Source organism: Streptomyces sp. NPDC005303, assembly GCF_040607335.1.
Taxonomy (GTDB): domain Bacteria; phylum Actinomycetota; class Actinomycetes; order Streptomycetales; family Streptomycetaceae; genus Streptomyces.
This window is the reverse complement of sequence record NZ_JBEXGM010000028.1, coordinates 1-104875: the sequence shown is the minus strand read 5'-3', so window position 1 is coordinate 104875 and position 104875 is coordinate 1. Positions and strand designations below refer to the sequence as shown.

The following is a 104875-nucleotide window of genomic DNA, read 5'->3' as shown; positions in this document are numbered from 1 at the left end:
GTTTCCGACTCTATCAGACCGTTTCCGGTTCCGATTTCCTCGGTGCTTTCCAGGTTCCCGCTCTCGCGTTTCCCTTTCCGGCGGTTCCGACTCTATCAGATCCTTTCGGGCCTGATTCCCAGTCAGCGGGGCTTGTCTTCCCGGCCGTTGGGCCGTTCCGACGTCTCAAACCTTAGCGGACTCTCGCTGCGGTCCCAAATCGAGGAGCCGCACCCAAATCGAATTGAATTCGGGCACACCGAATTCATCCCGGCTGGGAGATCGTTCTGATGGTTTGAGTGGCCGCTCTCGCGGCGGAGGTGCTACCGAAGAACCGTTACGGCCCCGTGGCAACCCGAAGAACTTTACGGATCCAGCAGGGGGCTGTCAACCACCCTCTGTCAAGATCTTTTCAGTCGAGGTCGCTGAGGCGCCCGCCGGCGTCCGGTTGTGCGTGTTCCACCCTACGCAGGAGCCTGGTCAGGATGTCCCCGAGGGTGTTGCGCTCCTCTGCGGACAGGTCCTGGAGCAGGTCCTCCTCGAAGACCGTGGCGAGGCGCATCGCCTCCAGCCACTTCTCCCGGCCTTCGACGGTCAGCTCCACGATCACGCGGACCCGATTGGACTCGTCCCGCTCCCGGGTCACCAGTCCCTCGCCGAGCATGCGGTCGATCCGGTGGGTCATCGCGGCCGGCGTGAGACCGAGCCGCTTGGCGAGGTCACTGGGACCCATCCGATAAGGGACGCCGGAGAGCACGAGCGCTTTGAGGACCTCCCACTCGGCGCTGCTGATGCCGAGTGCGGCGGTCTGACGGCCGTAGGCGACGTTCATACGGCGGTTCAGCCGGGAGAGCGCCGAGACGATCTGCTCGACCTGGGGGTCGAGGTCCTGGAACTCGCGCTGGTAGGCGGCGATCTGCTCTTCGAGCGTCGGCTCGGGGATGCCAGGAGTCTTGGCCATGGCCGCAGTATGGCACGCACCTCCTTTGCCTTGAAGTCCTTCAGTATGTACTCTTTAGCTTCGAACTTTAGCTTTGAAGTCTTCACTCCTAACTAGTGAGAGAGGTGAACGTGACCAGGGCGATAGGCGCAGCGATGCGCCGGATCCACGTGGGCAACGCACTCAGTGCGTTCGGGCTCGGTTTCACAGTCCCCTACCTGTACGTCTACGTGGCGCAGGTGCGGGGACTCGGGGCCATGACAGCGGCGGCGGTCCTCGCCGTCTTCGCCGTGGCGGCGTTGATCGTGCTGCCCCTCGCCGGGCGGACCATCGTCCGTCGGGGCCCACTGCCGGTGCTGCTCACCGCCCTGCTCATGGCCGCGCTCGGAGCGCTGAGCCTCGGACTGTCGAGCCATGCGCCGACCGTGCTGCTGTCGGCGGCCGCGCTCGGGGCCGGTCAGGCGGTCATGCAGCCCGCGCTGGCCACGATGATCGTGGACTGCTCGCCCTCGGAGACGCGGTCCCGGGCCTTCGCCATGCAGTTCTTCCTGCAGAACCTGGGGCTCGGCGTCGGCGGCCTCATCGGCGGGCACCTGGTGGACACGTCGAGCCCGGCGTCCTTCACTCTGCTGTTCGCGATCGAGGCGGCGATGTTCCTGCTGCTGGTGGTCGTGATGGCGACCCTGCGGCTGCCGCACACGCCGCGCATCGAGGGCGCGCCGACCCGGTCCGGCACAGGCAGCTGGAAGCAGTTGCTCGGCAACCGGGCCATGGTGCAGCTGTCTGTGCTGGGGTTCGTGCTGTTCTTCGCCTGCTACGGACAGTTCGAGTCCGGCCTGAGCGCGTACGGCGTCGAGGCCGCCGGCATCTCCACGTCCGCGCTGGGCACGGCGCTGGCCGCCAACACCGCCATGATCGTGGTCGCGCAGTTCGCCGTGCTGAGGTTCGTCGAGCGGCGGAGGCGGTCCCGGGTGATCGCCCTGGTCGGGCTCATCTGGGCCGTGGCGTGGGTCACCGCCGGTTACGCGGGGCTCGGACACGGCAGCCAGGAGATGGCCACGGCCGCGTTCGTGTCGACGTACGCCCTGTTCGGGCTGGGTGAGGCGATGCTGTCGCCGACCGTGGCTCCGCTGGTCGCCGATCTGGCGCCGGAGGGGATGGCGGGCCAGTACAACTCCGCCTTCGCCCTGGTGAAGCAGCTCGCCCTGGCCGTCGGTCCGGCGGTCGGCGGCCCGATGGGAGCCTCCTTGCACGCCCCGTACATCGTGACGTTCCTGTTGTTCTCGCTGGGCATCACGTACCTCGCGCTGCGTCTGGGCAAGCAGCTGACGCCGGTGCAGAACCAGCCGTCACTGCGGAAGAGCCGAGTAGTGGCACAGGGTGGAGCGACGGCGAAGTCTCTGGCCGCCTAGCTCCCACTCCTCAGGGGCGCGAGGGACTGCGCGACAAGCCCCCGCGCACCCTCGGCCGCCCCGCTCCCCCAGACCGCTACCCCTTGGGCAGCACGAACTCGCACCAGACCGCCTTGCCACCCCCCGGCGTCCTCCGGGACCCCCAGTTCGACGCGATGGTCGCCACGATCGCGATCCCACGGCCCGATTCGTCGCCCGGTTCGGCCCTCCGGCGCCGAGGCAGATGGTCATCGCCGTCCGTCACCTCGACGATGAGCCGCCGGTCGGTGCGGCGGAGCCGCAGCCGCATGGGTGGAGTCCCGTGCTGCAGCGAGTTGGCGACCAGTTCACTCACCGCCAGCACGCCCAGGTCGTGCAGCTCGACGGGGAACCGCCAACTGGTCAGCACGCCGGAGGCGAACGCACGCGCGCGTGGAGCCGCTTCGACGCCGCCCAGCAGTTCCAGCGCGGCGTTGCGGAAGAGATCGCTGTCGGGGCCGGTGTGGGCCGGGTGCTGGAGGACCATGACGGCCACGTCGTCGTCGTGTTCCGCGGTGACGCCGGCCGAGCGGACCAGCCGGTCGCAGATCACCTGGGGGGTGCCGGTGGCGCCGGCCAGGGCGCGTTCGAGGGCCGCGATGCCCTCGTCCAGGTCTTCGTTGCGGCGTTCGACCAGGCCGTCCGTGTAGAGGACGGCCGTGGAACCGGGGCCGAGCGGGATGGAGCCCGAGGCGTGCATCCAACCGCCGGTGCCGAGCGGCGGACCGGTGGGCTCGTCGGCGCGCAGGACGACGCCGCTCTCGTCGCGGACCAGGATGGGCAGGTGGCCGGCCGAGGCGTAGACCAGCTTGCCCTCGTTCGGGTCATGGATGGCGTAGACGCAGGTGGCGATCTGGTTGGCGTCGATCTCCATGGCGAGGCCGTCCAGGAGCTGCAGGATCTCGTGCGGCGGGAGGTCCAGGCGGGCGTACGCCCTGACCGCCGTGCGGAGTTGTCCCATGACCGCCGCCGCGCGCACCCCGCGGCCCATGACGTCGCCGATGACCAGGGCGGTGCGGCCACCGCCGAGGGTGATGACGTCATACCAGTCGCCGCCGACCGCCGCCTCGGTGCCGCCGGGGTGGTAGGTGGCGGCGATGCGCAGGTCGTCGGGTTCCTCGAGTTCCTGCGGGAGCAGGCTGCGCTGGAGGGTGACGGCGGTCTCGCGCTGGCGGCGCTCGCTGGCTCTGAGGCGCTCGGCGGCCTCGGCGTGGTCGGTGACGTCGGTCGCGAAGACGAGGACTCCGCTGCCGCCGCCGTCGCCCTGCGTCACGGGCGTGCAGGTGAAGGTGTAGGAGCGGCCGTCGGGGGCCTTGCGGGACTTGACCGTGCGGGGCTTGCCGCTGCGCAGGACCTGGTCGAGGAGCGGGAGGAGGCCGATCTCGTCGAGCTCCGGGAGGGCTTCGCGGGCCGGTTGGCCCGGGGAGCGCAGGCCGAAGGCGACCACATAGGCGTCGTTGACGTAGGCGAGGCGGTGGTCGGGGCCGTGGACGAGGGCGACCAGGGCGGGGACACGGTCGAGGACCTCGCGTACGGGGAGTTCGTCGACGGCGGGGACCGGCACGGTCAGTTGTTCGGCGCGGGCCGCGGGGACGGCGCCCTCGCTCAGGCGGTCCTCGGTGACCATGTCGTCGGTCCGCGCTGCGGCGCGGCGCTGCGTTCCGGGGAGGCGGGCGCTCCAGCGCGTGAAGTTCACGAATCCTTGCCTCGCGTCGTCGTCTTCGGCGTCTTCGGGCCGGCTCCGGGCCCGGCCGGGGGGCTGGGGACGGCAGCCCGGGGGTGCGGCACGGTGGGAAAACCTCTTGGTTCGAGGGGCGGGCGGCTGCCCGTCCGAAGTCGGGCACCAGTCTGGCAGGGTGACCGACCGGTCGACATTCGTCAGACGCCGGGGCGGTCCGTGGAGTTCCTCGGTCCGGTCAGGACGACCCCTTCGGGTCGTTCGTGGGGTCGTGAGGATGCTTTCCACCGGCCGCGAGTTCGAACTCCGCTCGGGGATGTTCCAGTGAACCGAGGGAGACGATCTCCCGCTTGAAGAGCCCCGACAGGGTCCATTCGGCCAGGACGCGGGCCTTGCGGTTGAAGGTGGGGACCCTGCTGAGGTGGTAGACGCGGTGCATGAACCAGGCAGGGTAGCCCTTCAGCTTGCGTCCGTAGACCTGCGCGACACCTTTGTGGAGGCCCAGGGAGGCCACCGAGCCGACGTACTTGTGGGAGTACGTCTCCAGGGGCTCGCCCCGCAGCGCGTGCGCGATGTTGTCGCCGAGGACCTTCGCCTGGCGTACGGCGTGCTGGGCGTTGGGGGCCGTCTCCTTGCCGGGTTCCTCGGCGGTGACGTCGGGGACGGCGGCCGCGTCTCCGGCCGCCCACGCGTGCGTGGTGCCCTCGACGGTGAGCTGGGGGGTGCATTTCAGCCGACCTCGCTCATTGAGCGGGAGGTCGGTGGCGGCCAGGAGCGGGCTGGGTTTCACGCCGGCGGTCCAGACGACCGTACGCGTGGGAAAGCTCTTGCCGTCGCTGAGGACGGCGACGCGGTCCACGCAGGAGTCCAGGCGGGTGTTCAGCCGTACGTCGATGTTGCGGCGGCGCAGTTCGCTGACCGTGTAGCGGCCCATCTCCTCGCCGACCTCGGGAAGGATGCGGTCGGAGGCCTCGACGAGGATCCACTTCATGTCCTCGGGACGGACGTTGTGGTAGTAGCGCGCGGTGTAGCGGGCCATGTCCTCCAGCTCGCCGAGCGCCTCCACGCCCGCGTAGCCGCCGCCGACGAAGACGAAGGTGAGCGCCGCGTCGCGGATCGCGGGGTCGCGCGTGGAGGAGGCGATGTCCATCTGCTCGATGACGTGGTTGCGCAGGCCGATGGCCTCCTCGACCGTCTTGAACCCGATGCCGTGGTCGGCGAGTCCGGGGATCGGCAGGGTGCGCGCGATCGAGCCCGGGGCGAGGACGAGTTCGTCGTACGACAGCTGTTCGCCGCCGGTGCGCTCCTCCTCGGTGGCGAGCGTGGTGACGGAGGCCGTGCGCTTGGCATGGTCGATCGCGGTGGCCTCGCCGACGATGATGCGGCAGCGGTCGAGGACGCGGCGCAGCGGTACGACGACGTGGCGCGGGGAGATGGATCCGGCGGCCGCCTCGGGCAGGAACGGCTGATAGGTCATGTACGGGTCGGGGGTGACGATGGTGATCTCGACCTCGCCCCGGTCGAGTTCCCGTTTCAGCTTGCGCTGCAGACGCAGAGCCGTGTACATCCCGACGTAGCCGCCGCCGACAACCAGAATGCGCGCACGTTCCTTCACCATCCCATGACGCACCCGTCGCTTGAGTTTGTCCACAGCCTCGACAAATTGTGTGACCGGAAGTCGTCGGCGCGCCGGGTTGGCCGATTCGCCGGAGGGCGCGAAAGTTTCGCAGGTCAACGGGTGTGCGCCGGGCGGGCGGAGGGGGTGCAATCGGGGCGTTTGCCACCCGTACTCCGATCGGGGGGCGCTCCGTGCGGAACCTGCCCCTTCTGAATTGACCCCCACTCAACTATGTTCGTGTGTCGACGGGGTGTAGGGGGATGCGCTCCGGGTCCGCGACGGGCGGACTCGCGAAACGGGCTTGTTCCGCACGCTCCGGCTTTCGATGGCGGGGAGAGTCTCCGGGGGGAGACGTCATTACCGGGGGATCATTTATGCACATTCAGGGCTCTCATTGGTCTACCGCGTCCGCCGTCGCACCCGGTGGCGGGGCGATGGGCGGCGCGATGGGTTCGACGATGAGCGCGGCGGGCAACGGACGTGACGGATCACGTTCGGCCCCGCTGCGCGTGGACGCACAGCGCAACCTGGAACATGTACTGCGCGCGGCGCGCGAGGTCTTCGGCGAGCTGGGCTACGGCGCGCCGATGGAGGACGTGGCGCGGCGCGCCCGGGTCGGTGTCGGCACGGTGTACCGGCGCTTCCCGAGCAAGGACGTCCTGGTCCGGCGGATAGCCGAGGAGGAGACCTCCCGGCTGACCGACCAGGCGCGGGCGGCGCTCGGCCAGGAGGACGAGCCGTGGTCGGCGCTGTCGCGCTTCCTGCGCACGTCGGTCGCGTCCGGCGCCGGGCGGCTGCTGCCGCCGCAGGTGCTGCGGGTCGGGGTCGCCGACGAGGTGTCCGACGGCTATGACGAGACGCGGGTGCCGCAGCAGCGGACGACCCCGGGCTCCGGGGAGCTGCGTCTGGTGCCGGAGGAGGCCCCGCTGGTCTCCGCCGACGACGCCGGGGCCGCGGCGCTGCTGGAGGTCGTGGGCCAGCTCGTGGACCGCGCGCGTGCGGCCGGTGAGCTGCGGACCGATGTGTCGGTGTCGGACGTCCTGCTGGTGATCGCGACCGCGGCGCCCTCGCTGCCGGACGCGGCGCAGCAGGCGGCGGCCTCGGCGCGGCTGCTGGACATCCTGCTGGAGGGGCTGAGGTCCCGGCCGGTGTGACTCGAAAGGGTGACAGTGGGGTGCGGGCGGCTGCCGTCCGCACCCCTGAACATTCCGGCGCTTTCCGGGCGGGTGAGGCAACTCCCGCGCCAGACACGACAGTTGAGTCTTCCCCATCCGGGTGATGCTCAGTACTGCCGTGCGGGAAGTCCCCACGGACGGGTGGATGCGCCGTACAGCCGGGCGCTGACCAAAAGCCAATATGGCACGCTGAGCCGGTGTTCGGGACTGGTTGGGCCGGCGGCGGGGGCATTCCGCGATGAGCGTTGACGGGCGGAACGAACCCCTCGGTGAGGGCGACGAGGAAGCCGGGGGCACCCCCCGAGTGCCGGGCCAGGGCGGTCGCGCGGGCATCCCGCAGGGCGGCATCCCGGCCCAGGGCGGCGAACCCGTCGAGGGCAGCGTCCCGGCGCAGCGCGACCGGCGCGAGGACGGCGGCGTCCTGCCGCCGCCCAGGGAGACGCAGCCGTCCGACGCCGACCTGATCGACCGGATGCGCTCCGGCGACGACATGGCCTACGAGGCCCTCTACCGGCGCCACGCGGGGTCCGTGCGCCGATACGCCCGCACCTGCTGCCGCGACGGCCACACCGCCGACGACCTCACCGCCGAGGTCTTCGCCCGCATGCTCCAGGCGGTGCGCGGCGGCCACGGCCCCGAGCACGCCGTACGCGCCTATCTGCTCACCAGCGTCCGCCGCGTCGCCGCCGGCTGGACCAAGTCGGCGAAGCGGGAGCAGCTCGTCGACGACTTCGCGGTGTTCGCCGCCCAGGCCGCGCGCACCTCCGAGGTCTCCGACGACGACACACTGGACCTCGGCGCCGACGTCCACGCGATGCACGTGGCCGAGCAGTCCATGGCCATGCAGGCCTTCCGGTCGCTGCCCGAGCGCTGGCAGGCCGTGCTGTGGCACACCGAGGTCGAGGACGAGTCGCCGAGCGAGGTCGCCACCCTCTTCGGGCTCGACGCCAACGGCACGCGGGTACTGGCCAGCCGCGCCCGCGAGGGCCTCAAGCAGGCCTATCTCCAGGCGCATGTCAGCGCGGCCCTCGCGACCGACGAGGAGTGCGCCCGCTACGCCGACCGGCTCGGCGCCTACGCCCGCGGCGGCCTGCGCACGCGTGCCGAACGCGGCCTGCGCAGGCACCTGGAGGAGTGCGCCAAGTGCCGGCTGGCCGCGGGCCAGATCAAGGAAGTCGCCGGAGGCATCCCCGCCGTCGTACCGATCGCGGTCATCGGCTGGTTCGGGGCGGCCGGCTATGCCAAGGCCGTCGGGCTCATCGCGGGCGGCGCCGGGGCGGGAGCGGCCGGTGCCGCGGGCGCGGCCGCCGCGGCGAGCGAGGGCTCCTCGGGCGGGGCGGGCGCCGGCGGCGCCGCGGCCTCGGAGGGGCTCGGCGCACCGGTGAAGGCGGGTATCGCGGCCGGTGTGGTCGCCGTGGCCGCCGCCGCGGTGGCGCTCGCGCTGATCGGCGACGACAGCCCGGCCAGGAAGCCGGACGCCAAGCCGCCGGCATCCGCGCCGGTGGTCGAACCGGCCGACCCGGCCGACCCGGCGCCCACGCCTTCCCCGAGCAGGCCGGAGCCCCCGCTGATCCCGGTGGCGGTGGCCGCACCGACGCAGACACCGACCCCCACGCCCACCTCGCCCCCGGAGCCCACCCCGACTCCCACGCCGACCCCCACCCCGAAACCGACACCGACCCCAAGGCCCACGCCACCGGCCCCCACACCGACGCCGACGCCGGCTCCCCCGCCCCCGCCCCCGCCGGCCGTCTTCCAGTGGAGCGAGCTCGCCTACGACGTCTCCGGCGACGGCAGCGAGCCCGAGATGCGGATCGGCGAGAGCAGCTGGGTGTGGCAGCGCTACGGCGTCTCGGTCGCCGACCGGGAGTACGCCCACGGCGTGACCGTGCACGGCCGCTCGTCCGTCACGATCGACCTCAACCGCGCCTGCTCCTCCTACGACGCGATGGTCGGCGTCGACGACATGACGCTGGGCCTCGGCAAGGTCTCCTTCTCCGTGTACGCCGACCGGGCCCGGCTGTGGCGGTCCGGATGGGTCGAGGGCGGCGACCCGGCCGTGCCCGTCCACGTGGACCTCGCCGGGCACCGGACCGTACGGCTGGTGGTCGAGCCGCGCAGTGCCTTCGACGACCTGATGCTCGCGAACTGGGCGGAGTCGAAGTTCAGGTGTGCATGACGCGCCGCGCCCGTGTCACCGCGTCGAGCTCGGCGAGGGCCTCGGCAGGGGTGAGGGCCGTGCCCCGGGCGAGTTCCGCCGCGTGGCGCACGGGGCCCAGGCCGGTGCGGGCCCGGGCCTGCGCGCGCTCAGCGTCCACCCGCTCGGGGTGAGGGCGCGGGTCGCCGCCGCGCCACCGCTCGGCGGCGGCGAGCAGCCGCACCGCGCGCGGGAGGTCGCCGAGGTCGCAGAGCAGGACCGCCGCGCCGTCCACGAGCGTCGCCACGACCGTGTCGGAACAGCGTTTCTCGATCGCCTCGCGGACGGTGTCCGCCAGCAGGGGCAGTCCGTGCTCGGGGCCGGACTCGGCGGCCGTCACCGAAGCGGCGATCGAGTTGAGCATCACCGTGAACTGAGGTGGCGTGGGTGACTGACCGATCTCCTCACGAACCGTGTCGACCAACTCGCGCGCGCGGGCGAAGTCCTTGTCCTCCAGGGCGATCTGGGCCCGCATCAGCCTGACGAACGCCCGGGTCTCCGGGACGCCGTACCGCTCACCCGCGGCGCTCGCCTCGTCCAGGGTGGCGAGCGCGGTGGAGCGGTCGCCGGTGCGATAGGCGACCTCGGCGAGCCGGGCGACGAGGAACGGCGTCTCGGCGTACGCGCCCACCTCGTGGGCGAGGCGCAGTGCCTCCTCGTACTCCTCCTTGGCCTCGGCGGGGCGGCCGCGGGCCATGGCCGCCTCGCCGGCCGCGCTGCTGACCTGGGCGCGGAGCCAGCGGTCGCCCACGCGGCGGCTGAGGACGCGCAGTTCCTCCAGATCCTCGTCGACACCGGTCATGCCGCCCGGGGAGTCGACCGCCATGTGGGTGCGGAGCATCAGGGCGACGGCGACGGCCCAGTCGTCGCCGTGGGTCCGGCAGTGGGCGACGGAGGTGTCCATCAGGGGACGGATGTCCACCGGGTCCTTCATCGTGAGGCCGATCACGGGCCAGACGATGCCGGGGAGGCGGGCGGCGTCGGGACCGCCCTGCGCGAAGTGGTTCCGGACGAGTTCGACATAGCGGCGCAGGCGGGGGTCCAGGTCGCCGTCCATGGGCTCCGTCTCGGCCTTGAGGAAGAGATGGAGCATGCGGAGGTTCATACGCGGGCGGTGTGCCGGGTGGTCCGTCTCGGTGGGCGCGGCGGTGAGGTAGGCGTCGATCGGGTCCTCGGTCTCGCCGTTGGGCGGGGTGTGGTGCCGGTCCCCCATGGCCGCCCTGTCCAGGGCCATGCCGAGGCGCAGGACCCTGTCCACCCAGGTCATGCCCTCGCGGCGGTAGTTGCGCAGCCACCAGAACCAGCCCATGCCGAGGGCCAGGGCAGCGGCCTCCGTCTCGTCGCCCGCGACGAGGGTGCGGTCGAAGGCCGCGCGGATGTTGTCCAGCTCGGCCTCCAGGTGGGAGATCCACGGGAGTTGTCCGGCCGAACGCAGCTGTGGTTCGGCCTCCTCGACGAGCCCGCGCACCCATGCGCGGTGCCGGAGCTCGGCGGCGGCGCGCGGCTCGGGGCGCTCGGCGGAGCGCTCGACGGCGTACTCGTGGATGGTCTCCAGCATGCGGTAGCGCATGCCGTCGGAGCCGTCCCGCTGGAACGGGGTGGCCACGATCAGGGACTTGTCCACGAGCGTGCCGAGGAGCTCGGCGGCCGGCCCGGTGCACACCGCCTCCGCCGCCTCCAGGGCCCAGCCGCCCGCGAACACCGAGACCTCGCGCAGCAGGGTCCGCTCCCGCTCGTCGAGCAGCTCCCAGGACCAGTCGACGACGGCCCGCAGGGTCTGCTGGCGGGGCAGCACGGTACGGCTTCCGGAGGTCAGGAGGCGGAAGCGGTCGTCGAGGCGGTCGGCGATCTGACGGGGGGTGAGCAGGCGCAGGCGGGCCGCCGCGAGTTCGATGGCGAGGGGCAGCCCGTCGAGGCGCCGGCAGATCTCGGTGACGGCCTCTTTGTCGGCGAGCACGGCGTCCGCGGCAGGGCGGACGGCGGCGGCGCGCTCGGCGAAGAGGCGGTGGGCCTGGTCGGGGAGGAGAGGCTCGACCGGCCGCACCGACTCACCCGGCACGCCCAGGGGTTCACGGCTGGTGGCGAGGACGGTGAGCCCCGGGCAGCGGGTGAGGAGGGCCTCCGCGAGGTGGGCGGCCGCCTCGATGACATGTTCGCAGTTGTCAAGGATCAGGAGTTGGCTGCGCGGGGCGCAGTACTCGACGAGCAGGGTGAGCGGGTCGTCCTGCGGGGCCGTCAGCTCGGTGGTCATGAGCACGGTCTCGCGCAGACCGAGCGCGCTGACCACCGCGCCGGGCACCGCCTCCGGCCGGTCGAGCGGGGCCAGCTCGACGAGCCACGCCTGCGGGAGCCCGGCGGCGGCTTCCTCGGCGAGACGGGTCTTTCCGGATCCGCCCGGTCCGGTGAGGGTGACGAGGCGGGCCCTGTGCAATTCGGAACGGATGGCGTCGAGTTCGGGTTCCCGGCCCACGAAAGAGGTAAGGCGCGGACGGAGGTTGCCGGTGCGTTCGGCACGGGGGCGGCCTGGAGGGGCCGTGAGCAGCTCGCCGTGCAGGTTCCGCAGCGCCGAGCCCGGGTCGGTGCCGAGGCCTTCGGCGAGGGCCCGGCGGGCGGTCTCGTAGGCGGCGAGGGCGTCGGCGCCCCGGCCGCTGTCGCGCAGGGCGCGGATGAGCAGAACGTGCAGCGGCTCGTCGTACGGATGGGCCCCGGTCAGCTCCTTCAGTTCCGGTACGACGTCCAGGGCCCGGCCGAGCAGCAGATCCGCCTCGATCCGGGCCCGGGTGGCCTCCACGCGCAGTGCCTCGGGGCGGGTGGCGGCGGTGCGGTCGGGGAGGTCGGCGAGAGCGTCACCGCTCCACAGGGCGAGGGCCGCGGAGAGTTCTACGGCAGCGGTGCGCGCGTCGCCGTGGGCCAGGGCCGCGGTTCCTCGCCGTACCAGTTGCTCGAAGACGTACAGGTCCACGTCGTCCTCGGCGGCGGCCAGCCGATAGCCGCCCGGGCCGGACACGATCGCGTCCTTGCCGACGGTACGACGGAGCCGGCCCACGAGGGCCTGGAGGGCGGCGGGGGCGTCCTGGGGCGGGTCCTCCCCCCACACCTCGTCGATGAGGGTCTCGGGGCTCGCGGTACGGCCGGGACGGAGGGCGAGGGCGGCGAGCAGGGTGCGGAGGCGGGGGCCGCCGAGGGGTATGACGGTGCCGTCGCCGTCCGTTGCCTGGGTGACGCCCAGAATTCTGTACCGCACCGGTTCATTGTCACCGGGTTCTGGGTGTCGGCTGTGGCTTTTTGCGGGGCGGGGCGGTTATGGGGTCGTCGGGTAGCTGGGTCGGGGCCGGCGCCTACAGAGGTGCCTCGCGATGCCGTCGGGCGGGTGCGGGTGCGTTGTGGCTGGTCGCGCAGTTCCCCGCGCCCCTGGGTAGGTGCAGTCCCGCGCGCGACGACGAACCGTTCGCCACCCGCCGAACCTGACGCGCTGCCCCCACCCAACCTGCGCGGGCGGCCGCAGGCGTCAGCGCGACCAGCCCTCACCGCACCGGAACGGGCTGCCGCAGGCACCTCCGCTCAACCGCCGGAGGCACCCGCTCCCAGCGCCCCCCGCTGCGGCCGAATCCCCCCGGGCACCGCACGCGCGCGTGCCGGGGTGCCGGTCCAGCACGTGCCGCGGCGGGACAGGAGTCGGCCCAGCCACAGTTCCAGGGAGACCAGGTCCGCCAAGCCGTCCAGAGGCAGCGGCTCGCCCTCCGCCGCCGCCCGGAGCGCCTTGCGGACCACCCGGGCCTCCACCAGACCGGCCTGTGCCAGCAAGGGCGTGCCGAACAGGGACATCAGGGAGTCGGCCGCCACCCGCAGCCCCGTACGGGTCGCCGCGGCAGAGGAGGCGTGGGACGGGGCGCCCCAGCCCGGCGGGAGGTCGGAGACACCGGCGCCCTCCAGAACCGTACGGAGGATGTCCGCGCGAGCCCCCGGCCGGACCCGGAGCGCCTCGGGGAGGGCACGGCAGGCACGCACCACCTGGTTGTCCAGGAACGGCATGTGCAGCCGCTGGGAGCGGATCTCCACGGCCTGCTCCAGGACACGCAGGTCCGACGCGTGACGCGCGAGCGCCGCACGCGCGCGGAAGTCGCCGGGATGCTGCCCGGGACCCACCCCGGAACGATGCGTGGCTCCCTGCAGGCGAACCGATACTTCAGCCAGCGCCTCGCCGGTCAGCCACCGTGCCGCGGGCCCCGGTCTGGCCCAGGTGAGCGCGGCGAGAGAGGCCCCCACCGCACCCCCGGGCTCGTCGAAACGCTGGTGCATGAGCCGGTCGGCCAGCATGTCCAGACCGACCCGGTACGGCGTACGGGCCAGTTTCCGCGCGGCGCCGTACACGCGCGCGGGGACGAGCACGGAGCCGTCCGCCTTGGTCAGGGCGGCCACGGGCCGGACCAGATGGCGCCGCTTGCGGTCCATCAGCAGGTCCGCGAGGCGCGCCGGATGCGCGTCGAGCACCTGCCGTGCCCCGTACCCCGTGAAGTGGTCGGCGCTGCCCGCGGCGAGCCGCGCCCGGTGCCGCGCCGCCGTCACCAGACACGGCCCGGGTTCGTCCGTCAGGGGCCCGTCCAGCTCGGCGTACGGAAGCGTTTCCTCGCCGCCGGTCACCACCACGTGGTGCAGCCGCGGATTCGCCGCGAGGGTGCCCGCCCGCTCCAGTTCGGCCTCCCGGCCGCCGACAGCGAGGTCGTTGAAGGTGACCGCGAGCAGCCGCTCACCGGCCCCGGTGCCGTGCCCGAGGACCGTCCCCGGCATCCCCGGCAGCCCGGCGGCCAGCAGGGCGAGCGTCCCCGACGCGGGCCCCCCGGACAGGTCGGCCCCGATCCCCGGCACCGGCATCCCGCGCGCGGCACGCCGTTCGGCGGGCCCCATGCCGGGCACCGGACCGGGGTCGATGTCGGGCACATGCCTCGGGGCGGACAGACGCGCGCGTACAGCCTCCACCAGGGCGTCACGCACCGCGTCGACGGCGCGGTCCGGGTCGGCGGAGGGCGCGGCGACCGCGAGGGAGGCCACCGGCTCGTATCCGGCGATCTCGCGGGCGCCGTTGCGCAGGATCAGCGCGTGCCCCGGCGGAATGCGCCGAACGCCGTCGTAGGGGGTGGAGTCGTGGAGCGCGGCCGGTACGTCGGGGGCGGCGAGCAGCGCGGCGAGGTGCCCGAAGTCGAGGTTGGCCTCGATGAGGTCGGCGAGGGGCAGGGCCGCGGTCGCGTAGGCCGTGCCGCCGGCCCAGGGCGTGTAGAACACCGGCCTGGCGCCCGCCAGATCGCCGCCCACGGTGACCCGGCGGCCCACCTGGACCACCGCCGTGTACGCGCCCGACCAGGCCGTCAGATGCCGAAGTGCCCCTCCGCGCGCGGCGAGCAGTCCGATCCGCAGCTGCTCGTCGGAGGCCCCGCAGGTGCCGAGAACCGCGATCCGGGTCTGCGCGTCGACCGTGACCACGCGCACCTCGTCGGGGCGCCAGTCGCCGACCGCCCACAGCGGATCCGGGTCACCCCACAGCAGGTGGGAACCCACCGGGTGCACGGTCTCGCCGTCGCTTCCGGTCGCCCCGGCCGTCCCGATTCCGGAGACACCCGCGGCGGTGCTGCTCCATCCCACCAACCACCGCATCGACGCCTCCACAGGCTGTGGACAACCAGTGCACCGTTCGAACCGGTCACCATGCTGCCATGAAGGAAGCCTGCCGGAGGGCCGGTGGAGCCGCTCGTGATGCGGGGAACGCGCCCCTGCGAACACCCGCGTACGCCTGCGAACACCCGCGCGGGGCAAGGAGTGTGCGACGCGAATGCGCCCCCGATACGCTCCCCAAAAACGCCTAACGCGCCCTCAACTGCCATGGTAGGAGGGCTGATCACCCACGAGAGCGAGGGTTGATTTTCAGCCAAATCGGCGACATCGAAGCAGGCTCGCGCACGCTCCGTACACAGTCCGCACGCCGCACGACAGGCGCGCAGCCCGGGAGACGCCACTTCGCCCCCCGGGCCGGTCCGCCGCCCGCGGGGATGTGAGCGGCGGTGTCCCCCAGCCCACTGGATCCAGTACAGCGGGCCGACCCACGCAGGTTCCATGGAAGCGCTCCCCCGTTGGCCGGAGGAGAGCGCACGGGCGGGCGCACGGCCACACAACGGGAGCACGACACAACCGCGCGTATCGGACCCGCACTTCAGTACGGACCACAATCCCGCCATCCGGAACAATGCCCCTTAACGCTTGGGATGCGGCGAACTACGCTGGGTTTACGAATGCCGCGTGGTTATGCCAGTGCGGCAGCCGTCTGTGTCGAGGGGTGGCGCATGTCCAGGGAGCAACGCGGGCCGAACGAAAAACTCGGCGCCGTTCTCGCCCTCGCGGGAATCAGCAACGCAGGACTCGCGCGTCGCGTCAACGATCTTGGCGCTCAACGCGGGTTGACTCTTCGCTACGACAAGACGTCGGTGGCGCGCTGGGTGTCGAAGGGAATGGTGCCGCAAGGTGCGGCGCCCCACCTCATAGCCGCCGCCATCGGCCAGAAGCTCGGCCGCCCGGTGCCGCTCCACGAGATCGGCCTGGCGGACGCGGACCCCGCGCCGGAGGTGGGCCTCGCCTTCCCCAGGGACGTCGGACAGGCCGTCAGATCGGCCACGGAGCTCTACCGCCTGGACCTCGCCGGCCGCCGATCCGGCGCGGGCGGCATCTGGCAGTCGCTCGCCGGTTCCTTCGCAGTGAGCGCATACGCAACGCCCGCCTCACGGTGGCTGATAACCCCGGCCGACAGCTCGGTCGCGCGCGAGGTGAACCACTCCGAGGGCTCCGGCGCACCGCTCAAAGTCGGCCACAGCGACGTGCAGAAGCTGCGGGAGGCCGCCGAGGACGCCAGGCGCTGGGACTCCAAGTACGGAGGCGGCGACTGGCGTTCGTCCATGGTGCCGGAGTGCTTAAGGGTGGAGGCGGCACCGCTGCTGCTCGGCGCGTACTCCGACGAGGTGGGCCGGGCACTGTTCGGTGCCTCCGCCGAACTCACCCGGCTCGCGGGCTGGATGGCCTTCGACACGGGCCAGCAGGAGGCGGCGCAGCGGTACTACATCCAGGCGCTGCGGCTGGCCCGCGCGGCGGCCGACGTCCCCCTCGGGGGCTATGTGCTGGCGTCGATGTCGTTGCAGGCGACCTACCGGGGCTTCGGCGACGAGGGCGTCGATCTCGCACAGGCCGCGCTGGAGCGTAACCGGGGGCTGGCGACCGCCCGCACCATGAGCTTCTTCCGGCTCGTCGAGGCGCGGGCACACGCGCGTGCGGGTGACGCCGCCGCGGCCGGAGCGGCGCTCAAGGCGGCGGAGGGGTGGCTGGAGCGGTCCCGGGACGGGGACAACGATCCCTCGTGGCTCGGGTTCTACTCCTACGACCGCTTCGCCGCCGACGCGGCCGAGTGCTACCGCGACCTGAAGGCACCGCGACAGGTCCGCCGCTTCACGGAGCAGGCGCTGTCGAAGCCGACGGAGGAGTTCGTACGCTCGCACGGGCTGCGGCTCGTCGTCTCCGCGGTCGCCGAGCTCGAGTCGGGCAATCTCGACGCGGCGTGCGAGCAGGGCGTGCGGGCGGTGGAGGTCGCGGGGCGCATCTCCTCGGCCCGCACCACCGAGTACGTGAAGGATCTTCTGCACAGGCTGGAGCCGTACGGGGACGAGCCCCGGGTGGTGGAGCTCCGGGAGCGGGCCCGGCCGCTGCTGATGGCTCCGGCTTGAGACCCGGACGGCGGCACCGCCCCCCGCGTTTGAAGTGACTGTCAGTGGTGCAGTGCACTATCGGGGGTGGGAGGTGGTGCAGGTGCTGTCCGGGATCGCTTACGACTGTGACGTGCTCGTGATCGGTGGGGGCATTGTCGGGTTGTCCACGGCGTACGCGATCACGCGCAGCGCGCCCGGCACTCGGGTCGTCGTGCTGGAGAAGGAGGCAGGGCCCGCCCGGCATCAGACCGGGCGGAACAGCGGGGTGATCCACAGCGGGATCTACTACAAACCGGGGTCGCTCAAGGCGCGGTACGCGGTGCGGGGCGCCGCCGAGATGGTCAAGTTCTGCGCGGAGTACGGCATCGCCCACGCGGTCACCGGCAAGCTGATCGTCGCGACCGAGCGCAGCGAGCTGCCGCGGCTGCACGGACTGGTGCAGCGCGGCCGGGAGAACGGCATTCCGGTGCGGGAGCTGGGCGCCGCCCAGATCGCGGAGTACGAACCCGAGGTGGAGGGGCTCGCCGCCATACACGTCGGGACGACCGGGGTGTGCGACTTCGTCGGGGTCGCGCGGCAGCTGGCCGAGGCCTCGGGCGCGGAGATCCGGTACGGCGCCGAGGTGCGGCGGATCGACCGGCGCCCGGAGCTCGGGGTCGCGGTGCTGACAGGCGCCGGCGATGTCGTACGGGCGCGGGTGCTGGTGAACTGCGCCGGGCTGCACTGCGACGAGGTGGCGCGGCTGACCGGGGACGACCCCGGGATGCGGATCGTGCCGTTCCGGGGGGAGTACTACACGCTGGCGCGGCCCGAGCTGGTGCGGGGGCTGGTGTATCCGGTGCCGGATCCGGCGTTCCCGTTCCTCGGGGTGCATCTCACGCGCGGGATCGACGGAGGGGTGCACATCGGGCCCAACGCGGTGCCGGCGCTGGCCCGGGAGGGGTACGACTGGGGGACCGTCCGGCCCCGTGAGCTGGGGGCCACGCTGGCCTGGCCGGGGTCCTGGCAGATAGCGCGGCGGCACTGGCGGTACGGCACGGGGGAGCTGCGGCGGTCGGTGTCGCGCAGGGCGTTCACCACGGCGGTACGGAGGCTGCTGCCCGCTGTCACGCCGGATGACCTGGTGCCCTCGGCCGCCGGGGTGCGGGCACAGGCCGTACTGCGGGACGGGACGCTGGTGGACGACTTCCTGATCCGTGAAGGGGCGCGAGCGGTGCATGTGCTGAACGCACCCTCCCCCGCAGCGACAGCTTCCCTGCCGATCGGGCGGGAGGTGGCCCGGCGCGCACTGGAGACGCTCCGCTCGGCGTGAGCGGCCTGGATGCCCCACCCGTACGCACCACCGGGCCGGAGCCCGAGGACGTGACGGGCGGAACAGCCCTGAGCCGTGTTCGTCCCCGGGACCACCGTAAAATCGGCCTCACTGTGTCTGACTCCCATGCCCCCGAAGCCCCCCGGTCCCGGCCCGCCGCCGCCGGCGAGTCCGCTCTGCACGCCCCCGGTGTCTCCGTCCGGCACACCCGGGGCAAAGGGGAGCCGCGGTTTCCCGACGGGCCCAGTGCCGATCCCGCGGGGTCGCACTTCGAGCGGCGGATCCGGAGTTTCCAGCCACGGCGGAGCCGGGTGACGGCGGGGCAGGCGGACGCGTTGCAGCGGCTGTGGCCCACGTGGGGCCTCGACATCGACGGGCAGCGCACCATCGACCTCGGCGAGCTGTTCGGAAACGACAACCCCGTCGTACTGGAGATCGGTTTCGGAATGGGTGAGGCCACCGCGCAGATGGCCGCCGCCGAGCCCGAGATCAACATCCTCGCCGTCGATGTGCACACCCCGGGGCAGGGCAACCTGCTCAACCTCGCCGAGCAGCAGAAGCTGTCCAACGTCCGGGTCGGCAACGGCGACGCCATCATCCTGCTGCGCGAGATGCTCACCGAGGACTCGCTCGACGGACTGCGCGTGTACTTCCCCGACCCCTGGCCCAAGAAGCGGCACCACAAGCGGCGGCTGATCCAGCCGGAGTTCCTGGACCTGGCCGCGACCCGCCTGAGGCCCGGCGCGCTGGTGCACTGCGCGACCGACTGGGAGCCGTACGCCGAGCAGATGCTCGACGTCCTCACCGCGCACCCGGACTTCGAGAACACACAGGCCGGCGGCGGTTTCGCGGCCCGTCCCGACTTCCGGCCACTGACCCGTTTCGAGGGGCAGGGACTGGACAAGGGACATGTCGTGAACGACCTGCTGTTCCGCCGCGTACAGCACGCCGACCGAACCGACCAGTCCCCCACCGGCGCCTGAGCACCCCGCCCCGCCTGCGGGCGGCGCCTCTGTCTCGTTAAGGTCGATGCCGTGGCCACCTGTCCCCCGTATCCGACGTACCCCGGTGACCCCACCGGTGGCGGTGTGCTGCGGCATGCGCACTGGTGGCAGCGGAAGTGGGTGCGCTACGGCGCCCTGATCACGCTCCTCGCGCTGTCCGGGCTCGTCATCCTCGCCCTGGTCCGCCAGCAGACCGGTACCCAGGGGTTCCTGGTCGGGCTGGGCCTCGCCGTCCTGCCCGTACCGCTGCTCATAGCCGCCTTCCGCTGGCTCGACCGGGTCGAACCGGGCCCCTGGCGCAATCTGCTGTTCGCCTTCGCCTGGGGCGCCTGCGCGGCGGCGCTGATAGCGATCATCGCCAACAGCTTCGCGACGAAATGGATAGCGACGGCGACCGCCGACCCGGCCGGCGCGGACACCCTCGGCGCGACCGTGATAGCGCCGATCGTCGAGGAGTCGGCCAAGGCCGCCGCCGTGCTGCTCGTCTTCCTGTTCCGCAGACGGGACTTCACCGGGATCGTCGACGGCGTGGTGATAGCGGGGGTCACCGCCACCGGCTTCGCCTTCACCGAGAACATCCTCTACCTCGGCACCGCCTTCGGCACCGACCAGCTCACCGGCGACCGCGGCATCGCCTCCGTCACCGCCGCGACCTTCTTCGTGCGCGTGGTGATGTCGCCGTTCGCGCACCCCCTGTTCACCGTGCTCACCGGCATCGGCTTCGGCATCTCCGCGCTGTCGGCGGAACGCCAGCGCATCCGGCGGATCCTCCTCCCGCTGTCCGGTCTGCTGCTCGCCATGGGCATGCACGCCACCTGGAACGGCTCCTCGACGTTCGGGCAGTTCGGCTTCTTCGCGGTGTACGCGATGTTCATGCTCCCGGCGTTCGCGCTGCTGACCTGGCTGGTCATCTGGACGCGGCAGCGGGAGCTGAAGACCGTGCGCGACGAACTGCCGGCGTACACCGTGGCCGGGTGGCTGACGCCGACCGAGCCGTATGCGCTGGGCTCGATGCGGGCGCGGCGGGTGGCGCGGGACTACGCGCGGCGGCAGTTCGGCGGGCGGGCCGCTGCGCGGGCGGTCTCGCAGTACGAGGCGTACGCGACATCCTTGGCGTTCCTACGGCACCGGGGGCGGCTCGGGCGGGCGAACGCGGACTTCGTCGTACGGGAGCGGGAGTTGCTGCACGAGCTGTGGCGGCGCCGGGACGTGGCGCGTCCCGCGCTGGACCACGCGGCCCGGATGACGGCACCGCCGGTACCGGTGACCGCGCCGCCCTGGCCGGTGTACGGGGTGTACGGATACCCGGCGCACCCGGCCCAGCCGCATCTCGTTCACCCGGCCCACGCGCTCCAGCCGCCGCACCCCGTTCACCCGGCCCACCCGACGGTGCCGTACCCCGCCTACAACCCGTACCGGACATAGCCGCGCCGGAAGGTCAGTCCGACGCCTCCGTCAGGCGCCCCAGCTCCTCCTCCGACAGCACCAGATCGCCCACCCCCAGCAGCGCCGGCAGCTGTTCGACCGTGCGGGCGGACGCGATCGGGGCCGCGACCGTCGGCTGGGCGGCGAGCCAGGCGAGGGCGACCGTGGCGACCGGGACGGTGTGGGACTCGGCGATGTCGTCGAGCGCCGCGAGGACCTTACGGCCGCGTTCGGTCTCCAGGTGCTTGGCGGCGCCTGCCCGGCGCGCGCTCTCGACCGTCGTACCGGGGCGGTACTTACCGGTGAGGAACCCGGAGGCGAGGGCGTAGTACGGGACGGCGGCGAGGCCCTCCCTGGAGGCGACGGCCTCGAGTTCGCCCTCGTACGTGTCGCGGGAGACCAGGTTGTAGTGGGGCTGGAGGGCGACATAGCGCGCGAGCCCCTCGCGGTCGGAGAAGGCGAGGAACTCCGCGAGCCGCGCGGCGGAGATGTTGGAGGCGCCGATCGCCCGCACCTTGCCCGCCTTCACCAGTTCGTCCAGCGCGCCGACGATCTCCTCGACGGGGATCTCCGGCTTGTCGAAGTGGGTGTAGTACAGATCGATGTGGTCGGTGCCCAGGCGCCGCAGCGAAGCCTCCGCCGCCGCCTTGATGTTCGCGGCGCTCAGGCCCTGGAAGTCGGGGTGCTGGCTGACCTTCGTGGCGATGACGACGTCGTCGCGGTTGCCGCGGGCCGCCAGCCACTTGCCGATGATCGTCTCGGACTCGCCGCCGGAGTTCCCGTCGACCCACGCCGAGTAGGAGTCGGCCGTGTCGACGAAATTGCCGCCGGCCGCGGTGTACGCGTCGAGGACGGCGAAGGACGTGGCTTCGTCGGCGGTCCAGCCGAAGACGTTGCCGCCCAGGGAGAGCGGGAAGACCTCGAGGCCGGAGGAGCCGAGCTTGCGAAGAGAAGTCATGCCATACGTCAACGCCCGCGCCGGACGCCGGTCTTCCGCTACGGCCGCAAAGTCCTCGTAAACAACCGGAATCAGTCGCTCCGAAGCACCGGCAGCCCTGACGTCGGGGGGACGTCGTCAGGGCTGCCGGAGTTCGCGGGAGTCCGCGGGAGACCTCAGGGGGTGAGCCCCTTGCCGCGCAGCCACGACATCGGGTCGATCCCGTCGGCCGAGCCGCCCGGGTGGACCTCCAGGTGCAGGTGCGCGCCGGTCACGTTGCCCGTGGCGCCCACGCGGCCGATGACGTCACCCGTGCCGACCTTCTGGCCGACGCTGACATTGATCGAGGACTGGTGGCAGAACCACAGCTCGGTGCCGTCGTCGAGGGTGAGGATCGTGCGGTAGCCGTAGGAACCGGCCCAGCCGGCCTCGGTGATGGTGCCGCTGTGGATCGCCTTGATGAGGGTGCCCGTGGGGGCGGCGAAGTCGAGGCCCGTGTGGTAGCCGGAGGACCACAGCGAACCGGCCTGACCGAAGGTCCCCGTGATGGTGTACGACGAGGTCGGCAGCGTGTACTGCTTGGCGAGCTCGGCCAGGCGCGCGGCCTCGGCCTTCTTCGCGGCCGCCTCCTCCGCCTTCTTCTTCGCGGCGGCGGCCTTCTCCTGAGCGTCCTTCTCCGCCTTGGCGGCGGCCGCGTCGGCCTCCTTCTGGGCGGCGTCCGCGACGGCCTGGGCGGCCTTGGTGTCGATCTGGTCCTGCTGCACCTCGGCCTGGGCCAGGATGCGCGAGCGCAGCGCCTCGCCGGCGTCCGAGGTGCCCTGAGTGGTGTCGGCGGTGGTGGCGCCGACACTGCTGAAGGCGCTCGTGTCGTCCGCGGCGGTGTCGGCGTTGTCCGAGATGAGCGAGCTCACGGAGCCCAGGTCGGGCATGGAGATGGAGACCGGCGGCTTGCCGGTGTTGGCGCTGGCCATCCCGCCCGCGCTGACGGCGGCTATGACACCGACGCCGAGAACGGTGGAGCTACGGGCGAAACCCCCGCCACGCTGCTTGGCGACGCGATGCCGGCCTCGTACGGGAGCGAGGGAATCCGCGGTCGGGTTCCACTCGCCGAGCGGGGCCTCGTCGTCGGCGCGGTAGCCGCCGTACACGAGGGTGTCGCTCGGAACGTACGGCGCCTCGGGGGCAGGCGGGTTGGACGCCACGTGGGCGCGCTCCTTTCCTTCCTTCTCGCCTACCGGGTTAGCTGACGGGTTCGGAGCAGGAAGGTCTCCTACGCGCGTATACCCGCCGTGCTGCCACGGCGGAGTACGAGCGATTCACCCCAAGTTGGTGGTTCCCCGGTTTCCTTGCGGAATTCGGCGCGTGAGCACGGAGCCGTCTCTTGTGACGGCTGGGACGACCGCGCTGCGTTATCGAACGTTAATAGACCCGGGGGCTCGATTCCAAGCTGTTCCGCTTGATCGTTAACGAAATCCCGCAGGACTTAGGGCCCATGAACGGCTAAAAACGGGCGAGTTGACCCTTCGTCGGATGGCGCACAGGTGTTGACGGTGCGTCAGTTGTTATGCGGAGGGCGGTCACTCGCTCACCCCGCGTCACGAGACGTCGTACCGTGCGGCACGGCCGGGAAAACACTCAGGGCCGGAGTCCAGTGACTGGACTCCGGCCCTGAGCCTTGAGTAGCGGGGACAGGATTTGAACCTGCGACCTCTGGGTTATGAGCCCAGCGAGCTACCGAGCTGCTCCACCCCGCGCCGTTGTGTGACCAGCATACGTCATCGGCGAGGTGGTTCGCGCCAGGGTTGTTCCGGAGGCCCGGCGGTGCGGGCCGGCTCCCCCTGTGCGGAAACCCTCGCCCGGCCCGGAAGGTGTAGCCGGCTACACCGTGCGCCGGGAGCCGTTCGTCTAGCGTGAGCCGCATGTGGAAGTCGGTGCAGCGTGCGGCGATGGCGACCGTGCATCTCGTCGTGGCCGCGGCGATGTGCTTCGGCATGTACCTCTTCATCACCGTGCTGCTGATCGCCGCCGCAGGCACGGTCGTCGTGGTCGGCTGCTGGCTGCTGCCCGAGGCCGTGCTGCTGATACGGCGGATCGCGGGCGCCAAGCGGAATCTGACCGCCCGGTGGACGGGCAGGGAGATCCCCGAGGCCTACACCCCGATGACCGGCACGCTGCGCGAGCGGCTGCGCATCTCGGTGCGGGACCCCGGCACGCTCACGGACTTCCGCTGGATGCTCTGCTACTACCTCTACGGCGCCCTGCTCGCCCTCGCCCTGCCCCTGTGGCCCCTCGGCCTGGTGGTCGACGGTGTCTGGGCCGGGGCGCTGCGCCGCGACCCCGTCGTCCTCCCGCTGATCGTGAGGCTCGCGGACACCGAGGCCCGCTGGTCGACCGCGCTGCTCATGCCGTCCCCGAAGGCCAGGCTGGCCCGGCGGGTCGAGGAGCTGAAGGAGACCCGGGCCGACGCCATCGCCGCGCACGAGGCGGAACTTCGCCGCATCGAACGGGACCTGCACGACGGCGCCCAGGCGAACCTCGTGGCGCTGTCGATGCGGATCGGACTCGCCAAGCGGGCCTACGACCGTGACCCGGACGCCGCCCGTAAGCTGCTGGACGACGCCCAGACCCAGGCCGAGCGGGCACTGACCGAGCTGCGGCACGTGGTGCGCGGCATCCACCCGCCGATCCTCACCGACCGGGGTCTGGTCGGCGCGGTGCGGGCGCTGGCGGCGAGCAGCGGGCTGACGGTGACCGTGGACGACGGCGGCCTGGACGCGGGCACCCGGGCGCCCGCGGCGGTGGAGGCGGCCGCCTACTTCGTGGTCGCCGAGTCCCTCACCAACGTGGCGAAGCACAGCGGTGCGGACCGGGCCGAGGTCCGGCTGGCCCGGACCCGGCGCGGGCTGACCGTGCGGGTGCGGGACGAGGGCCGGGGCGGCGTCGACGAGCCCGCGGGCTCGGGGCTGCTCGGGATGCGGCGCAGGGTCGCTGCGCTCGACGGGACCTTCGAAGTGACCAGCCCCGCCGGGGGCCCGACCGTGATCTACGTGGAGCTGCCGTGCGTGTGGTGATCGCCGAGGACAACGCCCTTCTGAGAGAGGGGCTCGTCCTTCTGCTGACGTCCTCCGGGCACGAGGTCGTGGCCGTCGTCGGCACCGGCCCCGAGATCCTGCCCGCCCTGCTCGACCACCGGCCGGACGTGGCCGTGCTCGACGTACGGATGCCGCCCGGGTTCCGCGACGAGGGTCTGCGGGCCGCCCTGGAGGCACGGGAGCGGATCCCCGGACTTCCGGTACTGGTGCTCTCGCAGTACGTCGAGGAGTCGTACGCCGCCGAGTTGCTGGCGGGTGGCACCAGCGGGGTCGGCTATCTCCTGAAGGACCGGGTCGGCCGGGTCGACGAGTTCCTCGACGCGCTGGAGCGGGTCGCGGCCGGCGGCACCGCGCTCGACCCCGAGGTCGTCACCGAGCTCCTGACCCGCCGCCGTGACACACCGCTCGACTCCCTCACCCCGCGCGAGCGTGAGGTGCTGAAGCTGATGGCCGAGGGGTACGACAACACCACCATCGCGAAGACCCTCGTCGTCACCGAGCGCGCGGTCAGCAAGCACATCGGCAACGTCTTCCTCAAGCTGGGCCTGCCACCGAGCGACAGCGGCCACCGGCGGGTGCTGGCCGTGCTGGCCTATCTGGCGCACACGCCCAGCTGAGCGTCAGCCGACGCCGAGTTCGGTCAACTCCGCCAGCGGCAGCGTGTGCTGGGTCTGCAGGACCTTCGCGCGCAGGTAGCGGACGTTGTGGGCGGTGGTGAAGACTCCGGTGGGGATCCGGTCACGGACATCGATGCCGAGGTCGCGCAACTGGCCGGCCTTGTCGGGGTTGTTGGAGAGCAGGTCGAGCTCGGAGATCCCGAGGGCCTGCAGCATCTGCGCGGCCGCCGTGTAGTCGCGGGCGTCCTCGGGCAGGCCCAGCGCGGTGTTCGCGGCGTAGGTGTCGAGGCCCTGGTCCTGGAGGGCGTACGCGTCGAGCTTGTTGTAGAGGCCGATGCCGCGGCCCTCCTGGCGCAGGTAGAGCAGGACACCGCCGCGCTCGGCTATGCGCTCGACCGCTTCACGCAGCTGAGGTCCGCAGTCGCAGCGGGCGGAGCCGAAGACATCGCCGGTGAGGCACTCGGAGTGCAGGCGCACCAGCGGGGCCGTGCCGGGGGCGGGGTCACCGAGCACGACGGCAAGGTGCTCCTGCCCGTCGGCCAGGCCGTGGAAGGTGACGAGCTCGGCGTCTACGCGGTAACCGTCCCCGAAGCGCAGCGGGACGCGGACGCGGGAGCGCTGGGTGGCGGCGGGCAGGTCGGGCATGCGGGTACTCCGGTCCGTAGGCACACCTGCTTCAGATTTGAAGCAGTTCTACTGATCGAGACACTACCTCATGCTTTAAATTTGAAGCAACGCCTTTGTGGCGCTCGTCACGCAGGACTTCTCACGAACAGGACGGGGACGACCGTCGGCGCCACGGGACCTCCTCGGCGGGACCGTCCTCCCCTTGAAGTCCTGCGGTGACACTGGTGAAGATCTCCTCCAGCTGCCCCACCTGCTCCGGGGTGAGCCGGTCGAAGAGCGCGGTGCGGACCGTCTCCACATGGCCCGGCGCCGCCCGCTCCAGCACCGCCATACCCTCGTCCGTGAGGACCGCGAGGCTGCCGCGCTTGTCCCACTTGCAGCTCTCGCGCCGCACCAGCCCGTCCTTCTCCAGCCGGGCGACGGCGTACGTCAGCCGGGGCCGGGTGATCTTCAGGCCCTCGGCGAGATCGGTCATCCGCAGCCGCCGCTCCGGGGTCTCGGAGAGGTTGGCCAGGATGGAGTAGTACAGGTGCGGCATGCCGGCCTCCTGCTGGAGCTGCCGGTCGATGGTGTCCTCCAGGAGGAGCGAGGCGGCGATGTAGGCACGCCAGGCTCGCTGCTCGTCGGGGCTGAGCCAGCGGGTCGTCATGCCCCCAGTGTAGGTTTGCTTCAAACTTGAACCAAGACCGCCGTCCGTGAAGTCCCCGACACCCGCCGAACCCGCGCCTTCCGTTCACCCCCGCCATCCGTTTCCGAGAGGGACCGCGCCGATGCCCCACCCCTACGTCCTGCTCTCCGCCGCGGTCTCCCTCGACGGCTACCTCGACGACACCGGCCCCGACCGCCTCCTCCTGTCCAGCCCGGCCGACTTCGACCGCGTCGACGAGGTCCGCGCCTCCGTGGACGCCATCCTCGTCGGCGCGGGCACGATCCGCGCCGACAACCCCCGCCTGCTGGTGAACTCCGAGACGCGCCGCGCGGCCCGCGCCGCCGCCGGGAAACCGCCGTACCCCCTGAAGGTCACGGTCAGCGGCTCGGGCGAGCTGGACCCGGCCGCGAACTTCTGGCACACGGGCGGCGAGAAGGTCGTCTACACGACGGACCAGGGCGCGGAGCGGGCCAGGGCGCTGGGGATCTCGGCCGACATCGTTCCGCTCGGCCCCGAGCTGGACTGGCGCCGTCTGCTGGAGCATCTGCGCGAGGAGCGCGGAGTGGAGCGGCTGATGGTGGAGGGCGGCGGCCGGATCCACACCCAGCTCCTCCAGCAGGGCCTGGCGGACGAGGTGCAGCTCGTCCTGGCCCCCCTCTTCGTCGGCAGTCCGCAGGCCCCCCGGCTCTTCGGCCCGGGCGCCTACCAGGAAGGCCGGCTGCGTCTGGTGGAGACCCGCCGCATCGAGGACGTGGTCCTGATGCGCTACGAGCCCACCGCCCCCGGCACGGGCCTGGTCGCCGCCGCCGCGGACCACCACTGGCTCGCCCTGGCCTGCGAGTTGGCGAGCGACTGCCCGCCTTCACGGACGGCGTTCAGCGTGGGCGCCGTGGTGGTCGCGGCCGACGGCACGGAACTGGCGCGCGGCCACTCCAGGGAGGGTGCCGACCCGGTCGTCCACGCGGAGGAGGCCGCGCTGGCGAAGATCGATCCGGCCGATCCCCGGCTGGCCACGGCCACCGTCTACACCAGCCTGGAACCCTGCACCCACCGCGCCTCCCGCCCCGCCCCCTGCGCCCGGCTGATCCTGGACGCGGGGGTACGCCGGGTGGTGACGGCGTGGCGGGAGCCGGACACCTTCGTGGCGGGAGCGGACGGGACGGGACTGCTCACGGCGAAGGGCGTGGACGTGGTGGTGCTGGGCGAGTACGAGGACCGTGCGAAGGCCCCGAACCGCCACCTGGCGTGAGGAGGGACCTCAGCCGATGGCGTACGCCCGGTAGACCGTCTCCACCGAACGGTCCCCCGCCGCGTCGGTCACCTGGGAACGCAGGGCGACCGCGCCGGAGGCCGGGTTGTGGACGGACGCCTGCCAGGTCGAGCCGGAGTGCCTGACTGTCGCCGCCTTCCAGGTCTTGCCGCCGTCGGCGGACGACCAGACCTTGACGGACTTGGCGGTCACCTTGGTGAACTTCGGATCGGGGCCCTGGGAGCCGCGCCCGGCGCTGACGTCGACCGTGGTGGTGCTGTTCGCCGCGGCCTGGTTGCGGCTGTTCAGGCCGGTCGGCAGGAAACGGGTCATGAAGACGGGCGCGACCATCGGCTTGGCCGGGTCGGCCTTGAAGTGCCAGTCGAGGGTGACGCGCGACGACAGCATGCCCGCGGGGAAGGTGATGCCGGGGCGGTAGCGATGCGCATCGACGGCCAGGTCGTACCAGCCGGCCGAGCGGATGCCGGCGGAGAACTCGGCGTCGTCGCCACCCCAGTTGGTCAGGGTCCGCTTCTTGACGGTGGTGCTGCCCTTGGTGAGGACCACCGTCTCCTTCGTCGGGTCGGTCCCGTCGACGCCGACATCGGGGTCGCCGATCAGGGCGTCCGGGATGAAGTCGACGGACCTCTGCCAGACGACCGGCAGGTAGTGCATCGGGCTCCACGCGGCCCTGCCGAACGACTGGGTGAAACTCTGCCGCGCCTTCAGCGTCCGGACCTTCGGGAATCCGCCGCCGATGTTGTCGCCGTTGCTCGCGATGATGTCGTCACGCGGCTGCCAGGTCCCGGGAGTCACATGGACGGTGGCGCTGTACGGCGCGCTGTCGTCGCGGACCTCGGTCATCAGGTCGGTCGTGCAGTCGTTGGTCTTCGGCGCCGCTTGGAGCGCGGTGTCGTTCTGCCGGGCCATCTGCGTGCCGCCGCGCACCGAGAAGCGCATCGTGGCCAGGTTCGCCCGCTTGTACGACCCACCGGGGGCGGCCGGGATGCCCGTGGTGTTCTTCGCGGCGACGTAGCCGTCCTTGCCCGTCCACTGCGCCAGGTACCCGAACTGCAGCAGCCTGGAGGAGTTCGGGATGGCGTAGAGGGACCCCTGGTAGTTCCAGCCGCCCGTGCTGAAGGCGCCGGGCATGTCGCTGACGGTGCCGGCGCACACCTGCGCGCTGATGCGCGGCGGGTCGGTCACGTCGGCGGGCGTGTCGAGGGACACCTTGACGGCCTTGCCCTTGCGCGCGTCCAGCGTCACCGAGGTCCTGCCCGACACCTGGACGACCTGCGCGCCGATGGTGTCGGTGCCGAGACCCTCCGTGCCTTGCTCCCAGATGTCGGTCATCGCCAGGTAGCGCCCCGAGGGCAGGCTGATCCGCTTGCCCGACGCCACGCTGTACGTCCGCCCGGACGGCACCGCGACGACGGTGAGCGTCGTCGCGACCTTGGCGCCGTGCCGCCCCAGCGTGGTGACGGCCAGTGAGCCCGACGCCGCCTGCGCGGAGACCGCGGTAGCGACCAGCGGCACCAGTGCGGCCACCCCGACGAAAGCGAGCGATCTCCGTCGCACGAACATGAAGTCCCCCTCCGAACCCCGAAGTCGGCCAAGCCTAGGCAGGCCATGGACCCGGCAGATCAAAGCGAACGGACACGTCTGATCAAGGTGTGACAAAGAAGCCCGGACCAGGGTTGGCCGAAACCTCAACACATCACACTTGAAACACAGTTGTCGCCCATTCTTCTGGTTGGCAGACTCACTCCGCCGACGCAAACATGCGGACAAGTGTGCGAACGCCCACGGGGAAGCAGCACGTCGGCGAACCGGGCTCACGTCATCTCACCAGGGGGGAACGTCCATGCGTCTCTGCCTGCCCAGACACGTCCTGACCCGCGCCACCGCCACCCTCGCCCTGGCACTGGCCATGGCCACCGGCACCACCGGCCTGCTCTCCGGCACCGAGGCCCACGCCCTGCCGGTCACCGACGGCTCCTTCAGCTTCAGCGGTGACGAGGGCGACTACATCAGCGGCGGCCAGTCCTACACCTACGCCACCTCGTCCCAGGACCACCTGAACGTCTCCGGGAACACCGACAACAGGGTGATCACCCTCTCCGTCGACGGAGCGAACGGCGACTGGTGGACCCTCGACCTCGCGGCTCCGGCCGGCAGGACCCTGACACCCGGCACCTACACGGGAGCCACCCGCTACCCCTTCAACGACGCGACCGAGCCGGGCCTGTCGCTCAGCGGCAACGGCCGCGGCTGCAACGAGCTCACCGGCACCTTCACCGTCTCCGCGGTGGAGTTCGGTCCCCAGGGCTACGTGAAGAAGCTCGACGCCACCTTCGAGCAGCACTGCGAGGGATTCACCCCGGCCGCGCGCGGCGAGGTCCACATCGAGAACCCTGCCCCGCCGGCCGAACTCGGCCTCGGCCTCGACATCGCCCTGGCCGGCACCGCGAGCTCCCTCAACGGCAAGGCCACCTTCCACGGCACGGTGAGCTGCACCAAGCCGGTGCAGGTGACCGTGGCGGGCGACGTCACGCAGGTGAAGAAGCGCGACCTCATCCGCGGCTCCTTCTCCACGTCGGTGTCCTGCACCCCGGGCACCCCGGTCGCCTGGACCGGAACGGCCGTACCCACCGGCTCGGTCCCATTCCAGAAGGGCGACGTCGAGGTCGAGGGCCACGCGACGGCGACGGACCCGGACTACGGCCGGCAGGTGACCGTCGACGAGACCGTGGCGGTCCGCCTCACCCGGGTCTGACCCTCTGACACACAGCCACCCCGCTCACGCGGAACCCCGGACACACCACAGAGCCCGACCCGGCCGAAGCCGGGTCGGGCGCTGTGTGACAGGTCGGAGGACATGTCCCCCGACTCTCACCGGTAGGCCCTGTGGGACTCGAACCCACAACCAATGGATTAAAAGTCCTGGCCAAAGCTTGCTGGGTGGTTCCGGACGCTGACTCGCTGTCCGGAACCACCTGGTCAGGACAGGTTCGCCATAGGGGACGGTCCACCCCAGGACAGTTCCTGCCACACCGTCCGCTCACGCATCGCTCACGCAGAAGGGGCTGATGACCAGTACGTTCGCGCCTTCTGACGCTGTTTCGCTTTCCGAGCAGTCTCGCCTGACCGAAGGAGGTTGAGCGGGCTTCAGCGCCGTAGGCGGCGGCGCAGTTCCGCGTACCACCAGGTCTCCGCGGCAGCCACCGCCGCCAGGACGGTGACCACGCCGGCAAGAGCCGCGACCGGCGGCAGTACGGCCGCCGCAGGACTCCACCCGAGCAGCAGGAACAGGCCGCCCAGTCGGAACCGACTCCACTGGCGCAGCACGGTCCAGCCGAACAGGAGCAGCCCGGCCAGATACGTGGCGGCTCCGCCGCACAGAACCCAGGCGTAGAAGCCGCCCAGCGCTTCGCCGCCGTCCGCGTGAGCCATGACCCCCTCGACGCCGAAGGCCGTAAGCACGATGCCGGCCATGATCGGGAAGTGGGCGTAACCGTAGGCGTCGACCGCAAGCCTGAGCCGGTCACGTCCCTGCGTCCTGCTCAACTGGTGCTCTCCCACCAGCGTGGCCACGTCGAAGTACAGCCACCACAGTCCCAGGGCGACGGCGACGCCCAGGACCGCCGCGGCCAGCAGCGGGGTGGAGATCGGGTGGTCGGCGGCTCCCGCGCCCATGGCGAGGAGCGACTCCCCGATGGCGATGATCATGAACAGTTCGTGCCGTTCGGCGAAGTAGGAGGCGCTGCGGATGCGCCAGTTGCCCCGGCGGGAGGTGGCGTACACGCCACCCCAGTCCGTGGCGATCGCGGCCGCGAACAGCGCCGTCTGCCACCAGCCCCCGATCACCGCACCGACGATCAGGAGGCAGGAGCCGCCCAGTACGGCGGGCCAGGAGACCGCGATCTGCCGCAACAGCCCGTGGTCACCGCGCGCGAGCACGCCGTAGAGGACCAGGTGCACACAGCGGACGAAGAGGTACGCGCAGGCCAGGACCACAGGCCCGTTGAGGCCGCCCGGCGCGTCGTGCCACGCCTCCGGGACGGTGAGGGCCACGACGAACACCCCGGCCATCGCCAGCGTCATGCCCGCGCGTACGACACCCGGATCGGCCTGGGCCTGGTTGCCGAGCCAGGCGTAGGCGGACCAGGAGATCCAGACCAGGGCCAGCAGGAGCACTCCGCGCAGGACACCGCGGCCACTGTGTTCGTGCGCCATGTAGGCGGTGACCTGGGTGAGGGTGAACACGTACACCAGGTCGAAGAAGAGTTCGAAGGTGGTCACCCGGCTGCCCGCGAGTACGGCGTGAGCCGTACCCGGTGGTCCGCCTTCCTGCCGGCTTTCACTCTTGTCCACCACAGACCGCACTTTCTCCGGATCACGGCCACCTCGCATCTCGGCGCGGGGTGACTCAGGCGGCATCGCCTGCGAAGGAGCGGCTGAACTGCCGGCCCGACTGGACCATGCTCCGCACGCTGCCGAGCCGCTCGTCCTCGTATCCGCGCAGGGCTTGCGCCATGGCCGGTCCGCGTACGCCGGCGGCGACGGCTGCGGCGACGGCCTCGGCGTCGTGGAGAGAGGCGCTGAAGCCCGAGCCCGTCATCGGGGTGGGTACGTGGGCGGCGTCTCCGACGAGGGCGAGGCGGCCGTTGACGAGCTGGTCGGGGACGTACTCGGCGATCGGGGTGCCGATGACGGCACGCCGCTCGATGCAGTCGAGGACGGCCTCGCGCCAGGGCGACGGCCACAGGTCCTCGGCCCTGTCGGCGAGCGCGCGGAAGGTCGTCTCCGGTATGTCGGCCGAAGTGAGCGACCGGCGTACGACGTTACCGACGACAGCGCCCGTTTCACGCAACAGATCGTTGCGGCTCGCGTCGTACCAGGCCCAGCCGACCTGGCGGGAGCCCGGGGCGACGGAACCGTCGGGGCCGGGCAGCGGGTAGCCGAGGAGGTAGTCCTCTCCACCGGTGAGGATGTCGACGTCCCGTGGCAGGCGGCGCGAGGACATGAGCGCGGACTCGTCGGTCAGGCCGAGCCAGATCAGGTAGCCGGCGAACGTCGCGTCGGGCTTGTCGGGTGCGACGCCGCCGCGCACCACGCTTCCGTGGCCGTCCGCTCCGATCACGACATCGCCCCGGAATGTCCGCCCGTCCGAGGTGATCACCCACGCCGAGTCCGCGTCCTGGCCGACGCTTCGTACGGTCGTGTGAGGGCGGAGCTCGATACAGGGGTCTGCATCGACGGCCGCCCGAAGCCGGGCGTGGACCGCCGACCAGCTCTGCACACCGGAGGCCACCGAACTCAGCGGCGTCAGGCCGCTCTTCGAGAGACCGGATCCTGTGATTCTGCTGAGCAGGCCCTCACTCACCCCGCCGAGAGCGGCCCCTCTGCGGGCCCGGGGGACCGCCCCGGATCGCTCCAGCATCGTCACGTCGACTCCGGCCTGCGCGAGGGCAAGTCCGGTCATCAGACCCGCGAGGGAGGCACCGACGACGACGGCGGTGCCCTGGCGCCCGTTCCCGTTCCCGGAGCGGCTCGTGTCGCGCGTTGCTGTGGTCATGCTGGTGTTCTCCGCACTCAATGTGAGAGCAGCGCGGCGAGGTTGATCTTCCCGCTCTGCAGTTTCGCGTCGTGGGGCTCGTTCAGCCCGCCGTCGGTGATGTACAGCTGCTTCCCGCGCACCGCGGTGGCGGTGGGCGAGGCGAGGCCGTCCGAGGCGGTCAGCACGGTCTTGGTGGTGCCGTCCGGGAAGACCACCGCGACCTTGTTCTGCGTGTTCAGTGCGGCGAACACGACGTTGGAGCGCTCGCTGAGGAAGTTGAAGTCGTCGACGCCGGTGAGGCCGTCGGCGACCGTGTGGATCCGGCCCGGGACTCCGGTGGCGGTGACGGGGATCCTCAGCAGGGTGCCCTTGCTGAGGTTGGAGACCCATACGGCGCCGTTGTGGAAGCGGAGTCCGTTCGCGCCGTACGGCACGGGCGCGGACTCCTCGATCGCGAGGGCGGGGTCGGCCAGCCACGCGGTCGCGCGGCCGCCTGCGACCGGTACGGCCCAGACGGTGCCCTTCTGGCTGTCGGCGACGTACAGGGTGCGCCCGGCCGGGTCGATGGCCAGACCGTTGGGGACTCCGCCGAGGGGCAACGCCGCGATGCGGTGAGGAGTGCCGCCGGGCGCCAGCTTCCACACCCCGTTCCGGGAGGCGTCGGAGGACCACACGTTGTAGTAGACGGTGCCGTCGTGACCGCGGGTGTTGCCGGTGATCCCGTCGCCCTTCTGCCCGGTGACCAGCACCATGCGGTGCCCGGAAGGCGAGATCCGCACCAGGGCCGGCCGTTCGCCCGCGGGCGCGCCCACCATCGATACGGTCAGTGAGTTGTCCGGGGCGACGGTGATGTTCTCGGGCACGTCGCCGACGGCGAAGTCGAAGGCGGCCACGGTCTTCACGTGGGTGACGGCGGGCCGCGCGTCCGCGTGCTCGGTCGTGGCGGACGCATACGGTGCCGAGACGACGACGGCGGCGGCCGTCGCGGAGATCACCGTGAAGGTGAATCGCTTCTTCATGGGCAGGGCTTTCGTGATCATTGCGCTCTCGCGTTCTTTCGTTCTTGGGCTTGTCGGAGAGGTACTTCAGGGCCCCTAGTCCGGGATCGGGAAGCCGGCGTTCTGCAGGTCGAGTGAGTCCGGGTCGGGTCCGCCGCGTACGCCGGTGTCGAGGGCGTCGATCGCGGCCACCTCGTCGGGTGTCAGGGCGAAGTCGAAGACGTCGAAGTTCTCGGCGATGCGATGGGCCTTGACGGACTTCGGGATCGCGCAGAAGCCGTGGTCGAGGTGCCAGCGCAGCACGATCTGCGCGGACGTCTTCGCGTACTTGTCGGCCAGGGCCGTGATGACGGGGTCCTCGAGAGGGTTCGTCTCGGCGCCTCGGTACACGTAGGAGCCGCCGATGGGCGACCACGACTGGGTCAGGATGCCGTGGCTCTCGTTCGCCGCCCGCCACTCGGGCTGCGTGTAGTAGGGGTGCACCTGAATCTGGTTGACGGCCGGAACGATGTCGGTGCGGGAGATGAGTTCGTCGAGCTGCTTGGGCGTCTGGTTCGACACGCCGATCGCACGGACGCGCCCCTCCGCGAGCAGCTTCTCCGCCGCTTCGTACGCCGCGATCGTCTTCTCGAAGTCGGACGGCAACGGCTGGTGCAGCAGCCACAGGTCGAGCTGGTCGAGGCCCAGCTTGCGCAGACTCACGTCGAAGGCCCGCAGCGCGGAGTCGTAGCCGTAGTCGCTGATCCACACCTTGGTCGTCACGAAGATCTCGGAGCGGTCCACGTCGGAGCGGGCGATCCCCTCGCCGACCTCGCGCTCGTTGAAGTAGGCGGCGGCGGTGTCGATCAGTCGGTAGCCGTCGTGCAGCGCGGTCACGACCGCGTCGGTGGTCTCCTCGGGGGCGCTCTGGTAGACGCCGAGTCCCAGGGCGGGGATCTGGACGCCGTTGTTCAGGGTGATGAGTGGGTTGGTTCCGGTCATGGTTCGCTCCGATCAGGGTGTGCGGACGTGGAGGGGGCGCGGGCTCAGTCGGCAGAGACCGCTGTCGGCAGCTCGACCTCGGTGAGGTCGGCGCAGTAAGCCAGCAGCCGGTCCTGCACCTCGGGCGACTGCGTCGCCGGGTGTGGACGGCGGGGCTGCTGGTGGTGGAAGTAGCGGCCCGTGACCAGCGCCTCGGCCTCATCGCCGGCCGCCAGCCATGCCTGGGTCACCGGAGCCAGCCGCAGGTCGTCGGTGGCGCTATTCCCGCCCATCTTTGTCGGCACCCAGCCCGGGTCGACGGCGTTGGAGAGCGCCGCGGGCCACTTTCTCGCGACGGCGAGCGTGAGAGCGGTGACGTGGAACTTCGACTCCGAGTACGCCTGGGAGCCCTGCCACGGCCGCGTCGCCCACTGCGGGTCCCGCAGGGTGGCCTCGCCGCTGTGGTGCATGCCGGAGCTGAGATAGACGAGCCGCCGGGGCGGGGTGATCAGCGCCGTGAGGAGGTAGGGCGCCAGCACGTTGACCGCGAAGACGTCCGAGAGGCCGTCCTCGGTCTCCACCCTGCCTCGCCCGTAGTAGCCGACGCCGGCGTTGTGGATGACCGCGTCGAAGGTGCCCAAGTCGTTGACCTGGGTGGCCACATCGTGGGTCCGGGCGATGCTGGAGAGGTCACCGACGGCGACGCCCGCGTTGTCCGGGAGCGCGGCGTGTGCGTGGCGGGCCCGGGTGTCGTTGCGTGCGTGGAGCGCCACCGTGTGGCCCTGCCGCAGGAGCAGTTGGGCGGCCATCAGGCCGAGGCCGTCGGTGGAACCGGTGATGAAGATGCGAGCCATGAGTATGTCCTGAAGGGTTGAGGCCCCGGCCGGTGGCTAGTCCGGGTCGCTGACCCGAGTGCTGGTGGTGACTTTGAGGGGTGCGTCGAGCAGCGGGAGGAGTTGTTCGACGACCTTCGTCACGTTCGGGTGCTCGGTGTGTTCCGCCACGGCTTCGGGCGAGGCCCAGCCGTCGACGATGTAGAAGGTGTCGGGCTCGTCCGCCTGCTGGTAGAGGTCGTAGTAGAGGCATCCGGCCTCGGCCCGCGCGGGGCCCACGAGCTCCAGCAGGAGCTCCTCGACCTTGGCGCGGTGGGCCGCCTGGCCGCGTACCTCGCAGATGATGTGGCGCTCTGCCGACTTGACCGCGGTCATGTGGATTCCTCCGTCAGTTCTGGCCGGCGTAGACACGGGTCATGCCGCCGTCCACGACGAGGTCGACGCCCGTGATGTAGCGGCTGGTGTCCGAGGCCAGGAAGACGAGGGCGTCGCCGATGTCCTCGGCCGTCCCCACGCGTCCCGCCGGGATCTCCTTCGCGACGCGCTTGACGTAGGCGGCGATGTCGTCGTCGCTCAGCTTCTGTTCGTGGCTGTAGCCCTCGGTGGGCACCACTCCGGGGCTGATCGAGTTGACCCGGATCCCACGGTCCTTGAGGTCCGTCGTCCAACTGCGGGCCAGGGAGCGCACGGCCGCCTTCGACGACGCGTAGACGGCGAACCCGGGCAGTCCCATGTCGGCGGTGATCGACGCGTTGAGGACGATGGACGCGCCGTCGCGCAGGACGTCCAGCACGCTCTGCACCGTGAGGACGACGCCCTTGATGTTGATGCCGAGCTCGCTGTCGATCTGCTCCTCGGTCAGCTCGGCGAGGGGCGTGGCGTGTCCGCCGCCCGCGTTGGCGAAGAGGATGTCGAGGTGGCCGTGCGCCGCCTTGATCGTTTCGGCGACGCGCAGCATGTCGCTCTTGCTCGTGACGTCGGCCCGGATCCCGGTGGCGGACGGGCCGAGCTTCTCCACGGCGGCGTCGAGCACGTCTTTGCGCCGGCCTGTGATGTGGACAGTGGCTCCCTCTTCGATCAGACGCTTGGCGGCGCCGAAGCCGAGTCCGGTCGTGCCGCCGGTGACCAGGGCGATCCGCCCCTTGAGTGCCTGCGATTCCATGTGAACTTCTCCTGATGGGCAGGGCCTTCCTGACGAAGCGCCTCGAACGAGGCTCCGGCGCTTCGTCAGGAACGGGCCGATGGAGGCCGGTGACTTACCGGTTGATGGTCTTCTGCTGCGCCGCGGTGTACCGCTCGCCCTTGATCTGCACCTGGGCAACGGCCTCTTCGATGCGCACCAGGTCCTCGGCGGTCAGTTCCACGGTGTCGGCGCCGATGTTCTCCTCGAGGCGGTGCAGCTTCGTCGTGCCCGGGATCGGTGCGATCCACGGCTTCTGCGCCAGCAGCCACGCGATGGCGGTCTGCGCCCGGGTCGCCTGCTTGGCGTCCGCGATCTCACCCAGCAGCGCGATCAGCGCGAGGTTGGCCTCACGCGCCTCTTCCTCGAAGCGCGGCAGCACGTTACGGACGTCGTTGGCCTCGAACTTCGTGTCCTGACTGATCGCGCCGGTCAGGAAGCCCTTGCCGAGCGGGCTGAACGGCACGAAACCGATGCCCAGTTCTTCCAGGGTCGGCAGGATGATCTCCTCGGGCTCACGCCACCACAGCGAGTACTCGCTCTGCAGGGCCGTGACCGGCTGGATGGCGTGGGCCCTGCGGATGACGTCCGCACCGGCTTCGGACAGGCCGAAGTGCTTGACCTTGCCTTCCTGGATGAGATCCCGGACCGTGCCGGCGACCTCTTCGATCGGCACGTCGGGGTCCACCCGGTGCTGGTAGAACAGATCGATGCGGTCGGTCTGCAGACGCTGCAGGGACTGCTCGGCGACCAGCCGGATCCGCTCCGGCCGACTGTCCAGCCCCGCTGTCGGGTTGCCGTCCTTGAACCCGAACTTCGTGGCGATGACGACCTGGTCGCACACCGGCGCGAGGGCCTCGCCCACCAGCCTCTCGTTCGCCTCTCCGTACCCCTCGGCGGTGTCGAAGAGGGTCACACCGCGTTCGGCGGCCGTCCGGATCAGTTTGATGGCCTCACCGGTGTCCGCGGCCGGGCCGTAGCCGAAGGTCATGCCCATACAGCCGAGCCCGATCGAGGACACTTCGAGGCCGCTGTTTCCCAGTTCACGCTTCTTCATGAGTGGTTCTCCTTTCGAGTGGCCAAGGGCGACGCCCTGGCCGGTGCGGGTCGTGATGGGTGGTGAGGTGTGGAAGGCGTCTGGTCAGGCCGCGTCGTCGTGGGCCAGATCCCAGCCCAGCGCGCGCGATGCCTCGACCTGCGCCAGCAGTTCCTCGGCCTTGGCCTCTACGGCGGTGATGGCATCGGCGCCGGCCACGAACCGCACCGGCGGCTCGTCCTGTTCGGCGACCTTCAGCAGGGCGGCGGCGAGCTTGGCCGGGTCACCGGCCTGCCGGCCGTTCATGGACTTCCAGCCCTCGATCTGCGCGGCGGTGCTCTCGGCGTAGTCGTCGACGGTCCGCTCCGGCCAAGTGGTCGAGGCGTCCACCAACAGCTCGGTGCGGAAGAAGCCGGGTTCCACGGTCGTCGTGCGGATCCCGAAGGGGGCCACGTCCAGGCGCAGCGCCTCCATCCAGCCCTCCACGGCGAACTTGGACGTGGTGTAGGCGGCGCAGAACTCCTGGCCGACCAGCCCGGCCAGCGAGGAGATCGTCATGATGTGCCCGGCGCGCTGCTCGCGCATGACGGGCAGCACGGTTCGGGTGACGTTCATCGGGCCGAACACGTTGGTCTCGATCTGCTGACGCAGCTGCTGCTGGGAGACGACCTCGAAGTAGCCGGCGAAGAAGTTGGCGGCGTTGTTGACCAGGACGTCGATCCGGCCGAACCGCTCCACGGCCGCGCGGACGGCGGCCTCGGCCGTGTCGGGGTCAGTGAGGTCCAGGTCGGTGACCAGCAGGTTGTGCTGCTCGCCGCCGAGGGCCTTGACGACGTTCTCGGGGCGGCGGCCGGTGGCGACCACCTGGTGGCCGGCGTCCAGGGCCCGGCGGGCGATGTCCACGCCCAGCCCGCGACCGGCGCCGGTGATGAAGAAGACCTTGCTCATGGGGGGTGCTCCATACGGGTCAGCGCGGGGTCAGCCGGCGTCGGCGCCCTCGACGATGTTCTTCAGCTGGGTGATCGCGGACATCGCGTTGGGCCAGCCGGCGTAGAACGCGATGTGGGTGATGGCCTCGACCAGCTCGTCCTTCGTCACCCCGTTCTCCAGGGCCTTGGGCAGGTGGAAGGCGAGCTGGTCGGCGCGGTAGAGGGCGACCAGGGTGGTGACGGTGATCAGGCTGCGGTCCCGCTGGGACAGGCCCTGACCCGCCCACACCTCACCGAAGAGGACGTCGTCGGTGAGCCGGACCAGTTCGGGGGCGAAGTCGCCGAGCAGCTTCTGTGCGGCGGTCTGTTCCTCGGCCATGACGTCTGTTCCTTTGCCCGTGTTCGATCTGTTACGAGAAGTGATCGGCTGTGGTGGGAGCGGCGACGGGGAACCCGCTCGCCACGGCGTCCCGAATGGGGACCGGTCGGCCCCAAGGCGGGGCACTGACCATGCAACCGGGAACGGGCACGATGAGGGAGTCTCCGCTGTGAGGGGTAATGGCAGGGACCCCCAGCGGTATACGCGCAGGCCAAAGCCCCGCCCTTGCTGTCGGCGGCAGCCGGAGAGGGCAGGACTACGGAGGGTGGTTCAGTTCTCGGAGTCCGCCTCGGCAGCCTGAACATCCGCGGCCTCGGCCGTGGCGGACCAGCTCGCCAGCAGCTTCAGGCCGTCCTCGGCCTCGGAGCCGGGGGCCGCGTTGTACAACGCCACAACCAGCCCCGAGCCGTCCGGCAGGTTCATCGATTCGAAGTTGAGCTCCAGCTCGCCGACGACCGGATGCCTCAGGCGTTTCGTCCCCTCATGGAAGACGTGCACGTCGTGGGCGCCCCACATCACGCGGAAGGCGTCGCTGCGGGTCGACAGCTCACCGATCAGGTTCGACAGCTCCCGGTCGTACGGATTCTTGCCCGCCTCGATCCGCAGCGCACCCACAGCGCCCTTGGCGATCCGCTCCCAGTCGACGTAGAACCGCCTGGCCGCAGGGCTGAGGAAAACGAACCGCACGGTGTTCGCCCCGCAGACCGGATCGGCGTACATCTCCGAGAACAGTGCGCGACCGAGCGGGTTGGCGACCAGAACGTCGAATCGGTGGTTCTTCACGAACGCCGGCATGCCCGGCATCCCGTCAACGATGCGCTGCACGCTGGGCCGCACAGCCGGCCGGGCAGGGGCGGGCCGACGCCTGGCCCGCGCAGGCGTTGCGTTCGCCGCGCGGGCAAGGTCGTACAGGTGCGTGCGCTCTGTGTCGTCGAGGCGTAGGGCCTGGGCCAGCGCGTCCAGGACACTGTCGGAGACACCGCTGAGGTTGCCCCGCTCCAGACGGGTGTAGTACTCGACGCTGACGCCCGCGAGCGTCGCGACCTCGTTCCTGCGCAGTCCAGCCACCCGGCGGTGACCGTAGACGGGCAGACCGGCCTGCTCGGGCGTGATCTTGTCACGGCGAGACTTCAGAAAGGCACTGATTTCGGCGCGGTTGTCCATAAGACCAGGGTAGGTTCGCCGGACATTGGCTGAGGGTCCCTGTCATTACCCCCATCAGCAGTGACCCCCTCCCTGGGGATCACGACTGCTTCCAACCGTCAAGTGACACCTGTGGACCGTCGCCGAGATAACGGCGGAGGGCGCTGCCAGTCGTGTCCACGAACTCTTCGGGGATGGCGTCGGTATCGACCCAGCAGACCTGAGCGTGCTTGCGCGGCTCGCGGTTCTCGGGATCCCCCATCCATTCATGGGCAGCGAAGACGACGGTCAGGAAGCCGTTGGGGGCTTCGACGCCCCAGGCGCCGTGGATGATGTGCGCGACCTTCAGAGCTTCGGGCTTCACGGTCAGGCCGGTCTCCTCGTACAGCTCGCGCACCGCGGTTTCGGTGACGGGCTCGCCGGGTTCGCTCTTGCCGACGGGGAGGTCCCACATGCCCTGGGCGAACTTGGCGTTCTGGCTGCGCTGGAGGAGGACGACGCGGTTGGTGGCCTTGTCGTGGACGATGACTGCGGCGACCAGCAAGGTCATGGATTCGAGAGCGGGCGGCAGGGCTTTGGGCTGGTCGTCGGTTGTCCGCTGAGCCACGGCTGGTGTCCCTTCGTCGGCCGGTTGGTGGGCAGCTTAGGCCAGTGCTTCGCGTGCGCGGCAGGCGAGTTCGGCGGCTCCGGGCACTTTGCGGCGCTGGTAGATGGAGAGGGTGGAGCGGAGCGAGGTGATCGCTTTGCGGGTGCGGTCGGAGGTCATGCCCTCCATGAGGGTCAGGGCCTGGGACCAGGCGGCAACGGCCTCGTCGGCGCGTGCCTGGGCGGCGAGGCTGTCGCCGAGGTCGGCGTAGGTGAGGGCGTGGACGCGCTTGTACTTCTCGGGGTCCCAGCGGATCAGGGCGTCGCGGTGCTGTTGTTCGGTGCCGATGTGGTCGGCGAGGTCGGTGAGGGTGCGGGCGGTGTGGCTTGCGACGGTGCCGGCCGCGGGACCGCTGACGCGGGAGTAGCTGGGCTGGAGGTCGTCGTCGCGCAGGAGGGCGTCCTCGGCGGCGAGCAGGGCGCGGGCCGCTGCCGGCTTCTCACCGACGGCGGCGAAGGCACGGGCGTGGGTGATGTGGAGGAGTGCTTCGGTCTGGCCGTCGACGTGGCCGAGGCCGCGGGTGAGGGCGCCTTCGACGAGGTCGACGCAGTGGTGGGGCTGCTTGAGGCTGAGGGCCTGGTGGGCGAGGGCTCGCATCATCCAGGCGGCGTGGCCGTGCGGGTCGGCTTCCCAGGCGAGTTGGTAGCCGACCTGGTAGTAGCGCTGGGCCGCGCCCTCCTGGCCGAGGTCGTGGTGCTTCCAGCCCGCCAGGTAAGCGAGTTCGGCCACCGCGCCGAAGGCTGTCCGTCGTAGGGCTTCGCTCGCGTAGCGGCCTCGGAGCATGGGGGCGGCGGTGTCGGCGAGGTATGCGGTGACCGTGGTCAGGCCGTGGCCGCCGCCGAGGCGTTCGTCGGCCGCGCTGAAGGCAGCGGTGATCTGCCGTACGACGTCCACGTCCTCTGCTCCGACCACGGACGTGCCGGTGCGGGCGCGGAGCATGCGCGTCGTGGCCTCGTGGTCGTGGGCGAGCGGCATGGCGACACCGGCTGTGGTGAAGGCGGCCACCGCGAGGAAGCGGCGGCGCTCAACATCGGCCCGGCCGAGGTCAGTTGCGGCCAGGACGGGATCCCCTCCGGCCGACTCCTCGCCATCAGGCGCGCGTAGACCGATCTCGGTCTGGGTGATGATGCGGCCCGTTCGGCGTGACAGGGCTTCGGCGAGGTACTGGCCGGTTCGGCCGGTGGGCCGGCGCGTGCCTTTGGCCCAATGGGAAACGGCCGACTTGTTGGTCTGGAGGATCTCGCCGTTCTCGGCCGCGATGCGCCGAACATCCCGCGCTAGAGCATCGTAGGTGCAGCCGGTCGCGGCAATGGTGTCGCGCAGGCGGGAGTTGGGGTCTCTCGGCGCTGCCACGCTCGCCTCCCGTCCGGGGCTGTAAACCGCGTATACCGCTTCAACTCCCTCTCACCGTACCCACTGTGCGTGACGGAGGGTTCACTAATCATCAGCCGCCCGGCCCCGGTCCGACACCGTGACCAGGCTCCCCCTTCGGCCGGGCGGCCCCCGAAGTTCCGTACGCCTACACCGGGTTCGGGCATTCCTGTGCCCGGACCCGGCCGATCAGAGACGGAGACACGGTGACCACCATCGACACCGCTGCCATCACGGTCGTACTGCCCGAGGCGTTCGACGAGCGCTGGAGCCGCCTGCCCGGCATCCAGATCGACGGCCGGCGCATCACCATCGACCCGGCCGAGTACTTCTTCCGCTTCGAGTCCAGCACGTGGCTCGTCGCCGACTGGGAACTCGTCAAGTCCCAGCTCCTGAACGTGGAGGAGACGACCGAGAGCGCGGTCGAGCAGCTCGCGCTGGAGTTCATCAAGACCCACGCCAAGTCCACCTGGGACGCCTCCATGGTGCTCGCCACCGCCTACGAGGTGTACACGTGCCTCTTCCGCGATGAGCACCTCGCCGGCCTCGGCCTGCCGCAGTTCACCGCCGACCACCTGCGGATGCTGCGCGAGGCGGCCACGCTGATGGCACTGAACAAGGTCGAGTTGGACGGGCACATCTCCAACGTCGGCCCGTGCTGGTTCTTCCCCGCCGCCACCTCCGTGGTCTTCGACCTGGACGACGACACAGGCGGGATGCTCGACGAGGTCTACCACGGCGGCTGGTTCAACGAACACCGCCGTATCGAGGCCATCAAGGCCCACGCCGCGCTCGGCGGCCGGCTCGTGCACGGCTGCCAGTCCGTGCCGGACCAGTCCGGTGGCGTGGTGGCGCCCTACGGTGCCTCGATGACCGCCTTCCGCGACGACCTCGCCGCCTTCAAGGCCGGATGGATCGAGCAGGTCTACGCCCACCGCGTGAGCCCTGCCGCGTAGCACCACTGCCCTGGCTCCGGGGCGGGCCGGCACCTCTTCGCCCGCCCCGGACGCCGCCAACCCCACGGGAGCCCCGACATGACCGCGAACCCCAGCGCCGAACTCCTCGACCACCTGCTCACCCTGACCGGCCGGACCACCGCCCTTCGCGAGGAGGTGCGGGTGTGGTCCCTGTCCGGCGTCGAGCGACTGACCTTCACCGACGGCACCACGGCCGTCTTCAAGTACGCCAAGAAGCCGTTCGACAGCGAGGATCAGGCACTCCGGCTGGCCCACACCCTCGGTGTCCCCGTACCCACCGTTCACTCGTCCGCCGTCCTGGACGGCTGGCTCGGGATGCTGCTGGAAGACCTCGGCGCCCCCATCCGCGAGGCCGACGACCTCGACGGCGCCGCCGCAGCCGTGGTCCTGCACCGCACCCGAACCGCCGCCGCCCTCCCCGTCCTCGACCAGGAGCGGCTGCGCACCCTGCCGAGCCGGGCCCTGGACCACCTCGCCCAGCTCCGCAAGGCGGAACGGTGGCAGGACGCGGACGACATCGAGGACGCGCTCGACCGGATCGCCAAGGCCGCCGAGGAACGCTCGGCCGGTACGGCCGTGGCCCCGTTCGGCTGGGTGCACTCCGAGTTCCACCCCACCAGTCTCCACATCGGCCGACACGGCTGGCGACTACTCGACTTCGCCCGCTCTTTCACCGGCCCCGGCCTGCTCGACCTCGCCAGCTGGCACGGCACCATCGACGAACCCGACCCCGTCCGCCTGCGCGTCTTCCTGGAGACCTACGTCACCGAGGGCGGCACCCCTGACGCCCTCTCGGAACGAGGCGGTCTCTCCGCCGAGAAGTGGGCGCTGGGATGGCACCGCATGTGGGCCGTCGAGTGGTTCATGGAGCAGGCCATCCGCTGGATCAACGACCCGGCCACCGACCCCGCCTACATCAAGACTGTCCGCCGCCACCTCACCGACGTACTGCACCTCCTGGAGGTCTAGGTGCTCGCCCAGGCTTCCCCCTGGTACGTCCACGCCCTCCAACGCACCACGGCTGCTCCCGCCGAGCCGCTGTCCGTGCCTGCGCGAATGGAATGGACCACCCGACCCGGCAGCGGCCCCGGAGCCGAGATCCTCGGCCCGGACCTACGCCACAAGCGGCTGCTGGAACTCGGTTGCGGCCCCGGCCACAACGCCGCCCACCTCGCCACTCGGTACGGCGCCCAGGTCACCGCCGTCGACCTTGTCGGCCTCCAGGTCCGCCGAGCCCGCTCCCACTACGGCCGACTGAACAACCTGACCTTCGTCGCCGGCCACGCCCTGCACTACCTGCAAGCCTCCGCCGAGCCGTTCGACGCCATCTATTCCGTCTTCGGAGCCATCGGACTGGTAGCCCCCGAGCTCCTACTGCCTGCCATCGCCCAGCACCTCAAACCCGGGCGGACCCTCGCCTTCTCCGTCCCCCACCCCCAACGCGGCGGCCTGCGCCCCACCACCGACGACCGCCCACGCCGGGACTACGTCACCCTCCCCGACCTCACCCGACTACCCATCGCCCGCTGGGACTTCGACGCCGACCGCTGGGAGAAACATCTCGACCACTCCGGCCTCCGGCTCACCTCGGCTCAGGACTTCCACGACGCCCGCCACGGTGCCTGCTGGCCCACCACCCTGCTGATCACCGCACGCAAGCTCTGACGCTCAGCCCCGGCTTCCCTGGGAGAACCGATGCACCCGCCCTACCTGCTCCTCGACGTCGACGGCGTCCTCATACCCTTCCCGGACGCCGATGGGACCACCCCGGCCACCCACCGCCGCCACTATGTCGTTCCCACCGGCCGCAACGCCGACGACCCGGTCACCATCTGGCTCAACCCGGCGCATGGTCCCCTGCTCATGCACGTGATCCGAACCGGCCTGGTCACCCCCGTCTGGTGCACCAGCTGGCGCCAGGACGCCACCACGCTCATCGGCCCGCTCCTCGGCATCGCACCCCTCCCCTGCATCGATCTACCGCGTCCCCAGATCACCACCAGCCACCCCCACGGCTACCTCTGGAAACGCGACCACGTCGACGTCTGGCTCGGCGACGCACCCGTCATCTGGATCGACGACGACTTCACCGACCTCGACCACGAATGGGCCACCGAACGCACCACCCACGGCCGGGCAACCGCACTGATTCAGCCCGACCCCCATGTCGGCCTGCTGGCCGAGCACCTGGTCGAGGTCCTGGGGCGGGCCGCGCTGGTGCCCATCGCGCCGGCTGCTGCCTCCGACGCCTCATCCGCAGTGGAAGCCGCGTAGGGGCAAACGGACCCTCCCGCATCTACCTGCGCTGGCGGTGCTGCTGTTCGGTGGGTGTGGTCGTCGGCGATGCGGGCTGGGTGCTGCTCCTCGGCTGACAGGGGATCGAGCCGGCCATGGTCGACTTCAGGCGGGCGGCCTCGGCACGGCGGTTGGTTACCGGATTTCGGCCGGTGTGCTGAATGCGGGTGATCAGGACACGGGCCGGCTGTCGTGCGGTGTCCAGTTCGCGTTGTGCAGCGGCTTCCTTGAGGAGTTGGTGGGGTTGGTGGCCGCGAGCTTCGGCGTCGGCAAGGACAGTGGCGAGTACTGGCCATGCCGGGTCGGTGAGGATGCGCTCGGCGTGGTCGGGGACGGCCGCTCGTACGTCGTTCACGAGAATGCGGCGCGTTTGGTCCCTGGGAGGTCGGGCTGTGAGTTCGGCGAGCATGGGGGCGAGGGCGCGGGCGGCGGCTGTCTGGAGGTGCTGGACGGCCCGGTGGGCGGCGTCGGCCTGGTGGGCGTGGTTCTTCGCTTCGTGCCAGCGCCCGGCGACGATGGTGGCCCAGACGAGGGCTGCGACCAGGGCGGCCAAGGCGCTGCCGTCGGGGCCGGTGGCGGTGTGCACGATGTCGCGGGCCGCGCTGCGCAGCGCGTGGGCGGCTCGGTCTTCGGCCCGGATCTGGGAACGCTGAGCCCGGGCGAACGCCTTGGAGGCGGCTCGGAGTTCGGCGCGCAGGTTGGCGGGTGCCTTCTGGGCGGTTGCTTCGAGGAGTTCGCCGAGGGCGGTGATGTGGGCCTGGGCGTGTGTGTCGTCGGCGAGGTCGCTGTGGAGGGTGTCGAGGGCGTCGGTCGCTTGGTGCCATGGGGTGCTGGGGCGGTTGCGGCGGGCGGTGGGGTGCTCCTCCGCTACGACCTTCTCCAGGCGGGCCTGGAGCTTGGGCAGGGTGAGGTCGGGGGCAATCCTGCCTCCCGGGTGGAAGATCTGTTCGCCCTTGCCGTTGAGGTCGCCGGGGCGTCCGGCGGCGTAGCCGAGGAGATCTCCAGACGGGCCTCGCCTGGGCTTGATCGCGACGCCGTCGGCTTCGAGGTAAGCGAGTAGTTCCTCGGCCGTGCGAGCGTGGGGAATGGCTGCGCGGATACGGTCTTCGAGCCACTGCGGGCTGGGCTGTTCCCAGCCGAGGCGTTCGGCCTTGTGCATCTCGGCCTGGGTGGGGCGGCGGGCGCCTGTGCGGTCGCCCTTCTTCAACTGCCTGAGCCCGTAGCCCTTCTCGATCTCGCGGCAGGCATCGCCCACACGGATGCCGCTGTCGTGGAGCTTGGGACGGCGGCCGTCCTCGCGGACGGTGGTGGCGAGGATGTGGATGTGGTCGTCGGCGTGGCGTACGGCGATCCAACGGCAGGCCAGGTCATCGCCTGCGGGGGCGATGCCGGCGGCCTGGACGATGCGCTGGGCGATCTCGCCCCACTCGGCGTCGGAGAGGTAGCGGTCTTCGGGTGCGGCGCGGACGGGGCAGTGCCAGACGTGGTCTGTGACCTTCTTGCCGAACTCGCTGTTGCGCAGCCGCACGGGATCGTCGAGGTGGCGGCCGAGTTCGGTGAGGGTGGCGTTCTCGTCGCGGCCGGGGTCGGGCATGCCGAGCATCGCGAATCCCGCGACGATGTGCGGGTCGAGGTGCTCGTCGTGGCGGCCGGGACCGTAGAGGTAGGCGAGCAGGCCGCGGGTGTTGGACCCGGCCGGTTTGATGGCGGCGATCACGCGGATGCCTCCGTCTCTGGATCGGCGGGCTGGCGCAGGGCCTCGGCGATCAGCTCCAGCAGGTCGTGGAGTTCGGTCAGGCGCTGGCGGATGTCGGGTGGGGTGTGGTCGCTGTTGAGGGCGCGGGCGATCTGGTTGACGTTGACGCCGATCCGGTTGAGCTGGCGCAGGACCTGGGTGCGGAAGATGTGTGTGCGGCGGCGGTCTTCCGACAGGGGCAGGTTGGCGGTGAACCGGCCGGTGATGAAGGCGAGGACGATGTCGGCGGCGAAGCCGGAGTCGCCCTTGTAGCCGTGCTCGGCGGCAGTCTCCTGGAGCTGGGTGTGCTCGTCGCCGGTGAAGCGCAAGGGGCCGACGCGGACGACGCGCTTGGTGCCGGTGAAGCGGCGGATCGTGGGCTGCACGCTCTTCACGACGGGCTCACCGCCGACGCTCTCGGCGGTGTCGGTGGCGCGTACGGGGCGCAGGGTCTCGTGTTGGACGGTGTGGAGCGTGTCCTCGTCGGGGCCGCCCTCGGCCCCGACGTCCTGGCCTGGTGCCCCCTGGCGCTGGGCCGTCTCCGCCACCCCCGGGGCGGAGACCCCCGATGTCCGGCCGTGAGTCGGACTCGGGGTACTACTGGCTCCGCCAGGGGCACCCCGTCCGAACGCCCGTCGCAGACGGCTCATCAGCGTAGGCGACTTCGCCAGCGGCGGCAGCTCGTCGGGGGCGTGGTCGGGGTGGAGTGAGTTGTGCGTCATGGACGGTTCTCCGGAGAAGGGGAGGGGAGGGGAGGGTGTGCGGGGCACCGCGACGTTTCAGAGGGGGTTCGGGCGGCTGCCGCTTCATCCACAGGTGTGGACGATCGGGCGGTGACCGGCGGGGCGGGTGACCGGATGGGTTCCGGTCACCCGGCGGCGGTTGCGGTCAGCCGTCGGCCCGATCGGTCTCGGCTGTGGCTTCGAGTTCGGCTCGGAGGATGTCCATCACCTCGGTCAGCCGGTTACTGCCGATCGTCAGCCCTTTGTCCTCAACCGCTGTTCGGACGACGGCGCGGGTGAGCTTGTCCTGCTCAGCGGCAGCAGCCCGGCCGATCTCCACGAGTACCTCAAGCGGGGCGCCGGGCGGACGGCCGCCGCGCGGCTTGCCATTCACAGCCTCGGCGGGCGATTCCAGCGACTGGACGGATACGGCGGCCGGTGGCTCCGTGGCCAGGGCGGGCTCGATGAGTGGCTCGGCGGGCCGGATGTGCTCGACCGGAGCCTCGGCAGACTGTCCGACTGCGGTGGCCGACGGCGTCGCGGGGTGGACGGATGTGGTGGCCGGTGGCTGCGGCACCTGCACGGAATCGGCGGCCGGATGGACGGCAGGAGGCTGTGCGACGAGTTCGTGGATCTGCCGCATCAGCACGCCGAAGGCCACCATCGCGGCGGCCGGGGGAACCGCGGCGACCACGTAGTCGAGCAACGGCACGCTGCCGACTTCGCGCGTGCCGGTCACCCCGGCCACGTTGAGCCCGATGGAGCCGACCGATCCGATGACGGTGACGCCGATGGCCCATTTGTCGGTGACGCGGCGCAGGCCCGCACGGAGCATGAGCAGCTCGCCCGCGACGATGAACGCGTCCAGCGTCGCGGGCCACGCCCAGCGGCGGGTCGGCGAGTCGCGGAGTCCATGCTGGGCGGCGACCTCGGCCAGGTGCGCGTAGGAGAGCCAGAACGCACCGGCGGTCAGGGCCACGATGACGATGCCAGCCGTGCGGAGCACGTACTGCTCCGCAGTCAGCTTCGCCTTCGCCGGCTGCTCCAGGCCGGGCTGGTCGTCCAGGGACGGGCGGTCTGGGCTACGAGACATGAGAGGGATCCTCAAGCGGGGTACTCCCGGGGTAGTGGTGTGGTGCGTCTTGGCCGTCTTGGCCGTTGCAAGCACAGGTCACAGTGGGTACGGCAACCCCGTCGGCCCTCCGTCCTGGCAGGCGCCGCCGACGTCTTGTTCCGAGTCGGAACAAGACGTCGGCACGTCCTGGCGGGCCTGGTTTCGGGTGGGCCATGTCCCGAGTCGGGACAGCGGCGTTGCGTCTTCCGTCCCAGTGGACAGGGCTGTGACCTGCACTGATACGGCAGGACGGCGGGGTACGGCACAAGACGGATCGGGACCGCGTCTTGGGCAGGCAACGCGCCGGTCATGATCGCGTTGCCGTCTTGATCCCGATTGCCGTCTTGGCCGCATGCCGTTTGACCTGCGAGATCACGGCAGGGACGGCAAGTACGGCAACCGGGGGCGCGGGGCTCAGCCCTCGCTGAAGCCGGAGCCGGAGCCGGGGTCGGTGTCGGCGTCGACGGGGTGGACTGCGGGGCAGTACCGGCGCCAGGCGTCGAGGAACTTGTTGCGCATGTAGCCCTTGCGCTGGGTCCGGTCGGCCATGCGGACGTTGCCGGGCCTGACGTCGAACTCGCGGAGCATCCTGCTCAGTTCACGGGCGGTCAGCCCGCCGCGCCCCCACTCTGCCCACGGGGCCTCGGGATCCTGGCACAGGTGGTGCAGGAGTTCCTCGGTGGAGAGGCTGTCCACCTCGCGCTGGGCGTAGAAGACCCGGCGGATGTCGGCGAGGATCCGCGCCCCGCTGGGGTGATCCTCCTCGGCCGCCGCTTCGGCGGCGACCATCCGCGTGCAGGCGACCCGCGCCAGCCGGGGCCAGTGCCCACCGGCCAGCTCGGCGACGATCACCAGGGGCTCCCAGGTGTCGGCTGCGCGGTCCTCGACCGGCATGTCCGGCTCCAAGTTCGCGGCCTCATCCATCAGGGGCCTGGCCCACGCTGCGATGCGGTCGCGCAGCTCGTGCAGGGCCGGGATGTCGCGCCGTGATCGGAAGGGCTTGACCTTCTCACCCTCGGCCCGGCGCCGCATCCGGATCACCACCGCCCGGTCCATGACCGTGTCGGGCAGGTCACCGATCCCCGCGATGGCCGCCATGGCGAAGGTCGCAAACCGGTGCGGGGTGTGGTCGTTGCCGACGACCCGGGTCACGTAGCGGTTGCGCTGGTGGCCGGCGTTGAGCAGGCCGCGCATCTCCTCGTTCTTCTCGGCCATCTTCGGGGTGCCGAAGATGGTGTCCGCCTCGTCCACCAGGAGCGTGGGCGGGTTCTCCTCGGTGATCGAGCGGAAGATGGCCGCCGGTGTGGTGTTGATGGTGAGCATCGGTTCGTGGACCGTCTCGGTCAGCACGTCCAGTAGCCGCGACTTGCCACACCTCTTCGCCGGCCCGACCACCGCCAGACGCGGCGCGTGCTGCCACGCGGGCTGCAAGTGCGTCGCCGCCACCCACAGCGTGACCGCGTCCAGCGCCTCCGGCGAGGGCAGGATCACGAACTGGGCTATCTGCGCACGCAGTTCGTCCAGCAGCTCCGAGCCGTGGGTCGGCTCCGCATCGGGTGTCTCCTCCAACCCGCTCGGCGCATCGGCGCTGCGGGCGGGCGCCTCGTCGCTCAGGTCCGGATCGGCGCCATCAGCCTGCGCGGCGCCCAGGTGGGCGCCGGGCTGGCCGGGGATGGCGGGTGTGGGCCAAATTGCCTTGGAGGAGGCGGAATAGGACTCGGGGTTCTCGGGTTGCACTCGGCGGCTCCTCGTCTGGCGGTGGCGGGCTGGCATGCCCGTGCCGCCGGGTCGGTTCGCATCGGATTGGTGGGGAGTCATCGGGCCTCCGGCGTTGCACCGCCGGGGGCTCTCCCTCTTCTCGCGGGCGTTCGGACACCGCGAGGGAACACGGACAGTACGTCCACGCCCCGCCACAGTCCAGCGATTCTGTGTCAGCTCAGCGCAGAACCGTCTGCTACGCTCCCGCCCCTTCACGCCGCCAGACCCAGCAGCTGCAGCAGATCGGCGGTCACCACCCGGTAGGCGTTGCCCAGCCGCAGCACCTTGCACGGGTACTGGCCGCGCTTCGCCAGCTCGTACCCCTTACTGCGCCCGAGACCCAGAGCCCGGTTGCCCGTGTCCAGCTCAACCGACACAGGGAGAGCAAGCAGCTCCTCCCGGCTCATCCCCTTCGCGCCCTTCGGTCGTCCGGCCGTCGTGTCTTCGCGCATGCAGTGCGCCCTTTCCGTGCAGCCCTCGGCGAACGCGGTCGTCACATCCGTCTCCAGGCGCCCACAAACCAGGATGACGAAGTTAATGTGTCTGCATGACACAACGCCGTTTCGATGATGGAAGTGACGAGGACGACGTCCCGGAGTGGGCGGACCGAGTCAAGGCCAACGTGGCCGGCGAAGTCCGGCGCAGAAGGAAGGAGATGGGATGGAGCGCGCAGGAGCTGGCGGACCGGTGCGAGCAGCTCGGGCATCCCATCCCGCGCAACGTGATCGCCAACATGGAGTCCGGCCGCCGGGCCAACCTCCCGCTGGTGGACGTCATGGTCCTCGCCGCCGCCCTGGAGACGTACCCGGTCTGCCTGGTCTTCCCGGTCGGCTACGTCGAGGAGACCCAGGAGCTTCCGTTCCAGCACCTCGTGCCCACCTGGGACGCCCTGCGCCGCTTCACCGGCGAAGAGGACGTGTTCGGCTACGACGCGGGCCTGGTCCCCGACTTCGAGGCCCACGCCAGCCTCGTGAGCACCGCCCTCGCCGCGCTCGAAGAGGAAGAACGGGCACGGTTCGCTGCCAAGACGGCCACCAGCCGCGCCCAGCAGGAAGAAGCGGAGCGCCAGCGGACCCTGTACGCCGACCAGGCCATCTCCGCCAAGTACCGGCTCCGCCACCTCCGACGCGATCTCCGCGAGGACGGGGCCACCCCACCCCGTCTGCCACCCGCACTGGGCGACGTCGACCCGCCCGAACCCGATACCGACACCCTGGAGGACCGCCTTTGAAGGGCTCCACCTACCGCCGCTGCTCTTGCCGCGACCCGAAGACCGGCAAGGAACTCGGCACCTCCTGCCCGAAGCGCAAGAGCCGCAAGCACGGCTACTACTCGATACGCCAGGAGCTGCCGCCCCGCGAGGACGGCACCCGCCGCTCCTTCAGCCGCGCCGGCTACGAGTCCCTGAAGGACGCCCAGTCGGACCTCGACCACGTCCGCTCCCTGCTCGCACTCGCGGACAAGGACGACCCCGACAGCCTCCAGCGCCTCGCCGCCATGCTGGCGGAGGTCGCGGCCGAGACGGCTCCGCTGCCGGCCATCGAGGAGACCCGACGCCGCCTCAGGGCGGGCCTGGCCCTCCGTGGCAGCCTCACCGTCGGCGAGTGGCTCGACCAGTGGTTCGCCGCGAAGAAGCGCCGCAAGACCACGCTCAACGGCTACGCCTCTCACATCCGCTTCCACCTGAAGCCGCGCATCGGCGACGTACGCCTCGATCGACTCAACGTCGGCCACCTGGTGGAGATGTTCGACGCGATAGCCGACGACAACGAGGTGATCGCAGCCGAGAACGAGGCCCGCCGCGAGCAGATCGCCCGCTGCAAGCCGAGCAAGCCAGGCCGCCCCATAGGAGCCGAACGGAAGCTGCTCGCGGCCGAACGCGCCAAGCTCGCCGAGATGAAGCCATTCCGGAAGATCACCGGCCCGGCCTCCCGTCAGGCGATCCGCCGCACCCTGCGCGCGGCCCTGAACTCCGCGATCGCCCAGCAGCTCATCACCTTCAACCCGGCGTCCCATGTCGAGTTGGAGTCCGGCAAGCGCCCGAAGCCACTTCTCTGGACCGATGAACGAGTCCGGCGCTGGCGCGAGACGGGCGAGATCCCCGGCCCCGTGATGGTGTGGACCCCGCAGCAGTTCGGCGCCTTCCTCGACGCAGCCGAGGGCGACCGCCTGTACGCGATCTTCCACCTCATGGGTACCCGCGGCCTCCGTCGCGGCGAGGCGGTCGGCCAGGACTGGCACGAGATCGACCTCGACGCCGGCCTCATCACTCCCGCCAAGGAGATCGTGGTGGACGGCTGGGACCCCTACGAGTCGGAACCCAAGACGGACGGCAGCGCGAACACGATCGCGCTCGACAGCACGACCATCTCCGAATTGCGCGACCACAAAGCCCGCCAGGAGAATGAGCGCGCGGAGTGGGGCGAAGCCTGGCAGGACACCGGCAAGGTCTTCACGAAGGAAGACGGCTCGTGGCTCCACCCCGGTACGGTCTCCGAGACTTTCCGCCGCATCCTCGCCACCACCGACCTGCCGCCCATCACCCTCCGGGACCTACGCCACGTCGCCGCGACGCTCACGCACGGAGGCGGCGGCGACATCCACACGGTGAAGGAAACGCTCCGGCACTCCACCATCACGCTGACCTCGGACACATATACGAGCCTGCTCCCTGAGCTGGACCGTGAGATCGCCGAGAAGGCAGCGAAGCTGATCCCTCGGTCGCGTACGGCAGCTGCCGAACCGTCCGCCCATGACGCAGCCGGTCCGCAGGCCACGGCCACATCCGCTCACGCATCGCTCACGCAATGGCTCGAAAACGAGTCAGCGCCCGAGCCAGCCGAAGCCGACCCGGACGCCGCGTAGCAGGTCAGAGGGGGTATCCCCTCCCCCACACCCGTAGGCCCTGTGGGACTCGAACCCACAACCAATGGATTAAAAGTCCACTGCTCTGCCAATTGAGCTAAGGGCCCAGGCGATGTTGCCTCCCCGAGCATAGCCGGACGCGGCCGTGTCTCCGATCGGGTATCGGGGACACGGCCGCGTCGGGGGAACGGAACGGGGCGGTAGGTCAGGGATCGACCGGTTCGGGCGCGTTCACGCGGGCCGCCTCGCGGGCCTTGGTGCGCGCGTGCTCGGGGTTGAGGAACCAGTGCCGGGCCGAGGCCGCCCACCAGGTCCAGGCGAAGCCGAGGACGACCAGGACGGCGACCGGGGCGTAGTTGAAGGTCTCCCAGGTGACCGGGGAGACCTGCGGGAGCATGAACAGCACGGTGATGACGACGACCCACGCCACCGAGACCACGCCGATCGCGCGCGACCAGCGGCCCAGGTGCCACGGCCCCCGGTCGAAGGCGTCGCCCTTGCGCAGCCGCAGCAGGGTCGGGATGACGTAGGCGATGTAGAGGCCGATCACCGCGACGGACGTCACCGCCGCGTAGGCCGCGTAGTTGATCAGGTACGGCAGCCCGAGCAGCAGTGCCCCCGCCGCCGCGAGCCACACCGCCGCCACCGGGGTCCGGGTGCGCGGGCTCACCGTGTGCCAGACGTGCGAGAACGGCAGCGCGCCGTCGCGTGAGAAGGCGTAGATCATGCGGCTGTTGGCGGTCACCGAGGCCATTCCGCAGAACAGCTGGGCGCCGATCACGACCAGCAGCAGGAGCTTGCCGGCCGTGGCGCCGAGCGCGTCGAGGAGGATCTGGGCCGGGGGCGCGCCGGTCGGGGACTTCAGGGCTCCGTCGTAGGACTGGATCGCGAACGTGAAGCCGAGGAGCAGGACGAAGCCCGCTATCCAGGACGTCCAGATCGACTGGACGATGCCCTTCGGCCCCGCCGTGGACGCGTCGTGGGTCTCCTCGGTCATGTGGGCCGAGGCGTCGTAGCCGGTGAACGTGTACTGGGCCATCAGGAGCCCGATGAGGACGACGTAGACCCCGCTGCCCCAGCCCGTGTTGTTCACGAACTCGCCGAAGACGAAGGACGCCGACTGGTGCTTGTCGGGGGCGAAGGTGAGGGCGCCGACGATGACCGCCACGCCGATCACGTGCCACCACACGCTCACGCTGTTCAGCAGCGCGACGATCCGCACGCCGAAGGTGTTGAGCAGCCCGTGCAGGATGAGGATCGCCGCGAACAGCAGGATCGTGCGGCCGGGCGTCACCTCGAAGTCGAACTGGAGGTTCAGATAGGCGCCGAGGAAGGACGCGGCGCCGAAGTCGATGCCCGCCGTCACCGCGACCTGGCCGAGCACGTTGAACCAGCCCGTGAACCACGCCCACGCGGCCGCGGTTCTGGGCGGGGCGAGCCGGTGGGCCCAGAAGTAGAGGCCCGCGGAGGTCGGGTACGCCGAGCAGATCTCGGCCATCGACAGGCCGACGAACAGCGTCATCAGACCTACGGCCACCCAGCCCCAGGTGATCACGGCCGGGCCGCCCGTGTTCATGCCGAAGAGGTAGAGGGTCAGACAGCCCGACAGGACCGAGATGATCGTGAAGGAGACCGCGTAGTTGGAGAACGCCGACATGCGGCGGGCCAGGACCTGCGTGTAGCCGAGCTGGGCAAGCCGTTCTTCGTCGGAGAGCCCACTCGCTATGTCGTCATCTGTCATGCCCCCAGCGATTCCCATCCCGGGGGCGTGACACACGTCACAACTTGGCCGAGAAGTGCCCTTCTAGAAGAGGCCCTTGTAGCCCTGCCAGCCCGTGGCGATCTTCGTACGCGCCCCGAACGACCCCTTGCCGTTGCCGTTGTTGCGGTACAGGTTGCCGGCGGTGTCCCGGGAGACCAGGTCGTTCTTCCCGTCACCGGTGATGTCCCCGACGCCGACGACCACGTTGTACGAGGTCCCCCAGTTGGAGAAGACCTTCACCCGCTCCTTGACCTGGCCGGTGCCGGTGCCGTCGTAACGCCACAGCGTCCCGGCCTTGTCCTGCACCAGGACGTCACCGAAGCCGTCGCCGTTGAGGTCACCGGCGCCGACGATCTTCTTGTACGTCGCCCAGCTGCGGATCTTCACACCCGGCTTGAGCTTGCTCGCCCCGTCGTTGGCGAAGAGATAGACGTCCCCGGTCGAGGCCTTGCGGGCCAGCAGATCGGTACGGCCGTCACCGGTCAGGTCGCCGGGGGCGGTGAGGACGTTGTACGCGTTCCAGCCGGTGCCGAGGGAGGTGTGGCTGCTCGCGGGGGCGTACGAACCGTCGCCGCACTTGCCCGCGTAGCGGCGCAGCTCGCCGTTGGGCATGCGGACCAGCATCTCGGCGCAGCGGTCCTTGCCCATGTCGCCGAAGGGGACGGCGACGGTCCCGGCGGGCCAGCCGGACCCGTTCTGCTTCCGGTCGAACTTGCCTCCGCCATTGGTGTACTGGAGGGCCAGGGTGCCCGAGGCGTTGAGGGTGACCAGCTCGCCGTAGGCGTAACCGCCCTGGTCGTGGTGGCCCTGGCGGCCGCCGCTCAGCGCGATCTTGCCGCTGGTGGTGTACGTGCCCACGCCGTCGGCGGCCTTCGCGGTCAGCGTCCAGGTCTTCTGGCCGTTGTACGCGTAGGCGCCCGAGTTCGTCGTGCCGTCCCACTGCAGGTCGATGGCCGCACCGCTGCCGTTGAGGGTGCGCTCGGTGCGGCCCTGGGCGTCCTTCACCGTGAAGGTCCAGTTCGCGGGCTTGTTGAGCTGCCAGGTGCTCATCCAGGCCATGTTGCCGCCGTTGCGGCCCGAGGCGTCGAAGTAGGCGTTGTCCAGGTCGGACTCGACCTTCCCGAGCGACTGGGTGGGCACCCCGCTCGGCACGATCCGGATCGTGTGGTCGGCGTCGACATAGGCGACGCCCCCGCCGAGCTTGTCCACCGACCAGGTCAGCCGCCGCTGGTCGGCGGTGTTCCCGGCAGGAAGGTCGGCGATCGCGCGCGCGGCGCCGGCCGTACCGGAGTGATAGTCCGTCAGCATCAGCTTGCCGGCGCTGCGGTCGTGCTGGACGAGGTAGCCGTCGCCGACGAGTGCCGGGCCGGAGGGCACCTTGATGTTCTTCTTCGCCGTACGGTCGTACACGCCCGCGGCGCCTGTCGGACCGCAGTTCCAGTAGATCCAGCGGCCGATGACCTGGAGCTCCTTGACGGTGCAGGGGGCGCCGGTGGAGACGGTCGCGACCGTCTTCTTCCCCTCCAGGTCGTACTGGGTGACCACGCCGTTGCCGGAGCCCGGCGTCCACAGCGCCGAGCCCCATACGGAGGCGGCGGTGACGGAGCGGGTCAGGCGGACGTCCTCGGCGCGGTACCGGTTCACGGCGTCGACGTACTGCTTGCCGGTGGAGGCCGCGTTGTAGACGTAGTAGCGGCCGGTGGCGTCCACGAAACGGCCGCCGGTGACGGCGGGTTCGGCCGCCGAGTGGTGGCTGTCCGGCTCCACCCAGATCTGGGCGCGCTCCTTGTCGTACTCGTCGACCTGGAAGTAGCCGACGCTCTGCACACCGAGCGACCGCAGCGGCACGCACCCGCCCGCGTCGCACGGCACCCGCTGCAGGTGGGTGCCGTCGGCGTAGGTGCCGGCGTATCCGCGGGTGGCCTGTCCCAGCACGGTGGAGCCGTCGGGCGAGAGCTGCCGTCCGACCACGTACTGCTCGCCGTCGGGCCGGTGTTCGACGCTGGTCAGATAGCCGCCCGCGTAGTCGATGCCCCACACGCCGTCCGTGGTGATCGGCGTCGGGCTGGTGTCCGCGGCCGCCGGGCCCGCGGACGTCAGGGTGCCGGCGCTCAGAGCGGCCAGCGAGGCAAGAGTGAGTGCGATCCGGGCACGCCGGGTCAAGGGTCCCTCCCCAGGGAAGTCAGAAAAGGCGCTCCGGCAGGCCTTGTCCCCCTCAGCCACACTCCGCCACGCAATCCACAGATGTTAACAACTGCCACACAGGCTTCGATAGTCGATTACGTATGCGAAAGGGCCCGCACGACCGAAGTCGTACGGGCCCTTCCGGAACCCTGAGGGGTCAGCAGGCGTCAGCCGTTGCGCTTCCAGCGCGGCTTGTCGTCGCGGCGGCCGAACGAGGAGCCGGCCGGGCGGTCGTCACGACGGCCGTGCGGGCGGTCGTGACCACCGGAGCGGAAACCTCCGCCGGTGGGGCGGTCGCCCTGGCGGTCACGGTTGAAGGGACGGTCGCTGCCCCGGTGCGTGGCCGGACGCTCGTCACGACGGTCGCGGTTGAAACCACCCGAGGGGCGGTCGTCACGGCGGAAGCCGCCCGAGGGACGCTCGTCACGACGGTCACGGTTGAAACCACCGGTGGGGCGGTCGTCACGACGGTCGCGGTTGAAACCACCCGAGGGGCGGTCGTCACGACGGAAGCCGCCCGAGGGACGCTCGTCACGACGGTCACGGTTGAAACCACCGGTGGGGCGGTCGTCACGACGGTCGCGGTTGAAACCACCGCGGTCGTCACGACGCTCGAAGGAACGGCCACCACGGTCGTCACGGCGGAACCCGCCCCGCTCGCCGTCCCGGCGGTCGCGGTTGAAGCCGCCACGGTCGTCACGACGCTCGAAGGAACGGCCACCACGGTCGTCACGACGCTCGTAGTTGCCCCGCTCGTCGCGGCGCTGACGCGGCTGCTCGTACGCGGGACGCTCGGCGGGCTGCTCGGCGACCACGGCCTCAGCCGCCTCCGCGGCCACGGCCACCACGGCCTGCGCCTCGGCGACCGCCGTCTCCGGGTCCTCACCGCGCTCGCGGGCGGCACGGGCGACCAGGCGGTCGGCCTCCTCGCGCAGCTCGGTCGCGCGGCGCTGCGCCCGCTCCAGCTCCTTGGTGAGCTGGGCGACCTCGCGCTCGGCCTGCTGAGCCGCGTTGGCCGCGGACTCGGACTGGACCTCGGTCATCGAACGGGCGCCGGTGATCTCGGCGACCTCGGGCTCGAAGGCCGTACCGGAGTTGATGATGTGACGCCCGGCGTCGACGCCCGCGTCCTCCATCAGCCGGAAGATCTGGCGGCGCTGGTGCGGCAGCGACAGGGACACGACCGTGCCGGTGCGGCCCGCGCGAGCGGTACGCCCTGCGCGGTGCAGGTAGTCCTTGTGGTCACCGGCGGGGTCGACGTTCAGGACCAGGTCGATGCCGTCGACGTGGATACCGCGGGCGGCGACGTCGGTCGCGACGAGCGTGTTGACGTAACCGTCCTTGAAGTCGGCCAGCGTGCGGGTGCGCGCGCCCTGAGTCATGCCGCCGTGCAGCGCGTCGGCCTTCACACCGGCCTCGCGCAGCTGCTCGGCGATGCGGTCCGCGCCCAGCTGGGTGCGGACGAAGATGATGGTGCGGCCCTTGCGGGAGGCGATGGCCGCGGTGACCGGCGCCTTGTCCTTGGGCTTCACGATCAGGATGTGGTGCGACATGGTCGTCACGTTGCCCTGGGCGCTGTCGACCTCGTGCGTCACGGGGTTGCTCAGGTAGCGCTTGACCAGGGTGGAGATCTCGTTCTCCATCGTGGCCGAGAACAGCATCCGCTGGCCGCCGGCCGGGACCTGGTCGAGCAGTTCGGTGACCTCGGGCAGGAAGCCCAGGTCGGACATCTGGTCGGCCTCGTCGATGACGGCGACCTCGATGTCCTGCAGGGAGCAGGCGCCGCGGTTGATCAGGTCGCGCAGTCGGCCCGGAGTGGCGACGAGCACGTCGACACCGCGCTCCAGCGCGTAGATCTGGTTGCTCATGGACGTACCGCCGCAGACGACCTTCATCTTCAGGCCGAGCTGGTCGCCGTAGGGCTGCAGTGCGTCCGCGACCTGCATCGCGAGCTCACGGGTCGGGGTGAGGATGACGGCGCGCGGCCGGTGCTTCTCGGTGCGGCCGCCGGACAGGCGGGCCAGGGTCGGCAGACCGAAGGAGAGGGTCTTGCCGGAGCCGGTGCGGCCACGGCCGAGGATGTCCTTGCCGGCCAGGGCGTCCGGGATGGTCGCGGCCTGGATCGGGAAGGGGGTGGTCACGCCGTTCTGCGCGAGCTTGCGCACGACGGCCTCGGGGAGACCGAGGTCCGCGAAGGTGACCTCGGGAGCTTCCACGGCGTCTTCGGTGCCCTCGTTCTCGGGCACGACGACGTGATCAGTACTGGAAATGGACATGCGTATGCGAAACCTTCCGGAGTCTCGTCGGCACGCGCCCGTCAACTCCGTGATTCGCAATACGACCGCCTCTATGCGGTCAGCCACGGCAAGGGAGAGAACGCGCCACACGGCGCTCTTCTGCTTTGGCGCCGGGCAAATGATCAAACGATCTATAACCATACGCACCCGTCGCCCCCGAAGGCAAACCGATGCCCGCGTATGTATCGGAGGTCACTCGCGGCCCTTCGCCGTCACACCGGCGACCCGGCGGTGGGCGCCGGCTCCCGCTGGCTCAGCTGCGTGCCCGTCTCCGGCTGGGCGGACGAGGACGGCTCGGCGGGCGGCGGCGAGGGGGTGGGCGACGCGGGCGGCTCGCTCGGCGCCGGCGGCTCCGGGTCGGGCGTACGGGTGGGCGCCGGGTCGGTCTGCGTCGCCGAGGGCACGGGCTGCGCCGAACTCCCCGGTTTCGCTCCCGCCGATGCCGACGCGCCGGGGCCCGCCGAGGCGGGCGCCGACGGCGAGGCCGACTCCTCCCCGTACTTTCCCCTGCCGTGCTTCCCGTGCTTGCCGTCCGAGCCCGTCCTGCCGAGCCCCAAGGAACCGCCCGAGGCCGCGGACCCCCCGTCCGGTGCGTCCCCGCCCCGCTCACCGGCGGAGTGCGACGGCTTCGCGCTGCCGCCTCCGTCGTCCCCGCCCACGCTCATGCAGCCCGCGGTGGCGGCGACGGCCAGGACCGTGGCGGCCAGACGGACGGGTACGTACAACGGGCGCACGAGCAGCCACCTCCGAGGGCGGTCGTCAAAAAGTCAACCTGCCCAACTCCCGCCGCCCACAAGAGGACACGCGCCCGTTCGGAACGGGCTCAGCCGTACCCGAGCGCGTGCAGCCGCGCGTCGTCGATCCCGAAGTGATGGGCGATCTCGTGCACGACCGTCACCTCGGTCTCCGCGACGACGTCCTCGCGGGAATCGCACATCCTGAGCGTCGGCCCCCGGTAGATCGTGATGCGGTCGGGCAGCACCCCGGCGTACCACTCGCCCCGGTCGGTCAGCGGCGTGCCCTCGTACAGCCCGAGCAGCTCGGGATCGTCCGTCGGCGGTTCGTCCTCGACGAACACCGCGACGTTGTCCATCAGCCGCGTCAACTCCGGCGGAATCCGGTCCAGCGCCTCGGCGACCAGTTCCTCGAACTCCTCGCGCGTCATCTCCAGCACAAGCCCATTCTCCGGTACGACCCCGCCGTACGAGAGTCATGAGCACGCCCGCATATCCACGCGCGGACTTGGGCATACGGGATCAATGGCCCGCGTCCCCGCCGCAGTCCTGAACGTCCGGAGCATCCTGAACACCCTACGAAGGCCCCCGCGAGCCCTCGCCCGCCAGTACGGCAGGCGCCGCTCCCACCCGTCCGTCGAGCTCGTCCACCAGCCGCACCCCTGGGTGCGCGCCCTCGGCCTGGTGGCCGTCGTCCTTCTGGGTGCCTGGCTCGGACTGCTGATCGTCGGCAACGTCCGGGTCCCGGTCGGCCCCATGAACACCACGATGACCCTGCGCCCGTCCCTGTCCGGCGGCACGAAGATCAACGTCTCCCCGCTCGGCGCGCTCCAACTGGACAGCCACCAGGCCCCGGTCCGCCTCGACGTCAACGTCGACCAGCTCGACCCGGAACGCTCCCAGGCCCTCGTCGACCACCCCGAGCGCCTCTCCGGCCTCCAGGACGAGGTCGCCACCGACGTCGAGCACGGCACCCTCGACCTCGCCCTGCGCTCCTGCGTCGCCGTGGTCTCCGGCGCCACGGCACTCGGCCTCGCGGTCTACCGCCGCCCCCGCCGGGCCCTCGCGGCCGGCGGACTCGCCTTCACCCTCCTGGCGGCCTGCGGCGGCACGGCGTACGCCACCTGGAACCCGGAATCCGTCCTGGAGCCGAAGTTCTCGGGGCTGCTCTCCTCAGCCCCGTCCCTGGTCGGCAACGCGCGCAGCATCGTCACCGAGTTCGACGTCTACCAGAAGGAACTGGCCCGCCTGGTGACGAACGTGACGAAGCTCTACGACGTCACGTCCACGCTCCCCGCCTACCAGCCGGACCCCACCACCATCCGGGTCCTGCACGTCTCCGACATCCATCTCAACCCGGCGAGCTGGAAGATCATCGCCTCGCTGGTGGAGCAGTACAAGGTCGACGTGATCGTCGACTCCGGCGACACCATGGACCACGGCACGGCCGCGGAGAACGGCTTCCTCGACCCGATCCCCGACCTCGGGGCGCCGTACGTCTGGGTCCGCGGCAACCACGACTCCCTCACCACCCAGCGCTACATGGAGGGCCTCAAGGGCGTCCACGTCCTGGACAACGGCAAGGCGCAGACCATCGCCGGACTGCGGTTCGCGGGCATGGGCGACCCCCAGTTCACACCCGACCGCTCCACGAACCCGGGGGCCGACGAGTCCCAGGAGGCGGCCGGCGACCGCTTGGCCGCCGCCCTGCGCGCGCAGCGGGCCGCGGGCACGCCGGTCGACCTCGCGATCGCCCACGAACCCTCGGCGGCCCGCGAGGTCGACGGCGAGGTCCCGATGATCCTGTCCGGCCACCTCCACCACGAGGAGATGGAGGTCATGGAGAAGGGCACCAGGCTGCGCGTCGAGGGCTCGACGGGCGGCAGCGGGCTACGGGCCGTCGAGGGCAAGTACCCCGACCCCATCGAGGCCTCGATCCTCTACATGGACCGCGACACCCGCCGCCTCCAGGCCTGGGACGAGATCAAACTCGGCGGCCTCGGCCTCACGACGGCGGAGGTCAGCCGTCACCTCCCCGAGGACAACCAGCCGGGGGCGACCCCCTCCCCCACAGGCTCACGCACGGGTTCACCCACGGGCTCGTCCACGGCCTCGCCCACGGGCAGCCCTTAAACCGTTTTGGCGATACCTCCCGGCATCCCATATGCTTCTCACGTCCCCGACGCGCTGAGAAGCGCCCAGGCGGGCCGATAGCCCTCATCGTCTAGCGGCCTAGGACGCCGCCCTTTCAAGGCGGTAGCACGGGTTCGAATCCCGTTGGGGGCACGCAACACCGTGTGCGACACTGTTCGTGCACAACGCTTGGTCCTGTGGAGCAGTTTGGAGTGCTCGCCACCCTGTCAAGGTGGAGGCCGCGGGTTCAAATCCCGTCAGGACCGCTGAGGTTTCCCCGGAAGCCTCTCGGCTGGGTAGCTCAGTTGGTACGAGCGACCGCCTGAAAAGCGGTAGGTCGCCGGTTCGACCCCGGCCCCAGCCACAGCACAGACCCTGATCTCCGGATCGGGGTCTTGTTGTATGTGCCGTACGACTGATGCGCCGTACGACTGATGCGCCGTACGACTGGTGTGCCGTACGACTGATGCGCCGTACGACGGCGGACAAAACCGTTCGCCAGTAATTTCCCCGGGATGAGATCCTGGATCGCGTATGTCTACGCACCCTGCCCCCGCCCCCGGCACCCCCGCCTTCGGGGAACTCGCCGCCCGCCTGACCGAGCTGTCCCTGCGTGACGCGCACCGGCTCGGGCGCAGGCTCGAAGGCGCGCGCAAGATCCGCAAGCCGGAGGCGCGGGCCGCCGTGCTGGCCGAGATCGAGGCGGAGGTCGGCAAGGGCGCGGAGCGCGTGGGTGCGCGCCGAGCCCGGGTTCCCGCCGTGTCGTATCCCGAGCAGCTTCCGGTCAGCCAGAAGAAGGACGACATCGCGGCCGCCATCCGCGATCACCAGGTCGTGATCGTGGCCGGTGAGACCGGCTCCGGCAAGACCACCCAGATCCCGAAGATCTGCCTGGAGCTCGGCCGTGGCGTCAAGGGCATGATCGGGCACACCCAGCCCCGCCGGATCGCCGCCCGCACCGTCGCCGAACGGGTCGCCGAGGAGCTGGACACCCCGCTCGGCGAGGCCGTCGGCTGGAAGGTGCGCTTCACCGACCAGGTGAACCAGGACGCGACCTTCGTGAAGCTGATGACGGACGGCATCCTGCTCGCTGAGATCCAGACCGACCGCGAGCTGCGCGCCTACGACACGATCATCATCGACGAGGCCCACGAGCGGTCCCTCAACATCGACTTCCTGCTCGGGTACCTGGCCCAGCTGCTGCCGAAGCGCCCCGACCTCAAGGTCGTCATCACCTCGGCGACCATCGACCCCGAGCGGTTCTCCCGGCACTTCGGTGACGCCCCGATCGTCGAGGTCAGCGGCCGTACGTATCCGGTGGAGGTGCGGTACCGGCCCTTGCTGGAGGAGGACTCGGACGACTCCGACCGCGACCAGATCACCGCGATCTGCGACGCCGTGGAGGAGCTCCAGGGCGAGGGCAAGGGCGACATCCTGGTCTTCCTCTCCGGCGAGCGGGAGATCCGGGACACCGCCGACGCCCTCGTGAAGAAGAACTACCGCTTCACCGAGGTCCTCCCGCTCTACGCCCGGCTCTCACACGCCGAGCAGCACCGCGTGTTCCAGCCGCACACCGGGCGCAGGATCGTTCTGGCGACCAACGTCGCCGAGACCTCCCTCACCGTCCCGGGCATCAAGTACGTCATCGACCCCGGCTTCGCCCGCATCTCCCGCTACAGCCACCGCACCAAGGTCCAGCGGCTGCCGATCGAACCGGTCTCGCAGGCCAGCGCCAACCAGCGCAAGGGCCGCTGCGGCCGTACGTCGGACGGCATCTGCATCCGCCTCTACAGCGAAGAGGACTTCGACGCGCGCCCGGAGTTCACGGACGCCGAGATCCTGCGGACGAACCTCGCCTCCGTCATCCTGCAGATGACCGCGGCCGGCCTCGGCGACATCGAGAAGTTCCCCTTCATCGACCCGCCGGACCACCGCAACATCCGAGACGGCGTCCAACTCCTCCAGGAACTGGGCGCGCTGGATCCGGACCAGAAGGACGTACGCAAGCGGCTCACCGACACCGGCCGCAAGCTCGCCCAGTTGCCCGTCGACCCGCGCCTGGCCCGCATGGTCCTGGAGGCCGACAAGAACGGCTGTGTCCGCGAGGTCATGGTCATAGCCGCCGCGCTCTCCATCCAGGACCCGCGCGAGCGCCCGGCCGACAAGCAGACCCAGGCCGACCAGCAGCACGCCCGCTTCAAGGACGAGACCAGCGACTTCCTCGCCTATCTGAACCTGTGGCGGTACGTCCGCGAGCAGCAGAAGGAGCGGGGCTCGTCGTCCTTCCGCCGGATGTGCAAGCAGGAGTACCTGAACTTCCTGCGCATCCGTGAATGGCAGGACATCTACACGCAGTTGCGGACCGTCGCCAAGCAGATGGGCATCCATCTCAACGAGGACGACGCGCCCGACCAGAGCGTCCACGTCTCCCTCCTCGCCGGTCTGCTCTCGCACATCGGCATGAAGGACGTGAAGGACGGCAACAAGAACGAGTACCTGGGCGCCCGCAGCGCCAAGTTCGCGATCTTCCCCGGCTCGGCGCTCTTCAAGAAGCAGCCGCGTTTCGTGATGTCGGCGGAGCTGGTGGAGACCTCACGCCTGTGGGCCCGGGTCAACGCCAAGATCGAGCCCGAGTGGGTCGAGCCGCTCGCGGAGCACCTGCTGAAGCGGACGTACTCCGAACCGCACTGGGAGAAGGACCAGGCCGCGGTGATGGCGTACGAGAAGGTCACGCTGTACGGCGTGCCGATCGTCGCCCAGCGGAAGGTGAACTACGGCCGGATCGACCCGGAGTCCTCCCGCGAGCTTTTCATCCGCAACGCCCTGGTCGAGGGCGACTGGCGCACCCACCACAAGTTCTTCGCCGACAACCGCCGACTCCTCAGCGAGGTCGAGGAGCTGGAGCACCGGGCGCGGCGCCGGGACATCGTGGTCGACGACGACACCCTCTTCGACTTCTACGACCAGCGGGTGCCCGAACACGTCGTGTCGGGGGCGCACTTCGACTCGTGGTGGAAGCGGAAGCGGCACGAGGAGCCGGAGTTCCTGGACTTCGAGCGGGAGATGCTCATCCGGGAGTCGGCGGAGGCGGTCACGAAGGCCGACTACCCGGACTCGTGGCGGCAGGGGCCACTGAAGTTCCGGGTGACATACCAGTTCGAGCCGGGCGCGGACGCGGACGGTGTGACGGTCCACATCCCGCTCCAGGTCCTGAACCAGGTGAAGGACGAGGGCTTCGACTGGCAGATCCCGGGCCTGCGGGAGGAGTTGGTGACGGAACTGATCCGTTCCCTCCCCAAGCCGATCCGCCGCAACTACGTGCCGGCACCGAACTTCGCCAAGCGCTTCCTCGATACGGCCGTCCCGTTGCAGGAGCCTCTGACGGTCACGATGGCGCGCGAGCTGAAGCGCATGGTCGGAGTCCCCTTCGAGGCGGACGACTTCGACCAGTCGCGGATCGCGGAGCACCTTCGCATCACCTTCCGGATCGTCGACGAGCGGCGCCGCAAGCTGGCCGAGGACAAGGACCTGGAGTCCCTGCGCCTGAAGCTGAGGCCGAAGGCCCGCCAGGCCCTCTCGCAGGCGGCGGCAGCGACCGCGTCCCGCGAGGGCGGGGAGTCCCTGGAGCGCAAGGGCCTGACGGACTGGACGATCGGCACGCTCACCCGCGTCTTCGAGACCCGTCGGGCCGGGCAGCCGGTGAAGGCCTACCCGGCGCTGGTCGACGACGGCGACACGGTCTCCGTGCGCCTCTTCGACACGGAGGCCGAGCAGGTCGAGGCGATGTGGCAGGGCACGCGGCGGCTGATCGTGCGCAACATCCCGGTGAGCCCGGCGAAGTTCGCCTCCGAGAAGCTGACGAACCCCCAGAAGCTGGCCCTGTCGGCGAACCCGCACGGCTCGATCCAGGCCCTGTTCGAGGACTGCGCGACGGCGGCCGCGGACAAGCTGATCGGGGACTTCGGGGGGCCGGCGTGGGACGAGGAGTCGTACCGCAAGCTGTACGACAAGGTGCGCGCCGAGATCGTCGACACGACGGTCCGTACGGTCGGGCAGGTACAGCAGGTGCTCGCCGCCTGGCAGGCGTGTGAGCGGCGCCTGAAGACCGTACGGAGCCCGGCGCTGCTGGCGAACCTGGCGGACGTGCGGAAGCAGTTGGACGCGCTCGTGAAGCCGGGTTTCGTGACGGAGACGGGCCTGCGCCGCCTGCCCGACCTGATGCGCTACCTGGTCGCGGCGGACCGCCGACTCCAGCAGATGGCGACGAACGTCCAGCGGGACACGACCCGTATGGAGAAGGTCCACGAGATGCAGGACGAGTACGCCTGGCTCCTGGAGCAGCTTCCCCAGGGCCGGCCCGTGCCCCAGCAGGTCCTGGACGTCCGCTGGATGATCGAGGAACTCAGGGTCAGCTATTTCGCCCACGCGCTCGGCACGGCGTACCCCATCTCCGACAAGCGGATCGTGAAGGCGATCGACACGCTGGCTCCGTGACGACAGCTTCACACAGGGTGAGTTCGACCAGGACCCGCCAGCTCCTGTACAGTCCTTCTCGCAGCGCAACGCACCAGTAAGCGCCGCGAAACCTGGTCCTGTGGAGCAGTTTGGAGTGCTCGCCACCCTGTCAAGGTGGAGGCCGCGGGTTCAAATCCCGTCAGGACCGCAGTAAGAAGAAGGCCCGCATCCCGGCAACGGGGCGCGGGCCTTCTTCGTGCATGCACCGCTCCAAACGAGGCCCACCTCCCGGCAACCGGAGTGCGGGCCTTCTTCATTGAACCCAGGCCCGGCGCATCTCAGCCCGTCCGGCGTTTGAGGACGAGGCCCCTTCAGGGCCGAAGCGGGGGCCTGGGGGCGCAGCCCCCAGGGCGGTCACTGCAGCGCCGGGTGAGGCAGGACAGGCGTTCAGGCGGGCCACGGCGCCCTCGCGGAGCGCCACGCCATCTTGACGGCGCCGTCAGACCCCGGTACCCAAAGACCAGGCCCCCGTTCCCAACGGAGCCCGGAGGTGGCGCATGACGGCATCGGTCAGGCACGAGACGCGGGCACTGCTCCGCGCGCATCTGTCGGCCGCGTCGTCGTATCGGCATCTGACCCGCCACTGCCCGATCTGCCACCGCCTGTTGCGGCTGGCGATGGACTCCGCCCCGGGAGTCGGCACACCCCCGGAGGACTACGCCGAGGAGCCCGCGGAGGAAGAGACTCCTTCCCCCGCGTAACGCCCTTTAGCGCACCGGGCCCGACGGCAACAAGGACTCTGGCATGTGACGGGAGTCACCGCATGAGTTTTTGGAACCGTGGAACTTACCCCTGTCCTACAACAGGTCAATTTAATATGTGCAATTGCACTCTCGATCGCACGTCGACCGGGGGCTGCCTCACAGGAGATCCGACACCCCTCCCCAGAGTCCGACAAGCCCGCGCACAGGGCCGTCGGCCGCCCACGTTCCGCGCACAAAAAGATCGCGCTGGACTCGGCGGAGTCCAGCGCGATCGACGACGAGGTTGAGAATGGGCCCTGTTGGGGCAGGACCCGCGTCGCTTGGAGCCGGTGTCCGGACGCCGCGGCCAACTGGGGGGTGGGCCGGTTTGTCCGGTTATTCAGTTGTTCAGGCCTCGCTGCGCTGCTGCGGGATGCCCGCAAGCAGAGCGCGGACCTCGGCTTCGCGGTAACGGCGGTGCCCGCCGAGCGTACGGATCGACGTGAGCTTGCCGGCCTTCGCCCACCGCGTGACCGTCTTCGGGTCCACGCGGAACATCGTGGCGACCTCAGCCGGGGTCAGCAGCGGCTCGGCATCAGGGGTGCGAGCGGTCATGAGCGGCCTCCTCGGGAGAACCGATCGTTCTCGGTTCTTTCCTCTAAATTCTGCACCTTGACCCGCGTTGCCCGAAATGGCGGATGCGGGTCGAGTCGGTTATAGGACGAACGGCTTGTCCTCGGCACTACAACTACACCATCTGTCCAGCCGCGTCGGCCAAACCGATGGAATTGCCCCCCAGGTGTTCATCGGCGACGGAAGCCGATGGACCATGCCATAGCGGACAGTCACGCCTCTGTGACGATCAGTCACACAGGCGATCAGGAGTCACCAGACCCCCCAAAGCGGAACCTCCCCCGGGCCCCTTGTCCTATTTTGGCATGAGGAGGGGCAAGAGATGCAAGAGCCGGGTACGTGCGGTCCGTCACGCTTGACACTTCGTGAGGCGTACGCCCGGATCGAAACCTACGTCCCTTGTCGGTGAGACTTCAGGGGAAGTTGAACACCTTGAGCGAGGACGAAACCCCAAAACGGGCGTCAGGTCAAACGCCTGTTCGTGACATGGGGCACATTCAGTTCGCCGAGCGACGGTCCCTGACGGACCGCCAGCGCTCCACGAGCCGCCCGTAGGCCTCGCCCGCCGCGACCCCGTCACCGTGCCTGAGCGCCTCGATGCCCTCGGCCACGTCCGCCGCCGAGTGGTCGTCCTCCAGCTCGCCCGGCGGGAGCACATGGACCAGACCGCCGTAGTCGAGCTCGACCAGCGAACGCGGGTGGAACTCCTCCAGCCAGCGCCCGACATCGATCAGGCCGTCGATGAGCGGCCCTTCGTCCACGGCGTCCTTCAGGGCCCGCAGAGCCCGCGCCACGCGCCGCCGGGCCTGCACCATGGGCGTGCGGTAGCGCAGCATCGGCGGGATCTCGCCGGAGCCCTTGTCGAAGCGCCGCTCCTCGTCGGAGACGAGCACGAACCAGTTCAGCGGCACCTGCCAGGTCGCGGTGCGGATCCAGGGCCGGGCGTCCGGGTTGCGGGCCAACCAGCGCTCGTAGTCCTGGGCGGTCTGGCGGCGTACGACCTCGGGCAGCACCGCGTCCAGGACCGGCCCCGGCAGCTCCTCGCCGAGCTCCTCCAGGGCCAGCCAGCCGCGCAGCCGGGTGCGCCACGGACACACGCACACCACGCCGTCCACGTCGAGCACGAAGGCGTCGCTGCTCTCGTGCACCGGCACCGGGACGGGCGGGGTGGGCAGCAGGTCGGCCAGGGAGCGGCGCAGTTCGTCCTGGTACGAGGGCCGGTCCGGACGGCGGGCGTAGCGCGCCCAGTGGCTGCGCTCGGGCTCGGGGAAGGCGGCCAGCGGTTCGTACACGCGCAGATAGGTCGCGTACGGGACGATCACCGAGGACACCTTGGGCACGCCTGCTCTCTCCCCCGACGTCTGCCGGGAAAACCTGCGAAACCCGCACACAAATGTGCGGGAAAACTATGCAAATCGTCGCACGCCCCCACGCCACGGGAGGGTGATCCTGAGCACTGCACGGTCAGGGGCCGCCACAGGCCCTAATCTCGTGCTCACAGGCCCCGCCACCCTTACGGGCGTCTGTGTCCCATCGCCGCAATGGACCCAGGAGTCACCACAGTGACCGACGTAACCGGCGCCGCTGCCGACGTGCTGCACACCCTGTTCCACTCGGACCAGGGCGGTCATGAGCAGGTCGTGCTCTGCCAGGACCGCAAGAGCGGCCTCAAGGCCGTCATCGCCCTCCACTCCACCGCGCTCGGCCCCGCCCTCGGCGGCACGCGCTTCTACCCGTACGCGAGCGAGCAGGAGGCCGTCGCCGACGCGCTGAACCTCGCGCGCGGGATGTCGTACAAGAACGCCATGGCCGGGCTCGACCACGGCGGCGGCAAGGCCGTGATCATCGGCGACCCGGAGCGTGACAAGAGCGAGGAACTGCTTCTCGCCTACGGCCGTTTCGTGGCCTCGCTCGGCGGGCGCTACGTCACGGCGTGCGACGTCGGCACCTATGTCGCCGACATGGACGTCGTCGCCCGTGAGTGCCGCTGGACGACCGGCCGCTCCCCGGAGAACGGCGGCGCCGGCGACTCCTCCGTCCTCACCGCCTTCGGCGTCTACCAGGGCATGCGGGCCAGCGCCGCGCACCTGTGGGGCGATCCCTCGCTGCGCGGCCGCACGGTCGGTGTCGCGGGCGTCGGCAAGGTCGGGCACCACCTGGTGGAGCACCTCCTTCAGGAGGGCGCCCAGGTCGTGATCACCGACGTACGGCAGGAAGCCGTGTGGCGGATCGCCGACAAGCACCCCTCCGTGGGCGTGGTCGCCGACACCGAGGCGCTGATCCGGGTCGAGGGCCTGGACATCTACGCCCCCTGCGCGCTCGGCGGGGCCCTCAACGACGACACCGTGCCCGCGCTGACCGCGCGGATCGTCTGCGGCGCCGCCAACAACCAGCTGGCGCACCCGGGCGTGGAGAAGGACCTCGCCGACCGCGGGATCCTCTACGCGCCGGACTACGTGGTGAACGCCGGCGGGGTCATCCAGGTCGCCGACGAACTGCACGGCTTCGACTTCGAGCGGTGCCGGGCGAAAGCCGCGAAGATCTACGACACCACGCTCACCATCTTCGCACGTGCGAAGGAGGACGGGATTCCGCCGGCCGCGGCGGCCGACCGGATCGCCGAGCAGCGGATGCACGAGGCGGCCATGGAACCGGCGCACTGACGTTTGACCGGTACCCGTCGGCGCACACTTAGAGAGAACTCTCACGTTCGTCGGCGGGTCGGCCGCGAAGAAGTGGTTAAAATCGCGGTTGACCAGCGGGGACGGGGCTCCCCGACGGTCCTGGGACCGGGCCCGTGGTGCGGGCGACGTACCGTATGGGCGTGGGCTCAGGTACCGTGGAAGCCCTACGGACCGGTCTCTCCGCGGAGAGCCCGTTCCAGATCATGAACGCGTGTCAAGACTCTGGGGCCACCGAGCCCCGTATCCGAGGGGGTCGAGCCATGGGGCGCGGCCGGGCAAAGGCCAAGCAGACGAAGGTCGCCCGCCAGCTGAAGTACAGCAGCGGCGGGACAGATCTGTCGCGTCTGGCCAATGAGCTGGGCGCTTCGACTTCGAGCCAGCCGCCGAATGGCGAGCCGTTCGAGGACGACGACGAGGAAGACGACCCGTACGCCCAGTACGCGGATCTCTATAACGACGACGAGGACGAGGACGACGAGTCCGGTCCTGCGTCTCAACGCCGCGGAGCTTGACGACCTAGCTGTGCGTAACCCGGTCCGGGGTGGTCCACACCACCGGACCGGGTTTTGCGCTGCCTGTCGGTCTGGCGAGGCGTGGTCTAGGCGTAGTCACCGACGAGCTCGGCACCCGTGGCGTGCTCGCCGCGGTCCGTGATCTCGCCCGCGACCCAGGCCTCGACCCCGCGGTCGTCCAGGGTGGCCAGGGCGACGTCCACCGACTCCTCGGGGACGATCGCGATCATGCCCACGCCCATGTTCAGGGTCTTCTCCAGCTCCAGGCGCTCGACCCGGCCCGTCTTTCCGACGAGGTCGAAGATCGGGTCCGGGGTCCAGGTGGTGCGGTCGACGATCGCGTGCAGGCCGTCGGGGATGACCCGGGCCAGGTTGGCCGCCAGGCCGCCGCCGGTGACGTGCGAGAAGGCATGCACCTCGGTCGTGCTGATCAGGGCCAGGCAGTCCAGCGAGTAGATCTTGGTGGGCTCCAGGAGCTCCTCGCCGAGGGTGCGGCCGAGCTCGTCGATCCGGGCGTCCAGGGCGAGGCCCGCCTCGTTCAGGAGCACATGCCTCACGAGCGAGTACCCGTTCGAGTGAAGACCCGAGGCCGCCATGGCGATCACGGCGTCACCCTTACGGATACGATCCGCGCCGAGCAGCCGGTCGGCCTCCACGACGCCCGTACCGGCGCCGGCGACGTCGAAGTCGTCCGGGCCCAGCAGACCGGGGTGCTCGGCCGTCTCACCGCCCACCAGGGCGCAGCCGGCGAGCACACAGCCCTCGGCGATGCCCTTGACGATCGCGGCGACCCGCTCGGGGTGGACCTTGCCGACACAGATGTAGTCGGTCATGAACAGCGGCTCGGCACCGCACACCACGATGTCGTCCATGACCATCGCGACCAGGTCGTGGCCGATGGTGTCGTAGACGCCCAGCTGGCGCGCGATGTCCACCTTGGTGCCGACGCCGTCGGTGGCGGAGGCCAGCAGGGGACGCTCGTAGCGCTTGAGGGCGGAGGCGTCGAAGAGGCCGGCGAAACCGCCGAGGCCGCCGAGGACCTCGGGGCGCTGCGTCTTCTTCACCCACTCCTTCATCAGCTCTACGGCGCGGTCGCCCGCCTCGATGTCGACGCCCGCGGCTGCGTAGCTGGCACCAGTTGTCTCAGACATGGCTAGTGAGAACCTTCGTGTCGTACTGCAGGTGGGACGGGCCGTCTACGGGCGACGGATCGCGTCGGCGGCGGCCGTGGCGGCCGGCCCGGCGGCCAGCTCCGTCTCCAGGAGCTGCTTGCCGAGCAGCTCGGGGTCCGGGAGCTCCATCGGGTACTCGCCGTCGAAGCAGGCGCGGCAGAGGTTCGGCTTGGCGATGGTGGTCGCCTCGATCATGCCGTCGATGGAGATGTACGCCAGGGAGTCGGCGCCCAGCGAGGTGCCGATCTCGTCGATCGTCATGCCGTTGGCGATGAGCTCGGCGCGGGTGGCGAAGTCGATGCCGAAGAAGCAGGGCCACTTCACGGGGGGCGAGGAGATCCGGATGTGGACCTCGGCGGCGCCCGCCTCGCGGAGCATGCGGACCAGGGCGCGCTGGGTGTTGCCGCGCACGATCGAGTCGTCGACGACGACCAGGCGCTTGCCCTTGATGACTTCCTTGAGCGGGTTCAGCTTCAGGCGGATGCCGAGCTGGCGAATGGTCTGTGAGGGCTGGATGAACGTACGGCCGACGTAGGCGTTCTTCACGAGACCCGCACCGAAGGGGATGCCGGACGCCTCGGCGTAGCCGATGGCCGCCGGGGTGCCGGACTCCGGGGTCGCTATGACCAGGTCGGCCTCGACGGGCGCTTCCTTCGCGAGCTTGCGGCCCATCTCCACGCGGGAGAGGTACACGTTCCGGCCGGCGATGTCGGTGTCGGGGCGCGCCAGATAGACGTACTCGAAGACACAGCCCTTGGGCTTCGCTTCCGCGAATCGGGAGGTGCGCAGGCCGTTCTCGTCGATGGCGACGAACTCGCCCGGCTCGATCTCGCGGACGTAGCTGGCGCCGCAGATGTCGAGGGCGGCGGACTCGGAGGCGACGACCCAGCCGCGCTCCAGGCGGCCGAGGACCAGCGGGCGGATGCCCTGCGGGTCGCGGGCGGCGAACAGGGTGTGCTCGTTCATGAAGACCAGCGAGAAGGCGCCCTGGACCTGCGGGAGGACCACGGGAGCGGCCTCCTCTATGGTCAGCGGCTTGCCGTCCTCGTCGACCTGGGCCGCGAGGAGCGCGGTGAGCAGGTCGGTGTCGTTGGTCGCGGCCACCCGGGGGCTGCGGCCCTCCTGCTTGGGCAGGTCGGCGACCATCTCGGCGAGCTGCGCCGTGTTGACCAGGTTGCCGTTGTGGCCGAGCGCGATGGAACCGTGCGCGGTGGCACGGAACGTCGGCTGGGCGTTCTCCCACACGGAGGCGCCGGTGGTCGAGTAGCGGGCGTGACCGACCGCGATGTGACCCTGGAGCGAACCGAGCGAGGTCTCGTCGAAGACCTGGGACACGAGGCCCATGTCCTTGAAGACGAGGATCTGGGAGCCGTTGCTGACCGCGATACCCGCGGATTCCTGGCCCCGATGCTGGAGGGCGTAGAGCCCGAAGTAGGAGAGCTTGGCGACCTCTTCACCCGGAGCCCAGACACCGAAGACGCCACAAGCGTCCTGGGGGCCCTTCTCACCGGGGAGCAGGTCGTGGTTGAGTCGTCCGTCACCACGTGGCACGGTTCCGAGTGTAGGCGAGATCGACCACTGGTCCGAATTCGCGGAGAGTGGGCTTTCTTACTCCACCCGGGCCGTAACGCTCCGCCCGGGGGCCTTGGTGATCTTCAGGTAATCATGTTCCTGCTGGTAGGAGACCTTTCCGGAGAGGATTCCGGCGAGTTCACGCTCGGTCTTCATCACCGGGCCGGAACACATCATGCGCGTGGTGGCGAGGCGGCCGAACTCGATGGTGCCGTGCCTGACGGTGGCCTTGCCGTGGAAGGTGTTGCAACCGAGGCTGCCGGTGACGGTGTTGTTCTTGGTGAGCGTGAGGTAGGCGTTCCCGCCGAGGGACCAGCGCGTGCCCCTCAGGGCGGGCGGCTGCTCCTCGCGCAGGGTGATGGTGTCGTCCTGCGGGCTGGTCAGGGTGAGGGTCCTGGCACCCGGGCGGCCGTCCAGGTCTGCCTTCAGGTCGTTGTCGAAGACGCTGACGAACTTCTCCTCGTACTCCCCTACGGCCCCTGGGCAGCCCATCAGCGTCCTGACGAGGTCGGAGACCTTCACGGTGTCGCCCTGGATGTCCACATCGGCACCGATGCTGTTGCAGCCCACGGAGCCACCGGAGTCCCCACCGCCCTCCTCCGGATCGGCGGCGCCGGGCTTGAGGATGATGTGGGCCCTCTTGAGAGCGCCCTTGGTGGGGAGGGCGTAATCCTTGCCGTCGACGGTGACCTTCCGCGGCACCCAGGAGGTGTCGGCGATGGTCGAGATGTCCTCGGCCGGGCTACCCACAGACTCGGTGCCGCAGGCGGCCAGGACGGTGGTCCCGGCCAGGGCTGCGGCGGCGTACTTGGCGTATGTCGTCCGCTTCATGGCTCTTGGACGCATGAGGCGACAGAAGGGTTCAGCCCATCACCAGCCGCTCGCAGCCGATCAGCCCATCAAGGGAAGCAGCCCGCCCAGGTCCGCCCGCTCCCCGCTCGCACTGACCTTCGCCGAGTCGAGCGCGTCCTTCCAGGACAACCGGCCGGTGGCGAGCCGGATCCAGGTCAGAGGGTCGGTCTCGACGACGTTCGGCGGGGTGCCCCGGGTGTGCTTCGGCCCTTCCACGCACTGCACGACGGCGTACGGCGGGATCCGCACCTCGGTCGAACCGCCGGGCGCCTTGGCGGCGAGGGCGTCGGCGAGGAGGCGGGTGCAGGCGGCGAGCGCCTGGCGGTCGTAGGGGATGTCGAGGCCCGGTACGGCGGCGCTCAGGTCGTCGGTGTGGACGACCAGTTCGACGGTGCGGGTCACGAGGTAGTCGGCCAGCGTCATGGCACCGGTACGGGCGGCGACGACGCGGGAGTCGGGGGCGCTCAGTGCTTGGCGGAACCGGTCCTCGGTGCGGGCGTACAGCGCGTCGAGGTCCGGGTTGGCGGTGGCCAGGTCCCGGGTGCCGTCGGCGATGTCACCGGCGCGGGCGGCCGTGGCGAACGGCCATTCCAGGAGCGTGAGCTGCGGCGCCGGGGGTTCGTCCCGGTCGAGGTTCCGGCTGACGGTCTCGACGGCCATGGTGATGTGCGCGGCCAGGTCCCGCACGGTCCAGCCGGCCAGGCGGGTTTCGAGAGCGAGCTGCTCGGGGGTGAGGGCGCTCACGGCCTGCCGTACATGTCCGAACTGGTTCTTCAGCGCCTCGCGGATCTTGACGGTGTCGTAGGTGCGGGCGCGCTTCCTGGCCGTGGGCATGGCGGTGAGCCTAGTCGGCGGGGAAGGCGGGCAAGGGGGGAGGGCGAGGTGGTCTTCGGGTGGGCCGGCCCCGTACCCCGTACCGCGCGGCTGCGACCGTGACGTGATCCCGCCGTGATCGACCTGGACCGGGTTCGGTCGGCGGGCCACCGAGACGCAGTCCGGCCGGCGGGCGCCCGAGACATGCACCCCGCGGCGGGTGACCGAGGCGTGAGAAGCGACCGGTGGGGGCTTCCGGGCCGGTGCCGGACCATGGCCCCGGTCGCGGTGGGACGAAGGCCCCGCCCGTCTCGGCGACGGGCGGGGCCTTCACAGTCGTACGACTGCCTACTTGAGCAGCGCCGGAATCGTCTCCTCGTGCGCCGTCCGCAGCTCCTCCAGGGGCAGTTCGAACTCACCCTGGAGCTCGATCGAGTCGCCGTCGACGACACCGATGCGGGTGACGGGAAGGCCCCGGGCGCCGCACATGTCGTTGAAGCGGACCTCCTCGGAGCGGGGGACGGCCACGACCGCGCGGCCGGCCGACTCCGAGAACAGGAACGTGAACGCGTCCAGACCGTCCGGGACGATCAGGCGGGCGCCCTTGCCGCCGAGGAGCGCCGACTCCACGACCGCCTGGATCAGGCCGCCGTCGGAGAGGTCGTGCGCGGAGTCGATCATGCCGTCCCTGCTGGCGGAGATCAGGATCTCGGCCAGCAGGCGCTCGCGCTCCAGGTCGACCTTGGGCGGCAGACCGCCGAGGTGGTCGTGCACGACCTGGGACCAGGCCGAGCCGCCGAACTCCTCACGGGTGTCGCCGAGGAGGTACAGCAGCTGGCCGTCCTCCTGGAAGGCGACCGGGGTGCGGCGGGCCACGTCGTCGATGACGCCCAGTACGGCCACGACCGGCGTCGGGTGGATGGCCACCTCGCCCGTCTGGTTGTACAGGGAGACATTGCCGCCGGTCACCGGGGTGCCCAACTGCTGGCAGGCGTCGGCCAGTCCGCGGATGGCCTCGGCGAACTGCCACATGACGGCCGGGTCCTCGGGCGAACCGAAGTTCAGGCAGTCGGAGACCGCGAGGGGCTTGGCACCGGTCGTCGCCACGTTCCGGTAGGCCTCCGAGAGCGCCAGCTGCGCGCCCGCGTAAGGGTCCAGCTTCGCGTAACGGCCGTTGCCGTCCGTCGCGATGGCCACACCCAGGCCGGTCGACTCGTCGATGCGGATCATGCCGGAGTCCTCCGGCTGGGCCAGCACGGTGTTGCCCTGCACGAAGTGGTCGTACTGCGAGGTGATCCACTTCTTGGACGCCTGGTTGGGAGAGCTCACCAGCTTCAGGACCTGGTCCTTCAGCTCTTCGCTCGACGAAGGCCGCGGCAGCTTGTTCGCGTCGTCCGCCTGGAGCTCGTCCTGCCAGGACGGGCGGGCGTAGGGGCGCTCGTAGACCGGGCCGTCGTGCGCGACCGTGCGCGGGTCGACGTCGACGATCTTGCCGCCGTGCCAGTAGATCTCCAGCCGGTCGCCGTCGGTGACCTCACCGATGACGGTGGCGATGACGTCCCACTTGTCACAGATCTCCAGGAACCGGTCGACCTTCTCCGGCTCCACGACCGCGCACATGCGTTCCTGCGACTCGCTCATGAGGATTTCCTCGGGCGAGAGGGTCGAGTCACGCAGCGGTACGTCGTCGAGGGTGACGCGCATGCCGCCGGAGCCGTTCGAGGCCAGCTCGCTCGTCGCGCAGGACAGGCCCGCCGCGCCGAGGTCCTGGATGCCGACGACCAGCTTCTCCTTGAACGCCTCCAGGGTGCACTCGATGAGGAGCTTCTCCTGGAAGGGGTCGCCGACCTGCACCGCCGGGCGCTTGGACGGCTTGGCGTCGTCGAAGGTCTCGGAGGCCAGGATCGAGGCGCCGCCGATGCCGTCGCCACCCGTGCGGGCCCCGTACAGGATGACCTTGTTGCCCGCGCCGGACGCCTTCGCGAGGTGGATGTCCTCGTGCCGCATCACACCGATGGCACCGGCGTTGACCAGCGGGTTGCCCTGGTAGCAGGCGTCGAAGACGACCTCGCCGCCGATGTTGGGGAGGCCGAGGCAGTTGCCGTAGCCGCCGATGCCGGCGACGACACCGGGGAGAACCCGCTTGGTGTCGGGGTGGTCGGCCGCGCCGAACCGCAGCGGGTCGACCACGGCCACCGGCCGCGCGCCCATCGCGATGATGTCGCGGACGATGCCGCCGACACCGGTCGCCGCGCCCTGGTAGGGCTCGACGTACGACGGGTGGTTGTGCGACTCGACCTTGAAGGTCACGGCGTAGCCCTGGCCGACGTCCACGACACCGGCGTTCTCACCGATGCCGACGAGGAGGGCGTCCGACTGGGGCGCCTTCTCGCCGAACTGGCGCAGGTGCACCTTGCTGCTCTTGTACGAGCAGTGCTCGGACCACATCACCGAGTACATGGCGAGCTCGGCACCGGTGGGCCGGCGGCCGAGGATCTCCACCACCCGCTCGTACTCGTCCTTCTTCAGGCCCAGCTCGGCCCAGGGCAGCTCGACGTCGGGGGTCGCGGCCGCGTGCTCGACCGTGTCCAGAGGCGTCCGGCTCATGCGTTGACCAGCTTCTTGAGGATCGACGTGAAGAACGGCAGACCGTCGGTACGGCCGGTGCCGATCAGCGGCTCGGTGGCGTGCTCCGGGTGCGGCATGAGGCCTACGACGTTCCCGGCCTCGTTGGTGATGCCTGCGATGTCACGGAGGGAGCCGTTGGGGTTGAAGTCGACGTAACGGAACGCGACCCGGCCCTCCGCCTCCAGCTTGTCCAGCGTGTACTCGTCGGCGACGTACCGGCCGTCCATGTTCTTCAGAGGGATGTGGATCTCCTGGCCGGACGTGTAGTCGACGGTCCAGGCGGTGTCCGCGTTCTCCACCCGCAGCTTCTGGTCGCGGCAGATGAAGTGGAGGTGGTCGTTGCCGAGCATCCCGCCGGGAAGCAGGTGGGCCTCGGTGAGGATCTGGAAGCCGTTGCAGATACCGAGGACCGGGAGTCCCGCCTTGGCCTGCTCGATGACCGTCTCCATCACCGGCGAGAAGCGGGAGATGGCGCCGGCCCGCAGATAGTCGCCGTAGGAGAAACCACCGGGGAGGACGACCGCGTCGACCTGGTGGAGGTCCTTGTCCTTGTGCCAGAGGGCGACCGGTTCGGCGCCCGCGAGGCGGATCGCGCGCTGGGTGTCCCGGTCGTCGAGGCTGCCGGGGAAAGTGACGACGCCAATACGAGCGGTCACTTCGCGGCCTCCGCGACTTCCTCCACCTTGACGGTGAAGTCCTCGATCACGGTGTTGGCGAGGAAGGATTCCGCAAGATCGTGGATGCGGGCGAGCGCGGCCTCGTCGACCGGTCCGTCAACTTCCAGTTCGAATCGCTTTCCCTGACGTACGTCGGAGATGCCGTCCAAACCCAGTCGCGGCAGTGCGCGCTGCACCGCCTGGCCCTGGGGGTCGAGGATCTCCGGCTTGAGCATGACGTCGACTACGACGCGTGCCACTGGCACTCCCGGTGGTGTGGTGCTGAGCAGGTTCCTTCAGACTACCCGCACAAAATTTCTACGCGCGTTGAGTTGTAGGAATCTACGTGACGGCCATCACGGAGCACCGGTGAGGCGGCTGTTCGACAAAATTTCCCGGAAAGATCTCAGATCGACACCCGGTACCTATTGCGCTGGGACACGCGGAAGGATTTAGTCGAGCTTCACAATGCATTGTCGGGCACTGTACAAATGAATTGGCAACGTGCCGTACGAAGGGACCGATATTCGTGGCGCAGAAGGTCGTGGTCACTCTCTTTGACGACATCGACGGCTCGGAAGCGGCGGAAACGATCGCCTTCGGACTCGACGGCAAGTCGTACGAGATCGACCTGAATCAAGTCAATGCCGAGAAACTGCGTAAGGCGCTCGAGCCGTACGTGGAGGCCGGTCGCAAGCGGTCCAGGTCGGGCAAGGCGTACCGGCAGACCGAGGTCGCTCCCGACCCGGCGGCGGTACGGGCCTGGGCCCAGGCCAACAAGATGGACGTCCCCGCCCGCGGACGGATCCCCAAGAAGGTCTACGAGGCGTTCACCGAGGCCCAGTGAGGACCTGTCGACGCCGGGTCACCCGCCCCTCGGGACAACCGACTTGCGTTGCACCCCACCTGGTCAGCTAGAGTCTGGAGCACGCCGAGGGGCGAGGCCGAAAAGGCCCAGCTCACGGAGTACATGCGGGTGTAGTTCAGTAGTAGAACATCCCCCTTCCAGGGGGAAGGCGCAGTGTGCAATTCCTGTCACCCGCTCTGCACCGCCGATCCGACCCAGTGTTGTGGATCAGGTAGGATGGTGCCCGCGCCGATCGGTGAAAGCCGGTCGGAGGCAATGCGGACGTAGCTCAGTTGGTAGAGCGCAACCTTGCCAAGGTTGAGGTCGCGAGTTCGAGCCTCGTCGTCCGCTCTGAATCAAGCCCTCCGGTTCCGCCGGGGGGCTTTTTCATGTCCATGGCTCCCGCCCGGTGGCCGTCCGGTCGTCTGACATTTGTCATACGGAGTGGTGACAGCGCGCACTGCTGTCGCGCCCGGTCCGCCGGGACGCTGGTTTCATGAACACCGACGAACACGAACACGTGATTGAGGTCACCGACCTACGGCGTGTGTACGGGGGCGGGTTCGAGGCGGTGCGGGGGATCAGTTTCTCCGTGCGCCGCGGAGAGGTCTTCGCGCTGCTCGGCACAAACGGAGCCGGAAAGACCTCCACCGTCGAACTCCTCGAGGGGCTCGCCCGGCCGACCGACGGACGGATCCGCGTCCTCGGACACGATCCGTACACCGAGCGGGCCGCCGTACGCCCGCGGACCGGGGTGATGCTCCAGGAGGGCGGCTTCCCGTCCGAGCTGACCGTCGACGAGACCGCGCGCATGTGGGCCGGCTGCGTCAGCGGGGCCCGGCCACCACTGGAGGTGCTGGAACTCGTCGGGCTCGCCCGGCGGACCGGCGTACGGGTCAAGCAGTTGTCCGGAGGCGAGCGGCGGCGCCTCGACCTGGCACTCGCGCTGCTCGGCGACCCCGAGGTGTTGTTCCTCGACGAGCCGACGACCGGCCTCGACGCCGAAGGGCGCCGGGACACCTGGGAGTTGGTGCGGGCCCTGCGCGACCGGGGGACGACCGTGCTGCTCACCACGCACTACCTGGAGGAGGCCGAGGATCTCGCCGGTCGGCTGGCGATCCTCCATGAGGGGCGGATCGCGGTCACGGGGACACCGGCCGAGGTGACCGCCTCCCAGCCGGCGCGGATCTCGTTCGAGCTGCCGGACGGGTACTTCGTGGGAGACCTGCCACCGCTGGGGGAGCTGGGCGTGTGCGGGCACGAGGTCGACGGGAGTTTCGTACGGCTGCGGACGCGGGAGTTGCAGCGGGCGGCCACCGGGCTGCTGGTGTGGGCCGAGCGGGCCGGCATCGAACTGCGGCGGCTCGATGTGCGGTCGGCCTCGCTGGAGGAGGCGTTCCTCGGGATCGCTTCACGTGAGGAGGTCTCGGTATGAGCATGGTCACCACCCCCGCGGGCAGGCTGGGCGCCCTGGCCCGCGCCGAGTTCACGCTGCTCGGACGCAGCAAGGCCACACTCGTCACGGCCGTGCTGGTGCCGCTCGCGCTGCCGTTCACGCTGCGTTCCGTCGTGGACGGCATGGACGTCCAGGATGTCGGCCTCAGCGTCGGCCTGGTACTGCTGCCGGCCTCGATCGGCTTCGCCCTGCTGTTCGGTGTGTACAGCGCCCTCGTCGCGATCTACACCGCCCGGCGCGAGGAGTTGGTGCTGAAGCGGCTGCGCACCGGGGAACTGCGCGATGTCGAGATCCTCTGCGGGACCGCGCTGCCGATCGGCGCCACCGGGCTCGCCCAGTCCCTGGTGCTGGTCGCCGCGTGCACCGCCCTGCTCGACATGCCCGCGCCGCACGCTCCCTTTCTCGCCGTCCTGGGGCTGCTGTCGGGGCTGGTGATGTGCGTGGCGCTCGCGGCCGTGACGGCGGCCGTGACCCGGACCGTGGAGAGCGCCCAGGTCACCACCTTGCCGTTCGTAGTGGTCTCGATGGCCCTGTCCGGCGTCACCGTCCCCCTGGAGATGCTGCCCGACACCTTCGCGTCGGCGTGCGAACTGCTGCCCCTGTCACCCGTGATGACCCTGGTCCGCGGCGGCTGGACCGGCACGCTCTCCACGCACGACACCCTGGGCGCCATCGGAACCGCACTGGCCTGGACCGTGCTGGCCGTGTTTGCTGTACGGCGGTGGTTCCGGTGGGAGCCGAGGCGCTGACGTACGGGGAGAGCATGCGCGAGGCAGGGGGCTGGTGGCGGCGCAAGAGCACACCGGCGAAGGTCGAGACGTACACGCGCTGGTCGTTCCACTTCTTCGCGGTGATCTACGTCGCCTCGATCGGCCTGCCGGTCTTCGGGCAGGTGCGGGGACAGCTCTCGGTCTGGCTGGTGCTGCTGGTGTGCGTGCATGCCGTGATGTGCGCGGTGACCGCGTCACGGGCGCTCGACTGGACGCGTGGGCGGCGTGAGCAGCCGGTACGGACGCTGTGGGCGCTCGGGGCGGTCACGCTCGCCATCGCCGTCGCGGTGATCGGCATCGCCGAGCGGGGCCCGCGGGACGACGGTCTCGGCACGGCGGTGAGCGCGGTCTTCGTGGGCGTGCTGACCTTCGCGGCCGGCATCGGCGCGCTCGGTGTCCGCAGGCGCCGGCGGGTGCTCGCGCTGGTGGGCGGCTTCGCCGCGGGCGCCGCGCTAGGCGGCTTTCCCCTGGGCTACGCCGTCCCGGAATCCCTGGTCACCGGCGTCGTGGTGCTGGTCGCCGCCGGATTCCTTGCCTTCACCTCCGTCTTCTCCGTCTGGCTCCTGAACGCCTTCTACGAACTCGACGCCGCCCGCGAGACCCGCGCCCGGCTCGCCGTCGCCGAGGAACGGCTGCGGTTCGGACGGGACCTGCACGATGTGATGGGGCGGAACCTGGCCGTGATCGCGCTGAAGAGCGAACTGGCCGTGCAGCTGGCGCGCCGGGGACGCGAGGAGGCGCTGGACCAGATGACCGAGGTGCAGCGGATCGCGCAGGAGACACAGCGCGAGGTGCGGGATGTCGTACGGGGATACCGGGAAGCCGATCTCGGGACCGAACTCACCGGAGCGCGAGGGGTGTTGACCGCCGCCGGCATCGACTGCGAGGTCACCGGGGAGCCGGCCGGGCTGCCCGCCGAGGTGCAGTCGGCGCTCGGCTGGGTGGTCCGGGAGGCCACCACGAACGTGCTGCGGCACGGGGACGCCAAGCGATGCCTGGTGGCCGTGCTCAGGGAGGAGGAGCGGGTGGTGCTGACCGTGGAGAACGACGGGGTCCTGAGATCGACGGGCCCCGGTGGGTCCGGGCTCGCGGGGCTGCGGGAGCGGCTCGCGGCGGTGGCCGGGACGCTGGAGGCGGGGCCGGTGCGTGAGGGTGTGTTCCGGCTGGTGGCCCAGGTGCCGCTGATGACACAGGAGGGGGCCGCGTGAGCGTGCGGATACTGCTCGCCGACGACGAGCATCTGATCCGGGGTGCGCTCGCCGCGCTGCTCTCTCTGGAGGACGACCTGGCGATCGTCGCGGAGGCGGCCACCGGCCCCGAGGCGCTGGCGATGGCCCGGGCGCACGGACCCGACGTCGCCGTACTGGATCTCCAGATGCCCGGCGCGGACGGTGTGAGGGTCGCCACATCCCTGCGGACCGAGCTGCCCTCGTGCAAGGTGCTGATCGTCACCAGCCATGGGCGTCCTGGGCATCTCAAGCGGGCTCTGGAGGCCGGTGTGCGGGGGTTCGTCCCGAAGACCGTGAGCGCGCAGCGGCTCGCGGAGATCATCCGCACGGTGCACGCGGGAAACCGTTACGTGGACCCCGAGTTGGCCGCCGACGCGATCTCCGCCGGGGACTCGCCGCTGACCGTGCGGGAGGCCGAGGTACTGGAACTCGCCGCCGACGGGGCTCCCGTCGCGGAGATCGCGGAACGGGCCGCGCTGTCGCAGGGGACCGTGCGGAACTATCTGTCGTCGGCCGTCTCCAAGCTCGGCGCCGAGAACCGGCACGCGGCCGTGCGGCTCGCACGCGAGCGAGGTTGGGTATAGTGGTTCTCGCGCCACGGCGCATGCGAACGTAGCTCAGTTGGTAGAGCGCAACCTTGCCAAGGTTGAGGTCGCGAGTTCGAACCTCGTCGTTCGCTCTGTTTCGGCAAAGGCCCCCGGTTCTCACCGGGGGCCTTTCGCGTTACGACCAGCTCGTGCCCGTCAGGCGCTCGTACGCCTCGATGTACTTGGCGCGGGTGCGGTCCACGACCTCCTGCGGCAGCGGCGGCGGGGGCTGCTCGCTCTTGCGGTCCCAGCCGGACTCCGCCGAGGTCAGCCAGTCGCGCACGAACTGCTTGTCGTACGACGGCTGCGCGTGCCCCGGCTCCCACTGGTCGGCCGGCCAGAAGCGGGAGGAGTCCGGGGTGAGGACCTCGTCCGCGATGACGAGGGTCTGTCCGTCGAAGCCGAACTCGAACTTGGTGTCCGCGAGGATGATCCCGCGGTCCCGGGCGATGTCCCGGCCCCGCGAGTACACGGCGAGGGTCGCCTGGCGCAGCTGGGCGGCGGTGTCCGCGCCGACCTGGCGGGCGACCTCCTCGTACGAGACGTTCTCGTCGTGCTCGCCGACGGCGGCCTTGGTGGCCGGGGTGAAGATCGGGGCGGGCAGCTCGCTGCCGTCCGTGAGCCCCTGGGGCAGGGCGAGGCCGCAGACCGTGCGGGACTCGTTGTACTCCAGCAGGCCCGAGCCGGTGAGGTAGCCGCGGGCGACGGCCTCCACGGGGATCATCTGGAGCGATTTGCAGACCAGGGTGCGGCCGGCCCAGTCGGCGGGGGCGCCTTCCGGTACGTCCGTGCTCAGGACGTGGTTCGGCAGCAGGTCGGCGATCTGGTCGAACCACCACAGTGACAGCTGGGTGAGGACGCGGCCCTTGTCGGGGATCTCGGTCGGCAGCACCCAGTCGAAGGCGGAGATACGGTCACTGGCGACCATCACGAGGTCGCCCGCCTCGTTCTGGTACAGCTCGCGCACCTTGCCGGTGTGCAGGTGCACCAGGCCCGGAACCTGGAGCGGCTCGGGCTTTTCTACGAATCCGGACACGGTTCCTCCCCGTGGCTATGTCCAACGGGTCGATTGTCCCGCACAGGCGGCTGACCTTGGACTTGGGGTGTGCAGCGAGTGTTCTGCACGAGCTCAGTCACGCTTGCAGATGCGGTCCAGGAGGTTGGCGGTGGCGCGCTGGACGCGGGCGTCGACATGGCCCGGGCGGTCCAGTGCCGGGGACCAGGCGAAGGTGCCGGAGGCGAAGACGAGCGCGCCGGAGGGGGCGCGGTAGAGGGAGGTCTCCTGGTGGCGCTGGGCGCCCTCGCTGTCGGCGTACGGCGAGTGGGCGAGCAGGATGCGGTCGTCGTGCTCGGGGAGCGGGGCCCGCGGGAAGTAGCGGTCGGCCTCGCCCGCGACCAGACCGGCCAGCTCCTCGCCCTCCTGGGCGCCGGTCGCCTCCCACAGCCAGTGCTCGGCGTTGCGGACGATCAGCGGGTGCGGCTCGGGCACCCTTCCCGCGTACTGGATGCCGACCAACTGCTGTTCGGGGCGGTCTACTTCGCGCCAGAGCGCCGGTTTTCCCGGCCCCCTGCGTTTTCGGCAGGTGAGCAGGCGATCGGGGACGCCGGACGGCGAGGGGCCCAACTCGACCTGCCAGTACATGGTGTTGGCGGACAGGAAGACCAGGGAGGTACCGCTGTCCCGGGCGCACTCGGCCGTGCGGCGCATGGCCGTCGACCAGTACTCGTCATGGCCGGGGAAGACCAGGCCCCGGTAGCGGGTGGGGTCGAGCCGGCCGGCGTGCAGGTCTCGGGCGTCGGCGTAGGCGAGGTCGTAGCCGTAGCGCTCGGCGAAGCGGATGAAGTCGTAGGCGTGGCCCACATGAAGCGGCAGGCCCGCGCCCGCGTACGGCCGGTCGAAGGAGACCGTGGTCGCGGCGTCGGACTCGCCGAGGAGCCGGCCCTGTTCGTCCCAGGCGTGGTAGAGGCTGGCACCGGTGCGGCCGTCCTCCGGGTAGAGGTTGTACGCCTGCCACGTCACGTCGGGCAGCAGGAGCAGTAAGTCCGCGGGATGGTCGTCCCGGACCGTGAAGGGGATGTGGGAGCGGTAGCCGTCGGCGGTGGTCAGCACGGCGACATAGGCCCCGATGCTCCAGTACGACGGGATCTGGAGTCGCCAGGACAGCCACCAGTGGTGGCAGGAGACCGTGCGGTCCGCGGTCAGCGGCGGGGGCTGGACGATGCCGGAGAGACGGGGGCTGGTGGTGATCTTCGCCGCGCCGTCACCGCCGTAGTGGCCGATGCGGTAGATGTCGACGGCGAACTCCTGCGGCGGGTCGACGGTGATGTGGAAGTCGACGGCCTGACCTGGGGCCACCGCGCCGGTCGAGGTGAAGCCCTTGATCTGACGGCGCACGTCGTCGGCGGAGCGGGGGCCGCCGCCGGGTGCTGTGCGGGGGGCCGCGCGTGGGGCTGTGCGGGGGGCGGGGATGTAGGGGGCGCCGTCCTTCGGGGTGTGGGCGGGGTCCGTCTCGACGTACCAGGGGACCACCTGGCCGGTGTCGTCGAAGTACGTCTCACTGCCGCGCAGCCAGGGGACGGGGCCCAGGCCGAAGGGGTCCGTGACGGCGTGCGCGAGTGCTCCCGACTCCCAGCGGCGGATGTGCTCCGGTCCCGGTCCCGGTCCGGGCGCTGGCGCTGGTTCTGACCCTGGCCCTGGCCCCATGGTCGCTCCCCTCCCTCGTGCCCCCGTCGTTCGGCGTGCGGTGCGGTTTCTGGTGCGGTGCGGTGCGGTGCGGTTTGTGGTGCGGTGCGGTGTGCGTGCTGTTGCGAGTGTCGTGCGGCTGTCCTATGGCGGACGACCATGCCATGTGCGCGATCGGTCCCAGCACATCACATTCCGCGCCCAGGCTGTCACTATTCGTTGCGAATTAGCCAAAAGTGGAGGCGGGCATTCCACCTCTGTCAGACGAGGCGTACCGGCTTCTCGGGGCGTATCCCCGACTTGACCAGCCAGGCGCGCAGAGGGGCCGGGTCGCCGTCCTCCACGAGGCTCAGGACGCGCGGGGCGAGGTCCGCCGCGCGTTCGCCGTTGATGAGCAGGGACGGGCCGTCGAGCCAGTCCAGGCCCGGGGTGGCGCCGGCGGTGTCGATCGCGGCGCAGCAGACCATCGCGGTGACGTGGTCGGTGAGGAGTTCCCGGGCGCTGCGCGGGGGCTGGAGCGGGAAGAGGGGGAGGGCGGTGTCGTCCCAGGGGGTGGCCTCGGGGGTGGTGGTGCGGGGGCGGGGGGCAGCGGCTTCCTCACGGGCGAGCTCGGCGGTGAGCGCGGCGGCGAGGGTCTCGGCTTCGCCTTCACTGCTTCCGGCTGCGGCTGCGTCTCCGGCTACCTCACCGGTGCCATTTTCGTCGCCGGGTGCGGGTGCCCCCTGCGGGGCGGTCTCACCGTCGGCCACTGCGGGGGCGTCCGGCGGAGCTGGTGTGTTCGGTGCGGATGCGGGCGCGGGTTCGTCGGGCGGGGGTGGGTTGCCCTGTACGGCCACGCGATCGCCCGGCGGAACCGGGTTGCTCACCGGGTTGCTCTCTACAGCCGTGCGGTCGTCCGGCGAGGCCGGATTGCTCCCCACGGCCGTGCGGTCGTCCGGCCGGGCCGGGTCACGGTCCGCCGCCATGGCGCCGTCCTGCGGAGCCGGTACGGAGTCGGTGGGGGCTGTGTCGCGCAGGGGCGGCGCGGGATCGGTGGCCCCGAGGGCTTGCGGCGCAGTGGGCTCGTGCTGTGCCTCATGGCGGTCGGCCGCCGCGGTCGCTGCGCGGTCCGTCGCCGCGTCGTCGGGCGGCGAAGCCGGTACGCGGTCTGCGGAGGCGGAGGCCGGGGCGTGCGGGTGGGTGGGTGTCGGGTGGGTGGGCCGGTCGGCGGCCCGGGGGTGTGACGTGGGGTCGGCGGGTCGGTCTGCGGGCGCGGGCGCGGGCGGTGGAGCCGGACTTGCAGGCCGGTCTTCGGCGGCGGACTGCGACGCGGGGCCAGCAGGCCCATCGACCGCCGCGGACTGCGACGCAGGACCGGCAGGCCCCTCGACGGCCGCGGACTGCGACATCGGGGCGCCAGGTCGGCGGGCGGCCCCGGGCGGTGAAGTCACACCCGAAGACTCATCGGCAGCCGTGGACTGCGACGCAGGGTCACCAGGTCGGCCGGTGACCGAAGGCGCTGCAACCGCACCCGCAGACTCATCGGCAGCCGTCGACTGCGACGCCGGATCGGCGGACCGCTCGACAGCCGGGGACGGTGCCGCCACACCCGCAGACCCGTCGACAGCCGCGGACTGCGACATCGGAGCGGCGGACCGGTCACCGGCCGCAGGCGCTGCAGCCACACCCGCAGACCCTGCGGTAGCCGGGGACGGTGGCATCGGGGCGGCGAGGGCGTTGGCGGCCGTGGGCTGGGGTGTGGAGGCGGGGGGCTTGGGTGTGGACAGGTGGGCCAGGACTCGGGAGAGGGTGGGGGCGTCGGATTCCGGTGAGGTGGTTCCCAGGGTGCGGCGCACGCCCTGGGCGTCGAGGACTCGGTGGAGGCGGGCCGCGTCGAGGCGCCACTTCCGGTCCACGACCTCTTCCGGGTACTCCTGCCAGTCCACCGGCGACCAGTCCGGGCCGGTCTCCGCCGGCCCGCCGTGGAAGAGACGGGCGGCGAGCAGGGAGGCGGCCTCGTCGATCGCGCCGGGTTCCTCCAACAGGTCGCACGCGGGGCGCTCACCCAGGCGGGAGGCGAAGCCCTCGGCGAGACGGTCTCGGCGCGACAGCTCGGTGAGGGCGGCCACCACGCCCGCGTCCAGACGGGAGGGCCAGCGGCCCATCCGCCAGGCGGGCAGCGCGACCCGGGTGAGGAGACGGTCCCAGCCCGCGTACGCCAGGCCCACCTGCTCCTGGGCCACGATCCTCAGGCCGTAGTCCACAGCCTGTGCACGCTCGGCGGCCGCGGCGGCGACCCCGCGCTCCATCTGCGTCGCGTGCTCCCGGCAGCTGCGCAGCAGGAGGCGGGCCACCCAGGCCACGCCCGCGCACACCACACGGGTGAGCTGGCAACGGCCGGGGACGGACCCGACGGCCACCGCCGCGTCCAGACCCCGTACGAAACGCCGGGCCGCCGCTATGTCGGGGTGGGCCGAGGGGCCCGTACCGGCGACGACCGGGGCGAGGACCGCGCGCAGTTCGCCGACGCGCATCCACCACAGGAACGGCGAGCCGATGACCAGCACCGGTGCCGCCGGGACACCACGGTGGGAGCCGCGGACGCCCGCGATCTCGTCCCGGCCCTCTTGCGGAGGCGGGCCGTGGGCAGGGTGGGTGCGGTCCTCCAGCCAGCTGTCGCAGTCCGGCGTGAGCGCTATGGCGGAGGGGGCGGGTACGTCCAGCCGGTCGGCGAGGTCGCGCACCATCCGGTACAGGTCGGGCGCGGACTCCTCGGCGATCGCGACAGTCGGACTGAGGGCGGGCCGGGCGCGGGCGACGACCAGGGCGATCGCCCCGGCGGCGAGCAGCACCACGGCTCCGAGCACGCTCATGACCAGCCGGGCGATGTCCCAGAACCCGCCCACGAGATGGCTCGTGGAACCTCCGGCGAGCAGCACCACGGCCACCGCCGCGGGCAGCAGCGCCACGGCCAGCGCACGGCTGCGGATCCGCAGCACGGCGAGGGCCCGGGAGCGCGCGGCCTGCGCGCCCGCCTCCACACCGATACCGGTCATGACCGGACCTCACCCCCTCGCTGCCTTCCTGAATGCCCAGCTGTCCTGGCGTTGCTCACTCCCCCACTGTGGCACCCGCCACTGACACCGCAATGCCGGTGGGCCAAGTGCCGGACCGCTTGCGCCGCACCCTAGTTGGGCCCCGGGCCCCCGTCAGCTGTATGCGGCCCCGGTCACTCGATGGAATGGCTTTGGGGAAAGGTGGATGACGTACAGCAAAGATCAGGCCCCGGATCCTTAGACGGATCCAGGGCCGATCAGGTTGTTCGAGTGCGGGGGGCTCCCAGTCTTCGGGCTTCCCACGCTTCAGGCCTCGTACTTCTCAGACCTGGTACTTCTCAGGCCTGGTACTTCTCAGGCTTCGGACGCCGCCTTCGCCGCGATGTCCGTCCGGTGCTGGGAACCGTCGAGTCGGATACGGCCCACCGCCCGGTACGCGCGCTCGCGGGCCTCGGTGAGGTCCTTGCCGGACGCCGTGACCGACAGGACGCGGCCGCCGGCGCTGACGACGGCGTCACCGTCCCTCCTCGTGCCGGCGTGCAGGACATACGCGTGCGGGGCGTCCTGCTCGGCCACCTCGTCAAGACCGGTGATCGGGTCACCTGTGCGCGGGGTGGCGGGGTAGTTGTGCGAGGCGACTACCACGGTGACCGCGGCCTCCTCGCTCCAGCGCAGCGGCGGCAGGTCCTCGAGGTTGCCGCTCGCGGCGGCGAGCAGGACACCGGCCAGCGGGGTCTTGAGGCGGGCCAGGACGACCTGGGTTTCGGGATCGCCGAAGCGGGCGTTGAACTCGATGACCCGAACACCCCGGGACGTGATCGCGAGACCGGCGTACAGCAGGCCGGAGAAGGGGGTGTCACGGCGGCGCATCTCGTCGACCGTCGGCTGCAGAACCGTCTGCAGGACCTCGTCCACCAGCTTCGGGTCGGCCCAGGGCAGCGGGGAGTACGCGCCCATGCCGCCGGTGTTCGGGCCCTCGTCGCCGTCGAGGGCGCGCTTGAAGTCCTGGGCGGGCTGGAGCGGCAGGACGGTGTCGCCGTCGGTGATGGCGAAGAGGGAGACCTCGGGGCCGTCGAGGAACTCCTCGATGACGACCCGCTCACAGGCGTTCGCGTGGGCCGTCGCGGCCTCGATGTCGCTGGTCACGACGACACCCTTGCCCGCGGCGAGACCGTCGTCCTTGACGACGTACGGGGCACCGAAGGCGTCGAGAGCTTCGGCGACCTCCTCGGGGGTCGTGCAGACGTAGGAGCGGGCGGTCGGCACTCCGGCCGCGGCCATGACCTCCTTGGCGAAGGCCTTCGAGCCCTCGAGCTGCGCGGCCTCCCCGGACGGGCCGAAGACGGCAATGCCCGCCCCACGCACGGCGTCGGCGACCCCCGCGACCAGCGGGGCCTCCGGGCCTACGACGACCAGGTCGGCACCGAGTCGCTGCGCGAGCGCGGTCACCGCCTCGCCGTCGAGGGCGTCGACCGGGTGCAGCTCGGCGACCTCGGCAATGCCGGCGTTGCCGGGTGCGCAGTGCAGTGCGCTGACGTCGGGGTCGAGGGACAGGGAGCGGCACAGGGCGTGTTCGCGGGCGCCGTTACCGATGACGAGGACCTTCACGGGGTCAGCCTAACGGGGTTTTTGTGGGGGGTTCCTACGGGGTGGAGAGAGCGGAGCCGTAGGTTCCTCCAAAGCCGGGCGCCGTTTCGGTACTTCCTTGGGACCTACTCGTTCGTGATCTCCTCCACCACTGTCGCCCCGAGCTCCCGCACGATCAGTTCACGGCCGGAGAGGGCCGACTCGTTGAGGTCGGGGTCGTCGTCCTCGGGGATGTCGTCCTCGATGGAGACGGGCGGGGGTTCCGGAGCGGACCGTTGCGGGGCGGGGGCCGGTGTGGGGGTGGGCGTCGGCCTGGACTGGGTTGCCGGGGCGGACGTCGGCTGGGGGGAGGGCGGGGCCTGGGGGGCCGGGGCGCCGTAGCCTCCTGTGCTGCCGGTGCCGTAGCCGCCGGGGTTGCCCCCTCCGCCGTAGCCACCGCCGCCGGGGTTGCCGCCGTTGAAACCACCGGATGGCGGGGGGGCCGCGCCGCCGCCGGACGGGTCGACGACGGCCTCGATCTTCCACTGGACGCTGAACTGCTCGGAGAGCGCCTGGCGCAGCACCTCCTCGCTGCCGCTGCTCACGAAGTTGTCGCGGGCGCCCGCGTTGACGAAGCCGAGCTGGAGGGTGGTGCCGTCGAAACCGGCCACCTGGGCGTTCTGGCTGAGGAGGATCCAGGTGAAGCGGCGGCGGTTCTTGACCGCTTCCAGGATGTTGGGCCAGAGCTGGCGGGGGTCGAGGCCTCCGGTCGGCGGCGTGTAGGCGGCCGGTGCGGGCGCGGCGGCGGAGGCCGCGGGCGCGGGCTGGGCTGGTGCCGGGGCGGCCGCGGGTCGGTGTGCTGCGGGCGCCGAGGGCTGGCCGCCGCCCGCCGGGGTCGCGGTGGGCCAGCCACCGGGACGCCGACCGCCGCCGGCGGTGGCAGCGGCGGGCCAGGCGCCGGGAGCAGGGCCTGCGGCCGGGGCCGGGGCGGAGGGCTGCTGGTGGGGCTGGTCGGGGTGGGCTGCGGGGGAACGGCTGGAGCTGGGACCGGTCGGAGCAGCAGGGGCGTGGCCCGCGGAAGAACCGTGCGCCGGACCGGCGGACGGGCCCGAGGGCGGGCCGGCGGGGGCGGCCGGGGCGGGGGCTGCCGAGTCGGCCGTAGCGCCGGGGAATCCGCCCGGGCCACCGGGCGGTGTACCCGCCCCCGCGGTCCGGACGGCGGCCCGCGCCGCGGCGGGACCGCCGCCGGGCGGAACCGGAACCGAGGGCGAGGCGGCGACTGAGGGCGGTACGGCGGCCGAATGCGGTACGGCGGCCGTCGAAAGACCCGGGGCAGCTCCCCCGTGCGCCTCCGGCCCCGGCACGTACCCCATCGCGGGGGCGCCACCGCCGGCCGAGAAGTTCACGCCCCGCTCGATGCGGTCGAGGCGGGCCATGACTGAGCGCTCGTCCCCGTAGGCGGCGGGGAGCAGCACGCGCGCGCAGATGAGTTCCAGCTGGAGGCGGGGCGAGTGGGCGCCGCGCATCTCGGTCAGACCTTCGTTGACGAGGTCGGCGGCACGGCTGAGCTCGGCGGCGCCGAAGGTGCCGGCCTGGGCCTGCATGCGCTCGATGACGTCGGCGGGGGCGTCGATGAGCCCCTTCTCGGCGGCGTCGGGAACAGCGGCGAGGATCACCAGGTCCCGCAGCCGCTCCAGCAGGTCGGCGACGAAACGGCGCGGGTCGTTGCCGCCCTCGATGACACGGTCGACGACCTCGAAGGCGGCGGCGCCGTCACCGGTGGCGAAGGCCTCGACGACGGAGTCGAGGAGAGAACCGTCGGTGTAGCCGAGGAGGGACGTGGCCATGGCATACGTCACACCCTCCTCCTTGGCCCCGGCGAGCAGCTGGTCCATGACGGACATGGAGTCACGCACGGAGCCCTGGCCGGCCCGCACGACGAGCGGCAGGACGCCGTCCTCGACGGGAATGTTCTCCTTGCCGCACACCTCGCCGAGGTACTCCCGCAGGGTGCCGGGCGGTACGAGCCGGAAGGGGTAGTGATGGGTCCGTGACCGGATCGTCCCGATGACCTTCTCGGGTTCGGTGGTGGCGAAGATGAACTTGAGGTGCTCCGGGGGCTCCTCGACGACCTTCAGGAGCGCGTTGAACCCGGCCGACGTGACCATGTGGGCCTCGTCGATGATGTAGATCTTGTACCGGCTGCTCGCGGGGCCGAAGAAGGCCTTCTCCCGCAGCTCACGGGCGTCGTCCACACCACCGTGAGAGGCTGCGTCGATCTCGATGACGTCGATGGAGCCCGGGCCGTTCCTGGCCAGGTCCTGGCAGGACTGGCACGTCCCGCAGGGGGTCGGCGTGGGCCCCTGCTCGCAGTTCAGGCACCTGGCGAGGATGCGCGCGCTGGTCGTCTTGCCGCATCCGCGCGGACCGCTGAACAGGTACGCGTGATTGACCCGGTTGTTCCGCAGCGCCTGCTGCAGCGGGTCGGTGACATGCTCCTGCCCGATGACCTCGGCGAATGACTCCGGGCGGTAGCGGCGGTACAACGCGAGAGACGACACGCATACGAGGTTATAGGCGCCCACTGACAACCCGACCCCGCGCGGGCCCCCGTCCGGGAACGCGAACGCCCCCCACGCACCCGCCAGAGCCAACCTACCCTTGCTGCCTTCCGGCCCTGGGGGAGTTCAGTCAGATAGCGCCGCGTGAGGGGCTGCCCAAACAGTACCCGATGGCGAGGGGTGGGAACGAGTTCGCGAGCACTCCTCAACGTCTTGTATTGTTTGCGGCGGAGGATTCGCCTAGAGGCCTAGGGCGCACGCTTGGAAAGCGTGTTGGGGGCAACCCCTCACGAGTTCGAATCTCGTATCCTCCGCCAGTGCCTCACCGGGCACGATGTCGAAGGGCCCCACCGTTCGCGGTGGGGCCCTTCGTCGTTGTCCGTCTCAGTTTCCGTCTCAGTTGGGCTTCAGCCGGTCTTCGGCGGCTCCCAGAGAGCGTCGCCGACTTGTTGGGCGACCTTCCGCAGCAGCGTTCCGGTGACGTGCATGTACCGGGCGCGCATACGGGCCGCTCCCCCGGGCTCCCATCCCATGATCGCGTCGACCACGACGTCCTGGACGCCGAGGATCAGGAGGACGGTCGCGGCGGTGTGGCGAGCGTCATGGAGACGGCCGTCTCGTACGCCAGCGTCTCGCAGTAGCCGCTTCCAGGTGTGGAAGTCGGTGTTCGGGCTGAGGGGGCCACCGATCGGGGAGGCGAAGACGTATCCCTTGCCCTCCCAGTCGACTCCGGCCTCGATTCGCTCCTTCTCCTGCTGCTCCTGGTGCTGACGGAGGAGCTTGATCAGCGGGTCGGGCAGACCGATCGTCCGGCGTCCGGCGCGGGACTTGGTGGACTTGTGCTCTCGGCGGGTCTGCTGCTTCTGGGGGCAGTAGCCAGCTTTACGGCCGCACGGGTCTTTGTCTCCACAGCCGTGGGCGTACCTGGGGCGGAGACGGTTCTTGCGGATGCGGACGTATCCCGCGTCCAGGTCGACGTCTTCCCAGTGGAGCCCGAGCGCCTCCCCCTGGCGGAGGCCGAGCGCCAGGGCGATGACCCACCTCGTGCTGTTGCGGAGCTTGGCGGCCTCGACGAGGAGGCTCTGAACCTCCTCGATCGTGAACGGCTCGATGTCCTCTTCTTCGAGACGCGGCGCCTTGGCGATCTCGGCCACGTTGGTGGCGACGTGTCCCCGTCGCTTGGCCTCGCCGAGGGCGACCCTGATCGTTCGGTGAGCGTGGTGGGCGGTGCCGGCGGAGCTCCCGGCGCCCTGCATCTTCCCGTAGAAGCGCTCCAGGTGTTCAGGCTCCAGCTTGTCGAGCTTGTGGGCGCCCAGGCCGGGGACGAGGTGTACGCGTACGTCGACCTCGTAGCCGTCGTACGTGTTCTCGGAGACGTACGGCTTGGCGATGTTCTCGACCCAGTGCTCAAGCCAGGCTTGCAGGGTCCAGCTCTGGCCCGGCTTCCTGAGCTTCTTGTCGTCCCTCGCCCGCTCCATCTCGCGGACGGCCTTGGTCACTTCGGCCTTGGTCTTGCGCTCGATGTGGCGGCGGTCCGGCTTGCCGTCGTCACGGACTCCGACCGTCACTCGTCCGTGCCACTTGCCGTCTTTGCCGAGGTAGATGGAGGAGGCGCCGTTGGGCTGTCGGGTGCGTGTGTTCTTCTCTGCCATGACGTCCCCCTCAGGCCGCTTCGGCGGGTCGGTGGCGGAGCTTGGTGACGTAGGCGGGTACGGCGTCTGCGGGGACTCGGCGCAGCCGCCCCACCGTGACGGACTCAATCTCTCCGGCGAGGACGAGGCGGAAGCACGTCGTACGACCGATGCGGAGCCGTCTGGCCGCTTCCTCGACGGTCAGGAGGGCCAAGAAGGGGTCGGGCTGCTCGGGCCTGCGGGCAGGGACTCGGGGCTCAGCCACGAGTTGGTTCTCCTTCTGTGCCGGGGGCGGGTTCGAGGGATTCCGACAGCCAGGCTTCGGTGTCGGAGAGGCCGGTTCCGGCGAAGACCCAGTGGGCGAGGACATATGTCGTCTCCGGCTGAGGGTTGGTGGCTTCTGCGGCTTGGGTGCGGCGCCATTCGGCGCGGGCGTTGCGGAGGGCGCCGAGGGTGGTGGAGTAGCGGCGGGACTTGGTGGAGAAGTGGCCGCGGAAGCCGAGCATGTGGGCCCATGCGCGTAGGCGGAGATGTTCGAGGCTCTTGCGGGCGCCGAGGGTCCAGGCGGTTCGGATGAGTTGGCGGGCGTGTTCGCTGATGTCGAGTTGGGCGAGTTCGGCGAGGAACTTGAGGGGGCGGTCGAGGGCGCCGGTCGCGGTTTCGGCGCCCTTGGTGGCGTACTTGGCGATGTAGGCGGCGACGGCTCGTTCGGTGAGCTCCTGGCCGTCGTTGAAGTCGGCGGAGCGGATGGTGCGGACGTCGAGTTGGCGGCCGAAGGTGAAGGTGTGGGTGCGGCCGTTGATGACCGGGCCGTCGACGCGGACCTTGGAGGCGGCGGCTTCTATGGCGTCGGTGAGGAGTTCGGCGGTGGCCCAGGCGGGCGGTGGGGTGTTGCCGCCGCCGGGGCCGTCGATGCGTATGACGGCGTGGAAGTGGACGGCGCCGCGCTTTTGGTACTCGGCGACCTTGGCGAAGGAGACGCGGGCGTGGTCGCGCAGGCGGCGTTGTGAGAGGCCCGCGCGCTTGGCGACTTCCCGGCGCAGGTAGATCGAGAAGCGGCGCCAGAGGGCTCCGGCGTGGGCGTTCCAGAGGACGGCGGCTTCGTAGTCGTAGGTGTCGGGGTTCAGGGGGGTGCCGAGTTGGTCGTCGTCCTGGTCGTGGTGGTGGCCGCAGCGGCAGGGGCGGCCGTCGGTGCGGCGGTTGTGGACGGGGCCGAAGCCGGGGGCGGTGAAGGTGGCGAAGACGCGGGGGTGGGTGCCGACCTGTTCGGGGGTGCCTTTGCCGCCGCGCAGTCCGGAGCTGATCAGGTGGAAGGTGTCGCGGCGGTAGACCTCCGCGCAGGCCGGGCAGCGGGTGGTGCGGCGGTTGTTGCGGCGGACGAGGAGTTGGCCGGCGGGGAGGCTGGTCGAGTCGAGGTGGTGGAGGATGCGGCCGATCTCGCCGGTGGTGGTGTCGAGGTCGTATTCGGTGCGGTGGCCGTCGAGGCGGATGGGATGGGTGCAGCCGCCGAGGCCGGAGAGCTGGCGGAGGATACCCGGGAGCGTGCCCTGGGCGGCCAGGTTCGCGAGTTCCGGCACGGGGGCCGGGGTAGTGCGGGTGAAGATGGCGTTTCTCCTTCTGGCTTGCTCGGTCGGGAGGAACTGGCCCCGGGGCGGCGTAATGCTTGGTCGTGTGCCGCCGCCCCGGAGTCCAAGGGGTTCAGCGGCGGTGCTGATCGCGGAGCATCGAGCGCAGGACCACGGCCGCGATGGCTACGGAGACGGCCGTGACGGCGACGGCGGCCAGGAGCGCGGTGAGGACGACTCCGCCGACGACCAGGGCGACGACCGTCTTCTGATCGATGGACACCGAGGGCAGCGAGCGACGGGCCGGTGCCGGGTCGGTCGTCGTGGTGTGGGTGTGTGCGGACGGCGGGGTGGGGTTGTCGGGGTACTTGGGCAGGAACACGGCGGAGCCTTTCTTATCTACTCGTCTAGGCGTGTGAGCCGTTTATGACGGTCACGCCGGAGCGCGTGCCGGACTCGATGGCGGGGGCGAGGAAGGTGTGCGAGAGCCAGAAGCCGAAGAGGGCGATCAGGACGACGATCCAGGTGCGGACGCCGAGGAACTTGACCGCTCCCCAGGCGAAGAGGCCGAGGACGAAGACGAGCGGCAGGCTGACGGTCACGGGAGGACGGGTCCTTTCAGCGGACGGGGCAGCGGTGGGTGCGGGCGGCCAGTTCGGCGGCGGCGCGGCTGTCGTAGTCGGCGGAGAAGCCGCAGCGCGGAGCGGTGCAGGCGGCGGTGTGCTTCTCGCGGCCCCGGCCGTCGTAGGCGGTGGCCACCTGGACGGGGCCGATACGGGTGACGTTGCGGAAGCGGCGGTTGGCGGTCATGTGGGGGTTCTCCTTTCAGAGTTGGGCGGCGATGGCTTCGGCCATCGGGGCCGGAACGCCGAGGCGGGCGCGGAGGGTTGGGGTGTCGATGGGGACGCCGGTGCGGGTGTGGTGTTCGGCGGCGACCTTGCGGGCGTGGTCGACCAGGGCGACCGGGACGGGGACGGGCGGGGTCGGCGAGGTCGACTCGATGGCGGGTTCGGCGGGCGGGCCGGGTGTGGCTTCGGGCTCGTCCTCCTGGTGCTCGATGAGTTCCGCGCCGTTCTCGTCGGTGGCCGCCTTGGGCGCCGAGTGCGCGAGGAGGGTCCCGCCGAGGAAGGCGACCGCAGGCCAGCCCGCGACGAGGATGCGCAGCCAGGCCGGCACCTTGGTCGTGTCGAGGAGTCCGGCGGTGGCGACGTTGGCGCCGAGGGAGGCGGTGAGGGCGATGACGAACCAGCACCAGGCCGCCGCTTTGGCTGTACCGGAGCGGAGTCGACGCCATGCGGCGACGAGCAGCAGGTCAACGCTGATCGGGTAGGCCCACGCCTTCCATCCGTCCTGTCCGGCCGCCATGGCGATGTCGTGGATGTGGGCGAAGGACAGCGCGGCGGCGATGAGCGCTTGGACCAACACCGCGTCGACGCGGGCGAGATGGACGCGCACAGTCCGGTCTCCTTTCGGGTTCGGGCATGGCAGGGGTAGGGACTTGGCGCGTGGCCGGGGTGGGGTGTGGGTGACTGTCAGTCGGTCACTGGGTGCGGCCTGACGACGGGGGCCGGGGTCTCGACCGGTCGTACGGGCACATCGGGACTGAAGCGCTTGAGCGCGGGCAGGTCGGGCACCAGGTGCGCCGACTCCCGGCAGACCTCTGCGGCGTCACCGAGGGACAGATACGGGGTGCGGATGCGGGACCAGCCGCCGGAGGTGTCGCCCGCGACGGCGAGGCCGGGCAGTTCGGGGGCGATGGCGCAGGCGGCATGGACCGCCTCGGGGGCGATGTCGCCGAGTGCCATCTTGGCGGAGGGTTCGTCGTTGACGCGGTGGCAGACCCGGCCGGTGAGCTGGGCGCGGAGCATGGTGGCGCCCTTGCCGAGTTCGGCGCCGAAGCGCTGCCCGCACACCTCCAGGTAGATGCCGGCCGCGCGGCCGAGCTGGGCGAGGCGGATGAGCTGGGTGACCATCTCGTCCCGCCGTTCCTCGTCCTTGCGCGTCGCAACGAGGAACAGTTCCGCCACCTCGTCGACGAACAGGACGATGGGAACAGGCCGTTCGCTCTCGGGCAGGCCCCAGATGTCGGAGGTGATCTCCTCGTCCGGTGTGCCGGGCGCGATGCCCTGCCGTTCCTTGATCAGGTCGTATCGGTCCTCCATTTCCTTGACCAGGACGGGCAAGAGTTCGGCGGCTTCGTCCGGGTCGGTGGCGAGGGCGGAGAGGCGGGCGGCGAAGGGCGCCAGTTCGACGCCCCGCTTGCAGTCGATGCCGACGAGGGCGACGGGCTGACGGGCGAGTCCGGCAACGAGGTGGCGCAGGTACATGGACTTGCCGGACAGGGTTGCGCCGAGGGTGAGTTGGTGGGGAACGGTCCGGTAGTCCCGTACGAAGGGCGTGGCGTCCTCCCGCAGAGCGACCGGCACCTTGAGGAACCCGGAGTCAGCCTTACTAGGCATCCGGACCCGCCGCAGGACGTCATAGCCGACAAGCCGCAGTTCGACGACACCCGGCTTGACGGTGGTGACGTAGACGGCATGAACTCCCCAGGCGTGCCGCAGCCGTTCAGCCGAGGCGGCGACGTCTGCGGGTTCCTGCCCGGGTGCGAGCCGCAGCCGGATACGCAGCCCGGTCGAGGTCGGCCGTATGAGTCCCCGGCGGGGCGGGACCGGCCGGACTTCTCGCCGAGTAGTGGCCTTCACGGCGAGAACCCGCAGCCGCGAGGGCGCGACGGTCAGGCCGCAGGCCTCCATGACGGAGCTGTACGAGCTGAGCAGGCGGACGGTGGATATCGGGCCGCCGACAGCGGTCCAGTAGAGCGCCGGGTACTTGGCCCGGGTGTAGGCAGCCCCGCCGCCGAGCGCGGCGAGGGGACCACCCACCTCCAGGAGCGTCGTCAGGTCGGTCATCAGGCGGTGGCCCCCATGGCGGCCGGGAACGCGGCCGGGGTGACGGCGGCGGCCCGGTAGGCGATGCCGTGGCGCTGCTGGCCGTTGAACACCGACTCCCACGGCCGGGCGATGAGCCCCGGCAGCGAGACCGGAGCGCCGAGGTTCAGCCCCTCCGAGACACCGCCTTCCGGCACGGTGACCTTGATCAGCGAGGATTCGCCGTCCTCGATGTAGACGACGCCGAGCGTCATCAACGCCTCACCACTGACGGCGTCCTTGGCGATCTCGCCGGTCTGACGGTCGCGGACCTTGGGCTCAGGAGCCTCGGTGAGGAGGATCGTGGCGGCGGAAGTCTCAACACGGATGGTGCGCAAGGCAGTTTCCCTATCTACTCGTCTATACATGTAGCGATCTGCGAACCCGATTTCCCGGGCTCACGACGATCACCCTGCCACACAACTTGCCCACTCGTCTATACGAGTATACATGCTGAGGTGTACGAGTTCGGGAGAGCGTCCCCGCGCACCATCGCAAACCATGACGATCAGGTCGCCGGAAGCTGGTACGAGAGCACGTAGGCGTCCGCCGCCATGACCGTGTCGCACACCTCAACGGCCCGACCCTCCGTGTCGAAGGCGGTGCGGATCAGGTGGATGACGGGCACGCCGGAGGCCAGCCGGAGGGTCTTGACCTCGTCCGGCGAGGGCATCCGGGCCCGGATCTCCTCCTCGAAGTGGTCGAGGCGGTGGCCGAGTTCTTCAAGGCGGGCGTAGATGCCGCCGGGCCCAGGATTGGGTTCGGCGATCTGCGTACCGCGGGCGATGTCGAGGGGCAGGTAGGAGGTAGCGAACTCGACCGGCCGCCCGTCAAGGAGGTACCGCCGGCGCCGGGCGAGTACGCGCCGCACAGAGCCGAGCCGCGTGGAGATGTCCTGACTGGCCTTCTCTTCCTTCACCTCAAGGCTGTCGACCTGAGGATGGCTGCCGACCGTGTCCGCCTCGACAATGAACGCGGACTTCCCCTGCTCCCGATGCCGCCGGGCGAACCGGTCGGAGGCGAGCCGCCGCACGGGCGGACGGGGCCGCACGAAGACACCCTTGCCGTGCTCGGCATGGACGAGTCCTTCCCCCTGGAGGATGGAGAAGGAGTTGCGGACCGTCATTCGGGATACCCCGTAGTGGTCCACAAGCTCCGCCTCGGAGGGCAGCTTCTCGCCCTCTCTGAACCGCCCACGGTCGATGGCCTCACGCAGCTGGTCGGCGATCTGCCGGAAGACCGCACGATCGCTCGTGGGGTCGAGATCACCGAGCTGGCCGGAGGGAAGAGCAGGGGTCACGAGTGCACTCCTTTAGGTATCTAGACGTGTGGGCGAGTGTTGTTGCTACGGTGGAGAGCCTAGCCATCCGAGAGGGCCGAGGAACGTGAGCACAGAACGCCCGCACTCCGTGAGCGTGGCCGGAGTCGTCGTCGACGACTTGGGCCGGGCCCTCCTGATCCAGCGCCGGGACAACGGCAAGTGGGAGCCGCCGGGTGGCGTCCTCGAACCTGAGGAGACCATCCCCGAGGCCCTGCAACGCGAAGTCCTCGAAGAAACCGGCATCAAGATCGCCCTTCCGGCGACTCTGACCGGCGTCTACAAGAACATGACGGGTCTGATCGTCTCCCTGGTGTTCCGCTGCCAGGCCGCCGACGGCACCCCCACCACAGGGGATGAGACCCGCGCACTGCGCTGGGCCACCCGCGAAGAAGTCTCCGAGCTTGCCGACGAGGCATACGCCATCCGCGTCCTGGATTCGATGGACGCGGCGTCTCCACCTGCCATCCGCGCCCATGACGGCGTGAAACTCGTCTAGCCCGAACCCGCTGCACATGGCGGCCTACCAGCACGAAGGAACTTGTATGCACGAGTATACGAGTACAGCCCGGGTCTGGGGGCTCACTTGCCCAGGTTTCCCGGAAGAGGTCAGCCGGGCCCGCCGCTGGACCCGCGACATCCTGCGCGGCTCACCTCTGGCCGAGGACGCCGAGCTGATCGTGAGCGAGCTGAGCGCGAACGCGATCCTCCACACGGCCAGCGGTCAGGAGTCGGGCAGCTTCCATCTGGCCCTGGCGGTATCGGCACAGGTCATCGCGTTGTCGCTGACGGACTGCGGAGGTGCCGGCACTGCCCCGAAGGTCGAGCGCCAGGACCAGGACGCTGAGCACGGCCGGGGCCTGGGCATGGTCAGCGTGATCGCTCACCGGGTCGTGGTCCACGAGAGCGACGGCGGGCACACGGTCACCGCGGAGCTCTTCACGGACTCGCCTGTGGGAGGCCACCCGTGCTGATGGATAAGCCGCAGCGCGGCTACTGGTGCGAGTGCTGGACCGAAGACGTCGCCGAACAGACGCCGCCAGTACTCCGGGCTTCTTTCGACGCCTACTCGGCACCGCAGGCCGACAGATGGGTAGCGGTCGCGCTCCGCACCATCTCACCGGCACTGGATCCCAACGCATCCCAGGAGATGTGGGAATGGCTGTACGACGGCCGCGCCGAAACGAGACGAGCCCTCCTGCGCGCCGAATCCTGCACGGTGTCCCTCACCCAGGCCAACAATCGAATCACCTGGACGATCCGTCCCGTGCTTTTCCTCCCGATCGTTCACCGCCAAGGCAGCGAACTCCCACCCTGTGCCTATGACTTCAAACCCCACCCGACCGATGTCTAGCTTGTGATGCTTTCCGCCTCGTGTCGTGCACACTCTTGGTGCCGTAGGCGGGAACCTCAGCCATCATGCCGTGCCTTGCCGCGGGCGTCAGGGGCAGCTATCGGATCCGACATGCCACAGAGTGTGCCCGTGCTTGGCGACATCCAGCAGAACGAAGCGCAGTGCTGCGCGGGTTGCGCCGCGTTCCTTCATCGCGTGGCAGTTGGGGCATAGGGCGACCATCTGAGAGGGGTGGTCACGGCCTCCCTCCGCGATCCGTTCGACGTGGTCAACTTCCAGAATTGCTTGGCCGTCGTCAGTGACATCCGCTGGCTGACCGCCGCATGTGGGGTTCTCACAGCGGCCCTGGGCTCGCACCAGCACAGCACGCCGAGCGTCCCGAAGGCGCACCGGATCACGGCTGACTCGTTCATTGCGGCGCCCGTAGGTGTCAGCCTCGCGTCGCTCCACTTTGCGTACAAGGGAGCGGTACTCCGCCATGGAGGAGGCTTTACGCGAAGCCAGCATCGCAGCTGCAGGCGCCTCGCTCTCGGTACTCTCGAAGATCTTGGCGCTGATACGTTCGCATTGCTGATGCCTATTTCGTCCAGCCATCACTGGTCGGCCGCACACGGGGCACTGCCGTGCTTCTGCTGCCCGCCCCCTGCCAGGCATTGGCGACCGCACTGGTGGCGCAGCCTCAGGCAGGGCGGCGTGAGCCTCTTCCTGGGCGTCAGCGACTGTCTCCTGCTGGGCGGGCACCGTGGGTTGTGGACCGAGTGGCCTTGCAGGAGTCAAGGGAATGGGCCAGTCGATCTCTGACGCATTCCACGTGGCCAGCTTCCCACGCTGCAACACAGGCCTTCTCGTATACGGGTTGTTCCCACGCCGCGTCACGCGCTTGCTGGATGACGAGGTTCCGTTGGGTACCTCACCCGTCGCCCCGACCAGTCGCTGCTCTATCTCCCTGTCGAGTGCAGCCACTCGTTTGCGGAGACGCATGACGACGTCTGCATTGCCCAACTGCTGGTTATAGATGATGCGTTGTGCGGCACTCCGGCGCTGCCTGACGAGACGATCAATCTGCTTGTCGGCCATTGGGCTCCTGGAGGTGCATCCCGACGGAGGTACTCATCGTAAGTGCATGGCGCCCTGCGCAGGAGTGAATCTCGACCTAGGGCCAGCGACGGCGAGCGTCGCTTCCATGACCGCAGTCGCAGACAACGAACCGAGGTTAGAACAGAACGAGTGAGTTACAACTTTCTCTACTGGTTCAAGCACCCGTCGTCGCTTCGCTCCTCCGGGCGGGACAGTGGGCCGCCCCCCCACCAAAAAAAATACCACTCACACCGACCACAACAAAAAAAG

88 protein-coding genes, 10 tRNA genes, 1 other RNA gene and 1 riboswitch are annotated in these 104875 nt (G+C 70.4%); of the genes, 38 read left to right on the top strand and 61 right to left on the bottom strand.

The window, feature by feature from the left end; all coding sequences use genetic code 11:
* Positions 1 to 391: 391 nt before the first annotated feature.
* Entirely contained in the window at positions 392 to 940 is a 549-nt protein-coding gene (locus tag ABZT93_RS30900; RefSeq protein ID WP_356110900.1) for a MarR family transcriptional regulator, read from the bottom strand.
* A gap of 134 nt (positions 941 to 1074) precedes the next feature.
* Between ABZT93_RS30900 and ABZT93_RS30895 the strand changes: the two genes are divergently transcribed.
* The gene (locus ABZT93_RS30895; RefSeq protein ID WP_356110907.1) at positions 1075 to 2331 is read left to right on the top strand and encodes an MFS transporter; all 1257 of its coding nucleotides are present in this window, start codon (positions 1075 to 1077) and stop codon (positions 2329 to 2331) included.
* 76 nt (positions 2332 to 2407) lie between these two features.
* Here the strand turns inward: ABZT93_RS30895 and ABZT93_RS30890 are convergent, their stop codons facing one another.
* Both ABZT93_RS30890 and ABZT93_RS30885 read right to left on the bottom strand, forming a co-directional pair.
* Positions 2408 to 4045: a SpoIIE family protein phosphatase gene (locus ABZT93_RS30890; RefSeq protein ID WP_356110898.1), complete on the bottom strand. Its 1638-nt coding sequence runs from the start codon at positions 4043 to 4045 to the stop codon at positions 2408 to 2410.
* A gap of 220 nt (positions 4046 to 4265) precedes the next feature.
* The gene (locus tag ABZT93_RS30885) at positions 4266 to 5645 is read right to left on the bottom strand and encodes an NAD(P)/FAD-dependent oxidoreductase (RefSeq protein WP_356110896.1); all 1380 of its coding nucleotides are present in this window, start codon (positions 5643 to 5645) and stop codon (positions 4266 to 4268) included.
* A gap of 374 nt (positions 5646 to 6019) precedes the next feature.
* Between ABZT93_RS30885 and ABZT93_RS30880 the strand changes: the two genes are divergently transcribed.
* Both ABZT93_RS30880 and ABZT93_RS30875 read left to right on the top strand, forming a co-directional pair.
* A complete protein-coding gene (locus ABZT93_RS30880) occupies positions 6020 to 6799 on the top strand; it encodes a helix-turn-helix domain-containing protein (RefSeq protein WP_356110894.1) in 780 nt (259 codons plus the stop codon).
* A 259-nt stretch (positions 6800 to 7058) separates the two neighbouring features.
* Positions 7059 to 8999, top strand: a complete 1941-nt coding sequence (locus tag ABZT93_RS30875) for a sigma-70 family RNA polymerase sigma factor (RefSeq protein ID WP_356110892.1) — start codon at positions 7059 to 7061, stop codon at positions 8997 to 8999.
* On the opposite strand, the gene ABZT93_RS30870 is transcribed toward ABZT93_RS30875, so the two are convergent.
* On the bottom strand, positions 8986 to 12261 hold the full coding sequence (locus tag ABZT93_RS30870; protein WP_356110890.1) for a BTAD domain-containing putative transcriptional regulator: 3276 nt from the start codon (positions 12259 to 12261) through the stop codon (positions 8986 to 8988). The genes ABZT93_RS30875 and ABZT93_RS30870 overlap by 14 nt on opposite strands.
* Positions 12262 to 12578: 317 nt before the next feature.
* Positions 12579 to 14666 carry an asparagine synthase-related protein gene (locus tag ABZT93_RS30865; RefSeq protein ID WP_356110888.1) on the bottom strand — a complete coding sequence of 696 codons (2088 nt, stop codon included), beginning with the start codon at positions 14664 to 14666 and terminating at the stop codon, positions 12579 to 12581.
* Positions 14667 to 15349: 683 nt separating this feature from the next.
* Here ABZT93_RS30865 and ABZT93_RS30860 point away from each other — a divergent pair.
* The 4 genes from ABZT93_RS30860 to ABZT93_RS30845 all read left to right on the top strand — a co-directional run bounded on the left by ABZT93_RS30860 (position 15350) and on the right by ABZT93_RS30845 (position 20497).
* The gene (locus ABZT93_RS30860) at positions 15350 to 16774 is read left to right on the top strand and encodes an MFS transporter (protein WP_356110886.1); all 1425 of its coding nucleotides are present in this window, start codon (positions 15350 to 15352) and stop codon (positions 16772 to 16774) included.
* Positions 16775 to 16847: 73 nt separating this feature from the next.
* Entirely contained in the window at positions 16848 to 18068 is a 1221-nt protein-coding gene (gene lhgO, locus ABZT93_RS30855; RefSeq protein ID WP_356110884.1) for an L-2-hydroxyglutarate oxidase, read from the top strand.
* Positions 18069 to 18181: 113 nt separating this feature from the next.
* Positions 18182 to 19051, top strand: coding sequence for a tRNA (guanosine(46)-N7)-methyltransferase TrmB (gene trmB / locus ABZT93_RS30850; protein ID WP_356110882.1), 870 nt, complete (start codon positions 18182 to 18184; stop codon positions 19049 to 19051).
* Between the two features lie 51 nt (positions 19052 to 19102).
* Positions 19103 to 20497 carry a PrsW family intramembrane metalloprotease gene (locus ABZT93_RS30845; RefSeq protein WP_356110880.1) on the top strand — a complete coding sequence of 465 codons (1395 nt, stop codon included), beginning with the start codon at positions 19103 to 19105 and terminating at the stop codon, positions 20495 to 20497.
* Positions 20498 to 20510: 13 nt separating this feature from the next.
* On the opposite strand, the gene ABZT93_RS30840 is transcribed toward ABZT93_RS30845, so the two are convergent.
* From ABZT93_RS30840 to ABZT93_RS30830, 3 genes are all read right to left on the bottom strand, one after another.
* The gene (locus ABZT93_RS30840) at positions 20511 to 21455 is read right to left on the bottom strand and encodes an aldo/keto reductase (RefSeq protein WP_356110879.1); all 945 of its coding nucleotides are present in this window, start codon (positions 21453 to 21455) and stop codon (positions 20511 to 20513) included.
* Between the two features lie 155 nt (positions 21456 to 21610).
* Positions 21611 to 22636 (bottom strand): M23 family metallopeptidase, encoded by a 1026-nt coding sequence (locus tag ABZT93_RS30835; RefSeq protein WP_356110877.1) that lies wholly within the window; start codon positions 22634 to 22636, stop codon positions 21611 to 21613.
* An 11-nt stretch (positions 22637 to 22647) separates the two neighbouring features.
* A riboswitch (cyclic di-AMP (ydaO/yuaA leader) is annotated at positions 22648 to 22805 on the bottom strand.
* A 309-nt stretch (positions 22806 to 23114) separates the two neighbouring features.
* Positions 23115 to 23188 (bottom strand) — tRNA-Met (locus tag ABZT93_RS30830).
* A 165-nt stretch (positions 23189 to 23353) separates the two neighbouring features.
* Between ABZT93_RS30830 and ABZT93_RS30825 the strand changes: the two genes are divergently transcribed.
* On the top strand, positions 23354 to 24505 hold the full coding sequence (locus ABZT93_RS30825; protein WP_356110875.1) for a histidine kinase: 1152 nt from the start codon (positions 23354 to 23356) through the stop codon (positions 24503 to 24505).
* Entirely contained in the window at positions 24493 to 25143 is a 651-nt protein-coding gene (locus ABZT93_RS30820) for a response regulator transcription factor (RefSeq protein ID WP_356110873.1), read from the top strand. The genes ABZT93_RS30825 and ABZT93_RS30820 overlap by 13 nt, the downstream gene beginning before the upstream one ends.
* A gap of 3 nt (positions 25144 to 25146) precedes the next feature.
* Here the strand turns inward: ABZT93_RS30820 and ribA are convergent, their stop codons facing one another.
* Together ribA and ABZT93_RS30810 are read right to left on the bottom strand one after the other, a co-directional pair.
* A complete protein-coding gene (gene ribA, locus ABZT93_RS30815) occupies positions 25147 to 25788 on the bottom strand; it encodes a GTP cyclohydrolase II (RefSeq protein ID WP_356110871.1) in 642 nt (213 codons plus the stop codon).
* Positions 25789 to 25909: 121 nt separating this feature from the next.
* Complete coding sequence (locus ABZT93_RS30810; protein ID WP_356110869.1) at positions 25910 to 26419, bottom strand: MarR family transcriptional regulator; 510 nt, start codon at positions 26417 to 26419, stop codon at positions 25910 to 25912.
* Positions 26420 to 26540: 121 nt separating this feature from the next.
* On the opposite strand from ABZT93_RS30810, the gene ABZT93_RS30805 reads away from it, so the two are divergent.
* Positions 26541 to 27668 (top strand): dihydrofolate reductase family protein, encoded by a 1128-nt coding sequence (locus ABZT93_RS30805; RefSeq protein ID WP_356110867.1) that lies wholly within the window; start codon positions 26541 to 26543, stop codon positions 27666 to 27668.
* Between the two features lie 9 nt (positions 27669 to 27677).
* Here the strand turns inward: ABZT93_RS30805 and ABZT93_RS30800 are convergent, their stop codons facing one another.
* Positions 27678 to 29252: a hypothetical protein gene (locus tag ABZT93_RS30800; RefSeq protein WP_356110865.1), complete on the bottom strand. Its 1575-nt coding sequence runs from the start codon at positions 29250 to 29252 to the stop codon at positions 27678 to 27680.
* A 280-nt stretch (positions 29253 to 29532) separates the two neighbouring features.
* On the opposite strand from ABZT93_RS30800, the gene ABZT93_RS30795 reads away from it, so the two are divergent.
* Positions 29533 to 30444 carry a hypothetical protein gene (locus ABZT93_RS30795; RefSeq protein WP_356110863.1) on the top strand — a complete coding sequence of 304 codons (912 nt, stop codon included), beginning with the start codon at positions 29533 to 29535 and terminating at the stop codon, positions 30442 to 30444.
* A 392-nt stretch (positions 30445 to 30836) separates the two neighbouring features.
* On the opposite strand, the gene ABZT93_RS30790 is transcribed toward ABZT93_RS30795, so the two are convergent.
* The 13 genes from ABZT93_RS30790 to ABZT93_RS30730 form a co-directional block, all read right to left on the bottom strand.
* On the bottom strand, positions 30837 to 32042 hold the full coding sequence (locus ABZT93_RS30790) for a low temperature requirement protein A (RefSeq protein ID WP_356110861.1): 1206 nt from the start codon (positions 32040 to 32042) through the stop codon (positions 30837 to 30839).
* Positions 32043 to 32097: 55 nt separating this feature from the next.
* Positions 32098 to 33246 (bottom strand): FAD-dependent monooxygenase, encoded by a 1149-nt coding sequence (locus tag ABZT93_RS30785; protein ID WP_356110859.1) that lies wholly within the window; start codon positions 33244 to 33246, stop codon positions 32098 to 32100.
* Between the two features lie 17 nt (positions 33247 to 33263).
* Complete coding sequence (locus tag ABZT93_RS30780; protein ID WP_356110857.1) at positions 33264 to 34268, bottom strand: hypothetical protein; 1005 nt, start codon at positions 34266 to 34268, stop codon at positions 33264 to 33266.
* Positions 34269 to 34322: 54 nt separating this feature from the next.
* The gene (locus tag ABZT93_RS30775) at positions 34323 to 35207 is read right to left on the bottom strand and encodes an aldo/keto reductase (RefSeq protein ID WP_356110855.1); all 885 of its coding nucleotides are present in this window, start codon (positions 35205 to 35207) and stop codon (positions 34323 to 34325) included.
* A gap of 44 nt (positions 35208 to 35251) precedes the next feature.
* Positions 35252 to 36040, bottom strand: a complete 789-nt coding sequence (locus tag ABZT93_RS30770; RefSeq protein WP_356110853.1) for an SDR family NAD(P)-dependent oxidoreductase — start codon at positions 36038 to 36040, stop codon at positions 35252 to 35254.
* Between the two features lie 36 nt (positions 36041 to 36076).
* Entirely contained in the window at positions 36077 to 36394 is a 318-nt protein-coding gene (locus ABZT93_RS30765) for a putative quinol monooxygenase (protein WP_356110850.1), read from the bottom strand.
* A gap of 13 nt (positions 36395 to 36407) precedes the next feature.
* Positions 36408 to 37181 (bottom strand): SDR family oxidoreductase, encoded by a 774-nt coding sequence (locus ABZT93_RS30760; RefSeq protein WP_356110848.1) that lies wholly within the window; start codon positions 37179 to 37181, stop codon positions 36408 to 36410.
* A 94-nt stretch (positions 37182 to 37275) separates the two neighbouring features.
* The gene (locus ABZT93_RS30755; RefSeq protein ID WP_356110846.1) at positions 37276 to 38256 is read right to left on the bottom strand and encodes an aldo/keto reductase; all 981 of its coding nucleotides are present in this window, start codon (positions 38254 to 38256) and stop codon (positions 37276 to 37278) included.
* 84 nt (positions 38257 to 38340) lie between these two features.
* The gene (locus ABZT93_RS30750) at positions 38341 to 39183 is read right to left on the bottom strand and encodes an SDR family oxidoreductase (RefSeq protein WP_356110844.1); all 843 of its coding nucleotides are present in this window, start codon (positions 39181 to 39183) and stop codon (positions 38341 to 38343) included.
* Between the two features lie 30 nt (positions 39184 to 39213).
* On the bottom strand, positions 39214 to 39543 hold the full coding sequence (locus tag ABZT93_RS30745) for a carboxymuconolactone decarboxylase family protein (RefSeq protein ID WP_356110842.1): 330 nt from the start codon (positions 39541 to 39543) through the stop codon (positions 39214 to 39216).
* A 270-nt stretch (positions 39544 to 39813) separates the two neighbouring features.
* Positions 39814 to 40707, bottom strand: coding sequence for a helix-turn-helix transcriptional regulator (locus ABZT93_RS30740; protein ID WP_356110840.1), 894 nt, complete (start codon positions 40705 to 40707; stop codon positions 39814 to 39816).
* A 79-nt stretch (positions 40708 to 40786) separates the two neighbouring features.
* Complete coding sequence (locus tag ABZT93_RS30735; protein WP_356110838.1) at positions 40787 to 41293, bottom strand: NUDIX domain-containing protein; 507 nt, start codon at positions 41291 to 41293, stop codon at positions 40787 to 40789.
* Positions 41294 to 41329: 36 nt separating this feature from the next.
* Complete coding sequence (locus tag ABZT93_RS30730) at positions 41330 to 42685, bottom strand: tetratricopeptide repeat protein (RefSeq protein ID WP_356110836.1); 1356 nt, start codon at positions 42683 to 42685, stop codon at positions 41330 to 41332.
* 224 nt (positions 42686 to 42909) lie between these two features.
* Here ABZT93_RS30730 and ABZT93_RS30725 point away from each other — a divergent pair, with 224 nt between their 5' ends.
* The 4 genes from ABZT93_RS30725 to ABZT93_RS30710 all read left to right on the top strand — a co-directional run bounded on the left by ABZT93_RS30725 (position 42910) and on the right by ABZT93_RS30710 (position 45954).
* Positions 42910 to 43659, top strand: coding sequence for a hypothetical protein (locus ABZT93_RS30725; protein WP_356110834.1), 750 nt, complete (start codon positions 42910 to 42912; stop codon positions 43657 to 43659).
* Between the two features lie 78 nt (positions 43660 to 43737).
* Positions 43738 to 44649 carry an aminoglycoside phosphotransferase family protein gene (locus ABZT93_RS30720; RefSeq protein ID WP_356110832.1) on the top strand — a complete coding sequence of 304 codons (912 nt, stop codon included), beginning with the start codon at positions 43738 to 43740 and terminating at the stop codon, positions 44647 to 44649.
* Positions 44650 to 45345 (top strand): class I SAM-dependent methyltransferase, encoded by a 696-nt coding sequence (locus tag ABZT93_RS30715; protein WP_356110830.1) that lies wholly within the window; start codon positions 44650 to 44652, stop codon positions 45343 to 45345.
* Positions 45346 to 45375: 30 nt separating this feature from the next.
* Complete coding sequence (locus ABZT93_RS30710; RefSeq protein ID WP_356110828.1) at positions 45376 to 45954, top strand: HAD domain-containing protein; 579 nt, start codon at positions 45376 to 45378, stop codon at positions 45952 to 45954.
* Between the two features lie 22 nt (positions 45955 to 45976).
* On the opposite strand, the gene ABZT93_RS30705 is transcribed toward ABZT93_RS30710, so the two are convergent.
* From ABZT93_RS30705 to ABZT93_RS30685, 5 genes are all read right to left on the bottom strand, one after another.
* On the bottom strand, positions 45977 to 47692 hold the full coding sequence (locus ABZT93_RS30705; RefSeq protein ID WP_356110826.1) for a mobilization protein: 1716 nt from the start codon (positions 47690 to 47692) through the stop codon (positions 45977 to 45979).
* Positions 47689 to 48258, bottom strand: coding sequence for a MobC family plasmid mobilization relaxosome protein (locus ABZT93_RS30700; RefSeq protein ID WP_356110824.1), 570 nt, complete (start codon positions 48256 to 48258; stop codon positions 47689 to 47691). Before ABZT93_RS30700 ends, ABZT93_RS30705 begins: the two co-directional genes overlap by 4 nt.
* Positions 48259 to 48598: 340 nt before the next feature.
* Positions 48599 to 49525: a DUF2637 domain-containing protein gene (locus ABZT93_RS30695; protein ID WP_356110822.1), complete on the bottom strand. Its 927-nt coding sequence runs from the start codon at positions 49523 to 49525 to the stop codon at positions 48599 to 48601.
* Between the two features lie 435 nt (positions 49526 to 49960).
* Entirely contained in the window at positions 49961 to 51283 is a 1323-nt protein-coding gene (locus ABZT93_RS30690; RefSeq protein WP_356110820.1) for a DUF3631 domain-containing protein, read from the bottom strand.
* A 233-nt stretch (positions 51284 to 51516) separates the two neighbouring features.
* Positions 51517 to 51756: a hypothetical protein gene (locus tag ABZT93_RS30685; protein WP_356110905.1), complete on the bottom strand. Its 240-nt coding sequence runs from the start codon at positions 51754 to 51756 to the stop codon at positions 51517 to 51519.
* A gap of 95 nt (positions 51757 to 51851) precedes the next feature.
* Here ABZT93_RS30685 and ABZT93_RS30680 point away from each other — a divergent pair, with 95 nt between their 5' ends.
* Together ABZT93_RS30680 and ABZT93_RS30675 are read left to right on the top strand one after the other, a co-directional pair.
* Positions 51852 to 52535 carry a helix-turn-helix transcriptional regulator gene (locus tag ABZT93_RS30680; RefSeq protein WP_356110818.1) on the top strand — a complete coding sequence of 228 codons (684 nt, stop codon included), beginning with the start codon at positions 51852 to 51854 and terminating at the stop codon, positions 52533 to 52535.
* Positions 52532 to 54169, top strand: a complete 1638-nt coding sequence (locus tag ABZT93_RS30675) for a site-specific integrase (protein ID WP_356110816.1) — start codon at positions 52532 to 52534, stop codon at positions 54167 to 54169. The genes ABZT93_RS30680 and ABZT93_RS30675 overlap by 4 nt, the downstream gene beginning before the upstream one ends.
* Positions 54170 to 54203: 34 nt before the next feature.
* Here ABZT93_RS30675 and ABZT93_RS30670 read toward each other — a convergent pair.
* The 6 genes from ABZT93_RS30670 to ABZT93_RS30645 all read right to left on the bottom strand — a co-directional run bounded on the left by ABZT93_RS30670 (position 54204) and on the right by ABZT93_RS30645 (position 61586).
* Positions 54204 to 54276, bottom strand: a tRNA-Lys gene (locus ABZT93_RS30670).
* 98 nt (positions 54277 to 54374) lie between these two features.
* A complete protein-coding gene (locus ABZT93_RS30665; RefSeq protein WP_356110814.1) occupies positions 54375 to 55910 on the bottom strand; it encodes an amino acid permease in 1536 nt (511 codons plus the stop codon).
* Positions 55911 to 55973: 63 nt separating this feature from the next.
* Positions 55974 to 58094: an FG-GAP-like repeat-containing protein gene (locus tag ABZT93_RS30660; protein ID WP_356110812.1), complete on the bottom strand. Its 2121-nt coding sequence runs from the start codon at positions 58092 to 58094 to the stop codon at positions 55974 to 55976.
* Positions 58095 to 58282: 188 nt separating this feature from the next.
* Positions 58283 to 60391 (bottom strand): DEAD/DEAH box helicase, encoded by a 2109-nt coding sequence (locus ABZT93_RS30655; protein WP_356110810.1) that lies wholly within the window; start codon positions 60389 to 60391, stop codon positions 58283 to 58285.
* Positions 60392 to 60624: 233 nt separating this feature from the next.
* Entirely contained in the window at positions 60625 to 61146 is a 522-nt protein-coding gene (locus ABZT93_RS30650; protein WP_356110808.1) for a hypothetical protein, read from the bottom strand.
* An 89-nt stretch (positions 61147 to 61235) separates the two neighbouring features.
* Entirely contained in the window at positions 61236 to 61586 is a 351-nt protein-coding gene (locus ABZT93_RS30645; RefSeq protein ID WP_280858677.1) for a metallopeptidase family protein, read from the bottom strand.
* Positions 61587 to 61671: 85 nt separating this feature from the next.
* Between ABZT93_RS30645 and ABZT93_RS30640 the strand changes: the two genes are divergently transcribed.
* From ABZT93_RS30640 to ABZT93_RS30610, 7 genes are all read left to right on the top strand, one after another.
* Complete coding sequence (locus ABZT93_RS30640) at positions 61672 to 63279, top strand: metallophosphoesterase (RefSeq protein ID WP_356110806.1); 1608 nt, start codon at positions 61672 to 61674, stop codon at positions 63277 to 63279.
* An 80-nt stretch (positions 63280 to 63359) separates the two neighbouring features.
* Positions 63360 to 63432, top strand: a tRNA-Glu gene (locus ABZT93_RS30635).
* 38 nt (positions 63433 to 63470) lie between these two features.
* Positions 63471 to 63545: transfer RNA gene (locus tag ABZT93_RS30630), tRNA-Asp, on the top strand.
* A gap of 24 nt (positions 63546 to 63569) precedes the next feature.
* Positions 63570 to 63643 (top strand) — tRNA-Phe (locus ABZT93_RS30625).
* 170 nt (positions 63644 to 63813) lie between these two features.
* Complete coding sequence (hrpA, locus tag ABZT93_RS30620; protein ID WP_356110804.1) at positions 63814 to 67773, top strand: ATP-dependent RNA helicase HrpA; 3960 nt, start codon at positions 63814 to 63816, stop codon at positions 67771 to 67773.
* Positions 67774 to 67867: 94 nt separating this feature from the next.
* A tRNA-Asp gene (locus ABZT93_RS30615) sits at positions 67868 to 67942 on the top strand.
* 349 nt (positions 67943 to 68291) lie between these two features.
* The gene (locus ABZT93_RS30610) at positions 68292 to 68495 is read left to right on the top strand and encodes a DUF6274 family protein (protein ID WP_356110802.1); all 204 of its coding nucleotides are present in this window, start codon (positions 68292 to 68294) and stop codon (positions 68493 to 68495) included.
* Positions 68496 to 68885: 390 nt separating this feature from the next.
* Here the strand turns inward: ABZT93_RS30610 and bldC are convergent, their stop codons facing one another.
* On the bottom strand, positions 68886 to 69092 hold the full coding sequence (gene bldC / locus ABZT93_RS30605; RefSeq protein ID WP_003949541.1) for a developmental transcriptional regulator BldC: 207 nt from the start codon (positions 69090 to 69092) through the stop codon (positions 68886 to 68888).
* A gap of 515 nt (positions 69093 to 69607) precedes the next feature.
* Entirely contained in the window at positions 69608 to 70450 is an 843-nt protein-coding gene (locus ABZT93_RS30600; RefSeq protein ID WP_356110800.1) for a hypothetical protein, read from the bottom strand.
* Positions 70451 to 70672: 222 nt separating this feature from the next.
* Between ABZT93_RS30600 and ABZT93_RS30595 the strand changes: the two genes are divergently transcribed.
* Both ABZT93_RS30595 and ABZT93_RS30590 read left to right on the top strand, forming a co-directional pair.
* Positions 70673 to 71773 (top strand): Glu/Leu/Phe/Val dehydrogenase dimerization domain-containing protein, encoded by a 1101-nt coding sequence (locus ABZT93_RS30595; protein WP_356110798.1) that lies wholly within the window; start codon positions 70673 to 70675, stop codon positions 71771 to 71773.
* A 281-nt stretch (positions 71774 to 72054) separates the two neighbouring features.
* Positions 72055 to 72306 carry a DUF3073 domain-containing protein gene (locus ABZT93_RS30590; protein WP_028808738.1) on the top strand — a complete coding sequence of 84 codons (252 nt, stop codon included), beginning with the start codon at positions 72055 to 72057 and terminating at the stop codon, positions 72304 to 72306.
* Positions 72307 to 72392: 86 nt separating this feature from the next.
* On the opposite strand, the gene purM is transcribed toward ABZT93_RS30590, so the two are convergent.
* The 7 genes from purM to purS all read right to left on the bottom strand — a co-directional run bounded on the left by purM (position 72393) and on the right by purS (position 80259).
* A complete protein-coding gene (purM, locus tag ABZT93_RS30585; RefSeq protein ID WP_356110795.1) occupies positions 72393 to 73457 on the bottom strand; it encodes a phosphoribosylformylglycinamidine cyclo-ligase in 1065 nt (354 codons plus the stop codon).
* A 45-nt stretch (positions 73458 to 73502) separates the two neighbouring features.
* Complete coding sequence (gene purF / locus ABZT93_RS30580) at positions 73503 to 75029, bottom strand: amidophosphoribosyltransferase (RefSeq protein WP_356110794.1); 1527 nt, start codon at positions 75027 to 75029, stop codon at positions 73503 to 73505.
* Between the two features lie 57 nt (positions 75030 to 75086).
* A complete protein-coding gene (locus ABZT93_RS30575; RefSeq protein ID WP_356110792.1) occupies positions 75087 to 75881 on the bottom strand; it encodes an META domain-containing protein in 795 nt (264 codons plus the stop codon).
* A 60-nt stretch (positions 75882 to 75941) separates the two neighbouring features.
* Positions 75942 to 76736, bottom strand: coding sequence for a sterol carrier family protein (locus ABZT93_RS30570; RefSeq protein WP_356110790.1), 795 nt, complete (start codon positions 76734 to 76736; stop codon positions 75942 to 75944).
* A 327-nt stretch (positions 76737 to 77063) separates the two neighbouring features.
* Positions 77064 to 79322 (bottom strand): phosphoribosylformylglycinamidine synthase subunit PurL, encoded by a 2259-nt coding sequence (gene purL / locus ABZT93_RS30565; RefSeq protein ID WP_356110788.1) that lies wholly within the window; start codon positions 79320 to 79322, stop codon positions 77064 to 77066.
* Positions 79319 to 79999, bottom strand: coding sequence for a phosphoribosylformylglycinamidine synthase subunit PurQ (purQ, locus tag ABZT93_RS30560; protein ID WP_356110786.1), 681 nt, complete (start codon positions 79997 to 79999; stop codon positions 79319 to 79321). The genes purL and purQ overlap by 4 nt, the downstream gene beginning before the upstream one ends.
* Positions 79996 to 80259, bottom strand: a complete 264-nt coding sequence (gene purS / locus ABZT93_RS30555) for a phosphoribosylformylglycinamidine synthase subunit PurS (protein WP_356110784.1) — start codon at positions 80257 to 80259, stop codon at positions 79996 to 79998. Before purS ends, purQ begins: the two co-directional genes overlap by 4 nt.
* Before the next feature lie 269 nt (positions 80260 to 80528).
* Between purS and ABZT93_RS30550 the strand changes: the two genes are divergently transcribed.
* The 8 genes from ABZT93_RS30550 (at position 80529) to ABZT93_RS30515 (ending at position 84980) form a co-directional block, all read left to right on the top strand.
* Positions 80529 to 80846 carry an Lsr2 family protein gene (locus tag ABZT93_RS30550; RefSeq protein ID WP_356110782.1) on the top strand — a complete coding sequence of 106 codons (318 nt, stop codon included), beginning with the start codon at positions 80529 to 80531 and terminating at the stop codon, positions 80844 to 80846.
* Between the two features lie 125 nt (positions 80847 to 80971).
* Positions 80972 to 81043, top strand: a tRNA-Gly gene (locus ABZT93_RS30545).
* An 81-nt stretch (positions 81044 to 81124) separates the two neighbouring features.
* Positions 81125 to 81197 (top strand) — tRNA-Gly (locus tag ABZT93_RS30540).
* Between the two features lie 145 nt (positions 81198 to 81342).
* Positions 81343 to 82281 carry an ABC transporter ATP-binding protein gene (locus ABZT93_RS30535; RefSeq protein ID WP_356110780.1) on the top strand — a complete coding sequence of 313 codons (939 nt, stop codon included), beginning with the start codon at positions 81343 to 81345 and terminating at the stop codon, positions 82279 to 82281.
* Positions 82278 to 83051, top strand: a complete 774-nt coding sequence (locus tag ABZT93_RS30530; RefSeq protein WP_356110778.1) for an ABC transporter permease — start codon at positions 82278 to 82280, stop codon at positions 83049 to 83051. Before ABZT93_RS30535 ends, ABZT93_RS30530 begins: the two co-directional genes overlap by 4 nt.
* Positions 83052 to 83065: 14 nt before the next feature.
* On the top strand, positions 83066 to 84280 hold the full coding sequence (locus ABZT93_RS30525; RefSeq protein ID WP_356110777.1) for a histidine kinase: 1215 nt from the start codon (positions 83066 to 83068) through the stop codon (positions 84278 to 84280).
* Entirely contained in the window at positions 84277 to 84885 is a 609-nt protein-coding gene (locus ABZT93_RS30520; protein WP_356110776.1) for a response regulator transcription factor, read from the top strand. Before ABZT93_RS30525 ends, ABZT93_RS30520 begins: the two co-directional genes overlap by 4 nt.
* 22 nt (positions 84886 to 84907) lie before the next feature.
* Positions 84908 to 84980 (top strand) — tRNA-Gly (locus ABZT93_RS30515).
* A 44-nt stretch (positions 84981 to 85024) separates the two neighbouring features.
* On the opposite strand, the gene ABZT93_RS30510 is transcribed toward ABZT93_RS30515, so the two are convergent.
* The 6 genes from ABZT93_RS30510 to ffs form a co-directional block, all read right to left on the bottom strand.
* Positions 85025 to 85924 (bottom strand): phosphoribosylaminoimidazolesuccinocarboxamide synthase, encoded by a 900-nt coding sequence (locus tag ABZT93_RS30510; protein WP_356110774.1) that lies wholly within the window; start codon positions 85922 to 85924, stop codon positions 85025 to 85027.
* 93 nt (positions 85925 to 86017) lie between these two features.
* A complete protein-coding gene (locus tag ABZT93_RS30505) occupies positions 86018 to 87592 on the bottom strand; it encodes a N,N-dimethylformamidase beta subunit family domain-containing protein (RefSeq protein ID WP_356110772.1) in 1575 nt (524 codons plus the stop codon).
* A gap of 239 nt (positions 87593 to 87831) precedes the next feature.
* Positions 87832 to 90606: a hypothetical protein gene (locus ABZT93_RS30500; RefSeq protein ID WP_356110770.1), complete on the bottom strand. Its 2775-nt coding sequence runs from the start codon at positions 90604 to 90606 to the stop codon at positions 87832 to 87834.
* A 354-nt stretch (positions 90607 to 90960) separates the two neighbouring features.
* The gene (gene purD / locus ABZT93_RS30495; protein ID WP_356110768.1) at positions 90961 to 92214 is read right to left on the bottom strand and encodes a phosphoribosylamine--glycine ligase; all 1254 of its coding nucleotides are present in this window, start codon (positions 92212 to 92214) and stop codon (positions 90961 to 90963) included.
* Positions 92215 to 92318: 104 nt separating this feature from the next.
* Positions 92319 to 94733: a DNA polymerase III subunit gamma and tau gene (locus tag ABZT93_RS30490; protein WP_356110766.1), complete on the bottom strand. Its 2415-nt coding sequence runs from the start codon at positions 94731 to 94733 to the stop codon at positions 92319 to 92321.
* Between the two features lie 58 nt (positions 94734 to 94791).
* An RNA gene (gene ffs / locus ABZT93_RS30485) (signal recognition particle sRNA small type) lies at positions 94792 to 94890 on the bottom strand.
* A gap of 72 nt (positions 94891 to 94962) precedes the next feature.
* Here ffs and ABZT93_RS30480 point away from each other — a divergent pair.
* Positions 94963 to 95050 (top strand) — tRNA-Ser (locus ABZT93_RS30480).
* A 90-nt stretch (positions 95051 to 95140) separates the two neighbouring features.
* On the opposite strand, the gene ABZT93_RS30475 is transcribed toward ABZT93_RS30480, so the two are convergent.
* The 10 genes from ABZT93_RS30475 to ABZT93_RS30430 form a co-directional block, all read right to left on the bottom strand.
* On the bottom strand, positions 95141 to 96385 hold the full coding sequence (locus ABZT93_RS30475; protein WP_356110764.1) for a tyrosine-type recombinase/integrase: 1245 nt from the start codon (positions 96383 to 96385) through the stop codon (positions 95141 to 95143).
* Between the two features lie 10 nt (positions 96386 to 96395).
* Positions 96396 to 96629 carry an excisionase family DNA-binding protein gene (locus ABZT93_RS30470; RefSeq protein WP_356110762.1) on the bottom strand — a complete coding sequence of 78 codons (234 nt, stop codon included), beginning with the start codon at positions 96627 to 96629 and terminating at the stop codon, positions 96396 to 96398.
* Positions 96622 to 97941 carry a replication initiator gene (locus tag ABZT93_RS30465; RefSeq protein WP_356110761.1) on the bottom strand — a complete coding sequence of 440 codons (1320 nt, stop codon included), beginning with the start codon at positions 97939 to 97941 and terminating at the stop codon, positions 96622 to 96624. Before ABZT93_RS30465 ends, ABZT93_RS30470 begins: the two co-directional genes overlap by 8 nt.
* Positions 97942 to 98062: 121 nt before the next feature.
* Positions 98063 to 98311 carry a SpdD protein gene (locus tag ABZT93_RS30460; protein WP_356110759.1) on the bottom strand — a complete coding sequence of 83 codons (249 nt, stop codon included), beginning with the start codon at positions 98309 to 98311 and terminating at the stop codon, positions 98063 to 98065.
* Between the two features lie 25 nt (positions 98312 to 98336).
* The gene (locus ABZT93_RS30455; protein WP_356110757.1) at positions 98337 to 98531 is read right to left on the bottom strand and encodes a hypothetical protein; all 195 of its coding nucleotides are present in this window, start codon (positions 98529 to 98531) and stop codon (positions 98337 to 98339) included.
* A 16-nt stretch (positions 98532 to 98547) separates the two neighbouring features.
* A complete protein-coding gene (locus tag ABZT93_RS30450; RefSeq protein ID WP_356026274.1) occupies positions 98548 to 98739 on the bottom strand; it encodes a mobile element transfer protein in 192 nt (63 codons plus the stop codon).
* Positions 98740 to 98754: 15 nt separating this feature from the next.
* Positions 98755 to 99384, bottom strand: coding sequence for a DUF2637 domain-containing protein (locus ABZT93_RS30445; protein WP_356110755.1), 630 nt, complete (start codon positions 99382 to 99384; stop codon positions 98755 to 98757).
* A gap of 77 nt (positions 99385 to 99461) precedes the next feature.
* On the bottom strand, positions 99462 to 100838 hold the full coding sequence (locus ABZT93_RS30440; protein WP_356110753.1) for an FtsK/SpoIIIE domain-containing protein: 1377 nt from the start codon (positions 100836 to 100838) through the stop codon (positions 99462 to 99464).
* Complete coding sequence (locus ABZT93_RS30435; protein ID WP_057608710.1) at positions 100838 to 101194, bottom strand: hypothetical protein; 357 nt, start codon at positions 101192 to 101194, stop codon at positions 100838 to 100840. The genes ABZT93_RS30440 and ABZT93_RS30435 overlap by 1 nt, the downstream gene beginning before the upstream one ends.
* Positions 101195 to 101364: 170 nt before the next feature.
* Positions 101365 to 102156: a GntR family transcriptional regulator gene (locus tag ABZT93_RS30430; protein WP_062025424.1), complete on the bottom strand. Its 792-nt coding sequence runs from the start codon at positions 102154 to 102156 to the stop codon at positions 101365 to 101367.
* A gap of 109 nt (positions 102157 to 102265) precedes the next feature.
* Here ABZT93_RS30430 and ABZT93_RS30425 point away from each other — a divergent pair, with 109 nt between their 5' ends.
* The 3 genes from ABZT93_RS30425 to ABZT93_RS30415 are packed head-to-tail and all read left to right on the top strand — an operon-like array spanning position 102266 to position 103528.
* A complete protein-coding gene (locus ABZT93_RS30425) occupies positions 102266 to 102673 on the top strand; it encodes an NUDIX hydrolase (RefSeq protein WP_356110903.1) in 408 nt (135 codons plus the stop codon).
* 46 nt (positions 102674 to 102719) lie between these two features.
* Positions 102720 to 103148, top strand: a complete 429-nt coding sequence (locus ABZT93_RS30420) for an ATP-binding protein (RefSeq protein ID WP_356110751.1) — start codon at positions 102720 to 102722, stop codon at positions 103146 to 103148.
* Entirely contained in the window at positions 103148 to 103528 is a 381-nt protein-coding gene (locus ABZT93_RS30415; protein ID WP_356110902.1) for a hypothetical protein, read from the top strand. Before ABZT93_RS30420 ends, ABZT93_RS30415 begins: the two co-directional genes overlap by 1 nt.
* An 87-nt stretch (positions 103529 to 103615) precedes the next feature.
* On the opposite strand, the gene ABZT93_RS30410 is transcribed toward ABZT93_RS30415, so the two are convergent.
* Positions 103616 to 104008: an HNH endonuclease signature motif containing protein gene (locus ABZT93_RS30410; protein WP_356110749.1), complete on the bottom strand. Its 393-nt coding sequence runs from the start codon at positions 104006 to 104008 to the stop codon at positions 103616 to 103618.
* Positions 104009 to 104875 lie beyond the last annotated feature (867 nt).

What these genes read in the sequence shown, in the direction of transcription:
- ABZT93_RS30805 (WP_356110867.1), top strand. Translation starts at nt 26,541, where the DNA reads ATGCCCCACCCCTACGTCCTGCTCTCCGCCGCGGTCTCCCTCGACGGC.
- ABZT93_RS30765 (WP_356110850.1), bottom strand. Translation starts at nt 36,394, where the DNA reads ATGACCGCGGTCAAGTCGGCAGAGCGCCACATCATCTGCGAGGTACGC.
- ABZT93_RS30885 (WP_356110896.1), bottom strand. Translation starts at nt 5,645, where the DNA reads ATGGTGAAGGAACGTGCGCGCATTCTGGTTGTCGGCGGCGGCTACGTC.
- ABZT93_RS30410 (WP_356110749.1), bottom strand. Translation starts at nt 104,008, where the DNA reads ATGGCGGAGTACCGCTCCCTTGTACGCAAAGTGGAGCGACGCGAGGCT.
- ABZT93_RS30590 (WP_028808738.1), top strand. Translation starts at nt 72,055, where the DNA reads ATGGGGCGCGGCCGGGCAAAGGCCAAGCAGACGAAGGTCGCCCGCCAG.
- ABZT93_RS30750 (WP_356110844.1), bottom strand. Translation starts at nt 39,183, where the DNA reads ATGAGCAAGGTCTTCTTCATCACCGGCGCCGGTCGCGGGCTGGGCGTG.
- ABZT93_RS30655 (WP_356110810.1), bottom strand. Translation starts at nt 60,391, where the DNA reads ATGTCCATTTCCAGTACTGATCACGTCGTCGTGCCCGAGAACGAGGGC.
- ABZT93_RS30610 (WP_356110802.1), top strand. Translation starts at nt 68,292, where the DNA reads ATGACGGCATCGGTCAGGCACGAGACGCGGGCACTGCTCCGCGCGCAT.
- purM (WP_356110795.1), bottom strand. Translation starts at nt 73,457, where the DNA reads ATGTCTGAGACAACTGGTGCCAGCTACGCAGCCGCGGGCGTCGACATC.
- ABZT93_RS30695 (WP_356110822.1), bottom strand. Translation starts at nt 49,525, where the DNA reads ATGTCTCGTAGCCCAGACCGCCCGTCCCTGGACGACCAGCCCGGCCTG.
- ABZT93_RS30785 (WP_356110859.1), bottom strand. Translation starts at nt 33,246, where the DNA reads ATGACCACAGCAACGCGCGACACGAGCCGCTCCGGGAACGGGAACGGG.
- ABZT93_RS30795 (WP_356110863.1), top strand. Translation starts at nt 29,533, where the DNA reads ATGCGTCTCTGCCTGCCCAGACACGTCCTGACCCGCGCCACCGCCACC.
- bldC (WP_003949541.1), bottom strand. Translation starts at nt 69,092, where the DNA reads ATGACCGCTCGCACCCCTGATGCCGAGCCGCTGCTGACCCCGGCTGAG.
- ABZT93_RS30755 (WP_356110846.1), bottom strand. Translation starts at nt 38,256, where the DNA reads ATGAAGAAGCGTGAACTGGGAAACAGCGGCCTCGAAGTGTCCTCGATC.
- ABZT93_RS30575 (WP_356110792.1), bottom strand. Translation starts at nt 75,881, where the DNA reads ATGAAGCGGACGACATACGCCAAGTACGCCGCCGCAGCCCTGGCCGGG.
- ABZT93_RS30640 (WP_356110806.1), top strand. Translation starts at nt 61,672, where the DNA reads ATGGCCCGCGTCCCCGCCGCAGTCCTGAACGTCCGGAGCATCCTGAAC.
- ABZT93_RS30780 (WP_356110857.1), bottom strand. Translation starts at nt 34,268, where the DNA reads ATGATCACGAAAGCCCTGCCCATGAAGAAGCGATTCACCTTCACGGTG.
- ABZT93_RS30475 (WP_356110764.1), bottom strand. Translation starts at nt 96,385, where the DNA reads ATGGCAGAGAAGAACACACGCACCCGACAGCCCAACGGCGCCTCCTCC.
- ABZT93_RS30875 (WP_356110892.1), top strand. Translation starts at nt 7,059, where the DNA reads ATGAGCGTTGACGGGCGGAACGAACCCCTCGGTGAGGGCGACGAGGAA.
- ABZT93_RS30530 (WP_356110778.1), top strand. Translation starts at nt 82,278, where the DNA reads ATGAGCATGGTCACCACCCCCGCGGGCAGGCTGGGCGCCCTGGCCCGC.
- ABZT93_RS30440 (WP_356110753.1), bottom strand. Translation starts at nt 100,838, where the DNA reads ATGACCGACCTGACGACGCTCCTGGAGGTGGGTGGTCCCCTCGCCGCG.
- ABZT93_RS30570 (WP_356110790.1), bottom strand. Translation starts at nt 76,736, where the DNA reads ATGCCCACGGCCAGGAAGCGCGCCCGCACCTACGACACCGTCAAGATC.
- ABZT93_RS30420 (WP_356110751.1), top strand. Translation starts at nt 102,720, where the DNA reads ATGCACGAGTATACGAGTACAGCCCGGGTCTGGGGGCTCACTTGCCCA.
- ABZT93_RS30840 (WP_356110879.1), bottom strand. Translation starts at nt 21,455, where the DNA reads ATGACTTCTCTTCGCAAGCTCGGCTCCTCCGGCCTCGAGGTCTTCCCG.
- ABZT93_RS30760 (WP_356110848.1), bottom strand. Translation starts at nt 37,181, where the DNA reads ATGGAATCGCAGGCACTCAAGGGGCGGATCGCCCTGGTCACCGGCGGC.
- ABZT93_RS30810 (WP_356110869.1), bottom strand. Translation starts at nt 26,419, where the DNA reads ATGACGACCCGCTGGCTCAGCCCCGACGAGCAGCGAGCCTGGCGTGCC.
- ABZT93_RS30745 (WP_356110842.1), bottom strand. Translation starts at nt 39,543, where the DNA reads ATGGCCGAGGAACAGACCGCCGCACAGAAGCTGCTCGGCGACTTCGCC.
- ABZT93_RS30740 (WP_356110840.1), bottom strand. Translation starts at nt 40,707, where the DNA reads ATGGACAACCGCGCCGAAATCAGTGCCTTTCTGAAGTCTCGCCGTGAC.
- ribA (WP_356110871.1), bottom strand. Translation starts at nt 25,788, where the DNA reads ATGCCCGACCTGCCCGCCGCCACCCAGCGCTCCCGCGTCCGCGTCCCG.
- ABZT93_RS30775 (WP_356110855.1), bottom strand. Translation starts at nt 35,207, where the DNA reads ATGACCGGAACCAACCCACTCATCACCCTGAACAACGGCGTCCAGATC.
- ABZT93_RS30415 (WP_356110902.1), top strand. Translation starts at nt 103,148, where the DNA reads ATGGATAAGCCGCAGCGCGGCTACTGGTGCGAGTGCTGGACCGAAGAC.
- ABZT93_RS30535 (WP_356110780.1), top strand. Translation starts at nt 81,343, where the DNA reads ATGAACACCGACGAACACGAACACGTGATTGAGGTCACCGACCTACGG.
- ABZT93_RS30685 (WP_356110905.1), bottom strand. Translation starts at nt 51,756, where the DNA reads ATGCGCGAAGACACGACGGCCGGACGACCGAAGGGCGCGAAGGGGATG.
- ABZT93_RS30860 (WP_356110886.1), top strand. Translation starts at nt 15,350, where the DNA reads ATGTCCAGGGAGCAACGCGGGCCGAACGAAAAACTCGGCGCCGTTCTC.
- purL (WP_356110788.1), bottom strand. Translation starts at nt 79,322, where the DNA reads ATGAGCCGGACGCCTCTGGACACGGTCGAGCACGCGGCCGCGACCCCC.
- ABZT93_RS30500 (WP_356110770.1), bottom strand. Translation starts at nt 90,606, where the DNA reads ATGACCGGTATCGGTGTGGAGGCGGGCGCGCAGGCCGCGCGCTCCCGG.
- ABZT93_RS30880 (WP_356110894.1), top strand. Translation starts at nt 6,020, where the DNA reads ATGCACATTCAGGGCTCTCATTGGTCTACCGCGTCCGCCGTCGCACCC.
- ABZT93_RS30505 (WP_356110772.1), bottom strand. Translation starts at nt 87,592, where the DNA reads ATGGGGCCAGGGCCAGGGTCAGAACCAGCGCCAGCGCCCGGACCGGGA.
- ABZT93_RS30720 (WP_356110832.1), top strand. Translation starts at nt 43,738, where the DNA reads ATGACCGCGAACCCCAGCGCCGAACTCCTCGACCACCTGCTCACCCTG.
- ABZT93_RS30800 (WP_356110865.1), bottom strand. Translation starts at nt 29,252, where the DNA reads ATGTTCGTGCGACGGAGATCGCTCGCTTTCGTCGGGGTGGCCGCACTG.
- hrpA (WP_356110804.1), top strand. Translation starts at nt 63,814, where the DNA reads ATGTCTACGCACCCTGCCCCCGCCCCCGGCACCCCCGCCTTCGGGGAA.
- ABZT93_RS30825 (WP_356110875.1), top strand. Translation starts at nt 23,354, where the DNA reads ATGTGGAAGTCGGTGCAGCGTGCGGCGATGGCGACCGTGCATCTCGTC.
- ABZT93_RS30865 (WP_356110888.1), bottom strand. Translation starts at nt 14,666, where the DNA reads ATGCGGTGGTTGGTGGGATGGAGCAGCACCGCCGCGGGTGTCTCCGGA.
- ABZT93_RS30770 (WP_356110853.1), bottom strand. Translation starts at nt 36,040, where the DNA reads ATGGCTCGCATCTTCATCACCGGTTCCACCGACGGCCTCGGCCTGATG.
- ABZT93_RS30895 (WP_356110907.1), top strand. Translation starts at nt 1,075, where the DNA reads ATGCGCCGGATCCACGTGGGCAACGCACTCAGTGCGTTCGGGCTCGGT.
- ABZT93_RS30525 (WP_356110777.1), top strand. Translation starts at nt 83,066, where the DNA reads ATGCGCGAGGCAGGGGGCTGGTGGCGGCGCAAGAGCACACCGGCGAAG.
- ABZT93_RS30450 (WP_356026274.1), bottom strand. Translation starts at nt 98,739, where the DNA reads ATGACCGCCAACCGCCGCTTCCGCAACGTCACCCGTATCGGCCCCGTC.
- ABZT93_RS30665 (WP_356110814.1), bottom strand. Translation starts at nt 55,910, where the DNA reads ATGACAGATGACGACATAGCGAGTGGGCTCTCCGACGAAGAACGGCTT.
- ABZT93_RS30710 (WP_356110828.1), top strand. Translation starts at nt 45,376, where the DNA reads ATGCACCCGCCCTACCTGCTCCTCGACGTCGACGGCGTCCTCATACCC.
- ABZT93_RS30900 (WP_356110900.1), bottom strand. Translation starts at nt 940, where the DNA reads ATGGCCAAGACTCCTGGCATCCCCGAGCCGACGCTCGAAGAGCAGATC.
- ABZT93_RS30680 (WP_356110818.1), top strand. Translation starts at nt 51,852, where the DNA reads ATGACACAACGCCGTTTCGATGATGGAAGTGACGAGGACGACGTCCCG.